Source organism: Flavobacterium sp. B114r, assembly GCF_056824125.1.
On record NZ_CP124858.1, the window covers coordinates 5,709,471 to 5,824,813 of the forward strand.

Consider the following 115,343-nt stretch of genomic DNA (forward strand, 5'->3'; position numbering starts at 1 on the left):
TAATTCAAAGAAACTGTATTTGCAAAAACGTTTGATCCCATTAATGTTCCCACATTGGCCGCAGCATTTTTAGCATCAAAATATTCCATTCTGTAAGCTAAGCTCAAAGATGGTTTGAAAGCATAATTAGCATAGCCTACAAGTGAAAACCAATCACCATCTAAAGCACTGTCAAAGTCATTTTTAGTTTTAGCATATGTCGCATTAAATCCTAAAGAAAAAGCATCTGTTATTGTTTTAGAAGCCACAAAATCAATTTGTGTTTTATTTTCATCAGACGGAATCACTAATGTTCCCGGAGTAGGATTAGTACTTCCTGATGTAAAGTTTAAATATGCACTTCCTGTCTCGCCAATATAACCCAATTGCGCTATAAAAGTTTTTTGAGTCGAGCCGGCATCCATAGCTGATTTAAAATCAGTAGGATTTGTAATTCCGGCCATTGCAGTAAACTTTCCTGAGGTATATTGTGCTTTTACACCTGTATTAAAAAATGGTCCATAAGAAAATGCGTAAGACATACTGTAGTTTTTATTTCCTATTGCATCTAATACTTCATATCCTATATGTGTACCAAAACTACCTGCCACTACCTTAAATTCATCTGTAATCTGATACGTAAAAAACAATTGTTTAATTAAAAATTTTGCGTCAATATCTTTATCTGTTGTTTCATTATATGAAAACTCTCCTGCTCTCTTCCCGAAACCTAAGTCTACAAAAACGGAGGCCTTCCCAAACGTATGCGCTGCCTGAACGGAAGCCATTCCTAATTCGAATGAATCTTGCGAGTTGGTAAAGCTCGTTAATCCATTCATTTGTTTTGAAAAATCATACTTATAATAAGCGTCTGCCGATCCTCCCCAAGTAGTTGCTGGTGAAACTGAAGTGTCAGTATCATCTTGGGCAAAAGCAAAAGAACTCGTTAACATCGCGGCTAAAATGTGTACTACTTTTTTCATGTTTTAATTGGTTTTTAGTTATTAATTGATTCTGGTTAGTTAATCTTTTATATATCTATTTAATAGTATAAGTCATTTCTAAAACCTCTTATTCGTCTCTCAAACACCCTCATTTTCATTAGCGAATTTATTAACTTTTGTATGAGTAAAAGAATTGAAATTCATTTTTTTGACGAATTCAGGGAAGAATTACGGATTACAAAAATTAGAATAACAATAATCATGATATGACATTTATACTTCTTTATTTTTGAAAATTTGACAACCATTAAAAAATAAAAACACTAGAAAATTAAACATCAAAGCCAAATAGGAACTAAAAAACAAGATAAAAACACAATAAAATGTCTAAAAAAAAAATCAACCCTATAAAAAATAGGGGGTCAAGTACAAAAACAAAAAAATAAACACAAAATACAGCATGACGTAAAAAATTTAAAAAGCAATAAAATAAATTGTATAAATTCCTACAAAAATAAAAATAAACAAAATAGGAGTAATTCATAAAAAGCAGTTGTTATTTCAGAGTTAAAAACAAACAAAAAGCCTGTTCAAGATTGAACAGGCTTTCCTTAAAAAATCACGCAAGCAATGCTAATCTTGCGTATTGTATTTCCTTAAAAACTCACGAACTTTAATTCCTGATTCTTTTAAATCTTCTTCTTTCCATTTTCCTTCTGACTTAGCCGACTTTTTTAAAATTGAGCAAGTTTCATCTTTATCAGAAACAGACCAGGTAATCCAGCTCAATTTTCGGTCTTCCATCCAGTCGATATATTCCTGCCAGGCTTTGAGATCGAGAGATCCATCGCCAGAAGCTTCCATTCCCGCCGATTCTGAAACAAAAATAGGCAAACCACTTTTTATAGCATTATCCGTTCTATCCCGTAACTCCTTACCATGTGTTGCCGCATAAAAATGCATGGTATACATAATATTATCAAACCCTTTTATTGGATCAGCAGCCGGAAGATCTACATCCTGATCCCAATGCGGAGAACCAACTAAAATAATATTATGGGCATCATTTTCCCGGATTATCTTAATTACCTCTTCGGAGTATGCCTTTACCTCTGGCCATGATTCATGATCCGGCTCATTGAATATCTCATAGATTATATTAGGATACTTTGCATATTTTTTAGAGACCTCAGCAAAAAACTCTTTAGCTTCCTTCAGATTAATATTATGACTGTGCCAATCAATAATCACATAGATATCAGACTTTATAGCTCCGTTTACAACTGCTTCTATTTTTTGTTTAGAAAACTCAGGATTCTTTACATACGACCATTCTCCAAGTTCAATTCCCATTGCAGCGCGAACCACATTACAATTAAAGTCTTTTTTTAACCAACTCACCGCCTTTTCATTATAAAACCTGGGCCACATACTATGCCAGCCAAAACTCATACCACGCAAAACAATCGGATTATTGTTTTTATCTACCAATTGTGTTCCACGAACATTGAGCTGACCATGATTTTTAACAAATTGAGCATTCGCTATAGAAAACATTAATAATAAGGTAAGAGCAAAAAAGTGTTTTTTACTATTCATAATAAAATGATTTAAGGAATTAGTCGTAATGTAATCACATCATGAGGAACAATATCTGCAGTAAAATTCTTTTTTGTGGTACCAGATTCTTTATTCTTCCAAAGATCTTTAAGCTTAAAAACTGTTTTACTAAAATCAGCTTCATATCCAAAATCAGCATCTTTAATAACATGTTTTTTCCAATCAAAATTGATTTTTTTAGGCACTTCACTTCTATTCAAAAAAGTTACGGCCCAATTTCCATCTGATAAAGGTTTCACCCAAACTTCTAATCCATCTTCAGCAGAATATTTAAAACCCTGAATTCCCAGTTTATCCTGATCAACGGCAATTAATTCTTTGTTCGTTAAAATTGCCAGCGTTTCTTTTGACATTTTTCTGAAATCATTTCCCGCAACAAGTGGTGATGCCATCATGCACCACATTGCAAAGTGCGCTTTATCTTCGGTATCATTCATCTCATTCCCCACTTCCATCATATCAAAATCATTCCAATGATCGGGACCGGAATATTTACGAATATCTTTTCGCATTTCTACAATTTTCATGAATCCCCAGGACGACCAATTTTCAGGATGTTTAAACTCACAATCGAAACAAGGATAAATATCTCCGGAAATTCTCCATAAATTCCCAACAGGTTTCCCCCATTCCCATGGCTGATTATCTCCCCACTCGCAAAGACTAAATACAATAGGCCTTCCGGCTGTTTTTAGTGCATTACTCATTGTCGTATAAGCTTCTTTAGCTGTAATTCCCTGTGTATTGCACCAATCATATTTTAAAAAATCAATCCCCAGTTTAGCATAAAAACGAGCATCCTGATATTCGTAACCACGTGTTCCCGGATAACCGGCACAAGTTTGTGTTCCTGCACAATTGTACAAACCAAATTTTAATCCTTTGCTATGAACATAATCTATTACCGCTTTCATCCCGTTAGGGAATTTAACCGGATCCGGAATCAAATCCCCGTTAGCGTCTCGTTCTCTGGTCATCCAGCCATCATCAAGTACAATATAATTGTATCCGGCAGCTGCCATCCCGGAAGAGACCATAATATCTGCCGTTTCTTTTACTAATTTTTCATCGATACTTGTTCCAAAAGTATTCCATGAATTCCACCCCATTGGAGGTGTCATCGCGAGGCCTTCAAATTTTCCTGCTAATTGGGTATGTGTATTTCCCTGACTAAAAACTAAACCTGAGATGCTTAAAGCGACTACTAAAATGATTTTTTTCATTATTAAAAATTCAAATTAATTATTAAAAAAAAAGCATTCCCTAATTGAGTAGATTAGGGAATACTTCAAACAAAACTCAAACCAAAGAGATTTCCTTAAAAATTACTTCAGAATAAAACCAATATTATCTAAGTAATATGTTGACTTATTACCTGTAAAATCTTTTAGAACAATATCCTGCAAACTTGTCACAGCAAAAGGCCAGGAATTCCATGGCAGATTATATTCTTTCCATTCCGTCGTTACATCAATCACTTTAGCATCAGGATCACTCCAGTGTCCGTTCAGGATAATAGCCACTTTACCTGCTTTTTCACCTTTAATAAACAATCTGATTCCGCTATAATTTGCCATATCCAAAGTTCCCCAATCTTTATTTCTAAAGCGGTTACCACCCCATCCGTCATTAATTGATTTTATCATTACATTTCCTTGTGCAGCGCCTGAACTTTCCAGAGAGACTTTATCATCTCCTCCGTCATAAAACCAGTCGTTGTACCATACATCATCAAATAATGCTGTACCAATTGCTTCTTTTGAAGTAGCCGAACCTGAAATATTAGTAACTGTTACATATTTATTGGCAGCATTGGCCGGCATTTTAAATTTCAATTCTGTTAAACTTGAAGAAATTACAGGTACATCTACGGTTCCTACTTTTACAAGAGGATTTAGAAAATAATCTCCGGAAACTGTTACGATATCTCCTTCAACAGCATTGATAGGATTATAACTTACTAATTTTGGTGTTGGTGGCGAAATCATAAAATCATAAAGTATCGTTCCGAATTTCGTCACTACTTTTAATTTATTGCTTGAATTTGCATAAGGCGTTTTTTCATCGATTAAAACGAAAATTGCAGTATCTGTAACCAGCACAGGATTGAAATAAGTATCAAAATCATTGAAGTAAATTTTTGAAACAGTCGAAAGTCCTGTACCCTGAATAATATAATAATTTTTAGGATCACCAACCGTAACAGGAACTAAATCCCCTTCTTTAGATAATGCGACACTGGTAATTGCAGGATTACCGGATCCGCCACTGGCAGCATCATCGCTGTTGCAGGAAGAAAACCCACCCACCAGTACAAATGCTGTTGCAAAAAAAGAAAAGAGGTATTTTATTTTTATATTTTTCATAATATTTAAATTTTAATAATTATTTAAAAGTATACGGAACTGGCGGCTGTAATAACTTTGGATTTTTAGCTACCTCATTATCCGGATAATCCATATAGAAATCATTTGCGGCGTGATCTTCACTATATCTGGGTGTATAATGAATCTCAGCATATCGGTCTCCCCTATTTTGCGCAGACATAATAGCAATCGCTTTTGTTTTATCGATACGCCCTAAATCGAACCAATAATCTCCTTCGAAGCACAATTCTTTTCTTCTTTCTAAAAAGATTGCATCAAAAGTTACCGTAGTTAAACTAGCCAGACCTGCTCTTTTTCTAACAGCATTTATCGAATTTAAAGCAGCCGGATCAGATGTGCTTGATCCTCCTGCTAACACAGCTTCGGCGTGAATTAATAATAACTCAGCATAACGCATTACATAAGAATTATTATCCATCATTGCCCAACTATCAATTTGACCGGTAGCATTTCCGTTTACAACTCCGATACAATATTTTTTAATCGCTCCTCCGGATGCCTGAGCCAGATCTTTATCTGCAGGCACTGTAAATCCAACTCCTTGTGTTGTTTTTATATTTGGATAAGTAGCTCCGGGAACCATTACAGTTTCATGCTTTCTTAAATCTCCGTCGTCATATAAAGAAAGAAGCACTTCCTGACTTGGACCAAAAACTCCCGCATAAGCTGCATTTGAAGTTGATAATGTTCCGTCCTGAAAACCAAACTGTGTATTGCAATTATTTCCGGATCCGTAGTTACCATCTGTTTTCCATTGAAGCGCAAAAATAGATTCTTCGTTATTATTGTTTGGATATGTAAACAAATCAGCAAAGCTTTTTCCTGGTAATTGATCCCCTCCTAATAATTTAAATTCACCACTATTGATAACACTTTCTGCCATTGCTCTGGCATTTGCATAATCCTTTTGATACAAATAAACTTTTGCCAGCATTGCTTTTGCAGAACCTTTAGAAACATGTCCGTTATTGGCATAATTAGCTCCTCTGGTTTTATCAGCCAATAAGTCAATCGCTTTTAAATAATCCATTGTGATTAATTTATAAACATCTGCAACAGTATTATTATTTATATAAGGATTACTTGTATAATCCAGAGGATTTTCGATAATTGGCACCGGCCCCCAAAGTCTCACTAAATCAAAATACGAAGTAGCTCTTAAAAAATAAGCTTCTCCAATTGTATTGTCCAAAACATTTTTAGAAACATCCGGTCCTACTCTGGATTTCAGGAAATTAATAATCATATTAGACTGCTGCACATTTGCCCATAACGAAGACCAGCCGTTTACCAATTCAGGATCACTACCGTTAATCGAGAAAGTTTTTAATCCGCTTACATCACCAGAGCCAGAATACATATTACCGGAACCCACTTCGAGTGCCCACCAAAATTTATTATACATTTGAAACCAAGTCCTGCTGTACATTCCGTTTGTAGCAGATGATACCTGATCATTTGTACTATAATAAGAATCTAAACTAATTCCGTCCTCAGAAGGTCTGTCAGTAAAATCATCCTGACATGATCCAAAAGTCAAAAATGCTGTTGCTATAAGAAGCAAACTATATCTATTTAAAAAAGATTTCTTTTTCATTTTGTTTTAATTTTTAAAATTCTACGTTAAGTCCAAATAAAAATGTTCTCGCTACCGGATATCTTCCGTTGTCAATTCCTGATAAAAGCACATTTTGATTGAATGAACCTATCTCCGGATCATAACCAGAATAGTTGGTGAACGTGTATAAATTTTGTGCGGTTCCGTACAATCTTAATCTTGATATTTTATATTTTGAAATAATATCTTGTGGTAATGAATACCCGATAGTTACGTTTTGAATCCTTAAATAAGATCCATCCTCTACATAACGATCTGAAATAAGTAAATTATTATTTGCAGAATCTGCGATTGGTCTCGGGTTATTGCTTCCTGTATTTGTAGGCGAATAATAATCCATTGCTTGTACTAACTGATTATCATATAAAGATGCATTTGTTGTTCCTCCTCTTCTGGTTAAGTTCATTACATCATTTCCGTATGATCCCTGCAAGAATACAGAACAGTCTACATTTTTATATTTAAAGTTATTGGTAAAACCAAAAGTGAATTTTGGATGCGGATTTCCGATAAAAGTTTTATCACTTGCATCTATTTTACCATCGTTATTTACATCGACATATTTTACATCTCCCAAAGCTGTTTGACCGGCAGCAGTTCCTACAGCCTGACCAAACTGAATTGGCGCACTATTCAAAGTAGCCTGATCTTTAAACAATCCATCTGTTTTGTATCCGTAAAATAAACCAATAGGATTTCCAACTGTAGTATTGGTCACTACAACAGGCTGATATCCGTTTGTATTTACTTCCTGAGTCAAGACAATTCCGTTAGCGATTTCATCCAAATTATTTTTGTATTGTGATATAACCAAAGAGGTATCCCAATTAAAATTACCTGCTGATCTCATATCGTAACCCACAGTAAGATCAAATCCTTTGTTGCTCATTGTTCCTAAATTAGAATATGGCGCAGAAATTCCTCCGTATTGTCCTCCACCTCCGGTTAAATAAAGCGGCAATGGCACCTGAAACAAAAATCCTTTTGATTTTTTATCATAGACATCAAAACTCGCAGAGAGTTTATTATTCAGCAGTGTAAAATCGATACCTAAATTGGTCTGATTTAGTGATTCCCAAACCAAATTAGGATTAGGATAATTGGATGGTAAAAAGCCGCTTCCTAAACCGGAATTCTGAGCTCCTAACATGGCAGAATAGCTGTTGTTCGGGATTTGCTGATTTCCTGTTTCTCCATAACCTGCTCTGAATTTGATATTATCAACATACTTGCGGGTTCCCTCCATAAAAGACTCGTTTGATAATTTCCAGGAACCGGAAATCGCATTAAAAACTCCTTTTTGATTTCCAGTTGTAGGATCAAACTTAGACGAAATATCTTGTCTGACAGAAGCTGTAAGACTGTACTTATCATTGAAATCATAAATAATACGAGCAAAAAGAGAAGCAAGTGAAGCGCTGCCTTTATATTGTGTAATCGTATTATTATCGACATCAGCCAGGTTAATAGTATGAATAGAATTTGTCTTAAAACCTTGCGCTGATGCAACTAAACCTTCCCAATGCGAATCATTTGCTTCCTGACCTGCCAAAAGTGTAACTCTGTGTTTACCGAAAGTTTTATCGTAAGTCAATAAATTTTTGATGTTTGTAGAATACCAATTTTGTCTTCGCACATCAAGATCTGCCAATAAATTTACCTGGCTTCCCCATGCATAAGAAGGTCTGAAATCATCATTTTCAGAAAACTCCGTATTGGCTGCAATTTCAATTCGGTATTTTAATCCTTTAAAAAGATCCACTTCAGCATAGATATTCCCTAAGAAATTCTTTCTGACCAATTTATTTTCTCTGGTCAAGGCCTCAGCAACCGGATTATAATATGTAACACTTTGTTCTGATGAAGGAGGTCCGGCAAATGAACCATCAGAATTTCGAACAGGAATATCCGGAGATTGTAATAAAGTATTCGAAATCAATCCTGAATAACTTTGATTCACTGTAACCTTCTCGTTTGTAATACCTCCCGTAAGATTTCCGCCAATTCTTAACCATGGTTTAATTTTCGAATCTAAATTCAATCTTACTGTATATCTTTTTAATCCTGAATTTATAATCGTTCCCTGATTATCTAAATAACTTCCTGACAGGTAGTAACTAGTTCCGTCTTTAGCACCAGAAAATGATAACTGGTGACTTTGAGAAACTGCTGTTCTATATACTTCGTCCTGCCAATTAGTTCCTGGACCCAATAATTCAGGATGCGAAAATTCCTGACGTGTCTGAAATCCCCATAATTTAGCCAAATCTGTTTTCAACGTTGCGTATTGAGGCAAAGTCAAAACATCCAGTTTATTAGTAACTGAACTCATAGAAGTGTAGTTCTCGTAAGAAACCTTTCCACCACCTTTTCTACCGGATTTTGTTGTAATTATGATAACTCCATTTGCACCTCTCGAACCATAAATAGCTGTTGCAGAAGCATCTTTCAAAATATCCATAGATTCGATATCACTTGGATTAATCATCGACAAAGGGCTCATAGCCGTGTTCCCGCTTCCTCCTGAAGAAGAAAACCCGTCTTTACCGGCCAAAGTTTGCCCGCTTGTAGATTTTCCTGTAGCATCTCCTGATATTGGCACACCATCGATAACATACAAAGGCTCATTTGTTCCCGTGATAGAAGTAGTTCCTCGTATCCTTACAGAAGCTGCACCTCCCGGCTGTCCTGAATTGTTTGTTACAGAAACCCCGGCGGCTTTACCCTGAAGCATTTGGTCTATAGAAACTTGTTTTATGTTCTCTAAATCTTTTGCTTTTACTGAAGATATTGCACCATTTACGTCTTTCTTTTTCTGAGTTCCGTAACCAATTACAACAACTTCTCTTAAATCCTCAGAGCTCGACACCAGAGAAACGTTAATTTTTGTTCTTCCTGCGATCCCCATTTTTTGAGAATCGAACCCAATAAATGACACCACTAATGTTCCGTTAGAAGGCGCATCAATAGTATATTTACCATCAAAATCTGTAGAAGTAGTCGTTTTAGATCCAACAATCGAAATGTTGGCTCCAGGAATTGTCATTCCTTTACTGTCAGATACCGTTCCTGTTACTGTTAGTTTTACCTGAGCCGTAACAAAATTACTCGTCAGTAACAAAAATAAAATCAGAGGAACCGCTTTGTGGTTAGCATTCCAATGAATGAAGTTAGTCATTAGTTTTTTCATAATAAATGTTTGGTTAGTTTAAATTTGTTATCCTAATTCAAGTTATAAATAGAGTCCTATTTTATTTCTTAAATTATTTAACAAATCTATAACACAACAAAACATTAAATCAATAGTATTATATCATTTAATGATAATATTTTTACTATGAATCAATAAAAAAACACATATTAAAATAAAACACATAAAAAATTGAATTATTCGCAAACCAAACGTATCAAATCACTGTAGCTAATAAACAAAAATTAACGAATAAGCCAAAAAGCAAACGATTTCGTTAAAAATAATATTTGTTTGTGCAAAAAAAGTATCACTATAAAATACGCTTTAATCCAGAGAAATCTTCTCTATACTGGCTTGGTGTACAGTTTTTAATCGCTTTAAAACTACGGTTGAAGTTTGCTATATTATTAAACCCGGATTTAAAAGCAACTTCAGAAACACTCATATCTTTTTCTACCAGCCAACGAGCTGCATATCCAATTCGAATATCATTTATATAATTGACAAATGTTTTTCCGGTACGTTTTTTAATAAACCGATTGAATGAAATTATAGACATACTGGCAACACCGGCAACATCTTCTAAAGTGATCTTCTCAGCAAAATGTTTCTGTACATATTCATAAACCAATTTCATTTTATCATAATCATCAAACGTGTCATAATCTACTGTATAAGTAGAAAGCAAACGCTGGTTTCTGGAATTCGCCAAATCATAAAGCAATGAAGTAATTTCTAAAAAATAGTCCATACCATCTAATTTAGAAAGCCTTACCAACCGTGGAGTCAATTCTTCGGCTATTTTTTTCGAGAATAAAATACCGTGAATCGAACGATTGAACATATCCCGAATTGGGTTCATAATACGCCTGGCAAGAAATGATTCATGAAACAAATCGTTATGAAACTGAATGGTTATTTCGTGGATTTTTTTGCTTGTACATTTATTTAATTCCCAACCGTGATATAAATTCGGACCAATCAAAACCAGTTCAACATTATCGATTTCTTCTATATTATCCCCTACAACCCGCTTTACTCCTTTTCCGTTTAGTATAAAATTGATCTCAAATTCCGGATGATAATGCACCGGAAAATCAAAACTATCTTTCACTCTGTCAAAAACCAAAAAGCTGTCTCCAGCAGATAACGGAGCGATTTCTCTATAAAAATTTTTAGTACTGCCCATCTTTAAAATCTATTTTAAGAAGTAATATTCGTTTTTTTTATTGCAATAATATGATATATAATTGATAAAATAATATTAATTATACCAGAAACATCCGATTATCTTTGAAAAATAGAATTATCATTTTTACAAAAAGAGTATTAATAATAAACATTAATCATTTTTAATGTAATAACTTTTTATAGTTTTGATAGTTTTAGTCCAAAAATAGTTCTGAATTTTCGATTATAAATTTGAGCCTTTTTTTGACAACTATACCTTTTATAAATTTGCAGTTATTGCACTGAACAACAAGTATATTCATAATGAAAAAACATATAATAGTACTAATATCAGCTCTATTCATAGGAACTTCTTGTTCTGCAAACCCTATTATCACTAATACTAATTTGTCACTATCAGATAAAAAAGCTACACCTGAAACTGTTTCATTATACAAAAAACTGCATCAATTGTCACAAAAAGGATACTTATTCGGGCATCAGGATGATCTTGCCTACGGTGTAAATTGGAAATACGAAGACGGTCGCAGCGACATAAAAGATGTTGTTGGCGATTATCCTGCCGTTTACGGTTGGGACATTGCCGGACTGGAAAAGGATGACCTAAATAATATTGACGGTGTTCCTTTTGCGAAAATGAAACAATACATTAAAGAAGCGAATGCAAGAGGCGGAATTTCTACCGTAAGCTGGCATCTTGATAATCCTGCAACTGGGAAAAATGCCTGGGACAATACTCCAAATGCAGCAAAAACAGTTCTACCAGGTGGAGAAAACCATAAAAAATTTACGATCTGGTTAGACAAAGCGGCTGATTTCTTTTTATCCTTAAAAGATAAAGAAGGAAAAAACATCCCGATTCTTTTCAGACCTTATCACGAACTTACCGGTGGCTGGTTTTGGTGGGGAAAAGGAAATTGTACTCCCGAAGAATTTAAAACCTTATGGAAATTCACTTTTGAATATCTGCAGAAAAAAGGAGTTCATAATTTAATTTATATTTACAACACAAGCAGTTTTAGCTCAAAAGAAGATTTTCTTACCAACTATCCCGATGATAGTTATGCTGATATTTTAAGTTTTGATTCTTACCAGAATAATGACGACAAAGAGGGCAAAAAATTCATAAATGAAGTTCAAAGTCAACTTAAAATCATAGATGAAATTGGTACAAAACAAAATAAATTAATTGCGATAGCCGAAGCGGGTTATGAAGCGATTCCAGACCCGAAATGGTGGACAGGAACTTTGTCTAAAGCGATTGGCGATTATAAAATCTCTTATGTTTTATTATGGAGAAATCACGGCTGGCAGGAAAAAGAACAAAAAATGCATTATTACGCACCATATAAGGGACAAGTAAGCGAGAAAGATTTTATTGATTTTTATAATCTGGATAAAACCTTATTCGAAAAAGACATTAATAAAATTAAAAAATGAGAATTAAAAAACCTCTAAAATCCGTGTCATCTGCATTTAAAAAAAGAATATTAAAAAGAAACATATTTCTTTCACCTAGCTCGGCTATGTTTATTTAAATAAGTGAAATGCCTTTTAAGTTCAAAAAAATCTATGTTTCTATGTGTTTAAATATCGTATTCAAAATAAAATCTGTTTTTATCCGTGTTTTTACGAAGTAAATCCGTTTTATCCGCGTCAAAAAAAATCAACAAATAGAAACATTAAACAATCGACCAAATCTAAATTACAACCATTAAAAAAAGTCTAATGCACGACAAAATTAGTTTAAAAGAAAAAATAGGTTACGGTCTTGGAGATGCCGCATCATCGATGTTCTGGAAAATTTTCAGCATGTACCTTCTCTTTTTCTATACCGACGTTTTCGGGTTGGCGCCTGCTGTTGTAGGAACCATGTTCTTGATTACCAGAATCTGGGATTCCTGTTTTGATCCGATTGTGGGAATCATCGCCGACAGAACAAAAAGCAAATGGGGAAAATTCAGACCTTATTTATTATGGGTTGCCATACCTTTTGCCGTGATTGGAGTTTTGACTTTTTATACTCCTGATTTTGATGAGAAAGGAAAAATAATTTATGCCTACGTGACGTACTCCGCCATGATGATGATTTATTCGTTGATCAATGTGCCGTATGCATCACTTCTGGGCGTAATGTCATCTGACCGAAAAGAAAGAACTACTTTATCATCGTATAGAATGGTTTTTGCCTTTGGGGGAAGTCTCCTGGCACTCTGGCTAATAGAACCGTTAGTAAATTATTTTGGAGGAAGCCTAAATTCAAAAACTGGATGGCTGGCAACAATTTCTGTCTTTGGAGTTATTACAACTGCTTTTTTCTGGGCCTGTTTTTTCTTTACTAAAGAAAGAGTAAAACCAATTTCAGACGAACAAAATAATCTAAAAGAAGATCTAAAAGATTTACTAAAAAACAAACCGTGGTGGATTTTACTTGGAGCCGGAATTGGTGCTTTAGTTTTTAATTCAATCCGTGACGGAGCTGCCGTTTATTATTTTAAATATTATGTCAGCAGCAGCGTAAACTTTGATTTCTACCTTTTTGGAACTGATTTTCATATGACACCCACTTCTATTTATCTAGTTTTAGGACAAGCTGCAAATATCATCGGAGTAATTATCGCGACTCCAATTGCGAATAAAATTGGTAAAAAGAAAACTTTTTTTGGTGCCATGGCGTTAGCCGCAATTTTGAGTTTGGTTTTCTATTTCTTCGGAAAAGAAGATGTTTTCTTAATTATGAGTTTTCAGCTTTTAATCAGTATTTGCGCCGGTTGCATCTTCCCGTTAATCTGGTCGATGTATGCAGATAGCGCTGATTATTCAGAGTGGAAACAAGGTCGCAGAGCAACAGGATTAGTTTTCTCAGCATCGTCAATGTCTCAAAAATTTGGATGGACAATTGGTGGAGCCGGAGCCGGATGGCTTTTGGGTTATTATGGTTTTCAGGCCAATGTAGAGCAAACTGCCACTGCTCAAAACGGAATTCAATTAATGCTAAGTATACTTCCTGCAATCGCAGCCATAATATCAGTCGCTTTTATAGCATTCTATCCATTATCCGAAGAAAAACTTCAGGTAATAGAACAAGACTTAAACGAAAAACGAGACCAGACAAATTAAAAAAAAACAGATACAGAAATCTATTTATATGACAGCAATAGCCTCTTCAACTACATTTCAGGATAGAAAAGTAGCACTAGAAAACGAACATAAAATACTGATCGAGCAAAAAAATACTCCTCAGGACAATGCCGGAAACGGGATATACGAACGCTATAAAAACCCGGTTGTTACGGCAGCTCATGTACCATTGAACTGGCGTTTTGACCTCAACGAAAAGACAAATCCGTTCTTGCAGGAAAGAATTGGGATGAATGCAGCTTTTAATGCCGGCGCCATGAAATGGAACGAAAAATACCTGCTTGCTGTTCGTGTAGAAGGAATTGACAGAAAATCATTCTTTGCTATAGCAGAAAGTCCAAATGGAGTCGATAACTTTAAGTTTTGGGAGAAACCATGCGTGATTCCGCAAACCGAAGAACCGGACACCAATGTATATGATATGCGTCTAATCAACCATGAAGACGGTTGGGTTTATGGTATTTTTTGTACCGAAAGAAAAGATCCAAAAGCACCAAAAGGCGATACAAGTTCGGCTGTAGCCAATGCTGGAATCGTTCGCTCGAAAGATCTGGTAAACTGGGAAAGATTGCCTGACTTAATTTCGAATACAGGGCAACAACGCAATGTGGTTCTCCACCCCGAATTCGTAAACGGAAAATATGCTTTATACACGCGTCCGCAAGATGGTTTTATCGATGTTGGAGCTGGTGGTGGAATTGGTTTAGGATATGTCGAAGACATGACCAATCCGGTGGTAAATGACGAAAAAATCATTTTTGGCAAACAATATCATACTATTTATGAATTAAAGAATGGTCTTGGCCCTGCTCCTATTAAAACTGAAAAAGGATGGCTGCATCTTGCACACGGAGTTCGAAATACTGCCGCGGGATTGCGCTACACCTTATATATGTTCATGACAGATCTGAACGATATTACGAAAGTTACCCACGTTCCGGCCGGACATTTTATGGGACCTGAAGGAATTGAAAGAGTGGGTGATGTATCGAATGTTTTATTTTCAAACGGATGGATTGAAGATACTGACGGAACTGTTTATGTGTATTACGCATCATCAGATACAAGAATGCATGTTGCAGTTTCGTCTGTAGCAAAATTGGTTGATTATGTAACAAATACTCCCGCAGATACTTTTATTTCAGCAGGTTCAGTAAAAACGATCATCAATCAAATCGAAAAAAACAATACAATTTAATTTACCGTGTCAATACAACTAAAGCAACTTAAATCTGAATTATCAGCGGAACTTGATTCCATTCTAAAATACTGGTCAAAACATACCTTAGATAATGAAAATGGTGGTTTTATAGGTCAAATTGATTTCAACGATCATATTATTGCTAATGCTGAGAAAGGTTCTGTTTTGAACGCCAGAATTCTTTGGAGTTTTTCAGCAAGTTATAAAGTCACTGAAAACGAAGGTCACAAAAAGATCGCCAAACGTGCTTTTGAGTTTCTTTCAAATCACTTTTATGATCCTGAATTTGGAGGTTTATTTTGGAGTATCAATCCTGATAAAACGCCAAAAGATACCAAAAATCAAATTTATGCTTTAGCTTTTGCGATCTACGGATTATCTGAATATTATGCTATTTCTAAAGACGATAAAGCTTTAGAAATAGCCATTAACCTCTATCTAAAAATTCAGGAATACAGTTATGATCCGGCAAACAAAGGCTATTTAGAAGCTTTTACCCGAGATTGGCAGTCTATCGAAGATTTACGTTTAAGCGATAAAGACGCCAACGAGAAGAAAACCATGAATACGCATTTGCATATTGTCGAGGCTTATGCAAATTTATTTAAAGTTTGGAAGGACAAAACGCTTCAAAGTGATATTGTGGAATTATTAGAAACGATAGAAAAACATTTCATCAATACCGAAAATGGTCATTTGCGTTTGTTTTTTGATGAAAACTGGATCGAAAAACCGGACGTTATATCATACGGTCATGATATTGAAGCGGCCTGGCTTTTATTGCAATGTGCCGAAATTTCTAAAAATCAAACCTTAATTGAAAATTATACCAAACATGCCATTCAAATGGCTGAAGTTACTAAAGAAGGACTAGATACTGATGGTGGTTTATGGTATGAATTCGACCCTAAAAAGAATGAGTTAGTTGCCGAAAAACATTGGTGGGTTCAGGCCGAAGCTTTGATTGGTTTTTATAATGCGTACCAATTAACAGGCGATAAAAATTACCTGAACATCGTTTATAAAAACTGGAAATTTATAAAGAAATATATTTTAGACACCGAAAACGGAGAATGGTTCTGGGGAATTAACCGGGATTATTCTTTGATCGAAAAAGACAAAGCCGGTTTTTGGAAATGTCCCTATCATAATAGTCGCGCTTGTCTTGAACTCATTAACCGAATTAATACATAACCATATGAAAACTACGTTTCTGAAAATAGCATTTTTAAGTTTATCGATTTTGTTCCTTTCAAGCTGTTCTTCAAATGATGAATCTGGTCCTGAAATTATCGTTGAACCGCCAGTTATAGTTCCAACTGATCCGTTGACTACGCAAAACGTGACAACTTATATGGTCGATGCAAATGCTACCAAAGAAACCGTAGCTTTATTTTATAATTTAAAAAAACTGGCCAAAACTAAAGTCGCCATTGGTCAGCAAGACGCTTTTAATAGTTATTATCAGGACAATGGCGGAGATTCTGATATCAAAAAAAACACAGGTTATGATCCTGCTCTTTTAGGTTTGGATTTTATGTTTATTACCGATAAAAATAATAACAATCAGGCTGATAATTGGTTTTATCAGCAAGAGGAAAAAATGGTAAACGATGTAAAAGCTGCTTACGCAAAAGGAATGATCAACACTTTTTGCTGGCATTTAAGAGAGCCTAATAAAGAAGATAGTTTTTATGCAGCTGATATGACTGCAGATCAAAAGGCAACTGCTTTTAAAAGTATTTTACCGGGCGGAGCAAATAACGAATGGTACAAGAAAAAACTAGACAAAATTGCCAGCGTAGTTTTGAATTTAAAAGGTTCAAATGGAGAATTAATTCCTATAATCTTCAGGCCTTTTCATGAATTTGACGGAAGCTGGTTCTGGTGGGGCGCTAATTTTGCTACTGCAGAAGAATATAAAACAGCTTATCAGTTTACTGTTGATTATCTAAAAAATACCAAAGGCGTTCATAATATTTTATATGCTTTTTCGCCTGATAACTCATACACAACAGAAGCCAATTATCTAAGCAGATATCCCGGTGATAAATATGTCGATGTTTTAGGAATGGATAATTATGGCGATTTTGACAATCAAGTGCAAGCTGGTGCCACAAAAGCCAATTCTAAACTAAAAATAATTGCTGATTTGGCTAAAACCAAAGTAAAAATTGCAGCATTAACAGAAACCGGTTATCAGGTTACAAGTACAAAAACTCCAATTACCAATTGGTTTTCGGATTATTTATATAGCGCCTTAACAGCAAATAATATTGAGGTGAGTTATGTCATGTTCTGGAATAATACTAAAGATGGTTATTATGTCCCGAACAGTTCTGTTGCGAATGCTGCAGATTTCAAGACATTTACCGCTAAACCAAAATCGGCATTGGTGAATTCTTTGCCGAAGATGTATGAATTGCCGAAGTAAGATTTTGTAATTTAATGGCACACGGATTTTACAGGTTAAACGGATTGACACGGATTTTTTGTTTGCTTTTGTCAGGCTAAACGGAGTCGAAGCTCCGCAAGTAACTTGACAAAGCGGGAAATTAAGCTCATTTTATGTCATTTTAATCCCGAAACTTCGGGAGAGAAATCTCATCAAGAGAACAACGAACTTCGAATCCGCAGTGTCATTTCGACCAAAGGGAGAAATCACATCCAGAGAGCAACGAAACGTTAATCCGCAGTGTCATTTCGACCAAAGGGAGAAATCGCATCCAGAGAGCAACGAACTGTGAATCGGCAGTGTCATTTTCGACCAAAGGGAGAAATCGCATGAAGAAAGCAACGAACTGTGAATTCCTAAATGACAAACTTTGCGATGACAATACCTAACAGGTTTTAGAAACCTGTTAGGAGAAAAAACATCTCATAAAACGAAAATCCCTAGCCCTGATAGAAGCGGCATCCTTTTGTTTTTTTCTTTAAAAAACAAAAGATAAAGCGGATAGCAGGAAATAGCTCCTAAAAAAACAAATAATGAAAAACAGATTTCTAAAAACCATCGGATTGGCTTTGATTGTTACTACAATGGCGTGTCAGGCGCAGGAAAGAATTACAGTAAAAGGAACGCAGTTTTATAAAGGCGATAAACCTTACGCTTATATTGGTACGAATTATTGGTACGGAAGTTTATTGGCTTCGAAAAAAGTGGGCGACAGAAAAAGATTGCTTCGTGAACTGGATTTGATGCAGAAAAACGGAATTGACAACTTGAGAATTATCGTTGGTGGTGATGGGGGAAAATATGATTTTACGGTTCGTCCTGCGTTGCAATACGAACAAGGAAAATATGACAATGATTTGCTTGACGGACTGGACTTTCTGATCAATGAAATGGGCAAACGCAAAATGTACGCTGTTTTATATTTAACAAACAACTGGGAATGGTCGGGCGGAATGTCGCAATATTTAGAGTGGAATGGCAAAGGGGCAATTCCGGTTCCGAATATTGCGCCGAATACATGGCCGCAATTTATGTCTTATACAGAACAATTTCATAGTTGTGAACCTTGCATGAAAGCTTTAGAGAATCATGTAAAGTTTATTATGGGAAGAACGAACAATTATTCGAAAAAGAAATATACTCAGGACAATACCATTATGTCGTGGCAGGTAGGGAATGAACCCCGAACTTTTACGCCTGAAAACGAAGCTAAATTTACTTCATGGCTAAATAATATTGTGAATTTGATAGATAGTCTGGACAAAAATCATTTGGTCTCGACAGGTTCTGAAGGAAAAAACAGTTCGAATGATAGTATGGAAATTTTTGAAAGAACACACCAAAATCCTAATATTGATTATCTGACTATGCACATCTGGCCAAAAAACTGGAACTGGTTTAAGGCTGATAATGCCGAAGCAACTTTACCTACAACGCTCGAAAATGCCGGTAACTATATTGATGATCATATTAAGGTTGCCAATACTCTAAAACGTCCAATAATTATTGAAGAGTTTGGTTTACCGCGAGAAAACGAAAATTTAGCTGCAGGATCTTCTGTTGCAAATAGAGATGTTTTTTACAATTATATTTTTAATCGGGTTGCCGAAAGCGTTAAAAATAATGGTCCGTTACAAGGGGCTAATTTCTGGGGATTTGGCGGCGAAGGAAAAGCAATTACCAAAGACGGAAAATGGAATCCGGGAGATCCCCTGACAACAGATCCTCCGCAGGAACCACAAGGGTTAAACTCTGTGTTTTCTTCGGATAAATCGACTTTGGATATAGTGAAGAAGTATAATCTGGAATTGAAAAAATAATTTAAAATACTATAATATATTATATGTCAAACCCGACAGGTTTCAAAAACCTGTCGGGTTTACTGTGTGTCTTACACATGACGGAGGCGCATTGCTGTGCGCCTCTACAGTATGTATTTATCAAATAATTTATGCGAGGATTTTCTCAATTACATTCAACTCGTCTGAAGAAAATGCTAAGTTTTGCAAGCATTCAATATTATTATTTAATTGTCGTACCGAACTTGCACCTATTAAAACGGATGTAATTCGCTTGTCTTTTTGCAGCCATGCCAATGCCATTTGCGCCAGGGATTGATTACGGTTTTGAGCAATTTCATTCAGCTGAACTAACTTCTGAATACGTTCATTCGTAACCTCATCTTCTTTCAAATGTCCGTTTGGATTATGTGCTCTTGAATTTTCAGGAATTCCGTTTAAGTATTTATCGGTTAAAAGTCCTTGTGCCAAAGGTGAAAAGGCAATACAACCTACTCCTTTTTCTTCCAGAACATCCAATAAACCATTTTCTACCCAACGCTCCAACATCGAATATTTGGCCTGATGAATTAAACATGGCGTTCCTAATTGTTTTAAGACATCAACTGCAACGCGGGTTTGTTCTGCCGAATAATTGCTTATTCCAACATATAACGCTTTTCCGGATCTTACGGCGTAATCAAGTGCCATCATGGTTTCTTCAATTGGAGTTTCCGGATCAGGACGATGGGAATAAAAAATATCTACGTAATCTACTTTCATTCTTTTCAGACTCTGATCTAAACTAGATAATAAATATTTTCTTGAACCCCAATCCCCATAAGGTCCGTCCCACATGGTGTAACCGGCTTTGGTTGAAATGATAATTTCATCACGTAAATTTCCCTGAAAATTATGCCACAGAATTTTACCAAAATTAGTTTCTGCAGAACCTGGAACAGGTCCGTAATTGTTCGCTAAATCAAAATGAGTGATTCCTTTATCAAAAGCCTCTACAGCAATGCTCTCAGCATTTTCGAAATTATCTACTGATCCGAAATTGTGCCACAATCCTAAAGAAATTTCAGGTAGTAATAACCCGCTCTTTCCACATCTGTTATATTTCATGTTCTAATTTAAAATTGGAAGTTTATAGGTTTTAAAGGTAAAAACAAACCATACAACTTTAAAAGTAAATTTGAATTTAATTTGTGTAAATTTGTGTAAATAATAAAATTATGGAAAATAACTGGCAAAATTTAATTTCGATAAACCCTGATATCCGATTTGGGAAACCTATTATTACGGGAACTCGAATTTGTATTTCAGATATTCTTTCATGGCTATCTACCGGAATGTCCTTTGAAGAAATTATTGAGGATTTTCCTGAATTAAAAAGACAGCATATTCTTGCTGCTTTGGCCTTTGCTGCAAATAGAGAAAATATTACAAAAATAATTGCCGCATAATGAAATTACTTCTTGATGCAAATATTTCATGGAGAATAATCAAACTTGTTGGAGATAATTTTCCAGATTCTTTACATGCAAAAGATCTAAAGATAAATCAGCCGGCTAAAGACATTGAAATCTGGCAATTTGCAAAACAAAATAATTTTACCATACTTACTCATGATGATGACTTTGAAAAACTATTACTTTTAAAAGGAGTTCCTCCAAAAGTAATAATTTTAAAAACTTTCAATAAAAACACAAAACAAATTGCTGAAATTCTGATTTCAAAAAAAGAAACTATTGAATCATTTATAGTAAACGATGAACTAATGATTTTAGAAGTTTATTAATCATTTCATTGTTCCTATTGATTTTTTTACCCTGCGTGTTTCTCTAAATCTATTAACTAAATTTGTTTTTTCTAATCGCTAAAAATCGCTAAGATGCAAAGAAAATAAAGCTTTGCGTCTTAGCGACTTTGCAAAAAATTTATATGATAAATTTTATCTTTTCGACAACCCAAAAGTATTCTTTACAAATGAATCTTTTCTTTTAGCTCATCAATTTTTTCAGGAATATCGTGTATCTTTTTTAATTTGAAAGAAAGATAAATATAGAAAATACCAAGTGCTATAAAAGCAAAAGCAGTCCAGTACACTAATGATAGTCCTGCAAAAAGAGGGTTCCACAATAATATCAGAGAAAAAATTGTTCCAAGGATTCCTAAAAACAAAAGATTCTTCCAATCCGGCACTGAATAACTCTTTAAATTAAAAGCAATAACAATAGCCATAATAGAGCGGAACAAAATAACAAAACCTACATATAATGGCAGTAATGTAATCGAAATCAATGGATTTGTAACCAGTAATATCCCTACAATCAATCCTATAATACCTGACGCCAGCGTCCAGCCCCAATTGTCTATTTTTTTTCTGTTCGAAAGCGCAAAAATAATGTCAAAAATTCCAGTAGCCAGAAATGAAATACTAAACAAAAATGCAAGTGTTATATAAGCAGCCAAAGGCGTTATAAAAGACCAAACTCCGATTCCAACAAAAAGTATTCCCACAAGTAATGGAATGTACCAATAATCAATTGCGATTTTTACTTTTTTAAATAAAGAATTTTCCATACGAATATTTTAAAATCATGCTTACTCTATAAAGTTTTCAGCTTACCTTTAAAAATTAACCTCTTCAGAAAACTTGTAATGAGTTCTATTCAAACGAAGTTATCTCAAAGATAACGATTAAAAATAATATTCATAATCATTAACTTACAAAAAAAACTTTTCCTTCTAATTTTTCTATTATTACAATTAAAAAGAGAAATTATTCCTGCCGCTATGTCATTGGTAGTCTAACATAACAAAACAATCTCGCAGATCTAGCATATTTAGGTAGATAAAATAATCTGCCGAATCTGCTAAATCTGCGAGAAAAATATTTTAATCAAATTTTGCCTGATTAAACTTTTACTCTTTTATCTCGAAACCACTTTCCAGTCCTTTATTAGAACTTCCGCCAACCATAATTTTAAAAGTTCCCGGTTCCACTAAATAATTTCCTTCATTATCATAAAACCCAAGTTCGTTATTAGTCAAGGTAAAACTTATCGTCTTAGTTTCCCCTTTTTTAAGGTCTACCAATTCAAAGCCTTTCAGTTCTTTAACCGGTCGAATAATGCTGGCATATTCATCATGAAGATACAATTGTACCACTTCTTTCCCGTCATAATTTCCTGAATTGGTAACCTCAACGCTCACTTGTACATCTTCGCCTTTTGCAAAAGCAGATTTGTTTACCTTCAGATTCTTATAATCAAATTCTGTATAGCTCAAACCAAACCCAAACGGAAACTGAGGCGTTTTCTCTACATCTGTATAGTGCGACCAGAAAACATTTTTATCACTGTCTATTGGCCTTCCTGTGCTGTATTTATTATAATAAACAGGAACCTGACCCACATTTCTCGGGAAAGACATTGGCAATTTTCCACTTGGGTTGTAATCGCCATACAAAACCTGAGCAACTGCATTTCCGGATTGAGTACCTAAATGCCAGGCTTCTACAATCGCAGGTACGTGTTCTGCGGCCCAAGGGATACTTAACGGACGGCCATTATTTAAAACCAAAACAATATTTGGATTCACTTTATAAATTTCTTCTAACAATTCCTGTTGCAAACCAGGCAAATTAAGATCTGTTCTACTGCGTCCCTCCCCACTCTGAAAACCATGTTCACCTAAAACCATCACTACAACATCTGCATCTTCAGCAGCTGTTTTGGCCGCTTCAAATCCGCTTTTATCTGTGGTATTAAAAACAACCTCATCTAAAAATGATATTTTTCCCACCGTGAGATCAGCACCTTTTTCAAATGTCAGCTTATTATCTTTGTACTGCTGCATACCTTCTAAAACCGAAACCGCAGTATTATTATCAGATGCTATTCTCCAACTTCCCAAAGGACTATTTTTATCATTTGCCAAAGCCCCGATCAAAGCAATTTTCTGTCCGGATTTTTTTAGCGGAAGCAAATTTCTATCGTTCTTCAGCAATACAATAGATTTTTTCGCCATATCGAGAACACCTTCATTATTGGCTTTACTTCCAACAACCGCTTTCTCACGTTTCTCATCACAATATTTGTAGGGATCATCAAACAATCCCAATTCAAACTTGACACGAAGGATTCTACGAACCGCATCATCAACCAGAGCTTCTTTTACCTTTCCGTCTTTTACTAAACCAACCAATTTTGCCACATACAAATACGATTCCATATCCATATCAGAACCTGCAATTACAGCCTTTGCAGTAGCATCGGCTTCGTCTTTTGCATAACCGTGCGCAATCATTTCGCGAATCGAAGCATAATCTGAAATTACAAAACCATCAAACTTCCATTTTCCTTTCAGGATATCTCTTTGCAGGAAAATATTTCCAGTCGCAGGAACACCGTTTAATGTATTAAACGAATTCATAAACGTACGAACTCCGGCGGCAACAGTCGCTTTAAAAGGCGGCAAAACCAAGTTGTACAATTTAGAATTACTCATATCTACAATATTATATTCCAATCCTGCCTCTACATAACCATAAGCCGCAAAGTGTTTTGCACAAGCTGCAATTGTATTCACTTTCGTCAAATCGGCAATAGTTTCACCCTGAAAACCATGCACTCTGGCAATTGCAATTTTGCTTCCCAGATAAGGATCTTCGCCTGCACCTTCCATCACACGTCCCCAACGCGCATCGTTTGCAACATCTACATTTGGACCAAAAGTCCAGTTAATTCCGGATGCCGAAGCTTCATTAGCTGCAATAGCCGCTGATTTCTTAATCGCTTCTAAATCCCAACTTGCGGCTTCTGCCAGCGGAATAGGGCTCAAAGTTTTATAACCATGAATGACATCAAAACCAATAATCAACGGAATCCCCAAACGCGTTTCTTCCACCGCAATTTTCTGTACCGCACGAACTTCCTTTACACCACGAACCGTCAGCATAGATCCCACCCAGCCTTTTCGCAAATGTTCGTATTTTAGCTCCGCAGATCCACCTTTTGGCGCTGGTCCCGTAACATCCCAAAATCCGTTGTATTGGTTCATTTGCCCCACTTTTTCCTCCAAAGTCATCAAGGGCAAAAGCAAGTCGATACGTTGCTCAATTGTTTTATTTTTATCCAGATACGGCTTTTTCTGTGCATTCATATTTCCAACAGTAAACAGGGCAAAAACCCCAATAGTTATTATTTTTTTATTTTTCATAATGGTATAATGGTCAGATATTTCTATAATTTGGGCGTGTCGCTTGGCCGAAAAAAGGCAAACGTCAGGCTTTCGGCTTTATCTTTTATTCCGTTTCACTTCACAAAAGGATACCGCCTCTATCCCTCACGCAAATAGGTCAACGAAAACTTTTCGATTTCTTAGATTTTCTCGCAATCTTGTTGTTTCACAATCTTGTCATTTCGAGACAGGAGAAATCACACAAGAAACTCCGCAAAGAAGATTGCCAATCTGTATCGATTTACGAATGTGATTTCTCCTTCGTCGAAATGACAAAGAAACTCCCCACAAGAAATTTTAAATCTTTGTCAATCAACTAATGTGATTTCTCCTGCGTCGAAATGACAAAGAAACCACCCAAAGAAGATTGCCAATCTGTATCGAGTTACGAGTGTGATTTCTCCTTCGTCGAAAAGACAAAGAAACCGCGCAAAGAAGATTGCCAATCTGTATCGAGTTACTTGCGGGGGTTCGACTCCGCTCAGCTGACAAAACAATAAAAAACCAGCACCAATCCGTTTAAACCCGCACAATCCGTGGGCAAAAATTCTAAAATCTATCTCGCAACTTCGAGGCTAAAATCCTTTACTCCGTTATAAAACAAGAAGCAGGTAAATTCGCTTTATTAAACAAATCTGACTGTATGGTATTTCCCCAGGCAAATCTCACTTTTGCAGGAGCAGCTACTTTTTTACTCACCAAAACCACCTGATTATTTTTTATAGAAGCTTCTGCGGGATAAAAAACACCATCGGCTCCAGCTAATTCAAACTGATTTGATATTTTGTTTTTAAAATGTAATCCTTCAGCATAATCAAACGAAACAATCGCTTTATTTTTATCGATCTTTAAATCTCTAAATAACGGACTATTCACTAAACCAGATTTGACTTTGTATATATCAGCCAAAGCCAGATTTGCCAAACGAATTCCCACCGATTTTTTATTCTTTGGATGAATATCAATCGTATCGGAAATATCACTGATTATCACCATTCCGGTCTTTGCAACTTCATTCAAAATTTTGCGTTGAGAGTTTCTTACCGTTACATTTGAGAAGTTATTACTTCCTGTTTTATAAGGTGCAATCTGAACGAAGTAAAACGGAAATTCTTCTTGCCAGACTTTCCTCCACGAGGTAATCAGGGCAGATAACGTTTGATCATAAACCAACGAACCAACATTCGATTCGCCCTGATACCACAGCGTTCCGGCAATTTTAAACCCTGAAAAAGGATAAATCATTGCGTTGTACGCACGTCCGGGTTGACGCGGTCCGTATTCTTGTTCATTAAGTTTTTTTGCATTTTCTAGTAAAACAGGATCGTTCTCAACTACTTCTTCCGGCATCCAGATTTCAGCAGGAGTTCCGCCCCAGTTCGAAGAAATCAATCCGATTGGGACATTTTTTAAATCTTCTTGCAGGCGTTTGGCAAAAAAGTAACCAATCGCACTGAAGTTTTTCATGGTTTCCGGAGTCGATTCAACCCAGTTTCCAAGTAAATTATTTTGTGGTGTTGTTGCAGTTAGTTTCGGAACGGTAAAAAATCGAATATTAGGATTCGCAGCTTTTTTCATTTCTTCCTCGCCATTGTCAATCCCCCAACTTACCGACATTTCCATGTTCGATTGTCCGGCACAAACCCAAACTTCTCCAATTAGAATATTTTTAAGAATGACTTCGTTATATCCTTTTATAGAAATAATATAAGGTCCTCCGGCTTGAGGCGTTTTGATATGAAGTTCCCATTGCGCCTGATTATTTGCCACAACTTTATATTCCTGATTGTTCCAGCCCGAAACCAATCTGATTTCTTCTTTTGGATTCGCCCAACCCCAAATTTTCACTTCAGAGTTGCGTTGTAAAACCATATTATCACCAAAAATATTCGGAAGTGTAACGTTTGCCATCATAGTACTGGAAATCAACAGAAAGAAAGCAAACTTAAATATATTATTTTTCATTTAGCAGCTTTTTTAAAAAAGGAGCATATTCATTGGCCAATACTTTATGATCTGCAACATCAGGATGTCCTGAACAACCTTTTGGTGTCATAGGTTTAAATTTGAAAATCGCAATGGGTTTATGGGTTTTATCAGATGCAAAAGCCTCTTTGACTTTGTTCAGACAATCTTTAAAAACAACTGCCTTTTGTCCGTTAACCATCGGACTATTAGTAATCACGATTTGTGCTTTTGGATTGTGTTGGTACAACATTTTAATAAAGTTGATATAATTCGAAACATACTTTTCCGCATTAAAAGGTAAACGCTCTTTTTTACCATCTCCACCAGAAAAATCATTAGTTCCTAATGCAATACTGATAATATCCGGTTGAAAAGCAAAATCATATTTAGGTTTTGAAGCCTCTTTTGTTAAATACAGATTCTGATACACATCCGGCATAATCGCTTCATCTTTGTTCTCATCATTCCAATTGCGGTACATCCCAATTCCCGAAACAGAACTCATTAGATAATCGACACCAATTGCTCTTGAAAGAACTGGCCCATAAGCGTAATATCCGTTATGATGATCAAAATATTCACCTTTATCACAAGGAACGTCAGACGGATCGCTCGCTGCGCCACAAGTTATAGAATCTCCTATAAATTCAATTTTCCTTTTCTTTTTGGCAGTAATCGAAGTCAGTTTTGCAGTTGTTCCGGCAAATAGAATTCCGCCACTATGTGCTTCTGTAGTTTTATAAATTTCTAAAGTGTGTTCTTTTCTATTTGAAGTAACTTTTATCGGGAAAGATTGCGCTGTACCTTTTTCGATCCTCAATTTTCCTATATATTTCCCATCCAAAACCAATGAAACATAATTATGATGTTCCCAGGAATCAACACTTTGCAACGAAATCGAGCATTCATTTCCTGTAAAATTTAAAGTCACAGAAGAAGCCGTTCCTATTAACATACCTTTATTATCCGAAAGTTTTTCAACCCGACCCTGATAAAGAAAAGTTTTTGTTTTGTTTTGTGAAGTCGAAACAAACGAAATCAGCAAAAACGAAATTAAAAATGATATTTTTTTGAGAAACATAATTTATTTGTTAAAATATAAATACGATTCACAAATATATCTGAAATTCAACAGACAAAAAGATACTAAAACATCAAAAAGTAATAAAAAAACACCAAAATAAAAAGACGTATCTTCGGTTATTATTACCCATCCATAGCTGTCTTTGCAAAATATCGCTTTGATATTCAAAAACAACATCCTATTTTTATCAATTAAATCTTATAATTTTTTCTAAAGATGAAATTAACTCTCTATATAGCATTTGCAAGCATTATTTTATGCTCTTCTTTTACTTTAAAAAAAGAAAAAAAAACTGTTAGTACTCCAATCGAAAAAATACAAATAACTATAGATCGTGATTCTCTTATTTCCTATTCTAAACAATATCTGGGAACACCTTACTTATACGCAGGAAATAACCCAAAAAGAGGATTTGATTGTTCAGGGTTTGTCAATTACGTTTTCCAGCATTTTGAAGTTACCGTACCAAGAAGTTCAAGCGGTTACAAAAATCTGGGAACCGCAAAAAAATCCGAAGATTTTAAAGTTGGAGATGTTTTAGTTTTTTACGGTTACAGGAACAAAACTATCGTAGGACATGTCGGGATCATTTGTGAGGCCAATGGTATGCATTCAAAATTCATTCACGCTTCTTCCGGAAAAGCCGGCAGCGTAACCATTAGCGATTTAGATTCTGATCATTACAGTAAACGTTTTTATAAGTGTGTCGATGTATTGCCTAAATAGATTTTTGCCAATAATTTCATCGATTTATTTCACGCAGATTTAAAAAGATTTTAGCAAATAAGCGCAGATTTTTTTTTTGATAACTTAAAAAAAAACCAATTAAATCTCCTTTAATCTGCCAAATCTGCGTACAAACAACTGTAGTTATCGACAAACTGTTGTCCCTTTTATAAATGTCTTGATGTGATTTCCAAATAGGTTTTTAGACCCTAATTACACGAATTTCCGCAAATTATCTTTCAATTTGTAGATAAAAATTAGTGCAAATTCGTGTAATTAGTGGCAAACTTTTTTTTTATTCTTCCGTAAGAAGTTTTATCAAACTGTCATCTCTTTTGTAAACGTCTTTATAAAAATTCAAATTTCCATTTCTGTCTACCCAAGCTGTGAAATAACCAATATAAACAGGAATTTTCTTTTTTAGCGTGTACCAGCTTTCTTTTCCGGCATGCATCGCTCTATCAATTTTCTCCGGAGTCATGCTTGGATCTTGCTTTAAAAGTTCAATGGCTAATTCTCTTGGTTTCCCCACACGAACGCAACCATGACTAAAAGCTCTGTTTTCTCTTTCGAACAAACTTTTTGCCGGCGTATCGTGTAAATAAATATTATTTGAATTTGGGAATAAAAACTTCACCAAACCAAGCGAATTATTTTTTCCAGGCAACTGACGAACAGCACCATTATTCCATTCCAGATTTTTTTGTGCCAAATAATTTTTATTTTTCGCCATTCCGGGTTTAATCTCGCTTTTTATGATACTTGGAGGGATATTCCAATATGGGCTAAAAACAATATTATTCATCATTCCGCTAAAAACCACGGTTTTAGTCATTGCTTTACCTACAACAACCGGAGATACAAAAACAATTTCGTGATTACGAATCAAATACAATTTGAATTCAGGAATATTAACCTCTATAAATTCTTTGCCTTTTTCGAGTTCAGGATCAATCCATCTGCAGCGTTCCATATTGACAATGATAGTTTTAATTCTGTCTGAAACCGGAATGTTCAATTCAGCAATGTGTTCAGGTAAGATTATATTTTTTGGAGTTAATCCGTGGTGAGATTCGAAATTTTTAATCCCGGAAATTAATGTAGAATCACATACATTACTTTTACTGTTTTCCTTAAGATCTCCTGTTAGAAACAATCTTTCTCTTATTTGTCCAATTGCAGCAACAGAATCTCCTTTTTTTAAACTTTTAAAACCTTCGCCAACTTCAATTGTTTTCCATCCGCCTTTTTTCTCTATCTCTCGATATTGCTGTAATGCATCGCGAAGTTTGTAATATTGACTGAACATCTTACTTTTTTTATCATCACTAATGGTAGATTTTTTAAAAATAGAATCTGAAAACACCTGATAATTTACTTTCTTACGAGGTAAAAGCCATTCTAGTGATTTGGTCGTTTTTTCATCTACTCCGGACACTTTCTGAACATAATAAAAATAGAGATTTGTAATCATCAAATCTGTGTCAGCTTTTGCTAATTTATTTTCAGGAATATGTTCAAAAATAGAACTGATATTTTCGTTATAAGGGAAATTTGCTTTTAAACCTTCCTGCTCGAGTCCTTTATATTTATTAAACAGCGTATTTGCAAATTCGACTACACCTTTATTATCCAGCCACAATTGAGTTGAATTGTTTTTCTTGTACAAAGCCAAAACCTGATCCTGAAATTTAACCACTTTGGGATATCTCTTGTAAAAAGCAGTAATACCGACGCTATCAATTGAAATTTTGAGTTCAGGTACCACTTTTTCAGAAGTCTCTTTCAGTTCTTCGCCTTTCTTTTCTGCTTTCTTATTGCAAGAAATCACTGAAAAAAGAAGGATAGCAGCAATCAGCGGATACAAAATTTTCATAATATTATTTTTAATAAAAATAGAAAAGTTTTGGTGAAAACAAAGTATTTATACAAAAATTAATATTTGCCTTATAAACCTGCAAAAGCGATCAAAGAAAAATACTGATTTCCTAAAATACAAAGTATAAAAAAACTCCAGCTAACATGACTTAACTGGAGTTTTTCGCTTTATAACTAACCTTTATTTTTAGATTACTGTACCTTTTAGAGTAAGTACTTTTGGAGTACTTTCTGCACTTGTCGTAACAGTAACTGTTTTTGTAAAACCACCTTTATTGGCAGCGTTGTACGTTGCCGTTACTTTCGCTGATTTACCAGGTAAAATTGGTTCTTTTGTATAATCTGTCGCAGTACAACCGCAAGATCCCTGAACATTTGTAATCACTACTGCTGTCTTTCCTGTATTTTTAAATTCGTAAACAATCGCTTTTGGTGTTCCCTGAGGAATCTGACCTACATCGATAGTTTCTGCTTTCCATACAATTGTCGAAGCAGCAGCTTCAACCAATTTTTCTTCAGAAGTCATAGATTGTATTGGTGCAATTGCTGAAAAAGACATTAAGCTTAAAGCTAAGGCTAACATCGAAATTTTGATCATTTTCATAATTATATATTTTAATGGTTTATAGTTCTAATTTTGTTTTACAAAGGTAATTCAGACAAATCCTAATCGCTGTTAACCACTTTCAAATCTTTGTTAATGACTTGTTAATCGCCGTTTTTAAGTCTAAATTTGATTAATATTACAGTCTAAAAACCGCATTTTTTGAAAATAAATAAACTCAATAGCATTATCCTTCTGGGACTTGTAGCCATTATTAGTATATTGGTGGCACAATTGCTTTGGACTAAAGAAGCTTTTACCCTGGAACAAAAAAAACTAAGCCAGAAAGCAAACATCGCTTTGCTTGAAGTTGCCAGAAAATTATACGAAGGAAAAGATCATGAAGCATCTTGTCAGAACCCAGTTCAAAAAATTTCGAACGATTATTATATTGTAAATATTCAGAACGATTTTGAACCAGATATTTTAGAATTCTATTTGAGATCAGAGTTTAAAAAAATGAATATTACAACTGATTTTGAATACGCAGTCTACAATTGCCAAAGTGATGAAATGGTTTACGGAAAGTATATTTCGTTTTCTGAAAAAGAAAAAACAAAAAGAACGGTTTCTTTTCCAAAGCACAAAAATTTAGTATATTACTTTGCCATTCGTTTTCCCAACGAAACGACATATTTGTTCAGTTCTATGCGCTTTTGGTTTATACTTTCGATCGCTCTAATTCTGATTTTATTGATTTACGTATATTCGATTTTTACGCTTTTACAGCAAAAAAAATACTCAGAATTGCAACGGGATTTCATCAATAATATGACGCACGAATTCAAAACACCTTTATCTTCTATTTTAATAGCTTCAAAATACCTAAGTGAACAAAACCCAATTAAAGACGATAAAAAATTGCATACGTACACGAATATTATTATCAACCAAAGTCACAAACTGAACAATCATATTGAGAAAATTTTAAATATTGCCAAATCAGATTATGCTCCTTTAGAATTAAAAAAAGAAATGGTTTTAATTGTTCCTATTATCGAAGAAACTATCGAAAATATTCAATTGAAATATCCTGAAGCTTCTATTAAAATCCAAACGCCGTCGAATGAATATCAGATAGAAACCGATGTTTTTCATTTCTCCAATCTGGTTTATAATTTATTGGACAATGCTATAAAATACTGCAACGAAAAACCGGAAATCACAATTGGAATTTCAACGGAAAATTCAATTATAAAGATGACTTTTAGTGATAACGGAATCGGAATTTCTCCCAAAAACATGTCTTTTGTATTTGATAAATTTTACCGTGCTCAAAACGAAAAAAGCAATGAGGTAAACGGTTTTGGACTTGGTTTGTATTATGTAAAAGAAATTTGCAACTTGCATAACTGGAAAATAAAAGTACAAAATAACCCCACAAACGGCATTACTATAACTTTGTCAATTCCTTATAAAAAATGAAACAATTCAAAATACTTTATACCGAAGACGATGAAACATTAGCTTTTTTGACCAAAGACAATTTGGAACAAAACAACTATGAAGTGGTGCATTGCTGCGACGGAAAACTGGGTTTGGAGACCTTTAAAAAAGAAAATTTTGACATTTGTATTTTTGATATCATGATGCCCAAAATGGATGGTTTTGAATTGGCTACTGAAATTAGGAAATTGAATACTGATATTCCGATTATTTTCCTTTCGGCTAAGACTTTAAAAGAAGACCGTATTAAAGGATTGCGATTGGGTGCCGATGATTATTTGGTAAAGCCTTTTAGTATCGAAGAATTGCTTTTGAAAATTGAAATTTTTCTAAAGCGTTCTCAGAAAAATATTCCCGTAGAAAAAAACTTTTATCAGATTGGAAAGTATCAATTTGATATTAACAATTTTATTCTTTTTAATGAAAGTGAAAAAATTAGTCTTACACAACGTGAAGCTGATTTACTAAAATTATTTCTTGATAATAAAAATTTGGTTTTAAAAAGAGAGCAGATTTTAACTTCGCTCTGGGGAACTGACGATTATTTTATGGGACGAAGCCTGGACGTTTTTATTTCGCGTTTGCGTAAAATTTTGATTAATGAAACAGGGATTTCTATAGAAAACCTTCATGGAATTGGGTTTCGGTTTACGATGTAGTTTTATTTTTTTTAGCGCATCATAAAGTAATCACAAAGATTGTCCTTCAGATTTCTATGATAAAAACTAATTTTTATTTCAACGGATTAAAATCCGTTGCTACAATATAAATCATTCCTCTGGAATTTTTTTTAAAGTTCCGATAGGAACAAAATATATTGTAGGGATGGATTTTAATCCATCATTCGCAATCAGAACCTAATCTTGTCCTTCTTAGTAACGAGGAATCTCTGCACTATTCAGTAAAACAATATCTGAAATTAAAAAATAACAATTCTGCTAAAATTAGGGAAAAATCTGTAAAACAAGTTTTAAAAACTTTCGTAATTTTAAGATATAAATTTCCTGGATATGAAATTACATCACTTACGCAATGCTACTTTAGTTATCGAAACTGAAACCGATGTTATATTGGTTGATCCCATGTTAGGAAAAAGAAAAACAATTCCACCTTTTACCCTCTTTCGTTATAAACCCAAAAGAAACCCGCTTGTCGCTTTGCCTAAAAACAGCAGGGATATTTTGAGCAGAGTCACTATTTGTCTCATTACCCATTTGCATGCTGACCATATTGATAAAGCTGGCGAAATTTTTCTAAGACGAAAAAGTATTCCTGTCGTTTGCAGCATAAAAGATGAAAATGCTTTGACAAAAAGAGGGCTAAACATCATTCAAAGCTTGAGTTATTGGGAACCACAAGATTTTTTAGGTGGTAAGATTACTGGAATTCCTGCCATTCACGGTTACGGATTTATTGCAAAACTGATGGGAAATGTGATGGGTTTTCATATTGAATTACCAAACCAAAAATCGATTTATATCAGTTCTGATACGATTTTTACAGAACATGTTCAAAAAGTTTTAATTGAATTTAAACCAGATATTGCAACAGTTGCCTGCGGAACGGCACGTTTAGATATCGGTCAGCCGTTATTGATGCGAATGAACGATATTTTGAAGTTTGCTGCATTGGCTCCTGGAAAAGTTTTCGCCAATCATTTAGAAGCCTTAAACCATTGCCCAACTACCAGAATTGAGTTAAGCGTAGCACTTTCTGTACATGATCTTCTGGATAAAGTTGACATTCCTGACGATGGAACTTGTGTGGAATATTGATTATAAAACCAATAATCCAAATTCACGTAATGTATTAATTGGTTTGGAATACCAAAACAATTCAAAGTCATCTAAACTCGTTTCAAAATCTGATTTTACTTCCTGAAAAGTATAATTCTTAGCATTCGAAATCGTGATTTTAGTTAAAATTTCAACCAGCCATTCGCCTTCTTCTTTATTGGTCTGAATATTGAAACTCTCTTTTTTATCATGAAAAGTAAAAGTCATCATTTCCCATGAATTTCCTTTTTTCGATTTTGTAAAATGTTCAGCAAAAGGTTTTCCTCCCAGCCAAACTACTTTTGCATTTGGTTTTGTATTAAAATCATTTCCTTCTTCAAGTGCATTAAAAATAAAGTCGGGATCAATTTTTGTTTTCGGTATTTTAAAATCGAACCAATCCTGTAGTTCGTAATCAAAGCAAATTCCGTGCATGAAATTAAAGAGCGATTTCTTTAATCCAAAACTAAATTTATCATGATTGATTCCTGTAGAATCTGTATAGTCGATATCATTATTGGCAAAAGTACCAATGACTTCAGTCTTTTTTGTAACGCCAAATTTCTCCGGATACAATCCAACGGGACTATGAGCTGTCATCGCAAACTGATGCCAAAATCCGGATTGTAAAATTCCTGCTTCAAACAATTGGCGTACCATTTCCAGACTGTCAACGGTTTCCTGAATCGTTTGTGTTGGATATCCATACATCAAATAGGCGTGAACCATAATACCGGCTTCCGTGAAATTTCGGGTCACTTTTGCGACTTGTTCTACCGTTACACCTTTGTCTATTAATTTTAATAAACGATCAGAAGCTACTTCCAGACCGCCTGAAACGGCAATACATCCGGAAGCTTTTAACAACAAACAAAGATCTTTAGAAAAACTTTTCTCAAATCGAATGTTTGTCCACCAGGTTACGGCTAGTTTTCGGCGTAGAATTTCTAAAGCCAAAGCGCGCATCAAAGCCGGAGGAGCTGCTTCATCTACAAAATGAAAACCATTCTGACCCGTTTGCAGCATCATATCTTCCATACGATCACACAACAAATTGGCAGCAACAGGCTCATATACTTTGATATAATCTAATGAAATATCACAAAAGGTACATTTACCCCAGTAACAGCCGTGTGCCATGGTGAGTTTATTCCAACGTCCATCGCTCCACATTCTGTGCATCGGATTCACGATTTCGATTACCGAAATGTATTTATCCAAAGACAAATCTGAATAATCAGGCGTTCCTACGTAAGCTTGTTTGTAATCATGTTTTAAGGAATTGTTTTTATACACCACTTTTCCGTCTTCCAGAAGAAAGGTTCTTTTGTATTGCTTCTCTTCTTTCGACTCCGCTCGGGAAGACAAATTTTGAACAAGTTCTTCTATTGGAACTTCACCATCGTCTAAAGTTATAAAATCGAAGAACTCAAAAACACGTGCATCCGAAAGGGAACGCAATTCGGTATTTGGGAAACCTCCGCCCATCGAAATCTTAATTTCGGGATGATGTTGTTTAATCCATTGAGCACAACGAAAAGCGCTATATAAATTCCCGGGAAAGGGAACAGAAATCAGAAAAAATGTAGGTTGAATCGTTTCAATCTTCGCTTTTAAAATCGAAATTAGAATTGCATCGATATAAGTTGGTTCTTGTTGTAAAGCTTGGTACAATTCATCAAAAGAATTAGCACTTCGGCCCAAACGTTCAGCATATCGGCTAAAACCAAAATTTTCGTCGACACATTCAACAATATAATCGGAGATATCTTCAAGGTACAAAGTCGCCAAATGTTTTGCTTTATCCTGAGTTCCCATAGTTCCAAAAGCCCAATCGAGTTCTTCTAATTGTGCAAAACGAGAAGCTTCCGGCAGAAAATCTTCCTGACAAATTTGCAAAGCCAATGTTGGATTTTTCCCCTGCAAAAACTGAATTACAGCATCAATCGTTTTGACATATTCATCTTGTAAAGCAAAAATACGTTTGGAGTTATCTGAAACTTCATCCCTCGACTCCGCGCGGGAGGACACGTTTTCAAAAAGGCCCTGAGAATAAAGAAACAAATCTATCAATCCTTTTTTCGAAAACAACTCCAAAATCACATCAATACCCAAATCAGCCTGAACCGCTTCGATATTTTTGGTATTCAGAAATCCTTTTATATACGCTGTCGCCGGATACGGAGTATTCAGTTGGGTAAAAGGCGGCGTAACAACAAAAAGTTTGGTTTTCAAAAGGAATTATTTTTTTTGCAAAAATACGGCATATTTAGTGAATTTTCAGGAAAAGATTCAAGTTCTAGTTTTAGTTTTATTTTGTAGATATTTAATTACATTTGCGAGAATCCAAATTTTAGTCATATATATTACGATAACTATCAATGAATAGAATTACAATTACCATATTTACTTTTTTTCTATTTTTTAATTTGAATCTATATTCACAAACTACACTAACTCATAATATTGGAAATGCTGTGATCCAGAATTCTATGTATTCTTGTAGTTGGGGAGGTATTTGCTGGGCGAGAAAATTTGTACTTTCAGATTTTGGAATCAAGTCTAATCAAAACTTCATAATTAATACTGGCGAAGTTGGTCTGTTTTATTCCGTTAATTGGGATACCAATCTACAATTCAATATTTATGCTATTGATTCAAACTTTCCGAGCTCTTTTTCTGAGTCAAATTTAATAGGAAGTAGTCAAATTGTTAAACTTCCAATGAGTAGTAATAACACCCAAATCATTACTGTAAATTTTGAAAATCCAATAATCGTACCCGCTGGTACTCAAGAAATATTAGTTGAAGTTTTTCAATTACACAGCACAAATAGTGAAGCACATGCATTTGTAGCCGGTACAGCTGAAGATAATGATTTTTCATGGTTTAGGTCTAAAAAGGGCGGATGTCCTCCGTATAATGAATATAAAACAACATTATCTTTAAATCGTCCAGATGCAAAATTTTACATTACTGTCAATGGAGAAGCAATAGATGATACTCCTTTTACCATAACTGTCAATAAAGATTGTAATGGACTTCAAAAACAATTCTCGTTAGTAAATAGCCTTGACATAAAAAGCGTTGTCTGGAATTTTGGAGATATAAATTCTAATACTGAAAATACAAGTACTTTAATTAATCCAACCCATACATTTTCTTCAGCCGACCAATACGAAGTTACCGCAACATTTACCGACATGCTGGGACAAATATATAATAGAACAAAGATAATTAACGTTAAATCATCGCCCATTGCCAATAAAGTTACAACTCTTTCCGCTTGTGAAAATACCTACCCAAGTGGCACTGCATCGTTTAATACATCTGATATTCAATCTGAACTCCTTGGGAATCAAACCGGAATGACAGTATCTTATTTTGATGCGAATGGTAATCCTTTCCAAAGTCCATTACCAAATCCTCTTCAAAGTAAAACTGCAATAATTAATGCAAGAGTGGCTCAAGCAGACAACCTAAATTGTTATAGTGAAACTACATTTAATTTAATAGTTAATCCTCTTAAAATACCAATTACCTCTTCGCTACAATCATTTTGCAATCCCATTAATGTAGATTTAGATGATATTTCTATAACAGGCCAGAATATAAAATGGTATAATAGTGCAACTTCCGGAATACTCTTACCAAATACAACTGCACTACAAAATGATGTAACGTATTACGCATCACAGACTATTAAAGGCTGCGAAAGCGAAAGAGTACCTGTGACAACAAAAATTCACAATACTTTACCACCAACAGCAGATACTAATCAACCTTTTTGTTCAGCCCAAAATGCAACTGTTGCCAACATTCAAGTTACAGGGAATTCTACAAAATGGTATGATGCATTAACGAACGGTTTATTATTACAAGAAACAACTAATCTTGAAGATGGAAAAACGTACTATGCTTCCCAAACTATAAATAATTGCGAAAGCCCTAGATTAGGAGTTACAGTTTCAATTGTAAACACACCATCTCCCCCAACTGGAAATGCAAATCAGCAATTTTGTAAAAGTGAGAATGCAACATTAAACGACATTCAAATAATTGGGCAAAACACAAAATGGTACGATACTGATTTCTCTGCGGCCAGTTTACCAAATACAACCTTACTAGAAGACAATAGAACATATTATGCTTCGCAAACAATTGGTTGCGAAGGTGACAGAACTCCTTTTTTAATCCGAGTTTATGATACTCCAATGCCAGGCGGAAGCGCTAATAAACAATTTTGTATAGACGAAATTGCAACTTTGGAAAATATAAATTTAACCGGAACAGCAATTAAATGGTACGATTCTCCGACAAATGGTAATATTTTATCCGAAACCACTTTATTACAAAATGGTATTTATTACGGTACACAAACATTAAACAATTGCGAAAGTAAAAGATTGGCTGTTACAGTAAAAATTCAGGATACTCAAAATCCAATTGCTGATTCACCTCAAACATTCTGTATTCAAAAAAATGCTTCAATAAAAAGCATCAACATTACAGGACAAAATATAAAATGGTATCAAAGCACATCTTCAAATATCACATTATCTGAAGCAGTAACTCTCGAAAACGGGATTACTTATTATGCTTTACAAACCATAAATAATTGCGAAAGCAACAGAATACCTGTTACTATTACTATTCTTGAAGCAACACAAGGAGATTGTATTAATTTTGTTGACGAACTTCCTTTTCCCAAATTTTTCACTCCAAACAACGATGGTTATAATGATACCTGGACAATAGATTTTGCGTATTTGAAACCTAATACAGGAATCAAAATATTTAATCGTTATGGAAAATTCATCAAAGAATTAAGTACTAATACTTCATGGGATGGAAATTATCTGGGCAGTCAGGAACCTGCATCAGATTATTGGTTTACTGCAACAAGATTAAACGGAAAAGAATATAGAGGGCATTTTAGTCTGAAGAGATAGATTTAAATTACAAAGTCCACAATCATGATACTTATTATCATGATTGTGGACTTTGTGTAAATCTTTTGTTTCCGATAAATATCGGATTACGATTAAACTTTTAAAACTTATGTTCTTCTTTGCTAATCACCAAAAATGAAAACAAAGAGATACAGGCTGCAATTGTTAAATATATCCCTACATAACTTACACTATAAGTAGAGGCTAACCAAATAGCAATCATTGGCGCAAAAGCAGCACCAAGAATTCCAGCCATATTAAAAGTCAAGGACGCACCGGAATAACGAACATTTGTTGGAAACAGCTCTGATAAAAAAGTTCCTAAAGGTCCATATGTGAATCCCATTAAAGCCATTCCGATACAGGCAAAAATGGTCACCAGAACAATGTTACCGGAACTTAAAAAGTATGAAAAGAAAAATCCAAAAATCCCGATTGCTACAGTTGCTATAATTAGCATTTTACGTCGGCCAATTTTATCTGCAACTACTGCCGAAACCGGAATAAAGATGGCAAAAAACAATACTGAAAATAATTGTATTAACAATCCGTCTCTTTTAACAATTCCTAAATCTGAAGTCGCCCAACTCAACGTAAAAACAGTCATTAAGTAAAAAACCAAAAAAGTTGTAATCGCGGCAAATGTTCCAAAAATCAATTGATTTTTATATGATTTGACAAGTACTAAAAAAGGAATTTTAACTTCTTCCTGTTCTTTTTTAGAATTTTCGAAAGAGGGAGTTTCAGTAATTTTTGTTCGAATATAAAACCCTATTACTACCAAAAGCGAACTGGCAATAAAGGGAATTCTCCATCCGTAATCCATAAAATCTTCATTACTCATTGAATCAGTCAAGAATAAAAAAGTTCCTCCTGAAAGTAATAATCCTATTGGAGCTCCCAATTGCGGAAACATTCCGTACCAGGCACGTTTGTTTGGCGGTGCATTTTCGATAGCCAATAAAACAGCTCCTCCCCACTCGCCTCCCAACCCTACACCTTGCCCAAATCGACACAGCATCAATAATAATGGAGCTGCAACACCAATACTGGCATAACTTGGCAAAAATCCAATGGCAACAGTCGAAATCCCCATCGTTAACAAAGCGGCAACGAGAGTGAACTTACGTCCTATTTTATCACCATAATGTCCAAAAAAGGCTGAACCTAAAGGACGCGATAAAAAAGCTATTGAAAAAGTAGCCAAAGATTCCAGAGTCGCCATAGTCGCATTAGAACCAGGAAAAAATAATTGCGGAAAAACCAATACTGCAGCATTGGCATAAATATAAAAATCAAAAAATTCAATTGTAGTTCCAATTAAGGAACCAAAAAGAACATGTTTTAATGAGTTCTTCTTTTTCGGGTTAGTTTCCATGTAAAATAGATATATCTTTTTTTATTGCAAAAATATAATTTCGTTATTAATAATTCACCATTATCATAAATAGTTTCAAAATAACAATCTTTTTTAACAACTATCATAAAAACTACACTTTTTAAACTGCATCCTATTTCAATTTTAAACAGCTGATTACAGGAACTTTAAAATAAAAGTAAAAAATCAAATCATAAGCAATAGTTAAAACTGAATTTAACTGCATATTTTCATTAAATTTACAGCTGTCAAAAATAAATTTAAAATTATGCCAACAGACTGTATCAGCTACCAAACTTCAGGATATTTCTCTAAATTGATGCAAGATTATTTAGATCAAAAACCAGAATTAAAGCCGCTGTACAATCATTTTCCAACATCGGAAAACTTTGAAAAACAAATCATTGAGAAACAAGCAAACTTCGATAATCAAAATCGAATGCCCTTGGTTGAAACTCTAAAAAAACAATACCAGCATATTGAAGTCTCTGATGCAACGAAACAAAACATAGAGCTTCTAGCGCTTCCAAATACGTTTACCATAACGACTGGGCACCAATTAAATTTATTTAGCGGTCCGTTGTATTTCTTATATAAAATTATTTCGACGATTAATCTGACGAAGGAATTAAAATTAAAATATCCGGCGAATAATTTTGTTCCGGTATATTGGATGGCGACAGAAGATCATGATTTTGAAGAAATCAATTACTTTAATTTTAAAGGAAAGAAATTTCGTTGGAATAAAGAAAGCACAGGTCCTGTTGGCAGACTTTCTACTGAAGGTTTAGCTGATTTTCTGGAAATTTATGCTGCGGAACTGGGATCAAGTACTAATGCTAATGTTATTAAAAAATTATTTGAAGAAGCTTATTTAAAACATGAAAACTTAGCAGATGCAACGCGCTTTTTAGCCAATAGTTTATTTGCTAACTATGGTTTAGTGATTTTAGATGCTGATGATGCAAATTTAAAACGTGCATTTATTCCTTATATCAAAGAAGAATTAGAACAACAAACTTCTTTCAAGGCGGTTCAGAAAACGATAGAACAACTTGCTGCTTATACCGTTCAGGTAAATCCGCGTGAAATTAATTTATTTTATATCGAAGATGACTTACGTGAACGCATTATTTTTGAGAATAACAAATACTTCGTTAACAATACCAAAATCTCATTTTCGAAAGACGAAATTCTAAAATTGCTAGAAAACAATCCTGAGAAATTCAGTCCAAACGTGATTATGCGTCCGTTGTACCAGGAGATTATTTTACCCAATTTATGCTATATTGGCGGAGGTGGAGAAATTGCCTATTGGCTAGAATTAAAATCTTTCTTCGAAGCCGTAAACATTACTTTCCCGATGCTTCTTGTTCGTAACTCAGTACTTTTAGCTACTGAAAAACAAGTTAAAAAAGCCGATAACCTAGGTTTAAGCTGGGCAGATCTTTTTACAAAACCAGCGAATTTAATCAATGCAATCACGCACAAATTATCTGCTTTCCCAATTGATTTAACACCTCAAAAAGAAGCATTAGAAAAACAATTTGAATATCTTTACGTATTGGCACAACAAACGGACAAGTCATTTACCGGAGCAGTCAAAGCGCAGGAAGTCAAACAAAAGAAAGGTTTAGACAATCTTGAGAAAAGATTATTGAAAGCTCAAAAACGAAAATTAGAAAACGAATTACAACGCGTAACAGATTTGCAATTCGAGTTATTCCCGAATCAAAGTTTACAGGAACGCCAAACTAATTTTTCTGAATTTTATTTAGAAAAAGGCGAACAATTGATTCCGCTTTTAATTCAAAAGTTAAAACCATTAGAAGCGAATTTTAATATAATTACAATATAAATATCGAAAAAAAACCGCGATTAATTACACGAATATTAATTCTCATGAATAAAAATTAGTGGAATTCGTGACAAAAAAACAATCCGTTTAACGGTAAAATAAAGTAATAATCCTCAGAAACAAATAACCACCTCTTCTGAAATTATTGCCTCTCTAAACCAAATAGTAACATTTAAAACAAAAATTAACCTATTTACCAAAATTATGACCAGAGAGCGCTTGATATCTTTAGATGTCTTTAGAGGATTAACCATTTTACTAATGACAATTGTAAATAATCCCGGAGACTGGGGACATGTTTACGGACCTTTATTACATTCAGAATGGCATGGCTGCACGCCAACCGATTTAGTTTTTCCGTTTTTTATCTTTATTATGGGAGTGGCAGTACCACTGGCAATGCCTGATAAATTTTATGACGGAAGCACTTTCAACAAAATTTTAGTTCGCTCTCTGCGAATGCTTTGTTTGGGGATTTTCTTTAACTTTTTTGGAAAAATACAGCTATTCGGTCTTGAAGGAATTCCACTTTTAATTGGCCGATTAATTATTACCATTGCTGTTGGTTACGCTTTAATGGGAAGTTTTAGTTCAAAAGTCAAAAACATACTGGCATTTTCAATTCTCGCTATTTATCTTTTTTTGGCATATAGCGGTATCGAAGCCTATCACGATGTGCGTTTACCGGGAGTTTTACAACGAATTGCAATTGTTTATTTTGTTGTTTCGCTTTTGTATCTTAAAACATCTCAAAAAACTCAAATTATAACCGGAATTATTTTATTACTGGGATATTGGGCAATAATGACATTAATTCCTGTTCCCGGAATTGGAGCCGCAAATCTTGACAAAGGAACTAATTTACCTTCCTGGCTTGATAGCGTTTTACTAAAAGGACATATGTATCGCGGCACTATCACCTGGGATCCTGAAGGTATTTTAAGCACATTTCCGTCGATCGTAAACGGAATAATTGGTTTATTGATTGGACAACTTTTACAAACTGATGCAATCAAAATCCAAAAAGCTCAAAAAATGGGTATTATCGGTACGATACTTATCTTTTTTGGTTTAATCTGGGATCTCGTATTCCCAATAAACAAATCACTTTGGACAAGCAGCTATGTTCTATACACTACAGGATTAGCAACCGTATTTCTAACTATACTATATTACATCATTGATATTACTAACTACAAAAAAGGTTTCAAACCATTCCTGATCTGGGGAGTAAATCCTATGATTGTTTTCTTTACCTCACAGATTATTCCGCAGGCATTAGTGATGATTGAATTTCAAAACCCACATAATCCTTTAGAAAAAATCAATCTTTTAAATTATTTATATACTTTCGGAATCGCCCCATTTTTCAGTAATCCAATGGCAGCCTCTTTAGCCGGAGCTTTAATTTATGTGGGGATCTGGACTTTTATCTTGTGGATATTCTACAAAAACAAATTAATTTTCAAAGTCTAAATGTTTCATCACATAAGCAATATAAGTTCATTTTAGAAAACAGCTAAAGTTCGGTACTGTTTTTCTACACAAAGCTATTTAAATGAACTTATATTACTTTTATGGTTCAAAAAACATCTTTCATTGGTCAAAACATTATTCTACCGTGTTTTAATTACGAATTAATTAAAATCAATTCATAAAAAAAGTATACTTTTGCACAAAATTTAATAAATATACAATGGCAACAAATAGAACGTTTACAATGATTAAGCCAGATGCAGTTCAAAACGGACACATCGGAAATATCTTAGCAATGATTACTAATGGAGGATTTAAAATCGTTTCATTAAAATTAACTCAATTAACTGTAGCTGATGCTAAAGCATTTTACGCAGTTCACGCAGAAAGACCTTTCTACGGAGAATTAGTTGAATTCATGTCTCGTGGACCAATTGTTGCTGCTATTTTAGAAAAAGACAACGCTGTAGAAGATTTCAGAACTTTAATTGGAGCTACAAATCCAGCTGAAGCTGCTGAAGGAACTATTCGTAAAGCATACGCAACTTCTATTGGAGAAAATGCAGTACACGGTTCTGATAGCGATGAAAATGCTGCTATCGAAGGTGCATTCCATTTTGCTGGAAGAGAGCAATTCTAAATTTCAGATTTCTGAATTTAGATTTTAGATTACACAATAAAAAAATCCCGTTCGACAAGTTGAACGGGATTTTTTTATGAATTTTTTAAAAAGTCAGAAATATTATCATGTCCTTTTATTTCACCTAAATCATTCAAATTTTCTTTTAAAACTAATTTTAAATCATTAAAATTACTTAGGTAATAACTACAAATACAAACAACTCTTTTTCCTTTTTCAAGAATAAAAACAGACTCAGAAACACCAAGTTTTCCACTTTCGAATAAAACCACAAAACCATCTAATTTGCTAAAGTCATAAGCTATAGACCTACCTAACCCATAATAACGCTTAACTATTATATTGTTTTTTTCAATAATTACTTTATGAACCCTGGTTCTCACTAAAGCAAACCAAAAATAAACAATAATCATAAATACTACTAAAGGAAAAGCTACACTTTCTTGTGGAGAAATAACATAAATGTAAATAGCCAAAAATGGCAAAATACTTAAAATTGAAATTAACAAAATTGGTGAAATTTTAAACTTAGAATTTACAATCATGACAATTTAAACGTTCTATTAAACACTTATCTCAAAACCACATCCGTCACCACTTCACGCCCCAACTCTTCATTAATCATTTTCACGATCTTAGTTTTTCCGTGACTCAATTCCTCTCTTAAAACCGCTGATGACAACTCTACATATAATGTACTACCTTTCAAAACCACGTTTCTTGTATACGTATTAACACCATTCCCCATCAATTGTCTCCAGGCCTCCTTTACATCAATCTGGTCCATTCCTGCCCCTAATTTATTCACCTGGATAATCTGTTGCAAAACAGCCCCAATCGTTTGATTATTTAGTCTTTTTGCCATCTCCTAATAAATTTATTGCTGCTGCTTTTTTATAATGATACTCTTTTTTTTGCTGATTTTTCACCACCAGTTTCTCGTCTGAAATCGAAATCAATTCCTCACTCCACTTTGCATAATCTGTTTTATAATCCAGAAAAACCTGCTCACCCTTAAATCGAACCGAAACATTTTCAAAAGAATCACTCGTTAAAAAAGTTCCGTCAAATTGTGGCATTACCTTCTTTCTGATTCCTTTGTTATTTTTAATATCAAAATAATCAAAACTCTCATTCATTTTGTAATCCTTCTCTTCACCCTTATCAAAAACCACTTTTTCGATTTCCCAATAACCATTTAATTTCGCAATATCAGCCGGTTTAATTTCCTGTTTGCAACTTACAAAGAAGAGTGACACAACCAAAATTATAAAAGTTTTTTTCATAGTATAAAAATATATTAAATTCAAAACTGTTCTTTTGAACAATTCTGATAATTAAAAGTATAAAAATTAGGAGCTATTCCTGCTGTACGCTATATCTTTTCCTGGCTAAAGAATCCAGAAAAAGGATATCGCTTCCATCAGGGCTAAGGCTTCGGTTTTCAAAAGAATATTTAGTAATGCAAAGTTAACTTTATAAAATTCAAAAGAAATAAAAATTCCAGAAAACAAAAATAAGATCACCATCAAGTTATAAACATTATTAAAAAAATCAACAATGCAATTTGACGCAATCTTAAAGAAGAAAAATTTACTGCTATTACTCTATCGCTTCGTACGCAATCTTTTCAGAATTCCCATAAAAAAGAATATTAAACCTAAAACCAATAAAACGTAGTAGAAGGACAAAGCTTGATCTCTGATTACATTTGCTAAAACGAAACAAATAACGCTTGCAAAATAAAAAGTAAGAGGCGTTATATTTTTTAAAGAAGAAAAACTCATTATAAACTATTTAAAAAAACTATCTACAAATTCATATTTATTAAAGACCTGTAAGTCTTCGATTCCTTCACCAACACCAATATATTTTACAGGAATCTGAAACTGATCTGAAATACCAATTACAACCCCACCTTTTGCAGTTCCGTCTAATTTAGTCACAGCAAGGCAAGTTACTTCAGTTGCAGCAGTAAATTGTTTGGCTTGTTCAAAAGCATTTTGACCAGTAGAACCGTCTAAAACCAAAAGTACATCATGAGGCGCATCAGCAACAACTTTTTGCATAACACGTTTTACTTTGGTAAGCTCATTCATCAAATTGACTTTGTTGTGCAAACGTCCGGCAGTATCTATAATAACAATATCGGCATTTTGAGCCACAGCTGACTGTAAGGTATCAAAAGCAACAGATGCAGGATCACTCCCCATATTCTGTCTCACAATTGGCACATCTACACGATCTGCCCAAACTTGCAGCTGATCGATAGCAGCAGCACGAAAAGTATCGGCAGCTCCTAATACAACTTTATAACCTGCTTTTTTAAACTGATAAGCCAGTTTACCAATTGTAGTAGTTTTTCCAACTCCGTTTACACCAACCACCATTAAAACATATGGCTTTTTATCTTTTGGGATATCAAATTCAGTTGCTTCTCCAGTATTGGTTTCAGATAACAGAGCACCAATTTCTTCACGCAGAATCTGGTTTAATTCGTCTGTACCTAAGTATTTGTCTTCAGCAACACGTTTTTCTATTCTTGAGATTATTTTCAGCGTTGTATTTACACCAACATCTGACGCTACCAGAATTTCTTCCAGATTATCTAAAACATCGTCATCGACTTTAGATTTTCCGGCAACGGCTTTACTTAACTTTGAGAAAAAAGTAGTTTTTGATTTTTCAAGACCTTTGTCCAAAGTCTCTTTTTTATCAGTAGAGAATAATTTTTTAAAAAAACTCATTTTTATAGGTTGTTAGTTTTTTAGACTATCCGATTCTTTGACAATCTAAATAATCCTAATTTTTATAGAGGTCCAATTGTTTTATATGATTCTAACAGCATTCACATCTTTTCGTTTCCACTACAGCGGAACAGTAAAGATATAGAGGATAGTAAGAATTATAGCTTAAAAAATTGCCAATTGTTATATTTCTATAAAATTTTAGACAAATATAAAAAATAAAAAAGCTACTTCCGAATGAAAGTAGCTTTTCTATATACTGTAATTGTTATTATTTCTTTTTCAAGAAAGTATCAACTTCTTCAGGAGCCATAATAGATTCTACGAATGTATATGCACCAGTTTTAGGAGATTTCACCATTTTGATGGCTTTTGATAATCTCTTAGAAGCTGTTTGTAACGATGCTACGGTTTTCTTTGCCATGATTTAAATGTTATTGAAATTCAATAAATCTTCAAATGCTACTAGTATTACAAGTATTACTTAATAATCAACATTTAAGATTGTATTAAAATCTCTAAATTATTACTTAATTTCTTTGTGAACAGTTACACGTTTCAAGATTGGATTAAATTTCTTAATCTCTAATCTGTCTGGTGTGTTTTTTTTGTTCTTAGTTGTTATGTATCTTGAAGTACCTGAAACACCAGAAGTCTTGTGCTCTGTACATTCTAAAATTACCTGGATTCTATTACCTTTCTTTGCCATCTTGCTATATATTTATTTAGGAAAGATTATTTGATAAATCCTTGTGACTGCGCTTTTTTCAAAACAGCAGAAATTCCATTTTTATTAATTGTTTTTATCGTAGATGCTGCTACTCTAAGAGTAATCCATCTATCTTCTTCTGGAAGATAAAAACGCTTTTTAACTAAGTTTACAGAAAATTTTCTCTTAGTTTTGTTCATAGCGTGAGAAACGTTATTTCCTACCATCGCTCTTTTACCTGTAAGGTCACAAACTCTTGACATTATACTTATCTTTTATCGTTATTCAAAATCAGGGTGCAAAGAAAAGAAAAATAAACGATTGAAACAAAAAATTATAGCACATTTTTTAAAATTTCTTTCTGTAATATTTCTAAACTCTTAATCACGGCTCTATCTATCACTTTTTCACGTGGTTGGCCAAAATTAAATTCTTCAACAATTATACCATCCGGAGTAGCCAAAGCAATAAAAACTGCTCCAATTTCAGCATTTGAGTCACCTTTTGTCGGTCCGGCGTTCCCGGTTGTAGCAATTGCATAGTCAGTTTTAAGTATCTCTTTCACATTCAAAGCCATAGCCGAGGCAACCTCTGCACTAACTACAGAAAATTGATCGATTAAATCCTGTGAGACCCCGAGAACATTAACCTTCACCTCTGTTGCATACGAAACTATACTGCCCTTAAAGTAGTTAGAAGCGCCGGGAACAGCTGACATAATCGAAGCTATTTTTCCTCCCGTAAAACTTTCAGCAGTTGCAATGGTCTTATTTTGCTTTGTAAGAATTTTACCAACTACAGATTCAATTGTTTCATTTTCCTCATACCCTACTATAATATCATGAATGATAGCATCTAATGATTTTACATTCTCCTCTATTGCAGCTTCAAGCAGTTCTTTATTTATTCCTCTGGCTGACAAACGCAGGCGAACTCTTCCTGGATTGGGCAAATAAGCCAACTTAATAAATTCAGGCAAATTATTCTCCCAGTCTTCAATACGTTCTGCCACTAGGCTCTCGCCCTGACCATATGTCAAAATGGTTTTATGAATGATATAAGGGCGTTTGTACTCCCGAACTATCTTAGGAACAATCTCTTCTTCGACTAAATATTTCATTTCATACGGAACTCCCGGAAGCGATATAAATACCGTATTCTCTTTCTTCATCCACATTCCCGGCGCTGTTCCCATTTTGTTGTGCAAAACGGTACATTTTGACGGAACTAATGCCTGATCTTTATTTAATTGTGAAATTGGCCGTTTATAAAAACCTTCAATCAATTCTGTCACGTGTGCAAGAACTTCCGGATTAACGACTAATTCATCATCAAAATAATCGCAGAAAGTTTTCTTAGTAACATCATCCTTCGTTGGCCCTAAACCACCTGTTATAATTACCACATCGACTTTGTTTTGCAGTTGCGCAAATGTGTCTAAAATGTGTTTTTTGTCATCGCTTATCGAAATCATTTCATGAACCTCAACACCGATCCGGTCAAGTGACTTGGCGATAAAACCAGAATTTGTATCTACAATCTGACCTATTAAAATTTCGTCTCCAATAGTAATGATAGTTGCTTTCATAGCTGTGGAATATTTTTACTTACTTATTGTAAGTTGTTATTACATAGTAGGTTGTTGTCCGCAATGATTTTGCGTGAGGGGTAGTAGCGATATCCTTTTATATAAAGGACATACATTGTTTAAACTAAAATTTCAGGGATAAAAGATACAGATCCCGAACTAAAGTACCGAATCTGTTTTTGACCTAAATTAAAAAAGATCAAAAACAGAGACATACCAAAATCTTATAGGTCAAAGTCTTTTTTAATTTCTTTGATTGCGTCCTTTACTTGTATCTTAATACTTTTAAAGGTCTCAATAATTTCTTTTTTCTTGCCTTCGGCCTTTGTCCAGGCTTCGACTTGCAGAATTTCTTCAAAAGCCACATTTAAACCCATTAAGTCTAATGTGGGTTTTATTTTGTGCGCGTAAGAATAAGCATATTTATGATCTTTTTTCTTAATTCCTTCTTTGATTTGTTTTAAATCTTCGGGAACTTCGGTAACAAATAACTTAAGAATTTCGTTTACAAATTCCGGATCATTGTCTGAAAGCGCATATACTTTCGAAAGGTTGTATTTTAAAGCCATTATTTTACTTGTATTCTGAATAATTTTTTATCTTCTAAAAAGCCTTCTAAAACATCATTTGGTTTAACCGCAGCAACACCTTCAGGAGTTCCTGTAAAAATAATATCTCCAATTTTTAAAGTGAAAAATTGCGATACATAAGAAACAAGCTCATCAATCTTCCAAAGCATAAAGCTTGTATTTCCTTTTTGAACTGTTTCAGAATTATTTGTTAACTCAAATGTAAGATTTTCCATCGAAACAAAATCAGTTTTTGGTAAAAACTCTCCAATTACTGCTGAGCCGTCAAAAGCTTTTGCTTTTTCCCAAGGCAATCCTTTTGCTTTTAGTTTGTCCTGTAAATCTCTGGCTGTAAAGTCAATACCTACACTAATTTCATCATAATATTTATGAGCAAATTTAGGTTCGATATACTTCCCTACCTTATTAATTTTAACAATTATTTCTATTTCGTGATGAATCTCTTCAGAAAATTCCGGAATTACAAACGGATGCTGCTTTAACAAAACTGCTGAATCCGGTTTCATAAAAACCACAGGTTCTGTTGGGCGCTCGTTTTTTAACTCCTCAATATGATTGGTATAATTTCTACCGATACAGATTATTTTCATTCTTTTTTGAGTTACTAAGTTACTAAGCTACTAAGGCCTTAAGAAACTATGTAAAAAAAACTTAGCAACTCAGAGCCTTAAGAACTTAGTCTCTTTATTTCGTATTTAACTTTCTTAATTTAATTGCCGTTAAAACTTTTTTGGTATACAAAGGAAAATCAGCGTTTTGAATCCAACTGAAATAGCCAGGCTCGGTTTCAAGGATTTTATCGACTTTGGCACCTTTGTGTTTTCCGAAGGTAAAGACTTCTTCGTTATCCTTATCAAAAGCAATCATTCCGGCAAAATCAGCGATTTTTTTACGGGTTGTAAATTCAGACAATGATTTCATATCATTCTCTAAATCCGGATAACGATCTAATTGTGCTTTTAGAATTTCATAGGTTGCCATTGTATCTGCTTCTGCAGAATGGGCATTTTCAAGACTTTTTCCGCAATAAAATTTCAATGCAGCACTTAAAGTACGTTCTTCCATTTTATGAAAGATAGTCTGCACATCTACAGAAACTTTATTTTTCATATCAAAATCAACTCCCGCGCGAAGCAATTCTTCTGCCAATAACGGAATATCAAAACGATCTGAATTAAAACCTCCCAAATCACTGTCCTTAATCATAGTATGAACTTGCATTGCCAGTTCTGCAAAAGTAGGCTCGTTGGCCACTTTTTCATCTGTAATACCATGAACCGCGGTTGTTTGTGCCGGAATTGGAATCGTGGGATTCACTAACCAGGTTTTACTTTCTTTATTTCCGTTTGGAAAAACTTTGAATATCGAAATTTCTACAATTCGATCTTTTCCGATGTCAATTCCAGTTGTTTCAAGATCAAAAAAGCAAATTGGTTTGTTCAGTTTCAGTTCCATTTTTTAATTTTATAAGATTACAAATGTAATTTTTAAAGCGGAATTTCCTCTTTTATTCTTGATTTTTTTAAACAAAAAAGGGCTCAAATTTGCGATTTTAACTTTTAAATTCATTCTGAAAGAAAGCTCTTGTTCATTTCCTAACCTTTTCTTACAAACAAAAAAACCCGGAAAATCACTAAAATCTTCCGGGTTTCGAATTTATTTTTATGTGATTTAAAAATCTCTGTCTATATCAAAAGCTTCTAAATACTCTGCTACTCTTTTTACAAAGCTTCCTCCTAACGCTCCATCTACAACTCTGTGATCGTAAGAGTGTGACAAGAACATTTTTTGACGGATTCCGATAAAATCACCTTCCGGAGTCTCTATAACCGCAGGCACTTTACGAATTGCACCAAGAGCAAGGATTCCCACTTGAGGCTGATTGATAATTGGAGTTCCAAAAACACTGCCAAAAGTACCTACGTTAGTTACCGTATAAGTTCCACCTTGAGTATCGTCCGGTTTTAGTTTTCCTGCTTTAGCACGATTTCCTAAATCGTTAACCGCTTTTGCCATTCCAACAAGATTCAACTGATCAGCATTTTTAATTACCGGAACAATTAAATTTCCGTTTGGTAAAGCCGCAGCCATTCCTAAATTTATATTTTTCTTTTTGATGATATATTCACCATCAACGGAGATATTCATTCCCGGAAAATCTTTTAATGCTTTTGCAACCGCCTCCATCATAATTGGCGTAAAAGTCAACTTCTCACCTTCCCTTTTCTCGAAAGCGGTTTTAACTTTTTCTCTCCATTTTACAATATTCGTTACGTCAACCTCAATAAAGGATTGTACGTGAGCCGAAGTTTGTATTGAAGCCATCATATATCCTGCAATCAACTTTCTCATTCTGTCCATTTCGATGATTTCATCACCACCATTTACAGAAATCGGAACTGCTTGTTGACTTTTCTGAACCGGAGCAGCTATTGGTTGTGCTTTTGGAGCAGCAACAACGGCTTTTGGAGTTTCGACACCCGATTTACGAGTTTCAATATATTTTAGAATATCTTCTTTTGTGACACGTCCGTCTTTTCCTGAACCAGCAATATTTTCTAATTCAGCAACAGAAATACCTTCTTCTTTTGCAATATTTTTTACTAACGGAGAAAAGAATTTATCAGATGCAGAAAAATCCTGTGCAGATGAAACTGACTCTTTTACAACTTCGATTGTTTGTTCAATGACCGCGGCTTCTGCAGGAGCAGCAACTTCAGCTTTTGCAGCTGGTGCGTCACCTTCTGTTTCAATAATCGCAATAGTTTGTCCTACCTGAACTAAATCATCTTTACCAAATAATTGCTCAACTAAAACTCCTGATACTTCACTTGGCACTTCACTGTCAACCTTATCAGTTGCAATTTCAAGTACAGCTTCATCAGCTTCAATTTTATCTCCCACTTCTTTCAACCAGTTGGTAATAGTTGCTTCAGCGACACTCTCTCCCATTTTAGGAAGTTTCAATTCAAATCTTGCCATATTGTTAACCTAAAAGGTGATTTTGATTTTCAGATTGCGAAATTACTGAATATTATAAATATAAATTACATTTAATATAATTTTTTACTCAATTTTTACAATTTGCCCCCTATCATTTCGTGAATTGCTTCCAATAATAAAATTTATGTTTTTGGGGAAAATCTTAAAAGTAACGTTCTTATCTTTAAGAGTTTTTATGATTTTGACACATTTTTCGAATGAAACATACTGATTATCCAAAATAATCCCAACCCTTTTGCCCTTAAAAATCAGGGACGAATTTACCATTTTTTCTTTTTTTAAATTCATAAACACCACTTTATTTTTCGAAATAAAGGGCAATTTTTCAGACAAAATTCTATTTGCAGCGTAAAAAGCAATACTTTCCGCTTAAGGTTTTGCTTTTATTTTAACCTGAAACATTTTCATAAAAGAGAAAAAATAATTTCCGATTTGAATAAAAAATACAAAGCTTTCTGAGTAATGCAATTTTATAATTACCCGTAATTACCGTAAAATGAAGGAATTGTTTTTGTTTTTGTTTTTTTTTTGCAGAGCTAAAAATTCTCAGCCAAACCTAATCGCAATGACCAATCGTTTTTACTAACCCCAAAATCCAAGACCAGATTACTATTATTTTGTTTGTTCCATTTAATACGTAATCCGGTTCCGACAGCGGGATTCCATTTTTTAAAATCATAAGTATCTAATTTAGAAACCGAAGAAATATTGGTAAAAAACACAGCCCTAAAAAACCATTTTTAGTAATATCTGTCCTGTATTCTGTTTCAAAATAAATTAATGCATTGCTGCGGAATCTATTTCTGGTAAAACCCCGACCTGTTTTTCCGTCGCGATCCCAACCAATACTTGGCAAATCGAGATAATGAGGTTTTCCGCCAAAAGTAGACCAGTAAAAAGCTCTGTATGCTAGAACCCTGTGCTTGTATTTATTAAACGAATGATATTTTCGGGCATCAAAATAAATCGATTTCCATTTTTCACCATTTACTCCACTTGTATTAATTCTGTAATCTGCTTCGACATATAAGCCTTGTTCAGGATTTACGTTGTTTTTTCTCGAATCGTATAATCCTTGTATAGCAACCCCAAAAGAAGTTTCATCAGAGAAATCCCCATTCATATATTTTGAGTAATCAGTTTGATCCTCTACATAAGATTGCTCAGAAATATTTTGATAACTATCGAACAACAAACCAAGTCCCAATCTAAAATCGCCAATAATTTTTCGGGTTGCAAATTGATAAAACCGCCATTGCTGATAATCCAGAATCGACATTTCCTTATCTGTATTATGTCCGCCTAATCCATAAGTTGGCTGAGGATAAATCATATACCGATAATCTCCAATAAAATTCCAATTATTGTCTTTTGTGTAAATATAAGATTGAACAGGAAAAACATATTGTTTGGTAAAACTAAAATAAGGCGAAAAAGAAATCTGGGACATTTTGGTAGTATTACTGTCACCAAGATAAAATGTAGTTAAAAATGAAACTACCAATCCGGCATTTTTATTCGCATCGATAGGAACCGGAAGCAAAGAAAAAACCACTTTTTTATCGGGATTCATTCGAAGCGAATCATTTTTATGAAAAAGTTTATACAGAACATCTAAAATATCCTTTTTATTATTTGCAACTGAATCGTTTTGCGAATAACAAAATGGTGACAGGAAAAAGAAAAACAAAACAATTACGGATTTTACTTTTTTCATTTCGTAAGCTTTTCAACAACAACTTCTTACAAATTTAAACTTAAATTTAAAACGGAAGCTAATTTTATAAATAATAAAAAAGAAAACTATAACAGATTGCAAAAAAGCATATTTTTGGTTTTGAATAATGATACCATTTCTATGAAAAAGAAAATATTAAGTAAATTCAATTCGTTGCTTTTAATTCTAATAACGGGATTTTTCATGTTTGGATTTACTTCTTTAAAAAAAGATTCAGACAGGAATTTAGTAAAAACCTCAACTTGGTATATTGCGGGACCTTCTGTAGAAAATCAGGAAACAATTAATCGCATTCGGCAAGAAAAAGAGATCATTAAAGTTACTGCAAAAGACAATCCTACAGGAGAAATTGAATTGAATGTCCTGATTACAGATTCAGATTCGAATGATGGCGCTCCGACTAATTTATCTGACCATTCTAAATTTGTGACTATTACCTATAAATCATCACATTTAATAAAATTACAAGCCCGCGAAGGCAATAAAGAAGGAACAGGCTGCGTTCATGGAGGTTCACATCCTAGAGTTGATTTAGAAGCCTCACCAAAAAAATTTACAACAGTTAAAATTCCATGGTCTGATTTTAAACAAGACGGATTATCTCACGGTACACTTTTAAACCCTCACAATCTTTGTAAATTCAATTTTGTGAATTACAATCCGGTTTCAGGAGCATTTTTAGAAATTAAAGCAGTTATAGTTCAAAATTAAAAAACATGAAAACAAAACTTTTTATTTTACTTTTTGTTACCGTATTATTTTCCAATTTCGGCTATAGCCAAAAAAAAACTATTACCTCAAAAATAGATATTAATGGCGTTTGGGAAGATATTAATCCTGACGTTCAGAATGCAGTTGTTATTATCTCAGAACTAAACGGAAAAGTTATTTTCTCTCATTATCTGGAATGGAAAGGGAAAAAATTTGTAGAAAGTGGTACAGGAAAACGAATTGGAAACACAGTTGGTTACACCGTAGATGTCACTTTACCAATTAAAGGCTGGGCAACGGCAGGAACACACACTTTGACATTATCTGAAGACGGAACCACGCTTGAAGGAACTTTCGTCGACAATAAAAAAAGAACAGGTCCAATTGCGTTTAAGAGAATCCGTTAAATTTTTTTTCAGGTTGAAATGAGATTTTAACCGCAAAGTCCGCAAGTTTTTTTTTATTTAATTCTTTATTAAAATGCAAAGTTCGCAAAGCTTTATGTTTAAAACTTTGCGAACTTTGCGTAAATTTTATTAAGCTTTACGGTTAATTCTTTTGCCACAGATTAAAAGATTTTCTTAATGCAATAATAAAAATAATTCGCACCGCTTTATAAGCTTCGAATTCTTTCAAAAGTTAAATCTTAGCGAACTTTTCGTAAATCTTTGCGACCTTTGCGGTTAAACAACTATTACAAATGCAATTGAATCTTATACTTGTTGCATAATTTCATGACAAACAACATAATGGTCGAAAACACCAATGACCAGATAATTCCCGGAACTCCTTCTCTAAAATATCCCGGAATAATATGAATTTGAAAAGCTTTACAGAAATAATAAATTACACCAGGCAAAATATAAATCAATAACGGATTTGCGGCTGCAGGCATAAAGAAATTACTCCATTTTGTTTGTTTTTTAATTTCCATCAGCCAATATAAAAAGTAGAATAAAACCGTACAGATTGTTGCAGAAAACATTGTCCAGGATGGAGTGCTTTTAATTTTTGAGATTCCAAAATAAGGTCTTAATAAATATCCTGTTACAAAAAACAAAACCGCAAAACCTACTACGGCCCAATTGATTTTGGCAGCTACTTTTCGATCAAAAAATAACAACGAAATTACCACTCCGGCAGAAACTACTGCAGCGTGGGTTAAATGTCCGGCTATAAAACCAAACCAGGGAATTTGATGTAATGCAGATCCTTCGGTTAAATTTATTGCATTTGCCGCCACGCAAACTACTAAAAAAGCAATCATTGCCCATAATCTTCCCGAAACAATCCAATAATATACAACTGTAAAAAGATACGCCCAACCAATTAACCCTAGAATTCCCCACCATTTTGGCGTGATCCCAATTTCGCCTGTTTCCTCCTGAACATATAAAAAATATAGCGCTACTAAAACCAGCATTCCGCCATAATGAAGTGTGTTTTTTAACCAAACCGGAAAATCTTTTGGGTATTTATTCCAAATCGGAATTGGCATCGCATACGCTAAAAGTCCCCAAAACACAGGTTCGATGATCATTTTTGACGCATCATATCCATATTCTGCATTGACCATATAAACACCAATGACAATTAATGCCAAAGCTCTTTTTAAAGTGTGTGTCCAGATTGTTTTAGCACTATCGCCTTTGAGTAAACGGGCATTAAATGCAAAAGGAACTGACATTCCCACAATAAATAAAAAAGCTGGAAAAACTACATCTACAAATGTCATTGCATCAGCATCAGCCGGCATATGTTTCATCCATTGTGGTACATTTTTGACACTTGCCAATTCGTTTACAAAAATCATAATAAAAATGGTAATTCCTCGTAAAGCATCAATAGAAATAATCCTTTGATTGTATAAATTTTCTTTAATTTTCATAAAAATGTAGGTTTTTAGCAATCTCAAATATAACATAATTCCGAAACCTTCAATTACATTTGTTACATAAAAAACCAACAATAACAAATTCCTTCTGTTTCGATACTTTTGCAACATCAAACCTTTATTAAAATTAAAAGCGCTTTAGTACCATTAAAAAAGAGCATTTTTTCTATCTTTAATAATATACTATAGATTTCTTCTTTTTATATTTAATATTGCAGATCATGATTAAAACAATTTTATTTTTTTTCCTCATCTCATTTTCTGCTTACGCACAAATTTCAGGATGTACAGATCCTCTTTCTAAAAATTATAACCCAAATGCTACTGTAAACGACGGAAGCTGCGTTTATAAAAATTTAAAATTAAAACCTCAATACTCCATTAAATTAAGTGATTCAATCAAAGAAACTTCTGGATTAATTGCTTTTCATGATTTATTATGGACACATAATGACGATCATGAAAAAACGATTTACGGATTAGATTCTTTAGGGGAAATTCGAAAAAAGATTATTCTGGATAAAACAACCAATCACGACTGGGAAGAAATTTCTCAGGATAGTACCCATCTGTACATTGGGGATTTTGGAAATAATTATTCCGGAAACAGAACGGATTTGTCAATTTTAAAAATTAATAAAAAATCATTTTTAGAAGATAAACCAGAGATCGAGATTATTACATTTCGTTTTTCTGACCAAACTGATTTATCGCCTAAAAAACCAAATTCTACTAATTTTGATTGCGAAGCTTTTATTGTTTCAAAAGACAGTATTTATTTGTTTACAAAACAATGGAAGAACTCTGGAACGACTATTTATACTTTACCCAATACAGCCGGCGATCATATTGCAAAGCTCAAAGATACTTTTGACACAAAAGGTTTGGTAACGGGCGCGACTTATCTTGAGTCTAAAAAATTAATTGTGCTTTGTGGTTATTCTAAAATAGGAAAACCATTTTTATATCTTTTATACGATTACAAAAACAACGATTTTTTATCCGGAAACAAACGAAGAATGACCTTAAAATTTCCTATCCTTCAAATAGAAGGAATCGCTACTCAGGATGGTTTGCATTATTATTTAACGAATGAATCGTTGATTCGGAAACCTGTTATCAATGTTCCGCAGCAAATTCATCGCATTGATTTAAGTCCTGTTTTAAATTCCTATCTCCATAAATAATTCGCAAATAGCAATATAATAGCTTACTTTTGCAAAAAAGTTGTGTTTTGTAAAACATTCATAACTTCTAATTTAACTCATAATTACAACGTGAATTACTTATCTGTAGAAAATATATCCAAGTCATTTGGCGAAAGAACCTTATTTGACAACATCTCTTTTGGAATCAATAAGGATCAAAAAATTGCTTTCATTGCCAAAAATGGCTCTGGAAAAACAACTATTATGAGTATTATCAATGGTTTGGAAGAACCGGATACAGGTCAGGTAGTTTTAAGAAAGGGTATTAAAATGGCTTTTCTTTCACAAAACAATAACTTACAAGAAGAGTTAACTATTGAAGAAAGCATATTTGCATCTGATAATGAAACCCTGAAAGTTATTGAAGCTTATGAAAAAGCATTAGAAAATCCGGAAGACGAAGAAGCGTATCAAAAAGCTTTTGACGGAATGGACCAGCATAATGCATGGGATTTCGAGACTCAATACAAGCAAATTTTGTTTAAACTAAAACTGGAAAACTTTAAACTAAAAGTAAAAAGTCTTTCCGGTGGTCAGAAAAAACGTTTATCATTAGCTATTATCCTGATCAATCGTCCTGATTTATTAATCCTTGATGAGCCTACCAATCACCTTGATCTTGAAATGATCGAATGGCTGGAAAGCTATTTTGCAAAAGAAAACATTACGTTGTTTATGGTAACGCACGACCGTTTCTTCTTAGAGCGTGTTTGTAACGAAATCATAGAATTAGACAACGGAAAATTATACCAATACAAAGGAAATTATTCTTACTACTTAGAGAAAAAAGAAGAACGAATTGCTTCTGAAAATTCTAGCGTCGATAAAGCGCAAAACTTATTTGTAAAAGAATTAGAATGGATGCGCCGCCAGCCAAAAGCGAGAACGACAAAATCTAAATCGCGTCAGGATGACTTTTATGACATTAAAGAAAAGGCACAAAGCCGCCGTCGTGAAAATAAAGTAGAACTTGAAATTAATATGGAACGTATGGGAAGCAAGATTATCGAGCTTCACAAAATTTCTAAAAAATTCAAGGATCACGTTATTTTAGATAATTTCAGTTTTGATTTCCAACGTGGTGAACGTATCGGAATTATTGGTAAAAATGGTACAGGAAAATCGACTTTCCTGAATTTATTAACAGGAACACTTCCTCTGGATTCCGGAAAAGTCGTTGTTGGAGAAACAATTAAGATTGGATATTATACGCAAAGCGGAATCAATCCAAAACCGGGTCAACGTGTTATCGATGTTATTAAGGAATACGGAGAATATATTCCGTTGATGAAAGGAAAGATTATTTCGGCTTCACAATTATTGGAGCGTTTTCTTTTTGATGCCAAAAAACAATATGATTTTGTAGACAGATTAAGTGGTGGAGAATTAAAACGTTTGTATTTATGTACGGTATTAATTCAAAATCCTAACTTCCTGATTCTGGATGAGCCTACAAACGATTTGGATATCGTGACATTAAACGTTTTAGAGAGTTTCCTTTTGGATTATCCGGGATGTTTATTGGTAGTTTCTCACGATAGATATTTTATGGATAAAATTGTCGATCACCTATTCATTTTTAGAGGACAAGGTGTTATTGAAGATTTCCCAGGAAACTACTCTGATTTCAGAGCTTATGAAGATAGTAGCGATGTTGCTCAAAAAGAAGAAAACAAAGCAGAGAAGAAAGATTGGAAACAAAATAATCCAACAGGAAACCTAACTTTTAACGAGCAAAAAGAATATCAAAAACTAGAAAGAGAAATTAAAGATCTCGAAATTGACAAAACCAAAATCGAACAATTATTCTCTGACGGAAAAGTTCCCGACGCTGATATCGAAAAAAAAGCAAACGAATTGCAGAACATCATCAATAAAATAGATCAGAAAGAGGAGCGCTGGTTCGAGCTTTCGGCTAAGATTGAAGGGTAGTTTTTTAGTTTTCAGTCTCGGTCGCAGTTTTCAGTTTGGTTGCGAAATACTTTTTAAATTAAGTTTTTTCTTATTTTTTTTAAATATCCTTGTAAAATTAAACAATGGATTTTAAAGAATTATTAGCTTATAAAAAGTCTTTTGAAATTGCAATGGAAATATTTGAACTTTCAAAGGCATTCCCTAACGAAGAAAAATATTCATTAACTGATCAAATAAGATGATCTGCAAGATGTGTTTCAGCAAATATTGCAGAATCTTATCGAAAGAGAAGATATGCAAATCACTTTATAAGCAAATTGACTGACAGTGATGCTGAGAACTCAGAAACGAATGTTTGGTTAGATTTTTCACTTAAATGTGACTATATTAATCAAGCAAAATTCGATATCCTAAATGCGAAAAACATTGAGATTGGAAAACTAATAAATTACATGATTAACAATCCTGGTAAATTTGGATGTACGATCTAATATTCTCTGAACAAGACTAAAAACTGAGACTGTGACTAAAAACTAAAATTTTACTATATTAGCACCTTAAAAATAAATACCATATGAAATACCTATTATCAGCATTTTTTGCAATGACTTTATTTGTTTCTTGTTCTTCTAATGATAAAGATTCAAAAAAAACAGATTACACTGTCGAGAATGAAAAAGAAATCACTGATTACATCGCTAAAAATAAACTAACAGCGACAAGAACAGATTCTGGTTTGTATTATATTATCAACGAGCCTGGAACGGGAGCTCAACCTACAGCAACATCAAATGTAACTGTAGCTTACAGAGGATACTTTACTAATGGAACAATATTTGACCAAAGTAAACCAGAAGGTCTTTCTTTTGGACTAAATCAAGTTATTAAAGGTTGGACAGAAGGTATTCCTCATTTTAAAGAAGGAGGAAAAGGAGCTTTACTAATACCTTCTCATTTAGGTTACGGAAGTTCTAGTTCTGGCACTATCCCAGGAGGTTCAGTACTTATCTTTGACATTAATTTAATTAAAGTCAACAAATAAAAACACAAAAGCATCTTAATAAAAAAGCACAACAAAATTTAATTCTGTTGTGCTTTTTTTTTATTTTATTAAATTCTGAAAAACTGAGATAGCGACTAAAAACTAATTCTACCAGGGAATTGGATTATAATCTTTTAAGAATTTTCCGCACCAGTGTTTTCCCGTATTGATTCCGTCAAACAAAGGATCCATAACACGTGCAGCACCATCAACAATATCCAGTGGCGGTTGAAAATCTTCTAATTCCTGTTTCTTTTTGGCCAGTTCAGCGGGATCTTCATCTGTTACCCAGCCTGTATCAACGGCATTCATAAAAATACCATGTTTGGCTAAAGTTCCGGATGACGTATGCGTTAACATATTCAAAGCCGCTTTTGCCATATTCGTATGTGGATGGCGATCTTCTTTAAAGAAACGATGAAACTTCCCTTCCATTGCCGAAACATTAATAATATGTTTTTGTCCCGTATTGTCTTTTTTCATCACTTCCGAAAGGCGGTTACACAAGACAAAAGGCGCAACAGAATTTACCAGTTGCACTTCGATCATTTCGGTAGTTTCTATTTGTCCTAAACGCAAACGCCAGCTATTTGTTTTTCGCAAATCGACTTGTTGCAAGTCAGCATCAAGTTCTCCTTCCGGAAAAACTTCATTGGCGATCAACGCATTATCAAAAGAATACGGAATTTGAGATAATTGGGCCGAAGCACGCAAACCAATTCCGGGTTCAGGTCCATGCCAGGTTACCGGCATATTTTCATTAGATGAAGCTCCGCTTGTCAGCATCTTTAATTCATCCAGACAATTAAGATGATCCAATAATAATTCCTGCGCTTGCTTAGGCAATGCACTGATTGGCAATTCTTCATTTTGCATCAAATGCGAATAAAATCCTGCAGGACGTCTAACAGTTTGTGCCGCATTATTGATCAAAATATCAAGGCGTTCGTATTTTTGCTCAATAAAATTGCAAAAAATCTCCACACTCGGAATATGTCTTAAATCTAAACCATGAATTTTTAAGCGATGTCCCCATTCCATAAAATCATCTTCTTTCGCAAATCGCAAAGCCGAATCTACCGGAAAACGAGTCGTAGCAATAACAGTTGCTCCGCCACGCAATAACATCAAAGTAATATGATATCCAATCTTTAAACGGGAACCTGTAATAATAGCAACTTGGCCTTTTACATCCGCCGTCTGGAAGCGTTTAGCGTAATTAAAATCACCACAATCCGTACACATTGTATCATAAAAGTGATGCATTTTAGTAAACTCTGTTTTACACACATAACAATTTCTTGGCGTCTCAAGTTCTAATTGCTCTTTATGAGCAAGATCATTATACGCTAATAACTTAGGAGCAACAAATACACTGGCCTCACGCGCATGACGAATTCCGGTTTCTTTACGCGCCGTTTTGTCTTTCTTTTCTTTTTTACGCTTGGCAGCTTGTACACCATCTTTTACCCTTCTGGAAAACTCATCCCTGTCAGGTCTGGAAAACAGTCCTGCTTCTTTAATTAAGGAGATTCGTTGTTCTTTCGGAATATCAAATATAAGATCTGTATTTGTATTCAATTGTGCTAAAATAGCAATGCATCGATTAATTTCTTCAGAAGATATCTTACTTGTACCTTCTATTTCTTCCTTCAACATCATAAAAAACGTATTACTATTAGCTTAAATTTAAAGTCTGCAAATATAGTCTTTTAAAAGTCTAAAGTTGTAAAGTCAAAAGTGAGAAAGCAATACTAGTATCTCTAAAACTTTTGACCTTTGACTTTCTGACTTTTGACTTTCTCCTTTTTTGTATCTTCGCGCCTACTTGTAAATTTTACTATGCTATTTCAAATAAAATCATATTTAAAATTCCTTTGGAACTCCAAAAATGAACACGGTGTACATTCGCCTTTTGTGTTTAACTTATTGACGAAGTGTTTTTATGACAAAAAAACAAAACCAGAATATTTGATCTTAAAAAATTATAGAAAATCCCTCGTAGAAAATCAAAATTTCATCGAAGTATCTGATTTTGGCGGATCAAAAGTTTTTAAATCGAATAGAAGACAAATTTCTAAAATAGCTAAAACAGCAGGAATTTCACCAAAACATGCCGAATTACTTTTTAGGGTGACTAATTATTTTCAGCCTAAAAATATTCTCGAAATCGGAACCTCTTTAGGTTTGGCTACGTCTGCCCTGGCTCTAGGTAATACCAATGCAAAAGTTATTACACTCGAAGGCTGCCCGGAAACTGCGAATGTCGCTAAAACTCAATTAGAAAATTTTAATTGTAACAATGTTAATCCGGTAATAACTGAATTCGAAAAATATTTTCAGGAAATCAAACTGAGACTGAATACTGACACTGAAAACTTTGATCTAATATACTTCGACGGTAATCATTCTAAAAAAGCCACTTTGGCTTATTTTGATCTCTTGCTAACAACGATTACGAATGATTCCGTTTGGATTTTTAATGATATTCATTGGTCACCAGAAATGGAAGATGCCTGGGAGCTCATAAAAAACCATCCAAAAGTTACCGTAACTATTGATACGTTTCAATGGGGATTTGTATTTTTTAGATACGAGCAGGAAAAAGAACACTTTGTAATCAGGGCATAAAAAAAAGACAACCATCGCTGATTGCCTTTTTAATACTAATTCAATTTACTCAATTATTTTTTAGCAGCTTTATTCTCTTCTGATTTCGCTCCCATTCTGTTAAGAGTATACATTGGAGCAAATTTTACTTTTAAACCTGCAATTTTTCTATTGTCTTCAGAGGTAAGACCTTCTTTTTCAACCGTGTTTTTTCGGCTATCAAGAGCTTCATACATGATTTTAATTTTATCCCAGTCTTCACGGGAATATTTATCTTTATTATTCTCTACGGTATGAACAAATTGTTGGTATACACTGTGAATATTTTTAGCGTTTACCCAATCAAAATTCATATCCTCGCCAATTTTTCCTTCACCAAATAAGGAATTTCTTAATTGTTGTTGTGGGCTTGGAGCGGGAGGGGCAAAAACGGTGGTCATTTCATTTTTAAATTCTTCGTATTTGACTTTACTCGCATTTATTTTTTCTGTAGCAGCTGAGTTGTCTTTAATATCTGCAAGTGCTGTTTGAGCTTCTGCAGCTCTTCTGTCATACTCTGCTTCTACATCTTTCCAATCTGCTTTCAAATCGTCTGCTTTAACATTCTTAACCGAGTCTACGTAGGCTACATAAGAGTCGATTGTTTTTTGAGCTTTTTCTTGTTTCTCATCTTTACACGATGTAAAGCTTAATGCAACTAATGCAATTCCTGATAACAATTGTATGTTTTTCATAATTCTGATTATTAAAGATTAGACAACAAATATAGTTAAAATTTTAAATAAAAATAAATAATACATAATAAATTAATAATTTCATTAAAAATAATTCAGTTAAAAATAGAAAATATGACAATTATGTAATTATATTCAAAAATCATATAACAACTTATTCAGTCATTATTTTATAATTAATGTAAAAACAATAATTCCGATAAAAGGACAAGTTCAAATCAACAATTTTTGTAACAAAAATCAATTTCACGCTACTTATCGTTTATTGAAAAGTGTTTTGTACTTTTAAATCCAAAATTGTAAATCGAAATGGCAAATCCATTAATTAAAATAACCAACATCAAACGAGATTTTGTATTAGGTAACGAAATTGTTTATGTTTTAAAAGGCATAGATTTAGAAATAAACAAAGGAGAATACGTGGCTTTAATGGGACCGTCAGGATCAGGAAAATCGACTTTAATGAATTTGTTAGGTTGTTTAGATACGCCAACTTCCGGACATTATGTTTTAAACGGAAAAGATGTCAGCAAAATGAAAGACGATGAATTGGCGGAAATTCGAAACAAAGAAATCGGTTTTGTATTTCAGACCTTCAATCTTTTACCCAGAACTACCGCTTTAGACAATGTCGCATTACCCATGATTTATGCGGGATATTCGAAATCTGAACGTAATGCGCGTGCAAGCGAAGTGCTCAAACAAGTAAATCTTGCTGATAGAATGGATCATCAGCCCAATCAGCTTTCAGGAGGTCAGCGCCAGCGTGTTGCTATTGCACGCGCCCTGGTCAACAAACCATCGATTATATTAGCCGACGAGCCAACAGGAAACTTAGACAGTAAAACCTCTGTAGAAATCATGAAACTCTTTGGCGATATTCACGCACAAGGAAATACTGTGATTCTGGTAACACACGAAGAAGATATTGCAGCTTATGCACATCGCATTATTCGTTTGCGCGATGGAATAATTGAAAGCGACACGACCAAATAGTTTTATTGTTTATTTGTTAAACTGAACAAAAGGAAAAACTTAGTCACTTAGCAACTCGGAACCTTAGCAACTTAAAAAAAAATGAAAGTTTATACAAAAACCGGAGATAAGGGAACCACAGCCCTTTTTGGAGGAACGCGCGTTCCTAAAGATCATATCAGGATTGACAGTTACGGAACTGTTGATGAATTGAACTCTTATATAGGACTCATTCGCGATCAGGAAATTGATGCACATTACAAAACTATTTTAATAGAAATTCAAGATCGTCTTTTTACGGTTGGTGCTATTCTTGCTACTCCGGCAGAAAAAGAAGTATTAAAAAATGGCGAACTTCGATTGAAAAATCTCGGAATTATAGATACTGACATTGAATTACTAGAGAATGAAATAGATAAAATGGAAGAAAGTCTTCCGCAAATGACCCATTTTGTTTTACCTGGAGGCCATCCAACTGTGTCACATTGTCATATTGCACGTTGTATTTGCCGTCGTGCAGAGCGTTTGGCAGTACATTTAAGCCACAATGAGCACGTACCTGAAATCGCAATCATGTACTTAAACCGACTTTCTGACTATCTTTTTGTCTTGGCACGGAAGTTGTCGTCAGACTTAAAAGCGGAAGAAGTGAAATGGATTCCAAGAAAGTAAATTTTCTTTAATTCCAATTTTTATAAATCCCAAATTCCAAAGAAATAATTTAAAAATTCTGCGAATTTAAATAATATACAAAATTCCAAATATTGGCAATTTTAGGTTCCTTTTTTGGAATTTTGAATTTATTTATTGGAATTTTAAGGAGACGTTCTTAAATTTTATTAAAATAAATCAAAATTTACTTGTCTTTTTCAGTAAAAAATTTATTTTTGCACAAACTAAACAGATAACAGATGTATTGGACATTAGAATTAGCATCTTATTTAAGTGATGCCCCATGGCCTGCTAACAAAGACGAACTTATTGACTACGCTATTAGAGCTGGTGCTCCATTAGAAGTAGTAGAAAACCTTCAGTCGATTGAAGACGAAGGAGAGATATATGAATCAATGGAAGAAATTTGGCCTGATTATCCAACAGACGAAGATTATCTTTGGAATGAGGATGAATATTAAAAAATAAACCAAAGGAAAAAGTCTCATCACCGAGGCTTTTTTTTTGGTTCAAATACACATTTACATAAAATAGAAATACAATAAATCATGAGTTTCATAAACAGTATTATTAAAGTCTTTGTAGGTGATAAATCACAGAAAGATGTCAAAGCTTTACAGCCCTATTTAACTAAAATTAAAACATTCGAAACCAGCTTAATGAGTTTGTCTCACGACGAATTGAGAGCCAGAACCGCATATTTTAAAGAAAAAATAAAAGAAGCCAGAGCTGATAAAGATGCTAAAATTGCTTCGCTAAAAGCAGAGGTAGAAAACATTGAAGACATTGACAAAAGAGAAGATCTTTATGATGCTATAGATACTCTTGAAAAAGAGGCTTATGAAATCTCTGAGAAAACTTTATTGGAAATTCTTCCTGAAGCTTTTTCTGTTGTTAAAGAAACAGCGCGTCGTTTTAAAGATAATTCTTTTATCGAAGTAACTGCAAGTCCAAAAGACAGAGAATTTTCAGCAACTAAAACATATATCACTATTGATGGTGATAAAGCCGTTTGGGCAAACAAATGGAATGCTGCCGGTAAAGAAATTACCTGGGACATGATTCACTACGATGTTCAGTTAATTGGTGGTATGGTTTTGCACGAAGGTAAAGTTGCAGAGATGCAAACAGGTGAGGGTAAAACTTTGGTTGCTACATTGCCACTTTACTTAAACGCCTTGACAGGAAACGGAGTTCACTTAGTAACCGTGAATGATTACCTTGCAAAACGTGATAGTACATGGAAAGCGCCTTTATTCGAATTTCACGGTTTAACTGTTGATTGTATCGATAATCACCAGCCAAGTACAGAACAAAGAAAAAAAGCATACGACGCTGATATCACTTACGGAACCAATAACGAATTTGGTTTTGACTACTTAAGAGATAACATGGCACATTCGCCAGCAGATTTAGTACAAAGAAAACACAACTACGCTATTGTCGATGAGGTCGATTCTGTATTAATTGATGATGCAAGAACACCACTTATTATTTCAGGACCGGTTCCTCAGGGAGATCGTCATGAATTTAATGAGTTAAAACCAAAAATCGAAAACTTAGTAAGTCTTCAACGTCAGTTGGCAAATGGTTTCTTAGCTGAAGCTAAAAAACTAATCAAAGAAGGAAACACTAAAGAAGGTGGTTTCTTATTATTGAGAGCTTACAGAAGTTTACCTAAAAATAAAGCATTAATTAAATTTTTGAGTGAAGAAGGAATCAAACAATTACTTCAAAAAACCGAAAATCAATATATGCAGGATAACAATCGCGAAATGCATAAAGTGGATGAAGCTTTGTATTTTGTAATTGAAGAAAAAAACAATCAAGTTGAATTGACTGATAATGGTATCCAATACCTTTCAGGCGATACTGATCCTGACTTTTTCGTACTTCCGGATATTGGAACTGAAATTGCAGCAATCGAAAAACAAAAACTCGATAAAGATGGTGAAGCGGAAGCTAAAGAAAGATTATTCCAGGATTTTGGGGTAAAAAGCGAGCGTATCCATACTCTTACTCAACTTTTGAAAGCGTATGCTCTTTTTGAAAAAGATGTAGAATACGTAATCATGGACAACAAGATTATGATTGTCGATGAGCAAACTGGTCGTATCATGGATGGTCGTCGTTATTCTGACGGTTTACACCAGGCGATCGAAGCTAAAGAAAATGTAAAAATCGAAGCTGCTACACAAACTTTTGCAACTGTTACATTACAGAATTACTTTAGAATGTACAGCAAATTAGGTGGTATGACAGGTACAGCGGTCACAGAAGCTGGCGAGTTATGGCAGATTTATAAATTAGACGTTGTTGAAATTCCAACCAACCGTCCGATGTCAAGAATAGACAAAGAAGATTATATCTATAAAACTACACGTGAAAAATTCAACGCTGTAATTGATGATGTAACTGAATTATCAAATGCAGGAAGACCAGTTTTAATTGGAACAACTTCTGTAGAGATTTCAGAATTATTAAGCCGAATGTTAAAAATGAGAGGCGTTAACCATAACGTTTTGAATGCAAAAATGCACAAACAAGAAGCTCAAATTGTTGAAGAAGCAGGTAAAGCCGGAGTTGTAACTATTGCAACAAATATGGCTGGTCGTGGTACGGATATTAAATTGACCCCAGAAGTAAAAGCTGCCGGAGGCTTAGCAATTATTGGTACAGAACGTCATGATTCACGTCGTGTTGACAGACAGTTACGTGGTCGTGCAGGACGTCAGGGAGATCCGGGAAGTTCGCAGTTCTATGTTTCTCTTGAAGATAACCTAATGCGTTTATTTGGTTCTGAAAGAGTTGCTAAAGTAATGGACAGAATGGGACTTCAGGAAGGTGAAGTTATTCAGCATTCTATGATGACTAAATCTATCGAACGTGCTCAGAAAAAAGTAGAAGAAAATAACTTTGGTGTTCGTAAACGTTTATTAGAATATGATGACGTAATGAACTCTCAACGTGAAGTAGTATACAAACGTCGTCGTCATGCTTTATTTGGCGAGCGTTTGAAACTGGATATCGCGAATATGCTTTATGATACTTGCGAATTAATCGTAAGCCAAACTAAGCCTACAAACGATTTCAAAAATTTCGAATTTGATTTGATCCGTTATTTCTCTATCACTTCTCCTATTTCTGAAGGTGATTTTGCAAGATTAACTGATATCGAAATCACAGGAAAAATATACAAAGAGACTTTAGCATTCTATACTGAAAAAACAGAAAGAAGTGCAAGAGAAGCTTTCCCAATCATAAAAGGAGTTTACGAAGAGCCAAACAATCAGTTTGAGCGTATCGTAGTTCCGTTTACTGACGGAATCAAAACTTTGAATGTTGTTACAGATTTGAAAAAAGCATATGATAGTCAAGGTACTCAGCTAATTGCTGATTTCGAAAAAAACATCACTTTATCTATTGTTGATGAAGCCTGGAAAAAACACTTACGTAAAATGGACGAATTGAAACAATCTGTTCAGTTAGCCGTTCACGAACAAAAAGATCCATTGCTTATTTACAAATTAGAAGCTTTTAATTTGTTTAGAGGAATGTTGGACAACGTAAACAAAGAAGTTATTTCATTCTTATTCAAAGGTGATTTACCGGCTCAAAACGTTCCTGAAATTCACGAAGCAAAAGAAGTTCGCCAAAAAGAAAACTTCAAATTAAGCAAAGACGAAATTGTAAACAGCGAAGACATCAACCGCGAAGCTGGAGAAACACAACAACGTCAGGTTACAGAAACCATTGTGAGAGACAATCCAAAAATCAACCGTAATGATACCGTAACAGTTCAGGAAGTTGCAACTGGTAAAACAGAAACAATGAAATTCAAAAAAGCAGAAACTTTAATCGCTTCTGGCGCTTGGGTTCTTGTTAAGTAAGCCTCAGTTTACAGTTTACAGTCGAAGTTTACAGACTGATATTCTTATATAGTTCAACCCCGTCAGTTTTAAAACCTGACGGGGTTGTCTTTTTAAATAGTTTACATATTGAGACTGGGACTGAAACTGAATACTGCAAACTGCTACTGGGACTATAAACTGAGACTAAAACTTTTTTTATAAAAAGCTCAAAAATCATTCGATATAAACGAATAAGATGTATTTTTGCTGTCGAAACAACGAAATCAACTCTTGAAGAAGTTTATTATCATAGTACTTTCTTTTATGCTTTTAGTGCCATCATTTGGCAGTTTCTTTGTTTATACCTCATTCAAATTAAATCAGGACGAAATTTCGAAAACGATTTGTGTACAACGCAAAATGCTTTTTAATTCTTGTAACGGCCGATGTGAACTTCAAAAGAGTTTAAAAAAATACGCCGACAATGAAAAGAAAATGCAAAACAACCTGAAAGAGAAAGTAGAGATTGTTTACATTCAAAATACAATTACAACACCATTCAAATTAGTAGCTCCTATAACTACTAAAGAAAATCTTTTTGCTTCTTTAGACCAAAAACCAATTTCGGTTTCAATTGCTACTTTTCGCCCTCCATCCTATTTTATATAATTTTTTAAATCGCATTTCAATTCTTTATTGAGATGATTATTTCGTTGTTTCAAAAACAATGGAATCGTGCTTACGCACACCCAAAATTTAAAATTACAATTATATAAAATTCATAAAATGAAAAACACTTTATACAAAGCCCTTGCTATTGTAGCAATTTCTATATCACTAATTTCATGTTCAAGCGACGATAATAAAAACGATACTTCAGGAAGCGGAAGCTTAATCTTAGAATATGACAATGGTTTTGGTACAAACGACTTGATTTTAAATACCCAAGGCAATACAACTTCTAACAATGAAGTATTAAAAATTAGCCTGATCAAATATATTGTTAGCAATGTAGTTTTAACAAAAGCCGACGGAACTACGGTAACTTACCCAAAAAGCAAAAGCTATTTTATTGCTGACGAAGGTGCTGCAGACGGACACGAATTTAAGCTTACTGATATTCCTGCCGGAGATTACGTAAAAGTAAAGTTCGGGATTGGAGTCGATGAAGATCAATGGAAATTAGGCGCTACCGGACAAGGCGATTTTCTTGCGCAGGCTGACAAAGCTGGAATGTTATGGTCTTGGGCTGCGGGTTATAAATTCCTGGCTTTCGAAGGTACTTTTACATCGCCTACTGTTACTACACCAACACCTTTTATGATTCATACGGGCAAAACAGGAACTGATTATAATTATACTGAGGTTACACTTGATTTGCCAACAAAAGCATTGGTTCGTACTACTATTACACCAACAGTTCATTTTAAAATCGATTTGTCAAAAATCATTGACGGAACCAACAAAATCAAACTGTCTGACAATAATGCAGGCGGAATGGGCGCAATGATTATGGGCGGCGCGAACTTACCGCTTATTACTCAGAACATATCGGCTATGTTTAAAGTTGACCACGTACATAACGACTAATTTTATTTTAAGGAGCACAAAAATTTTGGTTTACCAGAAATAAAGTCCCGCTTTCCGTTTCAATCTTTTTATCCGCCGCGGCGGACAAAAAGGATTTCTACTGCAATCGGGGCTAAACCAGAATTTTTTGTACTTCTAATAAATCAAAGAGCAATCACAAAGAAATTTTAATGTCATTGTAATTTGTGCAAATTCGTGCAATTATTGGCAAAAAAATATGTTGTCTTGCTTTTTATTAAACTTAAAATCATGCTGAAAATAAAATATTTTCTATGGCTGATGATTCCGTTGTTATGGAGTTGCTCTAATCAGGATGACCAATATGTAAATATTCCTCTGGAATTTACTGTTCCTTCAAACTTTCCTGCTTTAGCGTACAATATATCACTGAATCCGCCAACAGAAAAAGGATTTGAACTGGGTAAAAAACTGTTCTACGACGGACGTTTAGCGTCTGACGGAATTGTTTCTTGTGGCTTTTGTCACATACAAGCCAATGCGTTTACACATCACGGACATACAGTAAGTCATGGTGTAGACAATGCGCAAGGCACCCGAAACACACCATCGATTCAGAATCTCGCTTACCAAACTACATTTATGTACGACGGATCTGCAGACCATCTTGACTTACAGCCTATAATTCCAATTACGAGTATTATAGAGATGAATGGAAACCTGAACGACATCTTAAAAATGATGAAAGCTGACAAAGAGTATCAAAAGCTATTTGGACTTGCTTTTGATGACGGCGCGATTACGACCGAAAATATGTTAAAAGCTCTTTCGCAATTTATGGTTATGGTTACTTCATCTAATTCACGATTCGATAAATACAGGCGAAATGAATCCGGAGGAACTTTGACAAACGATGAATTGGCTGGTTACGATTTGTTTAAATCAAAATGTGCTTCTTGTCACGCGACAGATTTACAAACTGATAATTCATTTCGCAACAATGGCTTAGCTGTAAACCCAATGGTAAATGATGTTGGGCGTTATAAACTAACCGAATTGGCGACAGATTATTACAAATTCAAAGTACCAAGTTTACGAAATGTAGAAGTTTCAGGACCTTATATGCACGACGGAAGATTTGGCACTCTAGAAGGCGTTCTCGATCATTATGCAAGCGGTATAGAAAACTCTGCAACTCTGGATCCGGTATTAAAACAAAACGGAAAGTTTGGGATTGCACTTTCTGACACAGACAAAAAACAAATTATAACTTTCCTGAAAACATTGACTGATAATCAATATTTGACTGATAAACGTTTCTCGGAATTTTAAGAAAATTAGCCCACGGGTTTTACGGATTACTGATTAACGCAGATTAAAAGCAATTGAGAATCATATTTAAAAAAAATCATTTTAATCCGTGTAATCTGTGGCAAAAAATATCGCCGAAGTTTGTCATCATTTCGAGGAACGAGATCCGATCGATAGCGAACAGGCGAAGCAAATCACACACGTTGATCAAACAAAGATTGGCCCTTTTCTTTACGGAGTTTCTAGTGTGATTTCTCCTTCGTCGAAATGACAAGATTGTGTAAACACTTTTGCTATTCACGATAGTTATCAAGAGTAGCAAAAAATAAAAATATAATAAAAACCGGAGTCCTAGCCCCGATTGAAGTGGAAAGCCTTTTTGAAAAAAGACCTTATTTTTCCTGAGTTTATAAAGCAACCAACGGAAGCTTTGTCAACTTATAGAAAAATGGGATTTTGAAAAAAGCTTGAAACGGAAAGCGGGATCAGCTCCTAAAAATAATTAAAATGAAAAAAATAATAGTAATGATTGCGCTTTTGGCTGGGTTTTCGGCCTTTAGTTTTACCGCAAAAGATAGTATTTCGGTCTTCACCTTTCAACGTTTAGCGATGATGGAAGATTTTGATTGTGATGCTTGCGGATGTTCAGCAAGTGGCGGAAGCATGGGTTTTGGCTCAATGCTGAATAACAATTTTGTAGGGTTAAGATATATGAAACAAAGTTATACGAGCCGTGACGGAATCTTTGCCAATTCGCCCTGGATTGATGAAAATTTTAATACGATTCAGGCTTGGGCGCGAATTCCTGTTACAGAGAAAATTCAGATTTCGGCATTGGTTCCCTATCATTTTAACGAAAGAGCATTGACAGCCGGAACTGAAAACATCGAAGGTTTGGGAGATATTACTGTAATGGCTTTGTACACTGTTTTTGAAACAAAAAAAGACAGTACGTTTTTTACGCATAAAATAAATCTTGGCGGGGGTATAAAACTCCCGACGGGAAAATTTAAAGAAGCTAATAATTTAGGAAGCGTGAACCAGAGTTTTCAACTAGGAACCGGAAGTTGGGATTTTCCTGTGATTTCTGAATATGTAATCAAACATAAAAACTTGGGGTTGAACACAACATTGAATTATATTTTCAAGACTGAAAACAGCAAAAATTACCAATACGGAGATCAGTTTAATTATGCGGGAACGTTCTTTTATTTGTTCGATTTAAAATCAGTTCAGATTGTTCCGCAAGCCGGATTGGCGGGCGAAGTTTACCAAACCAACAAGCAATACGGTTTAGATTTACCTAATACGGCAGGCGATATTTTGTTTAGCAAATTTGGTATAGAAGCCGGGAAAGATAAATTTTCGGTTGGATTAAACGTGATGTTGCCAATCAATCAAAACTTATCAAGCGGCAATATGGAAGCAAATTACAGATGGAGCGTAAACTTAAATTACACACTGTAATTTTTAAAACAAAATACAAACAACGAAATAAACTTTGAAAAAAATCATCATCATCATATTACTTTCCTGTATGCTTTTGGTGCCATCTTTTGGCAGTTTCTTTGTTTACACTACATTTAAATTAAATCAGGAAGAAATTTCAAAAACGATTTGTGTACAACGCAAAATGGTTTTTAATTCTTGTAACGGTCGTTGTGAACTTCAAAAAAGTTTAAAAAAATATTCTGATAACGAGAAAAGAATGCAGGACAATCTGAAAGAAAAAGCAGAAGTCATTTATATCCAAAATGTTCCTGTAAATCATTTCAAATTTGTTGTATCAATAGAAACACGAACAGCCGTTTTTGCTTATTTCGATAAAAAACCAATTTCGGTTTCAAGCTCAACTTTTCGCCCTCCCTCCTGTTTTATATAAATTTTAGCCCTGCTTTTCGATTCTTTCGAGAAGCTTTTTCCTGCGTTCTACTAAGAGAATGCCGGTTACTTTTTTAAAATTTATAGTATTAAAATGAAGAAAATATATCTCATCCTATTCCTTATAGGACAATGTGTGATAGCACAAAATAAAACAGAAAAAGACACCACAAAATCACAAGAACTGGACAATGTTTTTATAACAGCCAACAGAACTGCCACTTTACGCAAAGAAACTCCTGTTGCCATTAGCAAAATAACTGCTAAAACCATTAATGAAACTAAAGCGACGGCCGTTTATGAGATCATCAATAAAACTCCTGGAGTTCTAATGGTCAACTTAGGAAACGAACAGCACATGATGTCGATTCGCCAGCCTATGACTACAAACGCCTATTATTTGTATTTGGAAGATGGTTTACCAATTCGGCCAATGGGAATTTTTAATCATAATGCTTTATTAGAAATCAATCAATTTAATTTACAAAGTATCGAAGTTGTCAAAGGCCCCGTTTCGTCTTTGTACGGACCTGAAGCTGTTGGCGGAACAATCAATTTAATTTCACTAAAACCACCTGTTGATCCGGAATTTAAATTTGGAGTTCAGGCTGACAATTACGGTTACAGAAGATTTCAGGCTGCCGGTGGAGCAACAATCGGGAAAGTTGGTTTTCATATCGCCGGAATTTCAAGCTTGCAGGAAAATGGCTGGATGACCTATTCTGATTATAACAAAGACAACCTGAATGCCAGAATCGATTACAACATCTCTTCTTCTACCCGATTGATCAGTAATACCATGTACGGAAAATATTTTTCTGACATGAGCGGAACCGTAAATGAAGATTCATTTAATAACAGAACTTATCAAAGCACATCTAATTTTACCTATAGAAAATCTCAGGCTTTACGAACACGATTAACACTGGAACATGACTGGAACCCTAATTCCAGCAGTTACATTACAGGGTATTTACGAGACAATAAATTAGGACAAAATCCTTCGTACGGAATTAGATGGAGCCCAACCGTAAACCCAACAACTGCAAAAGGCGAAGTCAACTCGAATAATTTTAAAAGTTACGGCGCCATTGGTCAACACACTCAAAAGTTTGATTTTTTGAATACAAAATTAGTCGCCGGAGCATTATATGATTATTCTCCTGTAACTTATTGGTCATACGTTATCGATCTAAAAGCTAATCTAAATCCTGGAGAAGTCGGAAAACAAACTGTCGATTCATATGAAATTATTGCAGAACATCCGGACTCAAAATTAGCAGATTATACTGCTGATATTTTCAATAGTGCGGCTTACGCCCAATTTAGCTTTAGCCCGATAGAGAAATTAGTAATCACAATTGGCGGTCGTTATGATAATATGAAAGTGAATTACGAAAATGCCCTTGACAATTCTACCGGAAGTAAACTTTATGACAAAATGACTTTTAAAGCCGGAGCCAATTACAACCCGTTTGAATTCGCCGGTTTTTATGGGAACTATTCACAAGGTTTTGCACCTCCCGGAATTACATCCATTTTTAGAACTAAACCCGGAACCGGAGGAACAACCGGAGTTCCTGCTGATTTTTATTATAATCTGGAACCTGCTACTTTCGACAATTATGAAGTGGGCGGATGGTTTTCTTTCTTTCAAAACAAATTAAATTTTGATTATGCTTTCTATTATATGGAAGGAAAAAATGAACTTTTAAACATTAAACTGGCAGATAATTCAACTGATTATCGATCAGCAGGAGAAACACGTCATAAAGGGATTGAGTTTGGAGCTTCGTACCGTCCTTCAAAACAATTCAACATTCGTTTTGGCGGAACTTATGCACAACACACTTATATCGATTTTAAACTTTCTGACAAACCAACCGATCCTGTTCAGGATTTAAACGGAAAAGACATGCCAGCAGCGCCAAAATGGTCCGGAAATTCTGAGGTAAGTTATTACCCAAACTGGCTTCCTAATCTTAGAACTTCTGTAGAATGGCAGCTTGTTGGCAGCTATTACCAAGATCAGATTAATAGCATAAAATACAGTGGCTACAATATATTCAACGTCAGAGTAGGTTATCAATGGAAATCTATCGAGATATACGGAAACGTATTGAATTTAACGGACAAATTATATGCTTACAATGTTTCAAGAGCCAATACAGCAAACGCTCAACCCACTTATACAGCAGCTGCACCAAGAACTTTTGTGTTTGGAATTCAGTATAATTTTTCATTAAAAAAATAGAAATTATAAAAATTGAACCATTAAGATATTACGGTTCATTAAGCCAAAACTTAATTTTCCTTAATCTCTTAATGGTAAAAAAATCATTTTAATCTGTAGCAAAAAAATAGGTAAATCATAAAAACTCAAATATGAGCAAAGAAATAAAAGACAAGAAATCTAAAAAGAAAGATTCAAAGTTTGTCAAGAAAATAAAACAGCACATGTACAAATGGCATCGTACGATTGGTTTAATTACCATCGTTCCTGTTATTTTCTGGACACTATCAGGTTTGATGCATCCGTTTATGGCGCATTTTTTTAAACCTGAAATTGCACACGAAAAACTCGAAGCACAGATAGTCGATAAAACTCAATTGAAGTTTTCGATTCAGGAAGTTTTACAGAAAAATGAACTCACGCAATTCAAAAATTTCAGAATCGTTACCTTCAATAATAAAACCTATTATCAGCTGAAAACTATAATTGGCGAATTATGGTATTTTGATGCATCTACAGCTGAAAAACTTGAAAACGGAGATCAAAAATATGCCGAGTGGCTTTCGCGTTATTTCCTCGATGACCAAAAAAGTCCTTTAAAAAACAGTGAAGTTGTAACGGAATTTACTTCGCAATACAAATATGTAAACCGTTATTTACCGGTTTACAAACTCAGTTTTGATCGCCCTGACAATATGCAGGTTTATGTAGAAACATCATCAAGTAAATTGGCAACTTATAACCCGACTTCAAGACAGGCTTTTATCTGGTTTTTTGACACGTTTCATAATTGGTCGTTTATCGATGCAATATCAAACAATAGTATCCGAATTATTACAATGATTTTCTTATTATCTATCATTGGATTTTCTGCCTTAAGCGGAATTTTAATCTATGGTTTATTATGGAAACAATTCAAAAAAACAGATAGTTTACAACCTAAAAAAGGTCTTAGAAAATACCATCGCCAAATTGGAATTTGGATTTCACTATTTACTCTGACATTTGCTTTTAGTGGAGCGTATCACGCCACAACAAAATGGAATCCATATACTTTATCGCAAATGATTTACGAACCTACATTTGTAACTAAAGAAATTCCGGTTGCGAACAACGATCTTGATTTAGACTGGAGTCGTTTTCAAAATGTGAGTATTATTACGCTAAACGACACGACCTATTATCGCTGCCAATTGCTTGAAAAGCAAAAATTCAAATCATCTAAATTAGATTCGAATTCAAAATGGAATAAAAAAGATGATCCAAAATCTGAGGTAGTCTATATTAATGCTTCAACCAATAAAGTTGCACCAAATCTGGACTTTCAATATGCGGAGTTTTTAGCTTATTATTTTACAGATGGCGCTCCAAAAGCTGCCTGTTGCGAAATGGACCAAACTTCAGATGAACCTCATGTATCTTTGGAAAATTCAAAACTATTAGATTCTAAACTCTTAACTGATTTTAATAGTCGCGAATATGGCTTTGTCAACAAAAGATTACCCGTGATAAAATTAGCTTATGACACTCCCGAAAAAACAACTTATTATATTGAAACTTCAACTTCAAGATTGGCTGCCGTAGTTAAAAATTCGGATATGGTCGAAGGCTATTCTTTTGCAATTCTACACAAATTCTTATTTATGGATTGGGCAGGAAAAAACATTCGGGATCTAACAATGGTTTTAGCCGCCTTAACTATTTTGATTGTAAGTATTTTGGGGTTTATTTTATTCCTGAAGAAATAAAATAAATCTCGTAAAGTCCAAAGTTTTATTGTTTCACGCAGATTTAAAAAGATTTAAGCGGATGCTCGCAGATTTATATAATTCTAAATCAAAATAAAATCTGCCTAAATCCGCAGAATCTGCGTGAAATAATCCTTTGAATCTTTCTAATCTTTAGTCTTAAATATACAATTTGCCACTTCGCTCCCACTAACTATCGGGATTGCGATATTAAATCTACAATTATTACCAGCGTGTCAAGCAAAAGTTTTTTCTTAACAACTTATCGAGGATTTTCCTCAAAATATCTCGCTTCAATTCGTTTAATATCTTTTATCGAATTCTTGGCCCACGCCAAACGTTTTTCCAGAATTTCATCGTCTGATAAATGCCAGTCGATATCTGATTTTTGTAATCTGTTTGTTAAGTTCTGAATGATAATAGCCGCGGAAACAGAAATATTTAAACTCTCTGTAAAACCAACCATTGGAATTTTAAGAAAACCATCTGCTTTTTCTAATATTTCTTCTGACAATCCGTCTCTTTCTGTTCCAAAAAATAAAGCACTTGGTTTTGTAATATCAAAATCTTCCAAGAGACAATCATTTTCATGAGGTGTAGTCGCAATTATTTGATAACCCTGATCTTTTAAAGTTGAGATACAATTGGTAACTGAATCGAACTGATTAATGTCTACCCATTTTTGGGCGCCCATTGCGATTTCTTTATCGATTTTTTTTCCGTAACGCTGCTCGATTACATTTAGCTCCTGAATTCCAAAAACCTCACAACTACGCATAACAGCACTTGTATTGTGCATCTGAAAAACATCTTCTACAACAACTGTAAAATGCTTGGTACGGCTGCCAAGTACTTTTAAGAATCTTTCTTTGCGGTTATCAGTCAGTATATTTTCAAGGAAAGCGAGGTAATCTAAATCAATCATTATATTCGTGTTTGCCGCAAAAATACGTTATATACAAATAATTGGTATTGCTTTACTTTGATTTTTTATCGAAAACAGCATCTAAAACATCATGCAAAATGGCTTCTCCAAATGTTTTCTCTTTTTTTTGATCTGGATAAATTGGTTCTCTTTCCTGATTACTCATTTGTCTTCTAAGTAATAAATTGGTATTTGTAAAAGAATAATATTTCTGGGATTCAATTTTAATGGGATTAAAACCAGGTTTAGGATTGTAAATAGAAAACTGAACAGGAGAATTTATATATTTTTGATAATCTACAGAATAATCATCATACTTTGAAAATTGAAAATTTGCAATAGTGTTGTTGTTGCTAAATGAAATGCTTTCATTAGTTTTAACTTGAGCGAATAAAAAACCTGTTGCAAAAAAGATCAGCAATAAAAATAACTTTTTCATTGGATAAAAATAAGATAAAAAGTAAGAAAAAGACCTAATTACGAAGTAATAAATTCATTATCCCATTTTTTATACAAAGCAATAAGCTTTTTAAAATCAATTTGTAAATCTTCATCTTTATATGAATCGCCTGTAAAAATGGCATTGTCATTTTTCGAATGTTTCTTTAGACGTTCATACATTTTATCAAGTTCAGTTGCACCATAATCAACCTTAATATAGGATATGAATTTTTCGATAACATTTTTCATTCCTTCGTTATAATTAAGTCTTACAACATTTTGATCTATGTCGTAAAAGTCCAGAAAACCTTGAAAATATTTCTCTAAAACCAGCACTCTGTATTGCTGAAAACTAATTTCATTAATTTCTACAGCTGTTATTCCAAAAACATCCGAAGGCAATAAATTGGGAATCATGTGCATTCCTGCCATTTTTTGATGTGATTTTAAAACCTCTATTGGATTTCTGTAAAGTAAAGCAAAAGGTGTTTCAGGGAAAATTGATCTTAGATAATCGACATTAAAAATATGCCAGGCATCGAGTTTTATAATTAAATGTTGCTGTTCCGGAAATCTTTTTTGACCCAATAATTTTATTACTGACTTTATTAGCAGTGTTTTTTCATCCCAACTAAAATGATCACTTCTTAAAATTTGATCAATAATTGGCGCTTCTGAAATCATAATATTTTCAGAAGAAGTTGCCAAAGATTGACTCAACATCGTAGAACCACATCGGGAAACGTGAAAAACCAACGATTTTAATTCGACCGAAATTAATTCATTAGACCAATCTCTAAGGTTTTCTAAAATGCTAACTGCTTTAAATGGTTTTGAATTGTAAGTATGGCTCTTGCACTTTGCAATCGTTTCATCAAAAAACGGATCGTCATATTTTAGGTCTGCCAGATACAGCCATTCAAAATAAATCTCGTTATCTTTTTCGATTAACTTAATCGGGATCCAGTTTAAAAGCGGATGATTTATATTTTCCATTTGATGATTTTATTTTGATTGTAGATCTGCAATAATTTTAGCCCCGGCTTCTGATGGATTTCTGGAAAGTTCTGCAATTATTTGTTGCTTTACTACATATGAATATTCATTTTTACCCGAAGACGCATTTATATCAAAACCCATTTCCGTAAATAATTGATCTGACCAATCGTTTCTTATACAGTCTAGTGTAAAATGAATGCGCGGTTCTGAACTCCTGTTTTCTACACTATGCAGAAGCTGAAAATTGGCATACCAGCACTCGCCCATTTTCATTGGAACACGCTTTTTATCTACATAAAAAAATACATTATCGTTGGTTATAATAGGTATATGAATTCTAAAAAAACCGTCTTCATAAGATGTATCATTATCCATATGCTCTTTAATTTCGCTTTGAGGATCTAATCGAAGTAATCTGACAGCTTCCTTTTCGCATTGAAACCAATCCATAATTTCTTTAAAATAATGGCAGCGATCCAGCAAATTGGTATTATAATATGCTTTGTTTGGGAAAGACGTAATATCATTTATTAAACCGGATTGTGATCTAAGAGAAACACTTGTCCATTTTCCCTCGTATCGATTAGTATTAAAATGCGGTGTCCATAAATCATTTTCGCAGATCACAAGATCTTCTTGCAATTTATCTATTGAAAAAGAAATGGGAAGTTGACTTGAAGAGGCATTCATATACTAAAGGATTTAATTATTTAAAACTAAGATAAATTACTAATGATAAAACTATAAAGTCTATTAGTAGAAAAAATTTCCGTTTCGACATCTGTTTTTAAAACTAAATCTGCATTTGATGGAATCTCAAAAACATCGCTTATTCCTGTAAAATGGCTAATTTTATTAGGGTCATTATCTGGCAACAAAGCTTGCTTATACAATCCTTTTGGATCTCGTTTAATCAGGTTACTTATGGAACAATCTAAATATACGGTTCTCACAAACTCATAGGTTCTTAACTCATTGCGCAGACTTTCATAAGGATTAATCACCGACATTAAAACGATGGTATCTTCTCTAACAAAGTTTTGCGCTACATTAAACAAACGTCTGATATTTTCGCATCTGTCTTCTCTGGAAAATCCTAAGTCCCTGCAAATCGTTTTACGATAAACATCTCCATCAACGATTTCGACTTTATAACTTTTATCTAATAATAAATGCCGAACATTTTGAGCTAATGTTGTTTTACCAGCACCTGATAATCCCGTAAACTGTATTAGAATCATTGAAAGTTTTATTTTGCTTTACTCGATAATAAAAATAAACATTTTGTAAGACTCTTACAACAAGTATAATTACGCTTTTATTATCTGCAAAAAATCAAAAGTTAAAATGTGCCTTTAGATACATAATATTTATAATCACTAGATTTTTGATATTCGCAGGCGTGCCGCGGATACACAACAAAACGATAACTATTGGGTACGTACGGCACGCTAAACCCATTCCATTTTTTATTTTTACGATAATTAGTGCCTAACAGAACAAAGTATAGTGTTTCATTCTTTTATTCCCTATTTTTATCTTTTTAATGGAATAAAATGAAAAAGAAATTGGTTGTTTTAACCGGAGCCGGTATAAGTGCCGAGAGTGGCATAAAAACATTTCGCGACAGTGATGGTTTATGGGAAGGTCATGATGTAATGGAAGTGGCAACTCCTGAGGGTTGGCATAAAAACCAAGAATTGGTTTTGGACTTTTACAACAAAAGGAGACAACAGCTCAAAGAAGTAAAACCTAATTTAGGACATCAAATTTTAGCCGAATTAGAGCGCGATTTTGATGTTCATATTATAACCCAAAATGTTGATGATTTGCACGAACGTGCCGGAAGTACAAAAGTTTTGCATTTGCACGGAGAATTACTAAAAGTAAGAAGTACGCAAAATCGGGATTTAATCCTTGATTGGAACGATGATTTATACACTGGTGATCTTGATGAAAACGACCATCAGTTGCGACCTCATATTGTTTGGTTTGGTGAAGATGTTCCTGCGCTTGAAGAAGCAATCGAAATTACCGAAACCGCTGATTATTTTGCCGTAATTGGTACTTCTTTGCAAGTATATCCGGCAGCGGGTTTAATTTCGTACACTTATAGCATTACACCCGTTTTCTATATTGACCCCAAACCTATTGCAATCCCAAACATTCAGAATAAAGTCGAAGTTATTGCAAAACCTGCATCTGAAGGCGTTGCTATTTTAAGAGAAAAACTATTAGAAATCGAAAAAACAATATGATATTCCAAAGCTGGTTACAGGAATTATCCCAGTATAATTTACTTAGTTTATTTATTTTCTTTTTGATTGAAAATTTAGTTTTGATACTGCTTTCCATTGTTTTAGCAAAAGCAATTGAATATGATAATACAAAATTGAACAAAACAGATCGTAAATGGGTACTCTCAACTTTAATTTGCAATGCGCTGATAACGTTATTGGGATTTGAATTATATCGCTATGAAATTCTCAAAATAGATTTTTCACCCTCTCTTTTATCAATAATTACAGATACTTTATTGCTCATTGTAGTAATGGATTTTTTTATGTTTGTTTTCCATTTTTTGGCCCATTATCTAAAATGGTTTTATCCCATTCATAAACTGCATCATACTCATGTCGAAACAAGTGTCTATAGTTTGTACGTTCTTCATCCTATAGAAACTTTAGGATTTGGGATTATCTGGTTATTTTCGATTACAATATTCGACTTCAACTACCTAAGCATCACAATTTATCTCATTTTAAATCTGTTGTACGGGATCTTTGGACATTTAAAAAAAGACGTTTTTCCTGATATTTGGTACAATAATCATTTTACCAAATGGATATCAACAACAAAATTTCACTCTAATCATCATAAAAACGAATCTCACAATTATGGTTTTTATTTTACCATATGGGATAAAATCTTCAAAACGATTATTTAATTTACAAGTTCTGCCATAATAACGCTTCGGTAATTTTCAGAAGTTTTAACAATAGCTTATATTTGTGCCTTTCGAAAAACAACATAACAATGACTACTTTAAACGAATTGAATGCTATATCACCAATTGACGGACGATATAGAAGTAAGACCCTTTCATTAGCACCATTTTTCTCTGAAGAAGCTCTAATCAAATACCGTGTATTAGTTGAAATTGAATACTTTATTGCCTTGTGCGAAGTACCTTTGCCACAACTAGCAGACGTAAACCCAAATTTATTTGACAGTTTACGTGACATCTATAAAAATTTCTCTACTGAAGATGCTCTTTGGATAAAAGAAACGGAGAAGGTAACCAACCACGACGTAAAAGCGGTTGAATACTTTATCAAAGATGCTTTTGAAAAACTAGGCTTATCTCAACACAAAGAGTTCATTCACTTCGGATTAACTTCTCAGGACATTAACAATACTGCGATTCCTCTTTCGACAAAAGATGCTTTTGAGCAAGTTTATTTGCCTTCATTAATTTCTTTAATTTCTAAATTAAAAGAATTAAGTGTAGAATGGAAAGATATTCCAATGCTAGCACGTACGCACGGACAACCGGCTTCTCCTACTCGTTTAGGCAAAGAAATTTTGGTTTTTGTAGAACGTCTTGAAGAGCAGATGCGTTTATTGTTCAATATTCCGTTTGCGGCTAAATTTGGCGGAGCAACAGGAAACTACAATGCACATCACGTAGCTTATCCACAAATTGACTGGAAAAAATTTGGTAATAAATTTGTTGAAACAGATCTTGGTTTACACCATTCTTTCCCAACAACACAAATTGAACATTATGATCATTTTGCTGCATTTTTTGATGCTTTAAAAAGAATCAACACTATCGTTATCGATTTAGATAGAGATATCTGGACGTATGTTTCAATGGACTATTTTAAACAAAGAATCAAAGCGGGAGAAATTGGATCTTCGGCAATGCCTCATAAAGTGAATCCTATTGATTTTGAAAACTCAGAAGGAAACTTAGGAATTGCAAATGCTATTTTTGAACATTTAGCAGCAAAATTGCCTGTTTCAAGATTACAGCGTGATTTAACAGATAGTACTGTTTTACGTAATATTGGTGTACCAATTGGTCATACCATTATTGCTTTTGAAGCTTCGCTAAAAGGTTTAAACAAATTGCTCTTGAACGAAGCTAAGTTTGCCGAAGATTTAGAGAAAAACTGGGCTGTTGTAGCCGAAGCAATTCAGACAATTTTACGTCGTGAAGCCTATCCAAATCCTTATGAAGCTTTAAAAGGTTTAACAAGAACTAACGAAGCTATTGATAAAAAAGCAATTCATAATTTTATTGCAACTTTAGAGGTTTCTGACTCAGTTAGAGCTGAATTGATGGCAATTACACCTAGCAATTATGTAGGAATTTAAAGAAAACTAAAAATATTTTCTCAAAAAAAGCTATCTTTATCGAGATAGCTTTTTTTTATTTAATACCGGGAATTTAGCCCAGATTGCAATGAAAAGCCTTTTGCGAAAAAAGCCCTGTTTTTTTGCAGGTACAGAGCGACCAACGGAAGCTCCTAGAACTGCTTAAAAAATAAGCGTTTTGAGTAAAAGTTTGAAATGGAAAGCTGGATTAGCTCCTTAATATAAAATACCACTTTATGATCGCCTTAAGCGCCGCTGCAGAAACTACACACCATTTACAACCACTTATTAGCGACTTGGGATTAATCCTGATGACCGCCGGAATTGCTGTTTTGATATTTAAAAAAATGAAACAGCCTTTGGTTCTAGGCTATTTGATTGCCGGATTTCTAGCCGGAAATCATTTCGATTTTTTCCCCTCGATAACTGACATGAAAAGTGTTGAAGTCTGGGCTGAAATTGGGGTTATCTTTTTATTATTTAGTCTGGGGCTCGAATTTAGTTTTAAGAAACTGATGAAAGTTGGAGGTACATCCTCTATTACTGCCATAACACAAATTTTGTCCATGACCCTTATTGGCTATTGCGTTGGGCAATGGATGGGCTGGGGAAAAATGGATAGTATTTTTCTTGGGGCAACACTCTCGATTTCTTCTACAACCATTATCATTCGTGCATTTGACGAATTGGGAGTAAAAGGAAAAAAGTTTGTGGGTATTGTATTTGGCGCTTTAATCGTCGAAGATATTGTTGCGATCTTAATGTTAGTTTTACTATCAACAATTGCAGTAAGCGATCAGGTTTCAGGAACTGAGCTATTACAATCCGTTTTAAAATTAGTTTTCTTTTTAATTATCTGGTTCTTAGGCGGAATTTTTATTATACCTACAATCCTGAAAAAAGCAAAACATCTTTTGACAGATGAAATGCTGCTGATTATATCATTGGCCCTTTGTTTAATGATGGTTATGTTTGCCGCTAATGTAGGCTTCTCTCCTGCTCTTGGTGCTTTTATCATGGGATCTATTATTGCAGAAACAACCCAGGCAGAAAAAATAGAACACTTGATTCAGCCTGTAAAAGATCTGTTTGGTGCTGTTTTCTTTGTATCAGTCGGAATGTTAATCAATCCGGAAACACTGATAACTTATGCGCTGCCAGTGGCACTTATTACGCTTATTACTATTTTCGGAAAAGCCATCAGTTCATCAATAGGCGCTTTATTATCTGGACAACCTCTTAAACAATCCGTGCAAACCGGAATGAGTTTGGCTCAAATTGGTGAGTTCTCCTTTATTATTGCAACATTAGGTATGACACTTAAAGTTACCAGCGATTTTTTATATCCAATAATCGTTGCGGTATCTGCCATTACAACATTTACAACCCCTTTTTTAATTAAATATTCAGATCCTTTTTCCGGATATCTGGAAAGAAAACTACCTAAAAAATGGATTAAAAATATTAACAGATATAGTGTCAATGCACAAGCGATTAAATCTGTAAGTACCTGGCAGATCGTACTTCGCGCTTCTATTACACAAATCATATTGCATACTATAATTATTACCGCTATTATTTTATTGTCGGCTAAATTTGTCGCTCCGTTAGTAGCTGACACACGATTTGGAAATACTTTGGCCGCATTGATAACCTTAGTTGTAATTGCACCGTTTTTATGGGCACTTTCGTTACGACGTGTAAAAGTAAATGAAGTGGAAACTTTATGGGAAGAACGAAAATACCGTGGCGCTCTTTTGATGCTTATTTTAATAAGAATGAGCCTTGGTTTATTTTTTGTTGGTTTCTTGCTTAATATTTTCTTCTCACCTTTAGTCGCTTTTGTTGCCTTAATAATTGCTATTGGGGCTTATCAATTGTTTCCTAAAAAATTGAATGAACAATATCATAAAATTGAGAATCACTTTTTAAAGAACCTTAACGATCGTGAAAATAAAAAAATCGACAGAAGATATGCCAATTTAATGCCTTGGGATGGTCACATGTCTATTTTTGATATTGGAAAAGAATCTAATCTGGCCGGTAAAACGTTACAGGAATTACGCATCCGAGAAAATATGGGAATTAACATTGCTTTTATCAGGCGTGGTGAAATCACAATCCCAATTCCGACTAAAAATGAACGTTTGTTTCCGGGTGATGAAATTTGTGTTATTGGTACCGATGAGCAAATCGCACAGTTTACCAATTATTTGCAGAATGAGGTAGAAGCTACCAAAAACCACGAAGAAACAGAAATTGTATTACGTCAATTAGAGATTTCTAATGAAGATTTTATTCAAAAAAGTATTGGTCAATTTAGAGAAAAAACCGGTGGACTTGTTGTTGGAATTGAAAGAAACGGTAATCGAATTTTAAATCCGGAATCTCATATAATCCTGGAAAAAAATGATATAATCTGGGTTGTTGGAGATAAAAAACGAATGAATGATTTAATGAAAGATAGCGTACACGTAGCCTTATAACATTTATCTATAAAGTTACTAAGGCGCTAAGTTTCTAAGGTACTCATTTTTATAAAAACTTTTTAAACCCTCGAAACTTAGCGCCTCAGCAACTTAGAAACTTATTTATTAGGTTGCGGTGTCATTCGCAAATAAGGTTTTATAGGTGTATGTCCTTTTGGGAATTTTGCAGCAATATCACTATCAGGAACAGCAGGTGTAATTACTACATCTTCTCCGTCTTTCCAATTTGCAGGAGTTGCTACACTGTAATTCGCCGTTAACTGCAAGCTATCAATAACACGAAGTAATTCGTCAAAATTTCTTCCTGTTGAAGCCGGATAAGTCAATGTTAATTTGATCTTTTTATCAGGACCAATTACAAAAACAGAACGTACCGTAAATTTCTCACTTGCATTAGGATGCAGCATATCATATAAAGTGGCTATCTTTTTATCTTCGTCAGCAATTATCGGAAAATTAACTACTGTATTTTGTGTTTCGTTGATGTCTTTAATCCATTCTTTGTGCGACTCTAAACCATCGACGCTTAAAGCTATAACCTTTGTATTTCTTTTTTTGAATTCCGGAACATAATTCGCAACTGTTCCTAATTCAGTTGTACAAACAGGAGTAAAATCTGCAGGATGCGAAAATAAAACACCCCAGGAATCTCCTAACCACTCATGAAAATTTATAGGACCTTCGGTTGTTTCTGCATGAAAATCCGGAGCAATATCTCCTAATCTTAATGTTGACATAATTATATTTTTTTAGTTCATCTAAAATTAGTCAAAAAAAGGACAAGGAAAACATCAAATTTTTAAAAATAAGTTAAAATTCTATTTTTTCTATCGAGTTACTGTTTTAGGTAAATAAAGCGCATTTGAAAACATGAAACTACAGATATTACCAACGAAATTTCAGTTTTGAAACTAATCATTACGATGACATTTACTGCAGTTAGTCTTTGTTTGAGATTAAAAATATAATTAATTTTTCTTCTTCTGAATGTTCGGTAAAAAGTAACATAAAATACCAATTAATGGCAAATAGGAACTTATCCCAAACACATATTCAATACTGGTTTTATCTGCAACATATCCTAAAATAGCAGATCCCAAACCTCCCATTCCGAAAGCAAATCCAAAGAACAAACCTGAAATCATTCCCACTTTTCCCGGTTTTAATTCCTGAGCAAAAACTAAAATTGCTGAAAATGCCGAGGCAATAATAATTCCAATAACAACAGCTAATATGCCAGTCCAGAATAAATTAGCATATGGTAAAAGTAACGTAAACGGAGCGGCTCCCAGAATAGAAAACCAAATAATATATTTTCTACCAAAATGATCTCCTAACGGACCACCTATTAAAGTTCCTGCTGCTACCGAAGCCAGAAAAATGAATAAATACAGTTGAGAGTCCTGCACTGACATAGAAAATTTACTCATTAAATAAAAAGTAAAATAACTTGACATACTGGCCATATAAAAGAATTTTGAGAATATCAGAAATAATAAAACGATTATAGAAATGGTAATTTTTCTATTGGACAGAGGAACGATTTCTTCTTCTAAACTTACTTTTTTAGAAGCTCTTAAAGCCATATGATCCTGATACCAAACTGCAATTCTGGATAAAATTAGAATTCCCAAAAAGCCTGCAATAACAAACCAAATCACATACGATTGTCCGTGTGGCGCCACTATTAATGCAACCAATAATGGTCCTATAGCACTTCCTGCATTTCCGCCTAATTGAAAAATTGATTGTGCCAAACCTCTTTTTCCTCCTGAACCTAAAAAAGCAACGCGAGAAGCTTCCGGATGAAATATAGAAGATCCTATACCTACAAAAGCTACAGAAACTAAGATCATCCAAAAAGAACTGGCAATCGATAATAATCCCAATCCAACAATGGTAAAAAGCATTGAGATAACAAGTGAATATGGCTTTGGTTTTTTATCTGTATAAAAACCTATAAAAGGCTGTAGTAATGAAGCTGTAAGCTGAAAAACAAATGTAATTAATCCGATTTGGGTAAAAGTCAGGTTAAAGTTTTCTTTTAAAATTGGATAGGCTGCCGGAATTACTGCCTGCATTAAATCATTTAAAAGATGCGCAAATGCAATCGAGAATAAAACGGAATAAACTGTTTTTTGAACTAAAACACCACTATCAATCGTGGTCTTTTGTGTAGATGAATTCATATTTGTAGTGAGCAAAATTAAACGGCAAAACTAACGATAAAATACCAAATAGCGATCGTTATAAACGAAATAGGAATTCCGAAACCAATCATCATACTGCTTAACTTTGGTTTTAAACCATAAGTCGATGCTAAAATTGCACCTGTGATCATGGGAGCCATAGCCATTTCTATAATTGTTATTTTAATTGCTTCAGAATGTTGCTTTAAAATAAAAACATATAGTACCAAAATAACAAACGGAGTTACAATAAGCCTAAAGAATAGTCCTAATCCCAGAAAGCGCCAATGCTGGCTTTTTCGATCAAAGGTAAGTTGCAATCCTACAGAAAACAATGCTAAAGGAGTTACTAAACTTCCCATTTTCAATAAACCATACTGAAGATTTGAATCCAGATCATATTGAAAAACATTCATCAGGCAGGATACCACAAAAGTAATGAACGGCGGAAAGAAAATTATTTTTTTGAAAATACTAAAAGTATCGGGACTTCCCTTTGAATAAAAAGCAGCTACAAAAACACCCAATGTAGAAACCACAACAAACGTTCCGGGCTGATCAACGAGAATCGCTGTCTCTAAACCTTTTTTTCCAAACAAAGCCTCAATGATCGGATATCCAAGAAAAGACGAATTGCTTAATCCTGCTGTCAGAATCAAACAACCAATTAGTTTATTAGACCAGCCAAGTCTTTTGCCAAGAAAATGAAAAAACACAAAAGCCAGTATAAAACTAATCCATCCTGAAGCTATCGGAAAAAGCAAATCGTTACTCCATTTTATCTTCGGAATATGGTATAAGGTTATCGCAGGCAAACAGATGTAAATTACAATCTTATTCAACACCTTATAAATACGGGTTGGAAATTGCTTAATATGCTGCAAAACCAAACCTAAAGCAAGAAAGAAAAATATAAGAATAAAATTGTTCATAGTCCTAAAAGCATCAAAAATAAGGATTTATCAATTGCCTGTAAAAATTAATTTTAAGTTAAAACTTTTTTTTATTACATAAAACCTACTACATTTGTAACATATTTTATTACAGTATGATTTCAGGAAAATTTGCCATAACGATTCACATTCTTACTTTACTCACTAAATACCCAAATGATTATCTATCATCTGAGCATATTGCGGGAAGTATAAATCTAAACCCTGTTTTGGTGAGAAAAGAAATTGCAAACCTGAAGGCGCATCACATTGTCGAAAGTAAAGAAGGTAAAAATGGTGGTACAAAACTATGTGTTGATCCTTCGAAAATTACATTAAAAGAGATATTTGAAATGACTTTTGAAAACATTAATTTGGGTTACGCTAAAAATCAACCGAATCCGGCTTGCCCTGTTGGAAAAAAAATAAATGAAAACTTAAGTTCCTTGTATGCTGATATGAATCAAAAAGTTAGTTTACAATTAGAAGGAATTTCTTTGGAAGATTTTTCTAATCAATTCTAAGCGGCTTTTTTTAAACAAAACTGTAACTTTTTTTATTACAAAATTAAATTATATATACTATGAAAATCGCAATCATTGGAGCAACAGGATTTGTTGGCTCAGCAATTCTAAACGAATTAGCAAACAGAAATCACTACATTACTGCTATTGCAAGGACTCCAAAAGAAACACCAAAAGTAAAATGGGTAGCTACGGATATTTTTAATGTAGAGGCGCTGGCGGAAACTCTTAAAGGAAATGATGTTATTATTAACGCTTACAATCCAGGTTGGACAAATCCAAATTACGCAAATGATTTCATCAACGGATCTAAAGCAATTCAGGAAGCTGCAAAAAAATCTGGTGTAAAACGTTTTATCACTATTGGTGGTGGGGGAAGTTTGTTTGTAGCGCCAGGCTTACAAGCAGTTGACACTCCTGATTTCCCAAAAGAATATCATGATGCGGCATCTGCTGCGAGAGATTATCTAAACATTATTAAGGAAGAAAAAGAATTGGATTGGGCATTTTTCAGTCCGGCTTTCGAAATGCACGCTGGAATTACAACGGGAAGAACCGGAAAATACCGTTTAGGATTAGACAATCCTGTTTTTAATGAGGAACAAAGAAGTATCATTTCTGTAGAGGATTTGGCAGTTGTTATTGCTGATGAAGCCGAAAACCCAAAACACCACCAGGTTCGTTTTACTGCGGGATATTAATTTTTTATAGCTACAAATTACACGAATATTTATGAATTATTTTTTTAAAATCCAATTCAATACGGATAACAAATTCGTGAATATTCGTGAAATTCGTGGCCCACTAACTTTTTGAAACTGTTTTTGTTTTCTGTACTTTTACGTTACATAAAAATATCGTTTTGTCAAGTCAAAAAAAACAATCAGGCAGCTTACAAGAAAAAGCCGGAATTTCAGCTCCTGAAATCACGAATGTTGCCGCTATCGATCAAATTAAAAAAAGCAGAAGACAGCAACCTTCTTCTACTGAATTGATTGATGGTATTTTAAAAGGAAATATCACATCCCTGAGTCGGGCTATAACTTTGGTCGAAAGTACCAATCCTGAACATGCTGCAAAAGCGAATGAAGTGATCAATGGTTGTTTACCTCACGCAAATAAATCTATCCGAATAGGTATTACGGGAGTTCCCGGAGTTGGAAAAAGTACTTTTATTGAAGCTTTTGGAAGTTTTCTGACGCAATTAGGTAAAAAAGTAGCTGTTCTGGCAGTTGATCCAAGCAGCTCACTTTCGCATGGTAGTATTCTGGGCGATAAAACCCGTATGGAAGAGTTGGTAAAGGATGAAAATGCTTTTATAAGACCTAGTGCTTCGGGAGATACTTTGGGTGGTGTTGCCCGAAAAACACGTGAATCTATTATTTTATGCGAAGCTGCTGGTTTTGACACCATTATTATAGAAACTGTTGGCGTTGGACAAAGCGAAACTGCGGTTCATAGTATGGTTGACTTTTTCTTATTATTAAAAATTTCCGGCGCCGGCGATGAACTTCAAGGCATCAAACGCGGTATTATGGAAATGGCGGATGCCATTGTCATCAATAAAGCAGACGGAGATAATATCAAAAAAGCCAATCAGGCTAAATTAGAGTTCAACAGGGCTTTGCATTTATTTCCTCCTAAAAAATCAAACTGGCAGCCAAAAGTCACCACTTGCAGCGCCATCACTAAAGACGGAATCGCAGAAATTTGGGATACAATTTCCAGTTATTTCGAACAAACAAATGAATCTGGTTTCTTCCCGGAAAAGCGAAAAGAACAGAATCATTTCTGGATGATGGAAACGATTAACGAACAGCTTAAACTGAACTTTTATAATCAACCCGAAATTATTTCGCAACTGGAACAAAACAAAAAAGCAGTGCAAAATGATGAAATGTCACCTTTTGCAGCTGCTCAAATATTATTAAAATTGTATTTTAATAAAGGTTCTAAGTAAGAAACTCAGAGCCTTGGTTACTTAGCTACTTAGAAGCTTTTCTAAGCTTATACTTATTCTCTTTATACAAATTCCCTGCTGTAATTACATGTGCCAAAGCATCTTTTGCTAATTCTTCATTTAATTTAACCGGAATTAAAGTTGTATCATTTTTGATTTCGAATTGCAAAGGTTTCAAATTAGGCTGCATAATCACAACTTGATTTTCGACTCTGAACGCATTGATATCATTAAATTGCATAATTGCTCTTCCTTGTATTTTTGGATCTAATTTGTTTAGATTTCTACCTACCATTGGTGTTTCAAACGGAAGCCCTAAATAGCTCAATAATGTTGGTGGAATATCAATCTGACTTGCCAATTTATCATAAGAAGCTCCTTTTTGAACTCCAGGTCCTATAATCAAAGCAGGAATATGAAATTTATTTATTGGCACTAAATTTTTTCCGTAAGTTCTGGTGTTGTGATCCGCAATTACGATGAAAACTGTATTTTTGAAATAAGGTTCTTTCTTTGCCATTTCGAAGAATTTTCCAATAGAAAAATCAGCATATTTCATGGCATTGTTTACCGTTGCCGGTTTCGCATCATAAGGTTTTATTCTTCCTGCCGGATATTCAAATGGTTCGTGATTTGAAGTTGAGAACATCAAAGAGAAAAATGATTTATCTCCTTTTGCTTTAAAATAATTGTTCGCTTTGGTTACCAAATCTTCATCAGAGTATCCCCAGGTTCCTTTGAAAGCATATTTATTTCCATCTGATTCAAAATCTTCCTGATCTACAATATCTTCAAAACCATTTCCGTTAAAAAACGAAGCCATATTATCAAAATTCGCCATTCCGCCATAAATAAAACTGGTGTCATATCCTTTTTGTTTTAAGGCTGCAGCCAAAGTAAAAAATCCTTGTTGCGAATTTCCTAATTTCACTACACTCTCTGACGGTGAAGGCAAAAATCCAGTTACAACAGCTTCAATTCCGCGAACGCTTCTTGTTCCTGTACAATATAAATTGGTAAACAATAAACCCTCTTTTGATAATTTGTCAAATTCTGGTGTTAATGGTTTTCCTCCTAAAATTCCAACATACTCTGCTCCTAAACTTTCTTGTAGAAAAATTACTAAATTATAAGGTTTCTTCAGGATTGTATCCGGTTGCTGCACATGTAGAAACGGAATTTCAGCATCAGTAAAATCATTTGGTCCGGCAATCATGTATTTTTTTACACGAGCGATTGCTTCAGCTTCATCCATTTTACCATACATCTTAGTGTTTCCTTCGTTTTTAATCGAATATGCTGCAAAAGCTACGGTGTAAAAAGAGTTTAATCCAAGAGTATTTGTCAATTGATCTGTCGAAAAAACAGCATTACTGGCATTAATCGGACGTTTTGAAGTAAGGCTTGAACGTGCTCCAAAAAACAATAAAAAAGCTACTAATGGAAATAATATCAACTTGAATTTATATTCGGCACTAGTCGTATGAAAATATTTTTTCCCTTTTTTGAAAGCAAAATACAAGACAACTCCTAAAATTAAAAAAGTTACAATGATCGAAGTCAAATAACTTTTTAGAAGCATTCCCACTACTTCTTTAGGATAAATCAGATAGTCTAAGAAAATCTTATTCGGTCGTGTATCATATTGTTTAACGAAATCCGGTGTTGCCAATTCTACAAAAAGAATCAGAAACAGGAATAAAAAGCTATAAATCACCAAGAAATTATTGGTAAACTTCAACCATTTATTAGGCAGGAAAGTAATTAAAACTGCTGGTAGAAATGACAAATAACACAATAAAATCAAATCCATTCGAAGTCCGATTGGAAAAATATACCAGAAATTTGGTGTTTCTACTACTCTCTCTTTAAAAAGAAAAAACAAAAAGATTCGACTTAAAGTAGTAATTAGCAATCCTATTGCTATGAAATTAAAAATAGGTTTTAAAAAACTTAATTTTTTCATTTGATGATTTAATTAATTTCTGTTTACTGTGAATTTCTACTCTTCGTAACGTTTTATTTCTCTGTCATAAAACTCATTTGCCTGAACAATTAAGCCTTCCATTTCAGCATTTAATTCTGCTTCGTCAAGATCTTCCGCTTCTTCCATAAACTCAACCTCATCATCTTTTAAGTTGATTATAAATCTTGGATAATCAAGGTGAATGATGAAAATATCATCTACAAAATCAGTATTATCTCCGAGTAAAAATTTAGGTAATTCCATTTTTATTTATTTTTTGTTTTTATTATTTTTTCCCACAGATTGCACAGATTCTCGCAGATTTTTTAAAGAATCATTTTAATCTGTAAAATCTGTGGCATACTTTTATTTAGAAGTTTCAAATTTAACTATTTGAAAGTGAATTTTGGATTAATTTTTTTGTTAGGTAATGAAATCGAATATAAAGAAATATCGCCGCCGCCGTTAATCCAGCCAAAAGTCCAATCCAAACTCCTTGTGCTTTTAGATCAGTATATTCAGCCAGGTAATACGAAATTGGGAAACCAATAATCCAATATGCCACAAATGTAATGTACATAGGCACTTTTACATCTTGCAATCCGCGTAAAGCTCCTAAAACAACTACCTGAATTCCGTCAGAGATTTGAAAAACTGCTGCTATTAAAAGTAGTTTTGATGCAATACTTATTACTTCGGCATTATCCAGAACTTGTCCGGTATTTTCCATATTCAAAAAGATATGAGGCAGGAAATTATGAAAAGCCACAAACAGAATTGCAAAAATAGTTTCTATAATAATGGCGAGTAAGAAAATAGAACGAGCAACAACGATTAATTTCTTGAAATCCTGTAAACCTCGTTGGTTACTAACCCGTATCATCGAAGTAACACTTAATCCCATTGCAAACATAAATGTCAATGAAGCAAGACTTAACGCAATTTGATTGGCTGCCTGACTGGTTTTACCAATATTACCACACAACCAGATTGATGCTGTAAACAACACCACTTCAAAAAGCATTTGCATTGCTGAAGGAAATCCTATGCTTATTATTTTTTTCAACATTTCTTTTTTAATCTCGTCAAAACTGAAATTTGCAAAAAAACGTTTCAAATCATTTCTTCTCGATAACATAATATGCATAAACATGACAAGAAATATTCTTGAGATTACAGTTCCAAGAGCCGCCCCGATAATTCCCATTTTTGGAAAAATCCAAATTCCGTAAATCAACATATAATTGATCCCAACATGCAGGACATTGGCCATAATCATAGCATACATCGAGTATTTTGTCAACGATAATCCGTCAGCAAATTGTTTGTACCCCTGATACATAATAAGAGGAATCAACGAGAAAGCAACCCAGTCAAGATAAGGTTTTGCAAGCGCAATAACATCAGCAGGCTGTTGCAGCAATTCCATTATTGGCTTTGCCAAAACAATTACCCCAAAAAGAAACAAGCCTAAAACAGTGCACAAGAATAATCCATGGTGAAAGGCAGAACGAATTTTGCTGTCATTTTTTTCAGCATCACCTTCGGCAACAATTGGCGTAATGGCAGTAGAAAAACCAATTCCTAACGACATTGCGATAAAAATCATACTGTTCCCTAATGAAACGGCTGCAAGTTCTGTACTTCCTAATTTCCCTACCATTATATTATCTACAATACCTATTAAGGTGTGCCCCACCATTCCTAATATAATAGGATATGCTAATCTTAAATTATATGAAAACTCTTTGGTATACTGTTTTAAATTCACTTCTATTCTTTTTAGTCGGCAAAGATAATCAGAAGCTTTGGATTCTTTGATATTATTAAAAACATAAGCAAACATTAAGTCTGTTTACATTCACCCTGAGATTATATAACAATTTCAAAAAATTATATAACAAAGCCCTCAGGCCTTGAAAGTATTTTTACAGTATTAAAAATCATAAAAAAATTGTCATGAGAAAATTACAAATTATATGCCTGTTTGCTTTCGCTTTATTATCTGCCAATACTACTTTCGCTCAGGACACTGCTATTAAAAATTATGATCAGGGTTTTAGATTAGGCTTTGGTGTGAATGGCGGAATACCAACTGACAATGATTACAGATGGTCGCTTGGTGGAGATGTTCGTTTACAATATGATTTATCTAAAAGTACATCGTTGACATTGACTACAGGTTTCACCAATTTATTTATGAAAGATAAAGATGGAGTTGAAGCAAAAGATCTTGGATTTATTCCGGCAAAAGCAGGTTTTAAAGCCTTTATCTGGGAAGATCAATTTTATGTTTTAGGAGAAGTGGGTGCTGGTTTTGCCGTGACAAACGATTATAACCAAACTACTTTTTTATGGGCACCAGGAATTGGGTACGCCAACAAATATATTGACATTAGTGTCCGTTACGAGGACTATAATAAATTTAATACCAATCAGGTGGCTTTACGTTTAGCCTATGGTTTTAAATTATAAAATTTAGGTTTATTTTATTTTTTTGTTTTTGGTATAAACCCGAGAGATCGCATAGTCTCTCGGGTTTAGTTGTTTATATACCTTTGTATGATCGGTAGCTGAAAAATTTTACCGCAAAGAGCACAAAGATGTACACAAATCTCGTAAAGTTATTTGCTGATAAAAGAATGCAAAGTTCAAAAAACAAAACATTAAGATTTACCATCTTAAAAATTAGTGCTAATTCGTAAAACTCGGGGCAAACAGTCTTACTTTTATCCTCTTGCTTCTATTCTCCTTACTCTTTAGTCTTGCTTCTTTACTCTTACTTCTTTACTCTTACTTCTTTACTCTTGCTTCTATCCTCTATTCTCTTTACTCTATTCTCTTTACTCTATTCTCTAAATATCTACTATCCGTCAACGTTTTCATAAAAGCAATAAGTTGCTTCTTCTCCTGATCTGATAAATTCAATTTGTCTTCTGGTAAAGTTTGGTTCGGCACGTCAAATCCTAAACCTCGTCCACCTCCCTGATCATAAAAGTCAATCACTTCTTCCAGAGTTGTATAAACACCATTGTGCATGTACGGAGCTGTAAGTTCTATGTTTCTAATCGTTGGCGTTTTAAATGAATATTTATGAATTGCTGCTTGTGTGATGACAAACTTCCCCAAATCTCCATCGAGTTTTTTAGCTTTATTAGGAGTACCCAAAATTTCACTTTCAGACCGGTCAAAATTTGGAGGAACAGTTCCGTTGGTAAGCGGAATAAAATGACAAGTCGCACATTTGGCTTTTCCGGCAAATAAATTAAAACCTGCTTTTTCATTTTCTGTAAAAGTTGCCCCGTTTTGCATATAAGCATCAAATTTTGAATCATAATGACTCAACGAACGAATATAGGATGCCAAAACATTTTTGATCGCAAATTCGTTGATGCCGCCTTTTGGAAAAGCTTTTTTGAAGTCATTTACATAATCTTGCTTTTTTTGAATTGCCAAAGCCGATTTCTCCAGGGAACCGTGCATTTCGTTTTCGTTTTTGATAACAGCTACAGCCTGATCTTCCAGATAACTTACTCTTGAATCTGCAAAAAATACACGCTGAAATGCAATATTGGTTAATGTTGGCGTATTGCGCTGAATCATCGATTTTCCGTCTAATGCAACTGCTCTTTCCAATCCGTCTGTAAAAGCTTTTTCGGCATGATGGCACGAAGCGCAGGAACGCGTGTTGTTGCCGGACAAAATTGGATCATTGAATAACTTTTTTCCTAAAGCAATTTTTTCGGGCGTAGTCTGATAATCCGCAAAACCAGAGAATGCTTCCGGATCAAAAGCATCTTTATCAAACAATATTTGTGCAGTTACTTTCAGACCTCTTTGCTCTTTCATTAACGGAATTCCTAATTCGGATTGAGTTTTATAAAGACCTTTACTTAACGGATTTAAAATTTCTTTGATAAAATATGCGCGATCGAAAGCATTAAAATTGGTATTTTCTTTTAAATACTTTTTCCCTTTTTCAAGAATCCCGAGTACTTGTTTACTATTCGAAATTGATTTATTTTCCAGATAAAGCTGATAATATTTTTCGATTGCTTCCAGAGATACCAACGCTTCGGGAAGTGAATTTAGTACCACAGGCGAATCAAAACCGGTAATTCCTAATGAGATAATTCGGTATACTTCTAGTCGCATTGCATCAAAAACATGGGCATCTGTCAATTCATTAGAATTTGAAACTTTTTCTAACCGAATTAAATTAGCCGATAAAACACCCAATTCCTGTAACAGTTCTTGCTTACTCTCTTTATTGTATTTTGGAAAAACCAGTTCTTCAATAACCTGAAAACCTTCAGGCGGAACAGTCACTTTATCATTTTCTTCGAACTCAGGGATTGCCGGGCCGTTGATAGATTTAGAAACCGCCGGTGAATAATATTCACTGATCATTTCGACCTTTTTATAACTTTGATGTGCTTCGAGAAATTGTCTCTGAATTTGTGTTTCAGTAGAATCTGATTGTACGGAATATTTAAGTTTGGCTACTTTTTCTATCAATAAAGTAATATCAGACTGAAATAATTCATTGACTTCCTGATGTTTGCTTTTTTTATGGCAACCAATAAATAGTACCAATAACAACAAACAGTATATTTTTTTCATGTAATAACGATTAAAAGAGGAATATTGATAAAAACAGAAAACACTATCTCAAATAGAAATAGTGGATGACTGTTTTATAATGACTTAAAATTTATCTTGCTAAACCTTTAAGTACTAAAATTTGACTTGCCTGATCTTCTTTCGGACGATTAGTTCCTCCGTCAGGACTTAAATATTTTGTACCCGTCCAGGTATGTGGCTGAACACTTAACATGAAAGTATCCGGAATACCAACCTGATCAGAGACATCGATTAAAGCACCATATTCCCAATCTCCAAATTTCGAAATTCCGCCTACGTTATATTTTGCAGCATCGGCCTGAGTGCGACGGTGGTCTAGTTCTACTACAACTTTTAGATCTTTTGTAGCAATATTGTACTGATAAATATAAGCATCATGAGTTTCATCGCCATATCCGTTTGCATCTTCCTGAACGTATACATAATTTTTAGTCACACAAATATTATCCGGGTTTTGAAATTTACCTGCAATTCCAGAGCGGTTATCTCCATCAAGAATTACCTCAAGAGTTCCTTTTAACGGGTCAGCAGCATCAAGATTTAATTTGTAAACTCTGCCGTATTTCGTTCTTGAACCATCTGCATTTGTTCCGGTTGTATTTTGTCCTGTTACATTAAAATATAATTCACGATCTGCAGCAGCGCCACCTTTGCGATAATCTAAATCTTCTACACGACCAAATTTAACTGCTTTCAAAACATTTACAGCTGTATTGATCTGAGCACCGGTTAAAGTAGTATGATTATCAATTTTTACGAAAGAAACTGGATATGTTTTACTCACTTCCATGTCTTTTTCTCTTTGATTGTTATCATTTCTTTTTAGCATGTATAAAGAACCATTGGTCAAATCACCAACAGCATTCGACACATACATAAAAACCTGACCTCCGTAAGTTCCGGAATCATCATCACCAATTACCACTACAGTTTTTCCCTTATAAGCTGTAGCAGGTAATGGCAAAGCATTCTCAGCACTTAAACGGCCAAATCCTGCCAATTCTTTAGACACAGATGCTGAACCCGCACTTCCGTAAGGATCTAAAGCATGTGTACGGGATTCTTCTCCGGATTCTCCACAAGTCAAATAAACAGGACCAAAACCATGCTCTTCTTTTGTTGCCATCGTTGCACCACACAATCTCCAGGTTCCTCCGCTCGAGTTCAACAAATACTCCCCTTTGGTAGGTTTGAATGTTTTGTCAAGTGTAATTCTGGAAACTGCAAAGTTGTCTTCGTTGTTTACTAAAAAAGTAAATGTTCCATCAGTGTTTTTCAATAAACCTGAACCATCTGCAGAACCTCCAAAAACAAATTTTGGACTATCCGGAAAAACATCATCTGAACTAAAAAGAGAATAAATCTTCAGGTTCTCAAAACCTGGTTTTGCCTTCAATAAACTTGGCGTTACAGATTGGTCCTTCAATACAACACTAGTTGCTTCCGTTTCGTCTTTAGAATCGTTATTACAAGATGTAATCAACGAACCCAAAATAATTAGGGGTAAAATAATTCTTTTCATTAGCTAAAAATTGGTTTTATTTTTTTTACAAAGTAAAGCCCTGCTCTTTAACTTAAAATGACTTTCATATTATCAAAAAAACAAGACTACAATTAAAAAGCCAACTAAAGCCTTAAAAAAATTAACATTAATTTAGTACTACAAAACATTCATAAAACTGCAATAACATACAAACAAAAAAAAGAGCCTTATTTCTAAGACTCGTTTTCTAGTTGTTGTTTATAAACTCCAATATTTTCTTTTATATTCTCAGGCAGTTCCGGTTCCTTAATATCTGTATGTTTCTGCATAGTATCCCAAATGATTTGGGCTACAATATAGCGCGCCATCTCTTTATCATCTGCAGGAACAACATACCAAGGAGCATCTTTGGTCGAAGTTTTATTTATCGCCTCTTCATAATATTCCTGATATTCATCCCAATGTCCGCGTTCTTTTAAATCTGCCAAAGAAAATTTCCAGTTATGTTTTTCTTTTTCTAATCGTCGTAATAATCTTTGGCGCTGTTCTTCTTTACTCAGGTGCAAATAAAACTTAAGAACAATAATTCCGTTTTGCGTGATATGCTTTTCAAAATTATTAATTTGTTCGATCCTGTTCTTCCAGAAATCCTTCGGAATGTCCTCAACACTTTCAATTCCCGGTAAATTTTCTGCCAGAATAAATTCAGGATGCACGCGTGTCACCAGGATATTCTCGTAATGCGTACGGTTAAAAATCGCATATTTCCCTTTTTCCGGCAAAGCCATATAATGTCGCCACAAATAATCATGTTCTAACTCAGTCGAAGTTGGCGTTTTGAAACTATGCACCACAACACCACGTGGATTAAACTCTTTGAAAACCTCACGAATCAAACTATCCTTTCCCGAAGTATCCATGCCTTGCAAACATATCAAAACGCCATACCTGTTATGCGCATACATTTTATCTTGCTGTTTGCTTAATTTAGATTGTACTTTATCCAGTTTTTCAATCTTTTCATCATCATCTCCTTTTACTTTCAACAAAGTTGGAATCTTAGATAATTTTATTTTATCTGTAACTTTAAAATCATTCGGGTCTATAGATTTCATAATTTATGAGTTTTTATAATAGTAAATATACTAATTTTACGAAGCATATTCCTGCTATTCATTGTAATACTTTTTCTATAAATTATTTTTTACCAAGCCATAACAAGAGCTTCCTCCGGTCGCTTTGTTCTGTCAGGAAAAAATACAATTTCTTCTCAAAGTATTTTCATTGCTATCAGGGCTGGGCTTTAAGTATTCAAAACAAAACATTTCATGGAAAAATTTACATTAGAAATATTATTTCAAATCATCGGAATCGGTTCGGCATCAGGATTATTTTTAAATAACGATTCACTATATATTATTGGTGATAACAGCGGATTTTTATACGAATACAATATGCAAAATCAGCAATTAAACCAACATGCTTTAATTGACAATCCAACGCAAAATACCCCAAAAAATTTAAAACCTGATTTTGAATCCTTAACGCATCATAACGATACACTTTATGTTTTTGGTTCCGGCTCTACCGAAAACCGAAACAAAATGATTGAGTTTGATTTAAAAAGCAAAACTGTTTTACAGAAAAACAATCTCGTTGATTTATATGGCTTAATGCAAAGTTTTGGCGAAATAAAACCTGAAGATTTCAACTTAGAAGGCGCAATCTTCGATGGCGAAAACTGGTATTTATTCAATCGCGGAAATGGAATCACAAACAAAAACACCATTTTTACCATTCACGCCAAAAACCTGGGAGAAGAATTTGCATTGGTAGCAACCAATTATAAACTTCCAAAAATAAAAGGCGTTCGTTCCAGTTTTACCGATGCCATTTTGCTCGAAGACAAAATTTATTTCCTTTCGACTGCCGAAGACACAAAATCAACCTACGACGACGGAGAAATCTTGGGAAGTTTCATTGGCCGAATCGATCTTAAAACAATGAAAATTGATTTCACGCAAAAAATCACCTCAACCAATAAATTCGAAGGATTGACTTTATATAAAAAATCAAATGATAAAATTGAGTTTTTGCTTTGTGAGGACAATGATACAGAGTTGTTAGAAACGAAGATTTTTAAATTGAGTTTGCCTGTTAAGTAAACACAATTTATAAATGCAACGTTAATCGTAGAGGCGCACAGCAGTGCGTCTCCCGCAACGAATGTCCACCTGTATATTATTGAGAATGATATATACATTGTCGATTTACTTGCGAATGATGGATTAAAATCTATCCCTACAATATGATCCGTTACTCCGAAACTTTTTATAAAATTCCGTGGGAATGATTTATTTTGTAGCCAGGGATTTTAATCCCTGGAAATGCAAAGTAGATCGACAAAGATTGGCGAATATCCTTGCGGGAGACGCACTGCTGTGCGTCTCTACAAATGCGCCTTTACAAATATATTCAAAGATAAAACCTTTGCAACTTTGAACCTCTGTACCTTTAAACCTTAAAAAAAAACTTTTTTTTAAACTCGTCCCAACCTTTTTATCTTTTTAACCCTCTTTAGTATAAAGACAACAATTGTGATAAACGAAACGCTAATTTCTAACTGCAAAAAAATGAACCGAGATGCTCAGCGTCAGGTTTATGAGCACATGGCTCCAAAATTGTATCGCCTTTGCAAACGATACCTCAAAAAGGAAGAAGAAATAGAAGAAGCTATGGCTGATGCTTTCTATACCATATTTACAAAACTGGAACAACTTAAAGAAGTTCTGGCGTTTGAGGCATGGGCGCGAAAAATAACCGTCAACCATTGTTTGGCTACCATCAAGAAAAACACCAATTTCAACATGTATCTTGATGATGTCAAATTGCTTTCGCAACCTTTTACAGATGAGATCAATACGTTAGAAGAAGAAGATTTACTCAATTTACTCAATCATATTCCGGATGGCTGTAAAACTGTCTTTAACCTTTTTGTTATTGAAGGTTTCGCACACAAAGAAATAGCAGCAATGCTTAATATCTCTGAAGGCACATCAAAATCACAATTGAATGCCGCAAAAACCAAGCTAAAGGAATTAGTAAATAAATTGTATTACCAAAAAGTAAAATAGTCATGGACAATCAAGATAAAACATTCGATAAATTTAAAGAAGCCGCAGCAAATTCGGAGCATAAGGAGTTTCCGGGAATGGAGAAAGTCTGGGCTCGTGTTGAAGATAAACTCAATAAAAAAGAAGATAAAAAAGCCATTTCATTATGGAAGAAAATTGCTATTGCCGCTTCGTTTTTATTACTTATTTCCATTGGATTCCAGTTTATAAAATCAGATAAAACAACGATAATTCAAAATCCAAAAGTTGTAGTCAATGACAAAGAAGCTATTAAAGAAACCATAACGGAAAAAGACAATGCAATCGTTTCTTCAGATTCACCAATAGTTCCAAAAGCCGAAGCCATTAAAATTCTGGACAAACAAATCAAACAGCAACAAGGAGTAGCCGTACACGAAGCGCAAGTTTCTGTTGCTAATTCCCCTGTAATAACTGCAGCACCGGCACCATCTAAAATTGGAGCCGAAGTTGTGAGCGCGACTTCCATACAAGATGATTATTCTGTCGATGAAGATAACAGTGCAGCAAAGGACAAAGCAAGTTTTGGTTATTCTAAAACCATAGAAAGAGAATCAGCTAAAATGGCTTATCCTGAGAAACAATCGCAAATGACTAAAAAGAGTGCTCCCTTAATTGTACTGAACGGAAATGCAATATCTCATAGCGACGATACTAAAAGAGATAAAATGATGCAAAATGAGCTTCCTAATTTACAACCTGAAAATGTAGATTCCCTGGTAATTCTAGATGCTCCACTTTATATTATTGATGGCGTTTATTATTCTGAGGATGATTTATTCGGCAAGAATCCAACAAGTCCTTATGCACCCTTAAACAAACAGGAAATAAAAACCATAACAGTTCTTCAGGATCTCGAAGCGACATCAAAATATGGAGAAAAAGGTAAAAAAGGAGTTGTAATTATTACCACAAAAACAGGTAAACCAACTCCTGAAAAATAAAGAAAAACCAAAATTTTAATCTCAAAATCTTTGTCAAAATTTTAAAACTTTGATAAAGATAACGCCAATCATTTACCTAAAATTATCATCATGAAAAACGTAAAATTTATTTCGTTAGCACTTTCTATGCTTATATGTTTCGTAGTAAAAGCGCAGGACAAACCAATTTCTAAAGAGTATATCGAAAAAAAGTCTACAGAAATAGAAACCAAACCTTTTACAAAAACAAAAGACACAATATCTAAAATAGATATCTCTCCTAATTTAGCTCAGCCTGCAGTACCAATACCAAGTAAAAAAATAATTATCTGTACTGTTTCCAGACCATTATCAAACGAACCTTTGACCATTTTGGATGGCGTTTTGATCGATTCGAAACAATTTTCTAAAGTCAACCCAAACGATGTAGAGAGTATTAAGGTTTTAAAAGGAACTGATGCCACTGCTATTTATGGAAGTCGGGCTGTAAACGGAGTTATTATTATTACAACAAAAAAAGAAGATTAATAAGACAAAAGTTTTAATTTGTTTACTTCATGCCACCAAATATTTTTCTACATTTGAACTCCTTTTGAAAATCCTTCAAAATTTACTCAGGTAAAAATATTTACAAATCAATTTCAAAAAAAATAATGAACCCTATATTAAATCAGAATCTATTTCTTGTAAAAGAACATATCGGAATGTTTAAAGCGGCTAATAATTATGACATTTATGATCCTGCAACCAATCAGATTATAATGAATTGCAGAGAAAACAACTTGGGTTTCTTTACAAAAGTATTTCGTTTTACTGACTACAAAAGAATGACGCCTTTTGATATCGAAATCACCACTGCTTCGGGAGAAAAATTAATTTCTGTAAAACGCGGTATTGCATGGTTTCGCTCGACTGTTGAAGTTTTTGATGAGAAAGATCGTTTGGTGGGAACATTTAAACAAAAACTATTATCTATTGGAGGAAAGTTCGAAATTCTGGACCAAAACGAAAGAACTGCCGCAACTCTTCAGGGAAAATGGACTGGTTGGGATTTTAAATTCAATCATGAAAATAAACAATTGGCTCAGGTCAGTAAAAAATGGGCAGGAATGGGTAAAGAGTTTTTTACCAGTGCTGATAATTATGTATTAAAAGTCGAAGAAACCGTTGCCACGGATAGTCCGCTGAGACAATTAATCCTTGCAGCTGTTATGTGTATTGACATGGTACTCAAAGAATAAAAAAGTTGTTAAACTTAGATTAAGAAAATAACTGAAAGCATCGTTTTAGGAAGCAAAAACTGTATTTTTGTGTAACTAAAATGATGCTTTTTGCATTTCTAAAAAATAAATCATGACAGACTTAAAAAATAAAAATGCCCTAATTACCGGCGCAGGAAAAGGAATTGGAAAAGCAATTGCGATTGCACTTGCAAAAGAAGGCGTAAACGTAATTTTAGTTTCAAGAACCCAGGCTGATGTTGATCAATTGGCTGATGAAACTGCTGCTTTAGGCGTAAAATCTTTAGCTTTATCTGCTGATGTTTCTGACATTAACTCTATCAATAATGCGGTAGAAAAGGCTTTAGCAGAATTTAAAACTATAGACATTTTAATTAATAGTGCAGGAATTGCTTCTTTCGGAAAGTTTCTGGAATTAGAGCCGGACGCTTGGGAAAACATCATTAAGGTTAACTTAATGGGAACTTATTATACAACTCGCGCCGTTATCCCTAATATGATCGAAAGACAAACTGGCGATATTATCAATATTTCTTCTACAGCCGGATTAAACGGAAATGCATTAACAAGCGCTTACAGTGCTTCAAAATTTGCTGTTTTAGGCCTGACTGATTCTTTAATGCAGGAAATGAGAAAACACAATATTCGTGTTACGGCATTAACACCAAGTACAGTAGCAACTGATATGGCAAAAGATCTAAACCTGACAGATGGTAATCCTGATAAAGTAATGCAGTCTGAAGATGTTGCGGAATTAATCATTGCTCAATTGAAATTAAGCCGTAGAGTTTTTATAAAAAACAGCAGTATCTGGTCTACTAATCCTTAAAAAAATAGTTTTCAATCTTTTTAAATTCCAAATTCCAACCGCTGATCGAATTGGAATTTGGAATTTTAATTTTGGAATTTTAAAAAAATATATGATGGAACAATATTTAAGACAATTAATTGCAATAGAATTTACAGATAAAAAAGAACTTTTTACCGGTTTTCTTATTGACTACTCTGACGATTGGATTTTACTAAGAAACAATCCTGAAGATTTTATATTAGATGGTTTTGTAATTCTGAAAAACAAAAATATCGAAGCCGTTCACAGAGATCAAGATCTTGAATTTACAGAAAAAGTTATTCGCCTTAAAGGCCTAAAAACAAATGCCGAAGATATTATTCCGATTAGGGATTTAAGCAATATCCTAAATTATGTAAATACTAAATATGGTATTTTTCAGATTTCTAAAAAATCAGCAAAATCTGCCTATTTAGGGAAACTGATAGAATTGAATGACGAAGAACTAACCATCGACTTTCTGGACATAAAAGGTCAGTTTGGTGGCGAACTGAGTTTTAATCCGGAGAAGATCAGAGTTATTGAGTTTGATACGGATTATATCAATTCTTTGAAATTGGTAATTCCGCAAGATCAGAAATAGAATATGAATAAACTTATCATCTTACCCGCATTATTTCTCTTGGTTTCCTGCTTTCAGAAAAGCAAAATTGAGGATGTAAATCCTGAAATCACAAACAAAGATTCTGTTTCTGTAAAAACGGAAAGTAAAACTTCGCAAGAAGAAAAAACAAGTAAACTTTTGGTGGGTACAAAAATCGAAGGTGATTTTGATGGTGACGGGAAAAATGAGTTTGCGACTGTTACAAAAACAAAACAAGGAGAAGGAAATCCTATAGAAGACGGAACTCCGGACGAGTATACAATTAGTTTTAGCAATGCTTCATTAAAACCCATACCTATTAATTGTTGCGAAGCGACTCTTATTAACGAAGGCGACTTAAACAATGATGGAAAAGATGATTTTTCAGTTTTTCAGGCTCCTATGAACGGATGCACTTATTCTATGACGACTTACTCTTTACAAAATTCAGAGTGGAAACAAATTATAGAAACTTTTTCAGTTCAAACAGGCTGTGATGGATTTACAAATGAGGACTTGCAAAAAAGAATTTTTATCGAAAACAAAACGGTCTATAAATTAGAAACAGATCCTAATGATGAAAGTTTAAAATTGAGTCGGAAAAAAATTAATTTGAAATAATTTATTCTAAAATACAATTAACATTCAACTTTGACAAAGTTTTCGAAAACAGAAAAGCCCTTTCTAAAAAAAAGGGCTTTTCTGTTTTTTGTCAGAAATGACAACTATCTTAAATACATACTATGCCTCTGCCAATTTATTCAAAAACTCTAAACGAACACTTCCGTCTTCGTCAATTTTTGTCAGATTGATTTCATGTAATGTGTTTACTAATTCAGGATTCCAGGGTGTTTTTACTTTTACGTAATTTTCTGTAAAACCGTGAATGTATCCTTCTTTATTTTCGCTTTCGAACAAAACAGTTCTGCTAGATCCCAATTGACCTTCGTAAAAAGCACGACGTTTTTTAACTGATAATCCGCGTAACATTTTACTTCGTTTTGCTCTCACATTTGCAGGAACAATTCCTGGCATATTGGCAGCTTCTGTATTGTCTCTTTCTGAATAGGTAAATACGTGTAAATAAGAAATATCCATTTCATTAAGAAAATGGTAGGTTTCTAAAAAGTGCTCATCAGTTTCACCTGGAAAACCAACAATTACATCAACACCAATACAAGCATGCGGCATTACTTCACGAATTTTATTTACTCGTTCTGTATAGACTTCACGCAGGTAACGACGTTTCATTAGTTTTAAAATATCATTACTTCCTGATTGTAGCGGAATATGAAAATGAGGGACAAAAGTGCGGCTTTTAGAAACGAACTCTATTGTTTCATTTTTTAGCAAATTAGGTTCAATTGATGAAATTCGCAAACGCTCAATTCCATCCACCTTATCTAAAGCCTGAACTAAATCAAGAAATGTATGCTCGTGTTTTTTGTTACCGAATTCCCCTTTTCCGTAATCACCAATATTTACTCCGGTTAAAACAATCTCTTTTATATTTTGAGCCGAAATTTCTTTGGCATTTTGAAGGACATTTTCTAAAGCATCGCTTCTGGAAATCCCTCTTGCTAACGGAATCGTACAATAAGTACATTTATAATCGCAGCCGTCCTGAACTTTTAGGAAAGCACGGGTACGATCTCCAATAGAATAACTTCCTACATAAAAATCAGCTTCGGAAATTTCACATGAGTGAACTTCGCCCATGTCGTTTTTACTCAAATCATTAATATAATCGGTAATTTTAAACTTTTCGGTAGCACCCAAAACTAAATCAACACCATCAACTGCTGCTAATTCTTCAGGTTTTAGTTGTGCATAACAACCTACTGCTGCAACAAAAGCCTTATCATTGAGTTTCATTGCTTTTTTTACAACCTGCTTAAATTGCTTATCTGCATTCTCTGTAACAGAACAGGTATTGATGACATAAATGTCTGCTATTTCTTCAAAATCAACACGATCAAAACCTTCATCATTAAAGTTTCTGGCAATTGTAGAAGTTTCTGAAAAATTCAGTTTGCAACCAAGCGTATAAAAGGCAACTTTTTTTCTATTTTCCATGGGAATAAACTACGTTTTAAGTAGTAAGATATTATATTTACATCTCTTTTAAAGAGTTTGCAAATTTACGTACAATATTCTTTAAAATAAAATCAATAATACACTATATATCAATATTTTGAACGAAACATGTATTTCAGGACTTCATAAAAAAACACAAATAAACCTTAAGAGCAATTAATAAATTTTATCTGCAAAAAACTGGCACTTTTTTTTCAATAAGAATAAATTGACAAAATCATCGATTAAATGCAAATAACATCGATTAAATACGTTTTTAGCAAGATTAAATTCAAATTTTCTTACATTTAACTTTGTTTAAATCATTTTTAAAGGTAATTTCACTTCCTTAAAAATGTTTCTATAAATTTTTATTATTTAAACAATAAATTGCTCATAACAATTTTGATTTTCCCTCGTTATGTTGTTGTTTTGTTGTTATAAAAAATGGGAAGGCCGAAAACCAGAAAGAGTAGGCAAAATTATAAATTAAAAATCCATATGAAAGCATTTTTACCCACAATCTGCTTGATGTTCTTAACCCTTTTTAGCTCGCAAGCGCAAAATACTGCTCCAGCTGCTAATCCATTTCCTTCTATTAGTACATTGACAACTTGGGCGAGTTTAAACTCTCAATCTCAATTTGATATTGCAATTCGTGCGGTTGGATTTAAATTTGAAGTAAAAGAACCGAGTGAAGGCTCGACTGCTTACACTTATATTCGTAAAGTAACTGTAAATGAAGTAAATTATACTGATAGAATTGTTTACAGAATTACTAATAATAATTCAGCAAGTATTATTTCTTTAGTAACAGCTTCTACTGATTTAGTGAGCTTATACACACCACAATTGTCAACTTTTAAAAATAACAATTGCAAAACTGAAATGTCTAAAGACAAAAATACTACTTGTACTTGTTACGAAAGTGCCAATTTTGCAATCGATCTTTGCGATGAACGTGTTAAACTGACAATGGGTGACGGAAATAAATATTTTGTTTCTGTAGCTAAAAAATAATATCTAATTTAAGTATTAGAAACTACGAGCTGTTTTCTAAATCTTTGTAAATCTTAACGAGATAAGAGTACAAAGATTTAGAACGCATTTCCTAGAATAATTTTATAAGTTTGGATTTTTTAATTCATACCAAACTTCTAACTCTCCTTCATATTCAAAAGAGTTTACATACTGCAAACCCAGCTTTTCTAATATTCTTCTGGAGTTTTCATTCCCTTCATCTGCATACGCATAAAGTGTTTCTACTTTCATTACATTAAAAGCATAATCTATAAAAGCTTTTCCAGCTTCAGTAGCATATCCTTTTCCCCAATGTTTTTCGATAAAACGATATCCTATTTCATAAAAATCTTTATGATTGTTGATTTCATTTGTAATGAATTTTATTCCTGACCAACCTATAAACTCTCCGGTTTCTTTTAGAATGACCGCCCAACGGCCTGCGCCAAAATCTTTGTATTGCTGCTGAATATTTTTGATATGAGAGCGACTTTCGTCAATATCTTTTACCGGTTTTTTACCAACAAAAATATGTACGTTCGGGTTAGAGTCTAATTCAAACATTCCTTTGTCATCTGATGCTGTCAATTCTCGTGAAATCAAACGCTCGGTTTCTATTGGTTCTCTCATCTCAAATAAATTTAATTTAAAATATAACGCTGCACTACCTCCGCAACGCCGTCATTATTATTCGAAGCCACAATTACATCTGCTCTGTCACGCAGTTCCGGCGTAACATTATCAACCCAAACTCCAAGTCCTGCATATTCTATCATTGTAAGATCATTTCCTGCATTTCCTACTGCAATAATTTCACTCTGGTGAATGTTTAACTTTTCAGCCAAAAGTTTCAGGCTCGCCGCCTTATCAATCCCATTTTGAGCGGCCTCTAAGAAAAAAGGTTTAGACATTGCAACGCTCAAATGAGGCATTGCTATTTTTAAATCTTTCTCTACTTCTTTTAGATAAGAAGGTTCTGCTAATAAAATACATTTTACGGCAGGCTTTGTAACTGCTGCTTTAAAATCAGGCACTTTATTATGTCGCAATCCCGTAATTTCTTTTTCGATGTCGATATATTCAGAATCAGTTTCACTAACAATTTCTCCATCAATATAAGTAATGATATGCGTTTTCATCTTTACACTATAATCGTATAAATCATAAATTTGTTCCGGAGTTAATGATTGTTCAAATAATATAAGATCATCTTTTACTGTGCTAATTATAGCACCATTAAACGAAATTATATGCGAATCGTACACATCTAATTTTAACTCTTTTGCATAAGCCGTCATTGCTGATGTTGGTCTGCCGGAAGCCAAAACCACATGAACACCTTTTGCCTGAGCCTCAAGAAGTACTTTTTTATTTAATTCAGAAATTTTATGATCGTCTGTCAACAAGGTATCATCCATGTCAAGCACTAGCATTTTATATTGCATTTCTTTTTAGTTTACATTTTTTAGCCGCAGTATACAATCTAGGTTTTCAGTGCTCACTGAGACTAAAAACTGTAAACTGAGACTGAAAACTTTCTTTAGATACTCATTCTGAATTCTTCGATAACCGGATTTGCCTTAGCAAAATCTGTTTCCTGAATAAATACCTCAACTGCCAAACCAGATTGTCCAAAACCTCCTAAGCGGGCAGATTGAATATTATCTTTTTTTGTTGTTTCAACTCCGGCTTCTTCTAATCTTTCTTGTAAAGCAAGTGCTAAAACTTCGCTTCCTGAATACACTTTCATTAATCCCATAACCTTTTGTTTTTTATTATTTATATTCTTATTGTAATATTATTTTTAGCTGAGTTTGAAAACCACTATTTTCATTCATTCCAATATGTTCCTGACCTTTTAGCGGATAAAAATGGCTATTGCTTTTTAAAAGCCGACTTAACCTGACAGAATTTTCATAAGGAATTAATTGATCATTCATTCCGTGAAAAATATAAATGGGCGCTTTAATTTTTGGAAGATATTCGTACGTTTCCAAACCAAACTTCTTCATGAAATTCGGAAAAAACGGTACTTTATTACTGGATAAATCTGTAAAACTATAATAAGGCGACTGCAAAATTAAAGCTTTTGGTTTATTTTGCGAAGCTAAAATAGCTGCAAATCCGGAACCAATGGAATAACCTGCAATGATAATTTTACTCTCAGGATATCGTTTAGCTAATGTTTTATAAGCAATCGAAACATCTTTATTCAATTGTGCTTCATTATCAATTTCACCCTCACTTTTACCAAAACTTCTGTAATCTAAAATAAAAATATCATATCCTAACTGAGTATAAATTTTCGCGATCTTTCCCCATGTCTCCAAGGTTCCTGCATTTCCATGAAGATAAAAAACCAAACCTTTAGATTGCTCAGCTTCAAACAATAGTCCATTCAATTTCACACCATCAAAAGACGCAATATTTATTTCCTCAAATTTATTCTGATAATCGAATTGATAGTCTTTTGGAAGTTTAGCACTCTGAAAAACCATTCCAACCTGACTAAAATAAACATAAGAAAGAATGATCACATAAATAACAACAAAAAATGCAAGCAGCACAATTGTTAAAAATTTAAGTGTTTTCAATATTTCCATATATTATCTTTTAGTATCTAGCCTCAGTCTCAGTTTACAGCCTAAAACTGAAAACTGAAACTGAAAACTGCGACTTTATTCTTCTTCCTGAATATCCTCTTCTTCCTCATCAAGTTCTTCTTCACCTTCTTCATCCATATCAAATAAATAAGGCTCTAACATCATTTTATCAGCTAAAATTTCGATACGTTCTGTCAAATTTTCAGCAAAAATAATACGTTGTGTTTTTGTGATACTGTTTGAAATACGCATTATTTTAGTTTCGTGACGCAACTTCAACATAGGATCAGCATCATCTATAATAAACATTTTCAAACGGTTTACATTATAACCTGCCGTTGTAAACATATCACTCAATTTATTTGGCGTACCAATTAAAACATCTACTCCGGTCGAAATATAGTTTTTATCATAATCAGTATCACCTTTGTCGTGTACGCCATAAACTTCAAGATTAGAGTATTTTCCGTATTTCTCAAAAAGCGCTTCCATTTCTAACACTTTGGCTTTATCTTCTACAAAAATTAAGGCACGGGGCGATTCTTCTGTATGACCGGCTAATTGCTGAATTACATTTATTACAATCGTAGTCGATTTTCCACTTCCTGCCGGAGAAAGTATAATACAATCAGCACCACTTTTTATGGTAGAAAAAGTTTCCTGCTGCAAAATATTTGCTGCTGTTAAACCATTTTCTATTAAAGCGTCTTG

Annotated in this window: 102 protein-coding genes and 1 pseudogene (2 of these 103 cut by a window edge); 51 read left to right on the forward strand and 52 right to left on the reverse strand. The window is 34.0% G+C overall.

From position 1 onward, the window contains the following. The 7 genes from QLQ94_RS23745 to QLQ94_RS23775 all read right to left on the reverse strand — a co-directional run. Positions 1 to 962 carry the 5' portion of an outer membrane beta-barrel protein gene (locus QLQ94_RS23745; RefSeq protein WP_271334368.1) on the reverse strand. Its footprint begins 133 nt before the window's first position, so only the first 962 of its 1,095 coding nucleotides appear in the window; the start codon lies at positions 960 to 962; its stop codon lies off the left edge, out of view. A 594-nt stretch (positions 963 to 1,556) separates the two neighbouring features. Further along, on the reverse strand, positions 1,557 to 2,522 hold the full coding sequence (locus tag QLQ94_RS23750) for a glycoside hydrolase family 5 protein (RefSeq protein WP_271334369.1): 966 nt from the start codon (positions 2,520 to 2,522) through the stop codon (positions 1,557 to 1,559). Positions 2,523 to 2,533: 11 nt separating this feature from the next. Beyond that, positions 2,534 to 3,766 (reverse strand): glycoside hydrolase family 27 protein, encoded by a 1,233-nt coding sequence (locus tag QLQ94_RS23755; protein WP_271334370.1) that lies wholly within the window; start codon positions 3,764 to 3,766, stop codon positions 2,534 to 2,536. A gap of 102 nt (positions 3,767 to 3,868) precedes the next feature. Then, complete coding sequence (locus QLQ94_RS23760; protein ID WP_271334371.1) at positions 3,869 to 4,909, reverse strand: IPT/TIG domain-containing protein; 1,041 nt, start codon at positions 4,907 to 4,909, stop codon at positions 3,869 to 3,871. 19 nt (positions 4,910 to 4,928) lie between these two features. Beyond that, positions 4,929 to 6,527 (reverse strand): RagB/SusD family nutrient uptake outer membrane protein, encoded by a 1,599-nt coding sequence (locus tag QLQ94_RS23765; RefSeq protein WP_271334372.1) that lies wholly within the window; start codon positions 6,525 to 6,527, stop codon positions 4,929 to 4,931. A gap of 13 nt (positions 6,528 to 6,540) precedes the next feature. Beyond that, positions 6,541 to 9,738 carry a SusC/RagA family TonB-linked outer membrane protein gene (locus tag QLQ94_RS23770; RefSeq protein ID WP_482498718.1) on the reverse strand — a complete coding sequence of 1,066 codons (3,198 nt, stop codon included), beginning with the start codon at positions 9,736 to 9,738 and terminating at the stop codon, positions 6,541 to 6,543. Positions 9,739 to 10,051: 313 nt separating this feature from the next. Beyond that, positions 10,052 to 10,930 (reverse strand): AraC family transcriptional regulator, encoded by an 879-nt coding sequence (locus tag QLQ94_RS23775; RefSeq protein WP_271334374.1) that lies wholly within the window; start codon positions 10,928 to 10,930, stop codon positions 10,052 to 10,054. A 305-nt stretch (positions 10,931 to 11,235) separates the two neighbouring features. Between QLQ94_RS23775 and QLQ94_RS23780 the strand changes: the two genes are divergently transcribed. From QLQ94_RS23780 to QLQ94_RS23805, 6 genes are all read left to right on the forward strand, one after another. Continuing rightward, a complete protein-coding gene (locus QLQ94_RS23780; protein ID WP_271334375.1) occupies positions 11,236 to 12,372 on the forward strand; it encodes a glycoside hydrolase family 26 protein in 1,137 nt (378 codons plus the stop codon). Between the two features lie 288 nt (positions 12,373 to 12,660). Further along, a complete protein-coding gene (locus QLQ94_RS23785; protein WP_271334376.1) occupies positions 12,661 to 14,052 on the forward strand; it encodes an MFS transporter in 1,392 nt (463 codons plus the stop codon). Between the two features lie 28 nt (positions 14,053 to 14,080). Further along, complete coding sequence (locus tag QLQ94_RS23790; protein ID WP_271334377.1) at positions 14,081 to 15,271, forward strand: glycoside hydrolase family 130 protein; 1,191 nt, start codon at positions 14,081 to 14,083, stop codon at positions 15,269 to 15,271. Positions 15,272 to 15,277: 6 nt separating this feature from the next. Then, a complete protein-coding gene (locus QLQ94_RS23795) occupies positions 15,278 to 16,468 on the forward strand; it encodes an AGE family epimerase/isomerase (protein ID WP_482498721.1) in 1,191 nt (396 codons plus the stop codon). A gap of 4 nt (positions 16,469 to 16,472) precedes the next feature. Continuing rightward, positions 16,473 to 17,708, forward strand: coding sequence for a glycoside hydrolase family 26 protein (locus QLQ94_RS23800; protein ID WP_271334379.1), 1,236 nt, complete (start codon positions 16,473 to 16,475; stop codon positions 17,706 to 17,708). A gap of 554 nt (positions 17,709 to 18,262) precedes the next feature. Then, positions 18,263 to 19,549: a glycoside hydrolase 5 family protein gene (locus QLQ94_RS23805; RefSeq protein WP_271334380.1), complete on the forward strand. Its 1,287-nt coding sequence runs from the start codon at positions 18,263 to 18,265 to the stop codon at positions 19,547 to 19,549. Between the two features lie 129 nt (positions 19,550 to 19,678). On the opposite strand, the gene mgrA is transcribed toward QLQ94_RS23805, so the two are convergent. Next, positions 19,679 to 20,635, reverse strand: a complete 957-nt coding sequence (gene mgrA / locus QLQ94_RS23810) for an L-glyceraldehyde 3-phosphate reductase (RefSeq protein WP_271334381.1) — start codon at positions 20,633 to 20,635, stop codon at positions 19,679 to 19,681. A 110-nt stretch (positions 20,636 to 20,745) separates the two neighbouring features. Here mgrA and QLQ94_RS23815 point away from each other — a divergent pair, with 110 nt between their 5' ends. Together QLQ94_RS23815 and QLQ94_RS23820 are read left to right on the forward strand one after the other, a co-directional pair. Next, the gene (locus QLQ94_RS23815) at positions 20,746 to 20,976 is read left to right on the forward strand and encodes a DUF433 domain-containing protein (RefSeq protein ID WP_271334382.1); all 231 of its coding nucleotides are present in this window, start codon (positions 20,746 to 20,748) and stop codon (positions 20,974 to 20,976) included. Beyond that, entirely contained in the window at positions 20,976 to 21,311 is a 336-nt protein-coding gene (locus QLQ94_RS23820; RefSeq protein WP_271334383.1) for a DUF5615 family PIN-like protein, read from the forward strand. The genes QLQ94_RS23815 and QLQ94_RS23820 overlap by 1 nt, the downstream gene beginning before the upstream one ends. A gap of 182 nt (positions 21,312 to 21,493) precedes the next feature. Here the strand turns inward: QLQ94_RS23820 and QLQ94_RS23825 are convergent, their stop codons facing one another. The 4 genes from QLQ94_RS23825 to QLQ94_RS23840 all read right to left on the reverse strand — a co-directional run bounded on the left by QLQ94_RS23825 (position 21,494) and on the right by QLQ94_RS23840 (position 27,806). Continuing rightward, positions 21,494 to 22,096, reverse strand: a complete 603-nt coding sequence (locus QLQ94_RS23825) for an HdeD family acid-resistance protein (protein WP_271334384.1) — start codon at positions 22,094 to 22,096, stop codon at positions 21,494 to 21,496. Positions 22,097 to 22,438: 342 nt separating this feature from the next. Next, on the reverse strand, positions 22,439 to 24,736 hold the full coding sequence (gene bglX / locus QLQ94_RS23830) for a beta-glucosidase BglX (RefSeq protein WP_271334385.1): 2,298 nt from the start codon (positions 24,734 to 24,736) through the stop codon (positions 22,439 to 22,441). 606 nt (positions 24,737 to 25,342) lie between these two features. Next, entirely contained in the window at positions 25,343 to 26,722 is a 1,380-nt protein-coding gene (locus QLQ94_RS23835) for a sialate O-acetylesterase (protein ID WP_271334386.1), read from the reverse strand. After that, the gene (locus tag QLQ94_RS23840) at positions 26,712 to 27,806 is read right to left on the reverse strand and encodes an SGNH/GDSL hydrolase family protein (RefSeq protein ID WP_482498724.1); all 1,095 of its coding nucleotides are present in this window, start codon (positions 27,804 to 27,806) and stop codon (positions 26,712 to 26,714) included. Before QLQ94_RS23840 ends, QLQ94_RS23835 begins: the two co-directional genes overlap by 11 nt. 219 nt (positions 27,807 to 28,025) lie before the next feature. Here QLQ94_RS23840 and QLQ94_RS23845 point away from each other — a divergent pair, with 219 nt between their 5' ends. After that, positions 28,026 to 28,535, forward strand: a complete 510-nt coding sequence (locus QLQ94_RS23845; protein WP_271334388.1) for a C40 family peptidase — start codon at positions 28,026 to 28,028, stop codon at positions 28,533 to 28,535. Between the two features lie 295 nt (positions 28,536 to 28,830). On the opposite strand, the gene QLQ94_RS23850 is transcribed toward QLQ94_RS23845, so the two are convergent. Continuing rightward, the gene (locus QLQ94_RS23850) at positions 28,831 to 30,411 is read right to left on the reverse strand and encodes a L,D-transpeptidase family protein (RefSeq protein WP_271334389.1); all 1,581 of its coding nucleotides are present in this window, start codon (positions 30,409 to 30,411) and stop codon (positions 28,831 to 28,833) included. A gap of 189 nt (positions 30,412 to 30,600) precedes the next feature. Continuing rightward, positions 30,601 to 31,017, reverse strand: a complete 417-nt coding sequence (locus QLQ94_RS23855; RefSeq protein ID WP_271334390.1) for a DUF1573 domain-containing protein — start codon at positions 31,015 to 31,017, stop codon at positions 30,601 to 30,603. A gap of 162 nt (positions 31,018 to 31,179) precedes the next feature. Between QLQ94_RS23855 and QLQ94_RS23860 the strand changes: the two genes are divergently transcribed. The 3 genes from QLQ94_RS23860 to QLQ94_RS23870 all read left to right on the forward strand — a co-directional run bounded on the left by QLQ94_RS23860 (position 31,180) and on the right by QLQ94_RS23870 (position 34,238). After that, positions 31,180 to 32,442 (forward strand): sensor histidine kinase, encoded by a 1,263-nt coding sequence (locus tag QLQ94_RS23860; protein WP_427401683.1) that lies wholly within the window; start codon positions 31,180 to 31,182, stop codon positions 32,440 to 32,442. Beyond that, positions 32,439 to 33,122, forward strand: a complete 684-nt coding sequence (locus tag QLQ94_RS23865; RefSeq protein ID WP_271334392.1) for a response regulator transcription factor — start codon at positions 32,439 to 32,441, stop codon at positions 33,120 to 33,122. The genes QLQ94_RS23860 and QLQ94_RS23865 overlap by 4 nt, the downstream gene beginning before the upstream one ends. 351 nt (positions 33,123 to 33,473) lie before the next feature. After that, positions 33,474 to 34,238, forward strand: coding sequence for an MBL fold metallo-hydrolase (locus tag QLQ94_RS23870; protein ID WP_271334393.1), 765 nt, complete (start codon positions 33,474 to 33,476; stop codon positions 34,236 to 34,238). Here the strand turns inward: QLQ94_RS23870 and QLQ94_RS23875 are convergent, their stop codons facing one another. Beyond that, a complete protein-coding gene (locus tag QLQ94_RS23875; RefSeq protein ID WP_271334394.1) occupies positions 34,239 to 36,473 on the reverse strand; it encodes a B12-binding domain-containing radical SAM protein in 2,235 nt (744 codons plus the stop codon). It lies immediately after the preceding gene. A gap of 146 nt (positions 36,474 to 36,619) precedes the next feature. Between QLQ94_RS23875 and QLQ94_RS23880 the strand changes: the two genes are divergently transcribed. After that, complete coding sequence (locus QLQ94_RS23880; protein ID WP_482498728.1) at positions 36,620 to 39,190, forward strand: Ig-like domain-containing protein; 2,571 nt, start codon at positions 36,620 to 36,622, stop codon at positions 39,188 to 39,190. Between the two features lie 100 nt (positions 39,191 to 39,290). On the opposite strand, the gene QLQ94_RS23885 is transcribed toward QLQ94_RS23880, so the two are convergent. Next, positions 39,291 to 40,568 carry an MFS transporter gene (locus QLQ94_RS23885; RefSeq protein WP_271334396.1) on the reverse strand — a complete coding sequence of 426 codons (1,278 nt, stop codon included), beginning with the start codon at positions 40,566 to 40,568 and terminating at the stop codon, positions 39,291 to 39,293. A 268-nt stretch (positions 40,569 to 40,836) separates the two neighbouring features. On the opposite strand from QLQ94_RS23885, the gene bshC reads away from it, so the two are divergent. The 3 genes from bshC (at position 40,837) to QLQ94_RS23900 (ending at position 44,542) form a co-directional block, all read left to right on the forward strand. After that, positions 40,837 to 42,426, forward strand: coding sequence for a bacillithiol biosynthesis cysteine-adding enzyme BshC (gene bshC, locus QLQ94_RS23890; protein ID WP_271334397.1), 1,590 nt, complete (start codon positions 40,837 to 40,839; stop codon positions 42,424 to 42,426). Between the two features lie 204 nt (positions 42,427 to 42,630). Beyond that, on the forward strand, positions 42,631 to 43,902 hold the full coding sequence (locus tag QLQ94_RS23895; RefSeq protein ID WP_482498730.1) for an acyltransferase family protein: 1,272 nt from the start codon (positions 42,631 to 42,633) through the stop codon (positions 43,900 to 43,902). A 220-nt stretch (positions 43,903 to 44,122) separates the two neighbouring features. Continuing rightward, the gene (locus QLQ94_RS23900) at positions 44,123 to 44,542 is read left to right on the forward strand and encodes a nucleoside-diphosphate kinase (RefSeq protein WP_055095565.1); all 420 of its coding nucleotides are present in this window, start codon (positions 44,123 to 44,125) and stop codon (positions 44,540 to 44,542) included. Positions 44,543 to 44,616: 74 nt separating this feature from the next. Here the strand turns inward: QLQ94_RS23900 and QLQ94_RS23905 are convergent, their stop codons facing one another. From QLQ94_RS23905 to QLQ94_RS23965, 13 genes are all read right to left on the reverse strand, one after another. Further along, complete coding sequence (locus QLQ94_RS23905) at positions 44,617 to 45,087, reverse strand: hypothetical protein (protein WP_427401679.1); 471 nt, start codon at positions 45,085 to 45,087, stop codon at positions 44,617 to 44,619. Positions 45,088 to 45,113: 26 nt separating this feature from the next. Then, positions 45,114 to 45,407: a DciA family protein gene (locus tag QLQ94_RS23910; protein WP_271334400.1), complete on the reverse strand. Its 294-nt coding sequence runs from the start codon at positions 45,405 to 45,407 to the stop codon at positions 45,114 to 45,116. After that, on the reverse strand, positions 45,388 to 45,828 hold the full coding sequence (locus tag QLQ94_RS23915) for a lipocalin family protein (protein WP_271334401.1): 441 nt from the start codon (positions 45,826 to 45,828) through the stop codon (positions 45,388 to 45,390). The genes QLQ94_RS23910 and QLQ94_RS23915 overlap by 20 nt, the downstream gene beginning before the upstream one ends. 507 nt (positions 45,829 to 46,335) lie before the next feature. Next, positions 46,336 to 47,289, reverse strand: coding sequence for a signal recognition particle-docking protein FtsY (gene ftsY, locus QLQ94_RS23920; protein ID WP_271334402.1), 954 nt, complete (start codon positions 47,287 to 47,289; stop codon positions 46,336 to 46,338). Between the two features lie 271 nt (positions 47,290 to 47,560). Continuing rightward, the gene (locus QLQ94_RS23925; protein ID WP_072961632.1) at positions 47,561 to 47,713 is read right to left on the reverse strand and encodes a DUF4295 domain-containing protein; all 153 of its coding nucleotides are present in this window, start codon (positions 47,711 to 47,713) and stop codon (positions 47,561 to 47,563) included. 102 nt (positions 47,714 to 47,815) lie between these two features. After that, a complete protein-coding gene (gene rpmG / locus QLQ94_RS23930) occupies positions 47,816 to 47,998 on the reverse strand; it encodes a 50S ribosomal protein L33 (protein WP_047778459.1) in 183 nt (60 codons plus the stop codon). Between the two features lie 26 nt (positions 47,999 to 48,024). After that, positions 48,025 to 48,261 carry a 50S ribosomal protein L28 gene (rpmB, locus tag QLQ94_RS23935; RefSeq protein WP_072961635.1) on the reverse strand — a complete coding sequence of 79 codons (237 nt, stop codon included), beginning with the start codon at positions 48,259 to 48,261 and terminating at the stop codon, positions 48,025 to 48,027. Positions 48,262 to 48,332: 71 nt separating this feature from the next. Further along, a complete protein-coding gene (locus QLQ94_RS23940; RefSeq protein WP_482498733.1) occupies positions 48,333 to 49,586 on the reverse strand; it encodes a CinA family nicotinamide mononucleotide deamidase-related protein in 1,254 nt (417 codons plus the stop codon). Positions 49,587 to 49,810: 224 nt separating this feature from the next. Next, entirely contained in the window at positions 49,811 to 50,155 is a 345-nt protein-coding gene (locus QLQ94_RS23945) for an Hpt domain-containing protein (RefSeq protein ID WP_127339700.1), read from the reverse strand. Continuing rightward, entirely contained in the window at positions 50,155 to 50,766 is a 612-nt protein-coding gene (locus QLQ94_RS23950; protein ID WP_271334404.1) for a fumarylacetoacetate hydrolase family protein, read from the reverse strand. Before QLQ94_RS23950 ends, QLQ94_RS23945 begins: the two co-directional genes overlap by 1 nt. A 94-nt stretch (positions 50,767 to 50,860) precedes the next feature. Beyond that, positions 50,861 to 51,631, reverse strand: a complete 771-nt coding sequence (locus QLQ94_RS23955; RefSeq protein WP_271334405.1) for a 3'-5' exonuclease — start codon at positions 51,629 to 51,631, stop codon at positions 50,861 to 50,863. Between the two features lie 216 nt (positions 51,632 to 51,847). Then, the gene (locus tag QLQ94_RS23960; protein WP_271334406.1) at positions 51,848 to 53,158 is read right to left on the reverse strand and encodes a dihydrolipoamide acetyltransferase family protein; all 1,311 of its coding nucleotides are present in this window, start codon (positions 53,156 to 53,158) and stop codon (positions 51,848 to 51,850) included. A gap of 706 nt (positions 53,159 to 53,864) precedes the next feature. Continuing rightward, positions 53,865 to 54,896 carry a hypothetical protein gene (locus QLQ94_RS23965; protein WP_482498736.1) on the reverse strand — a complete coding sequence of 344 codons (1,032 nt, stop codon included), beginning with the start codon at positions 54,894 to 54,896 and terminating at the stop codon, positions 53,865 to 53,867. A gap of 141 nt (positions 54,897 to 55,037) precedes the next feature. Here QLQ94_RS23965 and QLQ94_RS23970 point away from each other — a divergent pair, with 141 nt between their 5' ends. Together QLQ94_RS23970 and QLQ94_RS23975 are read left to right on the forward strand one after the other, a co-directional pair. Further along, complete coding sequence (locus tag QLQ94_RS23970) at positions 55,038 to 55,628, forward strand: hypothetical protein (RefSeq protein ID WP_271334408.1); 591 nt, start codon at positions 55,038 to 55,040, stop codon at positions 55,626 to 55,628. Positions 55,629 to 55,633: 5 nt separating this feature from the next. Next, on the forward strand, positions 55,634 to 56,035 hold the full coding sequence (locus QLQ94_RS23975; RefSeq protein WP_482498738.1) for a hypothetical protein: 402 nt from the start codon (positions 55,634 to 55,636) through the stop codon (positions 56,033 to 56,035). A gap of 287 nt (positions 56,036 to 56,322) precedes the next feature. On the opposite strand, the gene QLQ94_RS23980 is transcribed toward QLQ94_RS23975, so the two are convergent. Beyond that, entirely contained in the window at positions 56,323 to 57,516 is a 1,194-nt protein-coding gene (locus QLQ94_RS23980) for a DUF5009 domain-containing protein (RefSeq protein WP_271334410.1), read from the reverse strand. Positions 57,517 to 57,743: 227 nt separating this feature from the next. Here QLQ94_RS23980 and QLQ94_RS23985 point away from each other — a divergent pair, with 227 nt between their 5' ends. From QLQ94_RS23985 to QLQ94_RS24000, 4 genes and pseudogenes are all read left to right on the forward strand, one after another. Next, the gene (locus QLQ94_RS23985) at positions 57,744 to 58,709 is read left to right on the forward strand and encodes a T9SS C-terminal target domain-containing protein (RefSeq protein WP_482498739.1); all 966 of its coding nucleotides are present in this window, start codon (positions 57,744 to 57,746) and stop codon (positions 58,707 to 58,709) included. Between the two features lie 90 nt (positions 58,710 to 58,799). After that, on the forward strand, positions 58,800 to 60,662 hold the full coding sequence (locus tag QLQ94_RS23990) for an ABC-F family ATP-binding cassette domain-containing protein (RefSeq protein ID WP_271334412.1): 1,863 nt from the start codon (positions 58,800 to 58,802) through the stop codon (positions 60,660 to 60,662). A gap of 104 nt (positions 60,663 to 60,766) precedes the next feature. After that, positions 60,767 to 61,135: pseudogene (locus QLQ94_RS23995) on the forward strand (four helix bundle protein). Between the two features lie 83 nt (positions 61,136 to 61,218). Continuing rightward, complete coding sequence (locus tag QLQ94_RS24000) at positions 61,219 to 61,686, forward strand: FKBP-type peptidyl-prolyl cis-trans isomerase (protein WP_271334413.1); 468 nt, start codon at positions 61,219 to 61,221, stop codon at positions 61,684 to 61,686. A gap of 108 nt (positions 61,687 to 61,794) precedes the next feature. Here the strand turns inward: QLQ94_RS24000 and QLQ94_RS24005 are convergent, their stop codons facing one another. Continuing rightward, on the reverse strand, positions 61,795 to 63,345 hold the full coding sequence (locus QLQ94_RS24005; RefSeq protein ID WP_482500003.1) for an SDR family NAD(P)-dependent oxidoreductase: 1,551 nt from the start codon (positions 63,343 to 63,345) through the stop codon (positions 61,795 to 61,797). A gap of 183 nt (positions 63,346 to 63,528) precedes the next feature. Here QLQ94_RS24005 and QLQ94_RS24010 point away from each other — a divergent pair, with 183 nt between their 5' ends. Beyond that, positions 63,529 to 64,317 (forward strand): O-methyltransferase, encoded by a 789-nt coding sequence (locus QLQ94_RS24010; RefSeq protein ID WP_271334414.1) that lies wholly within the window; start codon positions 63,529 to 63,531, stop codon positions 64,315 to 64,317. Between the two features lie 53 nt (positions 64,318 to 64,370). Here the strand turns inward: QLQ94_RS24010 and QLQ94_RS24015 are convergent, their stop codons facing one another. Next, a complete protein-coding gene (locus QLQ94_RS24015; protein ID WP_271334415.1) occupies positions 64,371 to 65,030 on the reverse strand; it encodes a DUF6565 domain-containing protein in 660 nt (219 codons plus the stop codon). Positions 65,031 to 65,339: 309 nt separating this feature from the next. Here QLQ94_RS24015 and QLQ94_RS24020 point away from each other — a divergent pair, with 309 nt between their 5' ends. From QLQ94_RS24020 to QLQ94_RS24070, 11 genes are all read left to right on the forward strand, one after another. Beyond that, on the forward strand, positions 65,340 to 66,026 hold the full coding sequence (locus QLQ94_RS24020) for an ABC transporter ATP-binding protein (RefSeq protein ID WP_271334416.1): 687 nt from the start codon (positions 65,340 to 65,342) through the stop codon (positions 66,024 to 66,026). Positions 66,027 to 66,107: 81 nt separating this feature from the next. Continuing rightward, the gene (locus QLQ94_RS24025) at positions 66,108 to 66,677 is read left to right on the forward strand and encodes a cob(I)yrinic acid a,c-diamide adenosyltransferase (protein ID WP_271334417.1); all 570 of its coding nucleotides are present in this window, start codon (positions 66,108 to 66,110) and stop codon (positions 66,675 to 66,677) included. A gap of 239 nt (positions 66,678 to 66,916) precedes the next feature. After that, positions 66,917 to 67,138 (forward strand): DUF2795 domain-containing protein, encoded by a 222-nt coding sequence (locus QLQ94_RS24030; protein WP_007138072.1) that lies wholly within the window; start codon positions 66,917 to 66,919, stop codon positions 67,136 to 67,138. Positions 67,139 to 67,225: 87 nt separating this feature from the next. Beyond that, complete coding sequence (gene secA / locus QLQ94_RS24035; protein WP_271334418.1) at positions 67,226 to 70,567, forward strand: preprotein translocase subunit SecA; 3,342 nt, start codon at positions 67,226 to 67,228, stop codon at positions 70,565 to 70,567. Positions 70,568 to 70,819: 252 nt separating this feature from the next. Beyond that, positions 70,820 to 71,197 (forward strand): hypothetical protein, encoded by a 378-nt coding sequence (locus QLQ94_RS24040; RefSeq protein WP_271334419.1) that lies wholly within the window; start codon positions 70,820 to 70,822, stop codon positions 71,195 to 71,197. Between the two features lie 117 nt (positions 71,198 to 71,314). Then, entirely contained in the window at positions 71,315 to 72,118 is an 804-nt protein-coding gene (locus tag QLQ94_RS24045; RefSeq protein WP_427401676.1) for an MbnP family protein, read from the forward strand. 249 nt (positions 72,119 to 72,367) lie between these two features. Then, the gene (locus QLQ94_RS24050; RefSeq protein ID WP_482498741.1) at positions 72,368 to 73,408 is read left to right on the forward strand and encodes a cytochrome-c peroxidase; all 1,041 of its coding nucleotides are present in this window, start codon (positions 72,368 to 72,370) and stop codon (positions 73,406 to 73,408) included. A gap of 486 nt (positions 73,409 to 73,894) precedes the next feature. After that, complete coding sequence (locus QLQ94_RS24055) at positions 73,895 to 74,854, forward strand: transporter family protein (protein WP_271334422.1); 960 nt, start codon at positions 73,895 to 73,897, stop codon at positions 74,852 to 74,854. 34 nt (positions 74,855 to 74,888) lie between these two features. After that, positions 74,889 to 75,269, forward strand: a complete 381-nt coding sequence (locus tag QLQ94_RS24060) for a hypothetical protein (protein ID WP_271334423.1) — start codon at positions 74,889 to 74,891, stop codon at positions 75,267 to 75,269. 93 nt (positions 75,270 to 75,362) lie between these two features. Then, the gene (locus QLQ94_RS24065) at positions 75,363 to 77,522 is read left to right on the forward strand and encodes a TonB-dependent receptor (RefSeq protein WP_427401674.1); all 2,160 of its coding nucleotides are present in this window, start codon (positions 75,363 to 75,365) and stop codon (positions 77,520 to 77,522) included. 131 nt (positions 77,523 to 77,653) lie between these two features. Then, a complete protein-coding gene (locus QLQ94_RS24070; protein ID WP_482498744.1) occupies positions 77,654 to 79,249 on the forward strand; it encodes a PepSY domain-containing protein in 1,596 nt (531 codons plus the stop codon). Between the two features lie 262 nt (positions 79,250 to 79,511). Here the strand turns inward: QLQ94_RS24070 and QLQ94_RS24075 are convergent, their stop codons facing one another. From QLQ94_RS24075 to cysC, 5 genes are read right to left on the reverse strand one after another with little or no spacing between them, the layout of a single operon-like run. Then, entirely contained in the window at positions 79,512 to 80,174 is a 663-nt protein-coding gene (locus QLQ94_RS24075) for a TrmH family RNA methyltransferase (protein ID WP_271334426.1), read from the reverse strand. 52 nt (positions 80,175 to 80,226) lie between these two features. Then, positions 80,227 to 80,613, reverse strand: a complete 387-nt coding sequence (locus QLQ94_RS24080) for a hypothetical protein (RefSeq protein WP_271334427.1) — start codon at positions 80,611 to 80,613, stop codon at positions 80,227 to 80,229. 38 nt (positions 80,614 to 80,651) lie between these two features. Continuing rightward, positions 80,652 to 81,611: a sulfotransferase family protein gene (locus QLQ94_RS24085; RefSeq protein WP_271334428.1), complete on the reverse strand. Its 960-nt coding sequence runs from the start codon at positions 81,609 to 81,611 to the stop codon at positions 80,652 to 80,654. A 9-nt stretch (positions 81,612 to 81,620) separates the two neighbouring features. Further along, positions 81,621 to 82,304: an aspartyl/asparaginyl beta-hydroxylase domain-containing protein gene (locus tag QLQ94_RS24090; protein WP_271334429.1), complete on the reverse strand. Its 684-nt coding sequence runs from the start codon at positions 82,302 to 82,304 to the stop codon at positions 81,621 to 81,623. A gap of 26 nt (positions 82,305 to 82,330) precedes the next feature. Beyond that, positions 82,331 to 82,855, reverse strand: coding sequence for an adenylyl-sulfate kinase (cysC, locus tag QLQ94_RS24095; protein ID WP_271334430.1), 525 nt, complete (start codon positions 82,853 to 82,855; stop codon positions 82,331 to 82,333). A gap of 315 nt (positions 82,856 to 83,170) precedes the next feature. Between cysC and QLQ94_RS24100 the strand changes: the two genes are divergently transcribed. The 4 genes from QLQ94_RS24100 to QLQ94_RS24115 all read left to right on the forward strand — a co-directional run bounded on the left by QLQ94_RS24100 (position 83,171) and on the right by QLQ94_RS24115 (position 88,483). Beyond that, the gene (locus QLQ94_RS24100; protein WP_271334431.1) at positions 83,171 to 83,872 is read left to right on the forward strand and encodes an SIR2 family NAD-dependent protein deacylase; all 702 of its coding nucleotides are present in this window, start codon (positions 83,171 to 83,173) and stop codon (positions 83,870 to 83,872) included. 80 nt (positions 83,873 to 83,952) lie between these two features. Further along, positions 83,953 to 84,561, forward strand: a complete 609-nt coding sequence (locus tag QLQ94_RS24105; protein WP_482498746.1) for a sterol desaturase family protein — start codon at positions 83,953 to 83,955, stop codon at positions 84,559 to 84,561. A gap of 89 nt (positions 84,562 to 84,650) precedes the next feature. Further along, positions 84,651 to 85,997 carry an adenylosuccinate lyase gene (gene purB, locus QLQ94_RS24110; protein WP_271334433.1) on the forward strand — a complete coding sequence of 449 codons (1,347 nt, stop codon included), beginning with the start codon at positions 84,651 to 84,653 and terminating at the stop codon, positions 85,995 to 85,997. 236 nt (positions 85,998 to 86,233) lie between these two features. After that, positions 86,234 to 88,483, forward strand: a complete 2,250-nt coding sequence (locus QLQ94_RS24115; protein WP_271334434.1) for a cation:proton antiporter — start codon at positions 86,234 to 86,236, stop codon at positions 88,481 to 88,483. A gap of 101 nt (positions 88,484 to 88,584) precedes the next feature. Here the strand turns inward: QLQ94_RS24115 and QLQ94_RS24120 are convergent, their stop codons facing one another. The 3 genes from QLQ94_RS24120 to QLQ94_RS24130 form a co-directional block, all read right to left on the reverse strand. Further along, complete coding sequence (locus QLQ94_RS24120; protein ID WP_271334435.1) at positions 88,585 to 89,223, reverse strand: peroxiredoxin; 639 nt, start codon at positions 89,221 to 89,223, stop codon at positions 88,585 to 88,587. Positions 89,224 to 89,454: 231 nt separating this feature from the next. Further along, a complete protein-coding gene (locus QLQ94_RS24125; protein ID WP_271334436.1) occupies positions 89,455 to 90,675 on the reverse strand; it encodes an MFS transporter in 1,221 nt (406 codons plus the stop codon). A gap of 17 nt (positions 90,676 to 90,692) precedes the next feature. Beyond that, positions 90,693 to 91,607, reverse strand: a complete 915-nt coding sequence (locus tag QLQ94_RS24130; RefSeq protein WP_271334437.1) for an AEC family transporter — start codon at positions 91,605 to 91,607, stop codon at positions 90,693 to 90,695. 116 nt (positions 91,608 to 91,723) lie between these two features. Here QLQ94_RS24130 and QLQ94_RS24135 point away from each other — a divergent pair, with 116 nt between their 5' ends. The 3 genes from QLQ94_RS24135 to meaB all read left to right on the forward strand — a co-directional run bounded on the left by QLQ94_RS24135 (position 91,724) and on the right by meaB (position 94,091). Then, positions 91,724 to 92,131 (forward strand): RrF2 family transcriptional regulator, encoded by a 408-nt coding sequence (locus QLQ94_RS24135; RefSeq protein ID WP_271334438.1) that lies wholly within the window; start codon positions 91,724 to 91,726, stop codon positions 92,129 to 92,131. Between the two features lie 59 nt (positions 92,132 to 92,190). Beyond that, positions 92,191 to 92,832, forward strand: a complete 642-nt coding sequence (locus QLQ94_RS24140) for an NAD(P)-dependent oxidoreductase (RefSeq protein ID WP_271334439.1) — start codon at positions 92,191 to 92,193, stop codon at positions 92,830 to 92,832. A 161-nt stretch (positions 92,833 to 92,993) separates the two neighbouring features. Then, positions 92,994 to 94,091, forward strand: coding sequence for a methylmalonyl Co-A mutase-associated GTPase MeaB (gene meaB, locus QLQ94_RS24145; protein WP_427401671.1), 1,098 nt, complete (start codon positions 92,994 to 92,996; stop codon positions 94,089 to 94,091). A gap of 25 nt (positions 94,092 to 94,116) precedes the next feature. Here meaB and QLQ94_RS24150 read toward each other — a convergent pair whose 3' ends face one another. The 3 genes from QLQ94_RS24150 to QLQ94_RS24160 all read right to left on the reverse strand — a co-directional run bounded on the left by QLQ94_RS24150 (position 94,117) and on the right by QLQ94_RS24160 (position 97,828). Continuing rightward, positions 94,117 to 96,057: an LTA synthase family protein gene (locus QLQ94_RS24150; protein ID WP_271334441.1), complete on the reverse strand. Its 1,941-nt coding sequence runs from the start codon at positions 96,055 to 96,057 to the stop codon at positions 94,117 to 94,119. A gap of 36 nt (positions 96,058 to 96,093) precedes the next feature. Beyond that, positions 96,094 to 96,321, reverse strand: coding sequence for a hypothetical protein (locus QLQ94_RS24155; RefSeq protein ID WP_271334442.1), 228 nt, complete (start codon positions 96,319 to 96,321; stop codon positions 96,094 to 96,096). Between the two features lie 121 nt (positions 96,322 to 96,442). Beyond that, positions 96,443 to 97,828 carry an MATE family efflux transporter gene (locus QLQ94_RS24160; RefSeq protein WP_427401670.1) on the reverse strand — a complete coding sequence of 462 codons (1,386 nt, stop codon included), beginning with the start codon at positions 97,826 to 97,828 and terminating at the stop codon, positions 96,443 to 96,445. Between the two features lie 188 nt (positions 97,829 to 98,016). Between QLQ94_RS24160 and QLQ94_RS24165 the strand changes: the two genes are divergently transcribed. Continuing rightward, entirely contained in the window at positions 98,017 to 98,532 is a 516-nt protein-coding gene (locus QLQ94_RS24165) for a hypothetical protein (protein ID WP_271334444.1), read from the forward strand. Positions 98,533 to 98,886: 354 nt separating this feature from the next. On the opposite strand, the gene QLQ94_RS24170 is transcribed toward QLQ94_RS24165, so the two are convergent. The 3 genes from QLQ94_RS24170 to QLQ94_RS24180 form a co-directional block, all read right to left on the reverse strand. Further along, positions 98,887 to 100,680 carry a cytochrome-c peroxidase gene (locus tag QLQ94_RS24170; protein ID WP_271334445.1) on the reverse strand — a complete coding sequence of 598 codons (1,794 nt, stop codon included), beginning with the start codon at positions 100,678 to 100,680 and terminating at the stop codon, positions 98,887 to 98,889. Positions 100,681 to 100,771: 91 nt separating this feature from the next. Beyond that, a complete protein-coding gene (locus tag QLQ94_RS24175; protein ID WP_271334446.1) occupies positions 100,772 to 102,223 on the reverse strand; it encodes a PhoX family protein in 1,452 nt (483 codons plus the stop codon). A 194-nt stretch (positions 102,224 to 102,417) separates the two neighbouring features. Further along, on the reverse strand, positions 102,418 to 103,299 hold the full coding sequence (locus QLQ94_RS24180; protein ID WP_271334447.1) for a PPK2 family polyphosphate kinase: 882 nt from the start codon (positions 103,297 to 103,299) through the stop codon (positions 102,418 to 102,420). A gap of 213 nt (positions 103,300 to 103,512) precedes the next feature. On the opposite strand from QLQ94_RS24180, the gene QLQ94_RS24185 reads away from it, so the two are divergent. The 8 genes from QLQ94_RS24185 to QLQ94_RS24220 all read left to right on the forward strand — a co-directional run bounded on the left by QLQ94_RS24185 (position 103,513) and on the right by QLQ94_RS24220 (position 109,554). Then, positions 103,513 to 104,349, forward strand: coding sequence for a DUF6929 family protein (locus QLQ94_RS24185; RefSeq protein ID WP_271334448.1), 837 nt, complete (start codon positions 103,513 to 103,515; stop codon positions 104,347 to 104,349). 468 nt (positions 104,350 to 104,817) lie between these two features. After that, positions 104,818 to 105,318 (forward strand): RNA polymerase sigma factor, encoded by a 501-nt coding sequence (locus QLQ94_RS24190; protein WP_271334450.1) that lies wholly within the window; start codon positions 104,818 to 104,820, stop codon positions 105,316 to 105,318. Between the two features lie 2 nt (positions 105,319 to 105,320). Beyond that, on the forward strand, positions 105,321 to 106,280 hold the full coding sequence (locus tag QLQ94_RS24195; RefSeq protein WP_271334451.1) for a hypothetical protein: 960 nt from the start codon (positions 105,321 to 105,323) through the stop codon (positions 106,278 to 106,280). Between the two features lie 90 nt (positions 106,281 to 106,370). Continuing rightward, entirely contained in the window at positions 106,371 to 106,787 is a 417-nt protein-coding gene (locus QLQ94_RS24200) for a TonB-dependent receptor plug domain-containing protein (protein ID WP_482498752.1), read from the forward strand. Positions 106,788 to 106,912: 125 nt separating this feature from the next. Continuing rightward, positions 106,913 to 107,500 carry an LURP-one-related/scramblase family protein gene (locus QLQ94_RS24205; RefSeq protein WP_271334453.1) on the forward strand — a complete coding sequence of 196 codons (588 nt, stop codon included), beginning with the start codon at positions 106,913 to 106,915 and terminating at the stop codon, positions 107,498 to 107,500. Positions 107,501 to 107,612: 112 nt separating this feature from the next. Continuing rightward, positions 107,613 to 108,329, forward strand: coding sequence for a 3-ketoacyl-ACP reductase (locus QLQ94_RS24210; protein ID WP_271334454.1), 717 nt, complete (start codon positions 107,613 to 107,615; stop codon positions 108,327 to 108,329). 94 nt (positions 108,330 to 108,423) lie between these two features. After that, complete coding sequence (locus QLQ94_RS24215) at positions 108,424 to 108,933, forward strand: hypothetical protein (protein ID WP_482500004.1); 510 nt, start codon at positions 108,424 to 108,426, stop codon at positions 108,931 to 108,933. A gap of 3 nt (positions 108,934 to 108,936) precedes the next feature. After that, positions 108,937 to 109,554, forward strand: a complete 618-nt coding sequence (locus QLQ94_RS24220; RefSeq protein ID WP_482498754.1) for a hypothetical protein — start codon at positions 108,937 to 108,939, stop codon at positions 109,552 to 109,554. A 120-nt stretch (positions 109,555 to 109,674) separates the two neighbouring features. Here QLQ94_RS24220 and mtaB read toward each other — a convergent pair whose 3' ends face one another. Continuing rightward, positions 109,675 to 111,009 carry a tRNA (N(6)-L-threonylcarbamoyladenosine(37)-C(2))-methylthiotransferase MtaB gene (gene mtaB, locus QLQ94_RS24225; protein WP_482498755.1) on the reverse strand — a complete coding sequence of 445 codons (1,335 nt, stop codon included), beginning with the start codon at positions 111,007 to 111,009 and terminating at the stop codon, positions 109,675 to 109,677. A 501-nt stretch (positions 111,010 to 111,510) separates the two neighbouring features. Here mtaB and QLQ94_RS24230 point away from each other — a divergent pair. Beyond that, positions 111,511 to 112,029: a hypothetical protein gene (locus QLQ94_RS24230; RefSeq protein WP_072961981.1), complete on the forward strand. Its 519-nt coding sequence runs from the start codon at positions 111,511 to 111,513 to the stop codon at positions 112,027 to 112,029. Positions 112,030 to 112,131: 102 nt separating this feature from the next. Here the strand turns inward: QLQ94_RS24230 and QLQ94_RS24235 are convergent, their stop codons facing one another. From QLQ94_RS24235 to QLQ94_RS24255, 5 genes are all read right to left on the reverse strand, one after another. Next, positions 112,132 to 112,659 (reverse strand): GNAT family N-acetyltransferase, encoded by a 528-nt coding sequence (locus QLQ94_RS24235; protein ID WP_482498757.1) that lies wholly within the window; start codon positions 112,657 to 112,659, stop codon positions 112,132 to 112,134. Between the two features lie 11 nt (positions 112,660 to 112,670). Further along, positions 112,671 to 113,474: a Cof-type HAD-IIB family hydrolase gene (locus tag QLQ94_RS24240; protein WP_482498758.1), complete on the reverse strand. Its 804-nt coding sequence runs from the start codon at positions 113,472 to 113,474 to the stop codon at positions 112,671 to 112,673. A gap of 95 nt (positions 113,475 to 113,569) precedes the next feature. Continuing rightward, entirely contained in the window at positions 113,570 to 113,788 is a 219-nt protein-coding gene (locus tag QLQ94_RS24245; RefSeq protein ID WP_271334460.1) for a putative signal transducing protein, read from the reverse strand. 28 nt (positions 113,789 to 113,816) lie between these two features. Continuing rightward, positions 113,817 to 114,632, reverse strand: a complete 816-nt coding sequence (locus QLQ94_RS24250; protein WP_482498760.1) for an alpha/beta hydrolase — start codon at positions 114,630 to 114,632, stop codon at positions 113,817 to 113,819. 75 nt (positions 114,633 to 114,707) lie between these two features. Further along, positions 114,708 to 115,343 carry the 3' portion of a DEAD/DEAH box helicase gene (locus tag QLQ94_RS24255; RefSeq protein ID WP_482498762.1) on the reverse strand. The gene runs 30 nt beyond the window's last position, so only the last 636 of its 666 coding nucleotides appear in the window; its start codon lies beyond the right edge, outside the window; its stop codon occupies positions 114,708 to 114,710.

What these genes read in the sequence shown, in the direction of transcription:
- QLQ94_RS23750 (WP_271334369.1), bottom strand. Translation starts at nt 2,522, where the DNA reads ATGAATAGTAAAAAACACTTTTTTGCTCTTACCTTATTATTAATGTTT.
- QLQ94_RS23755 (WP_271334370.1), bottom strand. Translation starts at nt 3,766, where the DNA reads ATGAAAAAAATCATTTTAGTAGTCGCTTTAAGCATCTCAGGTTTAGTT.
- QLQ94_RS23760 (WP_271334371.1), bottom strand. Translation starts at nt 4,909, where the DNA reads ATGAAAAATATAAAAATAAAATACCTCTTTTCTTTTTTTGCAACAGCA.
- QLQ94_RS23765 (WP_271334372.1), bottom strand. Translation starts at nt 6,527, where the DNA reads ATGAAAAAGAAATCTTTTTTAAATAGATATAGTTTGCTTCTTATAGCA.
- QLQ94_RS23770 (WP_482498718.1), bottom strand. Translation starts at nt 9,738, where the DNA reads ATGAAAAAACTAATGACTAACTTCATTCATTGGAATGCTAACCACAAA.
- QLQ94_RS23775 (WP_271334374.1), bottom strand. Translation starts at nt 10,930, where the DNA reads ATGGGCAGTACTAAAAATTTTTATAGAGAAATCGCTCCGTTATCTGCT.
- QLQ94_RS23780 (WP_271334375.1), top strand. Translation starts at nt 11,236, where the DNA reads ATGAAAAAACATATAATAGTACTAATATCAGCTCTATTCATAGGAACT.
- QLQ94_RS23785 (WP_271334376.1), top strand. Translation starts at nt 12,661, where the DNA reads ATGCACGACAAAATTAGTTTAAAAGAAAAAATAGGTTACGGTCTTGGA.
- QLQ94_RS23790 (WP_271334377.1), top strand. Translation starts at nt 14,081, where the DNA reads ATGACAGCAATAGCCTCTTCAACTACATTTCAGGATAGAAAAGTAGCA.
- QLQ94_RS23800 (WP_271334379.1), top strand. Translation starts at nt 16,473, where the DNA reads ATGAAAACTACGTTTCTGAAAATAGCATTTTTAAGTTTATCGATTTTG.
- QLQ94_RS23805 (WP_271334380.1), top strand. Translation starts at nt 18,263, where the DNA reads ATGAAAAACAGATTTCTAAAAACCATCGGATTGGCTTTGATTGTTACT.
- mgrA (WP_271334381.1), bottom strand. Translation starts at nt 20,635, where the DNA reads ATGAAATATAACAGATGTGGAAAGAGCGGGTTATTACTACCTGAAATT.
- QLQ94_RS23815 (WP_271334382.1), top strand. Translation starts at nt 20,746, where the DNA reads ATGGAAAATAACTGGCAAAATTTAATTTCGATAAACCCTGATATCCGA.
- QLQ94_RS23820 (WP_271334383.1), top strand. Translation starts at nt 20,976, where the DNA reads ATGAAATTACTTCTTGATGCAAATATTTCATGGAGAATAATCAAACTT.
- QLQ94_RS23825 (WP_271334384.1), bottom strand. Translation starts at nt 22,096, where the DNA reads ATGGAAAATTCTTTATTTAAAAAAGTAAAAATCGCAATTGATTATTGG.
- bglX (WP_271334385.1), bottom strand. Translation starts at nt 24,736, where the DNA reads ATGAAAAATAAAAAAATAATAACTATTGGGGTTTTTGCCCTGTTTACT.
- QLQ94_RS23835 (WP_271334386.1), bottom strand. Translation starts at nt 26,722, where the DNA reads ATGAAAAATAATATATTTAAGTTTGCTTTCTTTCTGTTGATTTCCAGT.
- QLQ94_RS23840 (WP_482498724.1), bottom strand. Translation starts at nt 27,806, where the DNA reads ATGTTTCTCAAAAAAATATCATTTTTAATTTCGTTTTTGCTGATTTCG.
- QLQ94_RS23845 (WP_271334388.1), top strand. Translation starts at nt 28,026, where the DNA reads ATGAAATTAACTCTCTATATAGCATTTGCAAGCATTATTTTATGCTCT.
- QLQ94_RS23850 (WP_271334389.1), bottom strand. Translation starts at nt 30,411, where the DNA reads ATGAAAATTTTGTATCCGCTGATTGCTGCTATCCTTCTTTTTTCAGTG.
- QLQ94_RS23855 (WP_271334390.1), bottom strand. Translation starts at nt 31,017, where the DNA reads ATGAAAATGATCAAAATTTCGATGTTAGCCTTAGCTTTAAGCTTAATG.
- QLQ94_RS23865 (WP_271334392.1), top strand. Translation starts at nt 32,439, where the DNA reads ATGAAACAATTCAAAATACTTTATACCGAAGACGATGAAACATTAGCT.
- QLQ94_RS23870 (WP_271334393.1), top strand. Translation starts at nt 33,474, where the DNA reads ATGAAATTACATCACTTACGCAATGCTACTTTAGTTATCGAAACTGAA.
- QLQ94_RS23880 (WP_482498728.1), top strand. Translation starts at nt 36,620, where the DNA reads ATGAATAGAATTACAATTACCATATTTACTTTTTTTCTATTTTTTAAT.
- QLQ94_RS23885 (WP_271334396.1), bottom strand. Translation starts at nt 40,568, where the DNA reads ATGGAAACTAACCCGAAAAAGAAGAACTCATTAAAACATGTTCTTTTT.
- bshC (WP_271334397.1), top strand. Translation starts at nt 40,837, where the DNA reads ATGCCAACAGACTGTATCAGCTACCAAACTTCAGGATATTTCTCTAAA.
- QLQ94_RS23895 (WP_482498730.1), top strand. Translation starts at nt 42,631, where the DNA reads ATGACCAGAGAGCGCTTGATATCTTTAGATGTCTTTAGAGGATTAACC.
- QLQ94_RS23900 (WP_055095565.1), top strand. Translation starts at nt 44,123, where the DNA reads ATGGCAACAAATAGAACGTTTACAATGATTAAGCCAGATGCAGTTCAA.
- QLQ94_RS23905 (WP_427401679.1), bottom strand. Translation starts at nt 45,087, where the DNA reads ATGATTGTAAATTCTAAGTTTAAAATTTCACCAATTTTGTTAATTTCA.
- QLQ94_RS23910 (WP_271334400.1), bottom strand. Translation starts at nt 45,407, where the DNA reads ATGGCAAAAAGACTAAATAATCAAACGATTGGGGCTGTTTTGCAACAG.
- QLQ94_RS23915 (WP_271334401.1), bottom strand. Translation starts at nt 45,828, where the DNA reads ATGAAAAAAACTTTTATAATTTTGGTTGTGTCACTCTTCTTTGTAAGT.
- ftsY (WP_271334402.1), bottom strand. Translation starts at nt 47,289, where the DNA reads ATGAGTTTTTTTAAAAAATTATTCTCTACTGATAAAAAAGAGACTTTG.
- QLQ94_RS23925 (WP_072961632.1), bottom strand. Translation starts at nt 47,713, where the DNA reads ATGGCAAAGAAAACCGTAGCATCGTTACAAACAGCTTCTAAGAGATTA.
- rpmG (WP_047778459.1), bottom strand. Translation starts at nt 47,998, where the DNA reads ATGGCAAAGAAAGGTAATAGAATCCAGGTAATTTTAGAATGTACAGAG.
- rpmB (WP_072961635.1), bottom strand. Translation starts at nt 48,261, where the DNA reads ATGTCAAGAGTTTGTGACCTTACAGGTAAAAGAGCGATGGTAGGAAAT.
- QLQ94_RS23940 (WP_482498733.1), bottom strand. Translation starts at nt 49,586, where the DNA reads ATGAAAGCAACTATCATTACTATTGGAGACGAAATTTTAATAGGTCAG.
- QLQ94_RS23945 (WP_127339700.1), bottom strand. Translation starts at nt 50,155, where the DNA reads ATGGCTTTAAAATACAACCTTTCGAAAGTATATGCGCTTTCAGACAAT.
- QLQ94_RS23950 (WP_271334404.1), bottom strand. Translation starts at nt 50,766, where the DNA reads ATGAAAATAATCTGTATCGGTAGAAATTATACCAATCATATTGAGGAG.
- QLQ94_RS23955 (WP_271334405.1), bottom strand. Translation starts at nt 51,631, where the DNA reads ATGGAACTGAAACTGAACAAACCAATTTGCTTTTTTGATCTTGAAACA.
- QLQ94_RS23960 (WP_271334406.1), bottom strand. Translation starts at nt 53,158, where the DNA reads ATGGCAAGATTTGAATTGAAACTTCCTAAAATGGGAGAGAGTGTCGCT.
- QLQ94_RS23965 (WP_482498736.1), bottom strand. Translation starts at nt 54,896, where the DNA reads ATGAAAAAAGTAAAATCCGTAATTGTTTTGTTTTTCTTTTTCCTGTCA.
- QLQ94_RS23970 (WP_271334408.1), top strand. Translation starts at nt 55,038, where the DNA reads ATGAAAAAGAAAATATTAAGTAAATTCAATTCGTTGCTTTTAATTCTA.
- QLQ94_RS23975 (WP_482498738.1), top strand. Translation starts at nt 55,634, where the DNA reads ATGAAAACAAAACTTTTTATTTTACTTTTTGTTACCGTATTATTTTCC.
- QLQ94_RS23980 (WP_271334410.1), bottom strand. Translation starts at nt 57,516, where the DNA reads ATGAAAATTAAAGAAAATTTATACAATCAAAGGATTATTTCTATTGAT.
- QLQ94_RS23985 (WP_482498739.1), top strand. Translation starts at nt 57,744, where the DNA reads ATGATTAAAACAATTTTATTTTTTTTCCTCATCTCATTTTCTGCTTAC.
- QLQ94_RS24000 (WP_271334413.1), top strand. Translation starts at nt 61,219, where the DNA reads ATGAAATACCTATTATCAGCATTTTTTGCAATGACTTTATTTGTTTCT.
- QLQ94_RS24005 (WP_482500003.1), bottom strand. Translation starts at nt 63,345, where the DNA reads ATGTTGAAGGAAGAAATAGAAGGTACAAGTAAGATATCTTCTGAAGAA.
- QLQ94_RS24010 (WP_271334414.1), top strand. Translation starts at nt 63,529, where the DNA reads ATGCTATTTCAAATAAAATCATATTTAAAATTCCTTTGGAACTCCAAA.
- QLQ94_RS24015 (WP_271334415.1), bottom strand. Translation starts at nt 65,030, where the DNA reads ATGAAAAACATACAATTGTTATCAGGAATTGCATTAGTTGCATTAAGC.
- QLQ94_RS24020 (WP_271334416.1), top strand. Translation starts at nt 65,340, where the DNA reads ATGGCAAATCCATTAATTAAAATAACCAACATCAAACGAGATTTTGTA.
- QLQ94_RS24025 (WP_271334417.1), top strand. Translation starts at nt 66,108, where the DNA reads ATGAAAGTTTATACAAAAACCGGAGATAAGGGAACCACAGCCCTTTTT.
- QLQ94_RS24030 (WP_007138072.1), top strand. Translation starts at nt 66,917, where the DNA reads ATGTATTGGACATTAGAATTAGCATCTTATTTAAGTGATGCCCCATGG.
- secA (WP_271334418.1), top strand. Translation starts at nt 67,226, where the DNA reads ATGAGTTTCATAAACAGTATTATTAAAGTCTTTGTAGGTGATAAATCA.
- QLQ94_RS24045 (WP_427401676.1), top strand. Translation starts at nt 71,315, where the DNA reads ATGAAAAACACTTTATACAAAGCCCTTGCTATTGTAGCAATTTCTATA.
- QLQ94_RS24050 (WP_482498741.1), top strand. Translation starts at nt 72,368, where the DNA reads ATGCTGAAAATAAAATATTTTCTATGGCTGATGATTCCGTTGTTATGG.
- QLQ94_RS24055 (WP_271334422.1), top strand. Translation starts at nt 73,895, where the DNA reads ATGAAAAAAATAATAGTAATGATTGCGCTTTTGGCTGGGTTTTCGGCC.
- QLQ94_RS24065 (WP_427401674.1), top strand. Translation starts at nt 75,363, where the DNA reads ATGAAGAAAATATATCTCATCCTATTCCTTATAGGACAATGTGTGATA.
- QLQ94_RS24070 (WP_482498744.1), top strand. Translation starts at nt 77,654, where the DNA reads ATGAGCAAAGAAATAAAAGACAAGAAATCTAAAAAGAAAGATTCAAAG.
- QLQ94_RS24075 (WP_271334426.1), bottom strand. Translation starts at nt 80,174, where the DNA reads ATGATTGATTTAGATTACCTCGCTTTCCTTGAAAATATACTGACTGAT.
- QLQ94_RS24080 (WP_271334427.1), bottom strand. Translation starts at nt 80,613, where the DNA reads ATGAAAAAGTTATTTTTATTGCTGATCTTTTTTGCAACAGGTTTTTTA.
- QLQ94_RS24085 (WP_271334428.1), bottom strand. Translation starts at nt 81,611, where the DNA reads ATGGAAAATATAAATCATCCGCTTTTAAACTGGATCCCGATTAAGTTA.
- QLQ94_RS24090 (WP_271334429.1), bottom strand. Translation starts at nt 82,304, where the DNA reads ATGAATGCCTCTTCAAGTCAACTTCCCATTTCTTTTTCAATAGATAAA.
- cysC (WP_271334430.1), bottom strand. Translation starts at nt 82,855, where the DNA reads ATGATTCTAATACAGTTTACGGGATTATCAGGTGCTGGTAAAACAACA.
- QLQ94_RS24100 (WP_271334431.1), top strand. Translation starts at nt 83,171, where the DNA reads ATGAAAAAGAAATTGGTTGTTTTAACCGGAGCCGGTATAAGTGCCGAG.
- purB (WP_271334433.1), top strand. Translation starts at nt 84,651, where the DNA reads ATGACTACTTTAAACGAATTGAATGCTATATCACCAATTGACGGACGA.
- QLQ94_RS24115 (WP_271334434.1), top strand. Translation starts at nt 86,234, where the DNA reads ATGATCGCCTTAAGCGCCGCTGCAGAAACTACACACCATTTACAACCA.
- QLQ94_RS24120 (WP_271334435.1), bottom strand. Translation starts at nt 89,223, where the DNA reads ATGTCAACATTAAGATTAGGAGATATTGCTCCGGATTTTCATGCAGAA.
- QLQ94_RS24125 (WP_271334436.1), bottom strand. Translation starts at nt 90,675, where the DNA reads ATGAATTCATCTACACAAAAGACCACGATTGATAGTGGTGTTTTAGTT.
- QLQ94_RS24130 (WP_271334437.1), bottom strand. Translation starts at nt 91,607, where the DNA reads ATGAACAATTTTATTCTTATATTTTTCTTTCTTGCTTTAGGTTTGGTT.
- QLQ94_RS24135 (WP_271334438.1), top strand. Translation starts at nt 91,724, where the DNA reads ATGATTTCAGGAAAATTTGCCATAACGATTCACATTCTTACTTTACTC.
- QLQ94_RS24140 (WP_271334439.1), top strand. Translation starts at nt 92,191, where the DNA reads ATGAAAATCGCAATCATTGGAGCAACAGGATTTGTTGGCTCAGCAATT.
- QLQ94_RS24150 (WP_271334441.1), bottom strand. Translation starts at nt 96,057, where the DNA reads ATGAAAAAATTAAGTTTTTTAAAACCTATTTTTAATTTCATAGCAATA.
- QLQ94_RS24155 (WP_271334442.1), bottom strand. Translation starts at nt 96,321, where the DNA reads ATGGAATTACCTAAATTTTTACTCGGAGATAATACTGATTTTGTAGAT.
- QLQ94_RS24165 (WP_271334444.1), top strand. Translation starts at nt 98,017, where the DNA reads ATGAGAAAATTACAAATTATATGCCTGTTTGCTTTCGCTTTATTATCT.
- QLQ94_RS24170 (WP_271334445.1), bottom strand. Translation starts at nt 100,680, where the DNA reads ATGAAAAAAATATACTGTTTGTTGTTATTGGTACTATTTATTGGTTGC.
- QLQ94_RS24175 (WP_271334446.1), bottom strand. Translation starts at nt 102,223, where the DNA reads ATGAAAAGAATTATTTTACCCCTAATTATTTTGGGTTCGTTGATTACA.
- QLQ94_RS24180 (WP_271334447.1), bottom strand. Translation starts at nt 103,299, where the DNA reads ATGAAATCTATAGACCCGAATGATTTTAAAGTTACAGATAAAATAAAA.
- QLQ94_RS24185 (WP_271334448.1), top strand. Translation starts at nt 103,513, where the DNA reads ATGGAAAAATTTACATTAGAAATATTATTTCAAATCATCGGAATCGGT.
- QLQ94_RS24190 (WP_271334450.1), top strand. Translation starts at nt 104,818, where the DNA reads ATGAACCGAGATGCTCAGCGTCAGGTTTATGAGCACATGGCTCCAAAA.
- QLQ94_RS24195 (WP_271334451.1), top strand. Translation starts at nt 105,321, where the DNA reads ATGGACAATCAAGATAAAACATTCGATAAATTTAAAGAAGCCGCAGCA.
- QLQ94_RS24200 (WP_482498752.1), top strand. Translation starts at nt 106,371, where the DNA reads ATGAAAAACGTAAAATTTATTTCGTTAGCACTTTCTATGCTTATATGT.
- QLQ94_RS24205 (WP_271334453.1), top strand. Translation starts at nt 106,913, where the DNA reads ATGAACCCTATATTAAATCAGAATCTATTTCTTGTAAAAGAACATATC.
- QLQ94_RS24210 (WP_271334454.1), top strand. Translation starts at nt 107,613, where the DNA reads ATGACAGACTTAAAAAATAAAAATGCCCTAATTACCGGCGCAGGAAAA.
- QLQ94_RS24215 (WP_482500004.1), top strand. Translation starts at nt 108,424, where the DNA reads ATGGAACAATATTTAAGACAATTAATTGCAATAGAATTTACAGATAAA.
- QLQ94_RS24220 (WP_482498754.1), top strand. Translation starts at nt 108,937, where the DNA reads ATGAATAAACTTATCATCTTACCCGCATTATTTCTCTTGGTTTCCTGC.
- mtaB (WP_482498755.1), bottom strand. Translation starts at nt 111,009, where the DNA reads ATGGAAAATAGAAAAAAAGTTGCCTTTTATACGCTTGGTTGCAAACTG.
- QLQ94_RS24230 (WP_072961981.1), top strand. Translation starts at nt 111,511, where the DNA reads ATGAAAGCATTTTTACCCACAATCTGCTTGATGTTCTTAACCCTTTTT.
- QLQ94_RS24235 (WP_482498757.1), bottom strand. Translation starts at nt 112,659, where the DNA reads ATGAGAGAACCAATAGAAACCGAGCGTTTGATTTCACGAGAATTGACA.
- QLQ94_RS24240 (WP_482498758.1), bottom strand. Translation starts at nt 113,474, where the DNA reads ATGCAATATAAAATGCTAGTGCTTGACATGGATGATACCTTGTTGACA.
- QLQ94_RS24245 (WP_271334460.1), bottom strand. Translation starts at nt 113,788, where the DNA reads ATGGGATTAATGAAAGTGTATTCAGGAAGCGAAGTTTTAGCACTTGCT.
- QLQ94_RS24250 (WP_482498760.1), bottom strand. Translation starts at nt 114,632, where the DNA reads ATGGAAATATTGAAAACACTTAAATTTTTAACAATTGTGCTGCTTGCA.